The 115,343-nt window shown below is 42.0% G+C and carries 114 protein-coding genes and 5 pseudogenes (1 of these 119 running past the window's edge); 79 read left to right on the top strand and 40 right to left on the bottom strand.

Annotated features, from left to right (window positions below; translation table 11 throughout):
* Window positions 1-126: 126 nt before the first annotated feature.
* From IQ274_RS18035 to IQ274_RS18045, 3 genes and pseudogenes are all read right to left on the bottom strand, one after another.
* Window positions 127-621: pseudogene (locus IQ274_RS18035) on the bottom strand (sigma-70 family RNA polymerase sigma factor); the annotation flags it as partial.
* Window positions 622-879: 258 nt separating this feature from the next.
* Complete coding sequence (locus tag IQ274_RS18040) at window positions 880-2,283, bottom strand: DUF2330 domain-containing protein (protein WP_194143033.1); 1,404 nt, start codon at window positions 2,281-2,283, stop codon at window positions 880-882.
* A 28-nt stretch (window positions 2,284-2,311) separates the two neighbouring features.
* Window positions 2,312-3,154: an RnfABCDGE type electron transport complex subunit D gene (locus IQ274_RS18045; RefSeq protein WP_194143034.1), complete on the bottom strand. Its 843-nt coding sequence runs from the start codon at window positions 3,152-3,154 to the stop codon at window positions 2,312-2,314.
* Window positions 3,155-3,349: 195 nt separating this feature from the next.
* Between IQ274_RS18045 and IQ274_RS18050 the strand changes: the two genes are divergently transcribed.
* On the top strand, window positions 3,350-4,027 hold the full coding sequence (locus tag IQ274_RS18050; RefSeq protein ID WP_194143035.1) for a polysaccharide deacetylase family protein: 678 nt from the start codon (window positions 3,350-3,352) through the stop codon (window positions 4,025-4,027).
* Between the two features lie 113 nt (window positions 4,028-4,140).
* Here IQ274_RS18050 and IQ274_RS18055 read toward each other — a convergent pair whose 3' ends face one another.
* The gene (locus IQ274_RS18055) at window positions 4,141-5,118 is read right to left on the bottom strand and encodes a carbohydrate kinase family protein (RefSeq protein ID WP_163938638.1); all 978 of its coding nucleotides are present in this window, start codon (window positions 5,116-5,118) and stop codon (window positions 4,141-4,143) included.
* A 363-nt stretch (window positions 5,119-5,481) separates the two neighbouring features.
* Between IQ274_RS18055 and IQ274_RS18060 the strand changes: the two genes are divergently transcribed.
* The 5 genes from IQ274_RS18060 (at window position 5,482) to rfbB (ending at window position 9,206) form a co-directional block, all read left to right on the top strand.
* A complete protein-coding gene (locus IQ274_RS18060; protein WP_012410583.1) occupies window positions 5,482-5,745 on the top strand; it encodes a helix-turn-helix domain-containing protein in 264 nt (87 codons plus the stop codon).
* 258 nt (window positions 5,746-6,003) lie between these two features.
* A complete protein-coding gene (locus IQ274_RS18065; protein ID WP_163938634.1) occupies window positions 6,004-6,231 on the top strand; it encodes a hypothetical protein in 228 nt (75 codons plus the stop codon).
* Entirely contained in the window at window positions 6,228-6,929 is a 702-nt protein-coding gene (locus IQ274_RS18070; RefSeq protein ID WP_163938631.1) for a DUF6391 domain-containing protein, read from the top strand. Before IQ274_RS18065 ends, IQ274_RS18070 begins: the two co-directional genes overlap by 4 nt.
* 167 nt (window positions 6,930-7,096) lie before the next feature.
* A complete protein-coding gene (locus IQ274_RS18075; RefSeq protein WP_194143036.1) occupies window positions 7,097-8,092 on the top strand; it encodes a glycosyltransferase in 996 nt (331 codons plus the stop codon).
* 52 nt (window positions 8,093-8,144) lie between these two features.
* Window positions 8,145-9,206 (top strand): dTDP-glucose 4,6-dehydratase, encoded by a 1,062-nt coding sequence (rfbB, locus tag IQ274_RS18080; protein ID WP_163930160.1) that lies wholly within the window; start codon window positions 8,145-8,147, stop codon window positions 9,204-9,206.
* Between the two features lie 49 nt (window positions 9,207-9,255).
* Here the strand turns inward: rfbB and IQ274_RS18085 are convergent, their stop codons facing one another.
* Window positions 9,256-9,576, bottom strand: a complete 321-nt coding sequence (locus IQ274_RS18085) for an addiction module antidote protein (RefSeq protein ID WP_163930163.1) — start codon at window positions 9,574-9,576, stop codon at window positions 9,256-9,258.
* Window positions 9,563-9,907: a type II toxin-antitoxin system RelE/ParE family toxin gene (locus IQ274_RS18090; RefSeq protein ID WP_163930164.1), complete on the bottom strand. Its 345-nt coding sequence runs from the start codon at window positions 9,905-9,907 to the stop codon at window positions 9,563-9,565. Before IQ274_RS18090 ends, IQ274_RS18085 begins: the two co-directional genes overlap by 14 nt.
* 187 nt (window positions 9,908-10,094) lie before the next feature.
* On the opposite strand from IQ274_RS18090, the gene IQ274_RS18095 reads away from it, so the two are divergent.
* On the top strand, window positions 10,095-11,288 hold the full coding sequence (locus tag IQ274_RS18095) for a serine/threonine protein kinase (RefSeq protein WP_194143037.1): 1,194 nt from the start codon (window positions 10,095-10,097) through the stop codon (window positions 11,286-11,288).
* A gap of 135 nt (window positions 11,289-11,423) precedes the next feature.
* Here IQ274_RS18095 and msrA read toward each other — a convergent pair whose 3' ends face one another.
* Window positions 11,424-12,092: a peptide-methionine (S)-S-oxide reductase MsrA gene (gene msrA, locus IQ274_RS18100; RefSeq protein ID WP_163930169.1), complete on the bottom strand. Its 669-nt coding sequence runs from the start codon at window positions 12,090-12,092 to the stop codon at window positions 11,424-11,426.
* Window positions 12,093-12,262: 170 nt separating this feature from the next.
* Here msrA and IQ274_RS18105 point away from each other — a divergent pair.
* Window positions 12,263-12,697 (top strand): annotated as a pseudogene (locus IQ274_RS18105) (YidH family protein); the annotation flags it as partial.
* 108 nt (window positions 12,698-12,805) lie between these two features.
* Here IQ274_RS18105 and IQ274_RS18110 read toward each other — a convergent pair.
* The gene (locus IQ274_RS18110) at window positions 12,806-15,010 is read right to left on the bottom strand and encodes a recombinase family protein (RefSeq protein WP_194143039.1); all 2,205 of its coding nucleotides are present in this window, start codon (window positions 15,008-15,010) and stop codon (window positions 12,806-12,808) included.
* A gap of 87 nt (window positions 15,011-15,097) precedes the next feature.
* On the opposite strand from IQ274_RS18110, the gene IQ274_RS18115 reads away from it, so the two are divergent.
* Window positions 15,098-16,444: a proton extrusion protein PcxA gene (locus IQ274_RS18115; RefSeq protein ID WP_416209841.1), complete on the top strand. Its 1,347-nt coding sequence runs from the start codon at window positions 15,098-15,100 to the stop codon at window positions 16,442-16,444.
* Between the two features lie 118 nt (window positions 16,445-16,562).
* Window positions 16,563-17,855, top strand: a complete 1,293-nt coding sequence (locus IQ274_RS18120) for a murein transglycosylase A (RefSeq protein WP_163930176.1) — start codon at window positions 16,563-16,565, stop codon at window positions 17,853-17,855.
* A gap of 152 nt (window positions 17,856-18,007) precedes the next feature.
* Here IQ274_RS18120 and IQ274_RS18125 read toward each other — a convergent pair whose 3' ends face one another.
* The 3 genes from IQ274_RS18125 to IQ274_RS18135 all read right to left on the bottom strand — a co-directional run bounded on the left by IQ274_RS18125 (window position 18,008) and on the right by IQ274_RS18135 (window position 19,461).
* Window positions 18,008-18,241, bottom strand: a complete 234-nt coding sequence (locus IQ274_RS18125) for a DUF3134 domain-containing protein (RefSeq protein ID WP_114082879.1) — start codon at window positions 18,239-18,241, stop codon at window positions 18,008-18,010.
* 203 nt (window positions 18,242-18,444) lie between these two features.
* The gene (locus IQ274_RS18130; protein WP_163930178.1) at window positions 18,445-18,873 is read right to left on the bottom strand and encodes a hypothetical protein; all 429 of its coding nucleotides are present in this window, start codon (window positions 18,871-18,873) and stop codon (window positions 18,445-18,447) included.
* Window positions 18,874-19,293: 420 nt separating this feature from the next.
* The gene (locus IQ274_RS18135; protein WP_163930180.1) at window positions 19,294-19,461 is read right to left on the bottom strand and encodes a hypothetical protein; all 168 of its coding nucleotides are present in this window, start codon (window positions 19,459-19,461) and stop codon (window positions 19,294-19,296) included.
* 437 nt (window positions 19,462-19,898) lie between these two features.
* On the opposite strand from IQ274_RS18135, the gene IQ274_RS18140 reads away from it, so the two are divergent.
* The 11 genes from IQ274_RS18140 (at window position 19,899) to IQ274_RS18190 (ending at window position 30,803) form a co-directional block, all read left to right on the top strand.
* Complete coding sequence (locus IQ274_RS18140) at window positions 19,899-20,519, top strand: hypothetical protein (protein ID WP_194143041.1); 621 nt, start codon at window positions 19,899-19,901, stop codon at window positions 20,517-20,519.
* A gap of 14 nt (window positions 20,520-20,533) precedes the next feature.
* Entirely contained in the window at window positions 20,534-20,911 is a 378-nt protein-coding gene (locus IQ274_RS18145) for a hypothetical protein (protein WP_114082875.1), read from the top strand.
* Window positions 20,859-23,606, top strand: coding sequence for a hypothetical protein (locus tag IQ274_RS18150; RefSeq protein WP_190936940.1), 2,748 nt, complete (start codon window positions 20,859-20,861; stop codon window positions 23,604-23,606). The genes IQ274_RS18145 and IQ274_RS18150 overlap by 53 nt, the downstream gene beginning before the upstream one ends.
* 210 nt (window positions 23,607-23,816) lie before the next feature.
* Window positions 23,817-24,644: a hypothetical protein gene (locus IQ274_RS18155; protein WP_194143042.1), complete on the top strand. Its 828-nt coding sequence runs from the start codon at window positions 23,817-23,819 to the stop codon at window positions 24,642-24,644.
* A gap of 79 nt (window positions 24,645-24,723) precedes the next feature.
* Window positions 24,724-25,773 (top strand): hypothetical protein, encoded by a 1,050-nt coding sequence (locus tag IQ274_RS18160; RefSeq protein WP_163930188.1) that lies wholly within the window; start codon window positions 24,724-24,726, stop codon window positions 25,771-25,773.
* Between the two features lie 118 nt (window positions 25,774-25,891).
* Entirely contained in the window at window positions 25,892-26,692 is an 801-nt protein-coding gene (locus IQ274_RS18165; protein WP_163930190.1) for a hypothetical protein, read from the top strand.
* Window positions 26,693-26,766: 74 nt separating this feature from the next.
* The gene (locus tag IQ274_RS18170) at window positions 26,767-27,471 is read left to right on the top strand and encodes a hypothetical protein (RefSeq protein WP_163930192.1); all 705 of its coding nucleotides are present in this window, start codon (window positions 26,767-26,769) and stop codon (window positions 27,469-27,471) included.
* Window positions 27,468-29,072 carry a TrbI/VirB10 family protein gene (locus tag IQ274_RS18175; RefSeq protein WP_194143043.1) on the top strand — a complete coding sequence of 535 codons (1,605 nt, stop codon included), beginning with the start codon at window positions 27,468-27,470 and terminating at the stop codon, window positions 29,070-29,072. Before IQ274_RS18170 ends, IQ274_RS18175 begins: the two co-directional genes overlap by 4 nt.
* A 114-nt stretch (window positions 29,073-29,186) precedes the next feature.
* A complete protein-coding gene (locus IQ274_RS18180) occupies window positions 29,187-29,759 on the top strand; it encodes a hypothetical protein (RefSeq protein ID WP_179074140.1) in 573 nt (190 codons plus the stop codon).
* 484 nt (window positions 29,760-30,243) lie between these two features.
* Window positions 30,244-30,483 (top strand): hypothetical protein, encoded by a 240-nt coding sequence (locus IQ274_RS18185; RefSeq protein WP_114082867.1) that lies wholly within the window; start codon window positions 30,244-30,246, stop codon window positions 30,481-30,483.
* 59 nt (window positions 30,484-30,542) lie between these two features.
* Window positions 30,543-30,803, top strand: coding sequence for a hypothetical protein (locus IQ274_RS18190; RefSeq protein WP_163930198.1), 261 nt, complete (start codon window positions 30,543-30,545; stop codon window positions 30,801-30,803).
* A gap of 53 nt (window positions 30,804-30,856) precedes the next feature.
* Here the strand turns inward: IQ274_RS18190 and plsY are convergent, their stop codons facing one another.
* The 4 genes from plsY to IQ274_RS18210 form a co-directional block, all read right to left on the bottom strand.
* Window positions 30,857-31,534 (bottom strand): glycerol-3-phosphate 1-O-acyltransferase PlsY, encoded by a 678-nt coding sequence (plsY, locus tag IQ274_RS18195; RefSeq protein ID WP_194143044.1) that lies wholly within the window; start codon window positions 31,532-31,534, stop codon window positions 30,857-30,859.
* A gap of 183 nt (window positions 31,535-31,717) precedes the next feature.
* Window positions 31,718-32,992, bottom strand: coding sequence for a DUF3086 domain-containing protein (locus IQ274_RS18200; protein WP_194143045.1), 1,275 nt, complete (start codon window positions 32,990-32,992; stop codon window positions 31,718-31,720).
* Between the two features lie 137 nt (window positions 32,993-33,129).
* A complete protein-coding gene (locus tag IQ274_RS18205; protein ID WP_163930204.1) occupies window positions 33,130-33,546 on the bottom strand; it encodes a DUF3119 family protein in 417 nt (138 codons plus the stop codon).
* A gap of 107 nt (window positions 33,547-33,653) precedes the next feature.
* Window positions 33,654-34,451, bottom strand: coding sequence for an MlaE family lipid ABC transporter permease subunit (locus tag IQ274_RS18210; RefSeq protein ID WP_190936931.1), 798 nt, complete (start codon window positions 34,449-34,451; stop codon window positions 33,654-33,656).
* Window positions 34,452-34,861: 410 nt separating this feature from the next.
* On the opposite strand from IQ274_RS18210, the gene IQ274_RS18215 reads away from it, so the two are divergent.
* The 6 genes from IQ274_RS18215 (at window position 34,862) to IQ274_RS18240 (ending at window position 39,218) form a co-directional block, all read left to right on the top strand.
* The gene (locus IQ274_RS18215) at window positions 34,862-35,158 is read left to right on the top strand and encodes a hypothetical protein (RefSeq protein ID WP_114082862.1); all 297 of its coding nucleotides are present in this window, start codon (window positions 34,862-34,864) and stop codon (window positions 35,156-35,158) included.
* A 544-nt stretch (window positions 35,159-35,702) separates the two neighbouring features.
* Window positions 35,703-36,524 carry a signal peptide peptidase SppA gene (gene sppA, locus IQ274_RS18220; RefSeq protein WP_163930209.1) on the top strand — a complete coding sequence of 274 codons (822 nt, stop codon included), beginning with the start codon at window positions 35,703-35,705 and terminating at the stop codon, window positions 36,522-36,524.
* Between the two features lie 102 nt (window positions 36,525-36,626).
* The gene (aroH, locus tag IQ274_RS18225) at window positions 36,627-37,040 is read left to right on the top strand and encodes a chorismate mutase (protein ID WP_163930210.1); all 414 of its coding nucleotides are present in this window, start codon (window positions 36,627-36,629) and stop codon (window positions 37,038-37,040) included.
* Between the two features lie 563 nt (window positions 37,041-37,603).
* A complete protein-coding gene (locus tag IQ274_RS18230) occupies window positions 37,604-38,179 on the top strand; it encodes a Uma2 family endonuclease (protein ID WP_163930212.1) in 576 nt (191 codons plus the stop codon).
* 229 nt (window positions 38,180-38,408) lie between these two features.
* A complete protein-coding gene (locus IQ274_RS18235; protein ID WP_163930214.1) occupies window positions 38,409-38,909 on the top strand; it encodes a DUF6756 family protein in 501 nt (166 codons plus the stop codon).
* Window positions 38,910-39,005: 96 nt separating this feature from the next.
* Window positions 39,006-39,218: a DUF433 domain-containing protein gene (locus IQ274_RS18240; protein ID WP_163930216.1), complete on the top strand. Its 213-nt coding sequence runs from the start codon at window positions 39,006-39,008 to the stop codon at window positions 39,216-39,218.
* On the opposite strand, the gene crtR is transcribed toward IQ274_RS18240, so the two are convergent.
* Window positions 39,193-40,083 carry a beta-carotene hydroxylase gene (gene crtR, locus IQ274_RS18245; protein ID WP_194143083.1) on the bottom strand — a complete coding sequence of 297 codons (891 nt, stop codon included), beginning with the start codon at window positions 40,081-40,083 and terminating at the stop codon, window positions 39,193-39,195. The genes IQ274_RS18240 and crtR overlap by 26 nt on opposite strands.
* A 379-nt stretch (window positions 40,084-40,462) precedes the next feature.
* Here crtR and pyk point away from each other — a divergent pair, with 379 nt between their 5' ends.
* On the top strand, window positions 40,463-42,232 hold the full coding sequence (gene pyk / locus IQ274_RS18250; protein WP_194143046.1) for a pyruvate kinase: 1,770 nt from the start codon (window positions 40,463-40,465) through the stop codon (window positions 42,230-42,232).
* A gap of 128 nt (window positions 42,233-42,360) precedes the next feature.
* Here the strand turns inward: pyk and IQ274_RS18255 are convergent, their stop codons facing one another.
* The gene (locus IQ274_RS18255; RefSeq protein ID WP_194143047.1) at window positions 42,361-44,142 is read right to left on the bottom strand and encodes a M61 family metallopeptidase; all 1,782 of its coding nucleotides are present in this window, start codon (window positions 44,140-44,142) and stop codon (window positions 42,361-42,363) included.
* 649 nt (window positions 44,143-44,791) lie between these two features.
* Between IQ274_RS18255 and IQ274_RS36595 the strand changes: the two genes are divergently transcribed.
* From IQ274_RS36595 to IQ274_RS18270, 4 genes are all read left to right on the top strand, one after another.
* On the top strand, window positions 44,792-44,995 hold the full coding sequence (locus IQ274_RS36595) for a hypothetical protein (protein WP_228058242.1): 204 nt from the start codon (window positions 44,792-44,794) through the stop codon (window positions 44,993-44,995).
* Window positions 44,996-45,009: 14 nt separating this feature from the next.
* Window positions 45,010-45,150 carry a hypothetical protein gene (locus IQ274_RS36600; protein WP_228058243.1) on the top strand — a complete coding sequence of 47 codons (141 nt, stop codon included), beginning with the start codon at window positions 45,010-45,012 and terminating at the stop codon, window positions 45,148-45,150.
* Window positions 45,151-45,569: 419 nt separating this feature from the next.
* Window positions 45,570-45,719 carry a type II toxin-antitoxin system HigB family toxin gene (locus IQ274_RS37745; RefSeq protein WP_322745241.1) on the top strand — a complete coding sequence of 50 codons (150 nt, stop codon included), beginning with the start codon at window positions 45,570-45,572 and terminating at the stop codon, window positions 45,717-45,719.
* Entirely contained in the window at window positions 45,716-46,114 is a 399-nt protein-coding gene (locus IQ274_RS18270) for a helix-turn-helix domain-containing protein (protein ID WP_194143048.1), read from the top strand. The genes IQ274_RS37745 and IQ274_RS18270 overlap by 4 nt, the downstream gene beginning before the upstream one ends.
* A 178-nt stretch (window positions 46,115-46,292) precedes the next feature.
* On the opposite strand, the gene IQ274_RS18275 is transcribed toward IQ274_RS18270, so the two are convergent.
* On the bottom strand, window positions 46,293-47,639 hold the full coding sequence (locus tag IQ274_RS18275) for a serine/threonine protein kinase (protein ID WP_194143049.1): 1,347 nt from the start codon (window positions 47,637-47,639) through the stop codon (window positions 46,293-46,295).
* A gap of 150 nt (window positions 47,640-47,789) precedes the next feature.
* Complete coding sequence (locus tag IQ274_RS18280; protein WP_194143084.1) at window positions 47,790-48,818, bottom strand: serine/threonine protein kinase; 1,029 nt, start codon at window positions 48,816-48,818, stop codon at window positions 47,790-47,792.
* A 169-nt stretch (window positions 48,819-48,987) separates the two neighbouring features.
* Between IQ274_RS18280 and IQ274_RS18285 the strand changes: the two genes are divergently transcribed.
* The 3 genes from IQ274_RS18285 to IQ274_RS18295 all read left to right on the top strand — a co-directional run bounded on the left by IQ274_RS18285 (window position 48,988) and on the right by IQ274_RS18295 (window position 50,446).
* Complete coding sequence (locus IQ274_RS18285) at window positions 48,988-49,242, top strand: FitA-like ribbon-helix-helix domain-containing protein (RefSeq protein ID WP_194143050.1); 255 nt, start codon at window positions 48,988-48,990, stop codon at window positions 49,240-49,242.
* Window positions 49,239-49,658, top strand: a complete 420-nt coding sequence (locus IQ274_RS18290) for a type II toxin-antitoxin system VapC family toxin (RefSeq protein ID WP_194143051.1) — start codon at window positions 49,239-49,241, stop codon at window positions 49,656-49,658. Before IQ274_RS18285 ends, IQ274_RS18290 begins: the two co-directional genes overlap by 4 nt.
* An 86-nt stretch (window positions 49,659-49,744) precedes the next feature.
* Window positions 49,745-50,446 carry a Uma2 family endonuclease gene (locus IQ274_RS18295; RefSeq protein ID WP_194143052.1) on the top strand — a complete coding sequence of 234 codons (702 nt, stop codon included), beginning with the start codon at window positions 49,745-49,747 and terminating at the stop codon, window positions 50,444-50,446.
* On the opposite strand, the gene IQ274_RS18300 is transcribed toward IQ274_RS18295, so the two are convergent.
* The 4 genes from IQ274_RS18300 to IQ274_RS18315 form a co-directional block, all read right to left on the bottom strand.
* Window positions 50,443-51,297, bottom strand: a complete 855-nt coding sequence (locus IQ274_RS18300) for an oxygenase MpaB family protein (RefSeq protein WP_194143053.1) — start codon at window positions 51,295-51,297, stop codon at window positions 50,443-50,445. The two genes, IQ274_RS18295 and IQ274_RS18300, sit on opposite strands and share 4 nt — an antisense overlap.
* A 25-nt stretch (window positions 51,298-51,322) precedes the next feature.
* Window positions 51,323-52,453, bottom strand: a complete 1,131-nt coding sequence (locus IQ274_RS18305; protein WP_194143054.1) for a CO2 hydration protein — start codon at window positions 52,451-52,453, stop codon at window positions 51,323-51,325.
* 161 nt (window positions 52,454-52,614) lie between these two features.
* Window positions 52,615-54,120 carry an NADH-quinone oxidoreductase subunit M gene (locus tag IQ274_RS18310; protein ID WP_194143055.1) on the bottom strand — a complete coding sequence of 502 codons (1,506 nt, stop codon included), beginning with the start codon at window positions 54,118-54,120 and terminating at the stop codon, window positions 52,615-52,617.
* Between the two features lie 88 nt (window positions 54,121-54,208).
* Window positions 54,209-56,065: an NAD(P)H-quinone oxidoreductase subunit F gene (locus IQ274_RS18315; protein WP_163930577.1), complete on the bottom strand. Its 1,857-nt coding sequence runs from the start codon at window positions 56,063-56,065 to the stop codon at window positions 54,209-54,211.
* A gap of 658 nt (window positions 56,066-56,723) precedes the next feature.
* Between IQ274_RS18315 and IQ274_RS18320 the strand changes: the two genes are divergently transcribed.
* From IQ274_RS18320 to IQ274_RS38035, 5 genes and pseudogenes are all read left to right on the top strand, one after another.
* A complete protein-coding gene (locus IQ274_RS18320; RefSeq protein WP_012410633.1) occupies window positions 56,724-57,032 on the top strand; it encodes a carbon dioxide-concentrating mechanism protein CcmK in 309 nt (102 codons plus the stop codon).
* 90 nt (window positions 57,033-57,122) lie between these two features.
* On the top strand, window positions 57,123-57,467 hold the full coding sequence (locus tag IQ274_RS18325; RefSeq protein ID WP_010995041.1) for a carbon dioxide-concentrating mechanism protein CcmK: 345 nt from the start codon (window positions 57,123-57,125) through the stop codon (window positions 57,465-57,467).
* A 6-nt stretch (window positions 57,468-57,473) separates the two neighbouring features.
* Entirely contained in the window at window positions 57,474-57,776 is a 303-nt protein-coding gene (locus IQ274_RS18330; protein WP_012410634.1) for a EutN/CcmL family microcompartment protein, read from the top strand.
* 99 nt (window positions 57,777-57,875) lie between these two features.
* Window positions 57,876-59,540 (top strand): annotated as a pseudogene (locus tag IQ274_RS18335) (ribulose bisphosphate carboxylase small subunit); the annotation flags it as partial.
* Between the two features lie 150 nt (window positions 59,541-59,690).
* Window positions 59,691-59,888: pseudogene (locus IQ274_RS38035) on the top strand (ribulose bisphosphate carboxylase small subunit); the annotation flags it as partial.
* Here IQ274_RS38035 and IQ274_RS18340 read toward each other — a convergent pair.
* Entirely contained in the window at window positions 59,862-60,092 is a 231-nt protein-coding gene (locus IQ274_RS18340) for a hypothetical protein (RefSeq protein WP_194143057.1), read from the bottom strand. The pseudogene IQ274_RS38035 and the gene IQ274_RS18340 overlap by 27 nt on opposite strands.
* Here IQ274_RS18340 and IQ274_RS18345 point away from each other — a divergent pair.
* From IQ274_RS18345 to IQ274_RS36605, 6 genes and pseudogenes are all read left to right on the top strand, one after another.
* Complete coding sequence (locus tag IQ274_RS18345; protein ID WP_163930152.1) at window positions 60,091-60,864, top strand: transferase; 774 nt, start codon at window positions 60,091-60,093, stop codon at window positions 60,862-60,864. The genes IQ274_RS18340 and IQ274_RS18345 overlap by 2 nt on opposite strands.
* A gap of 56 nt (window positions 60,865-60,920) precedes the next feature.
* Window positions 60,921-61,718 (top strand): BMC domain-containing protein, encoded by a 798-nt coding sequence (locus IQ274_RS18350; RefSeq protein ID WP_114082839.1) that lies wholly within the window; start codon window positions 60,921-60,923, stop codon window positions 61,716-61,718.
* A gap of 241 nt (window positions 61,719-61,959) precedes the next feature.
* Window positions 61,960-62,901, top strand: a complete 942-nt coding sequence (locus tag IQ274_RS18355) for a LysR family transcriptional regulator (RefSeq protein ID WP_194143058.1) — start codon at window positions 61,960-61,962, stop codon at window positions 62,899-62,901.
* A 110-nt stretch (window positions 62,902-63,011) separates the two neighbouring features.
* Window positions 63,012-64,643, top strand: coding sequence for a mucoidy inhibitor MuiA family protein (locus tag IQ274_RS18360; protein ID WP_163930145.1), 1,632 nt, complete (start codon window positions 63,012-63,014; stop codon window positions 64,641-64,643).
* Window positions 64,644-64,979: 336 nt separating this feature from the next.
* Window positions 64,980-66,350: an alkaline phosphatase PhoX gene (locus IQ274_RS18365; RefSeq protein ID WP_175586738.1), complete on the top strand. Its 1,371-nt coding sequence runs from the start codon at window positions 64,980-64,982 to the stop codon at window positions 66,348-66,350.
* Window positions 66,351-66,542: 192 nt separating this feature from the next.
* Window positions 66,543-66,683: pseudogene (locus IQ274_RS36605) on the top strand (Uma2 family endonuclease); the annotation flags it as partial.
* Between the two features lie 98 nt (window positions 66,684-66,781).
* Here the strand turns inward: IQ274_RS36605 and IQ274_RS18370 are convergent.
* On the bottom strand, window positions 66,782-66,982 hold the full coding sequence (locus IQ274_RS18370) for a hypothetical protein (RefSeq protein WP_012410641.1): 201 nt from the start codon (window positions 66,980-66,982) through the stop codon (window positions 66,782-66,784).
* Between the two features lie 207 nt (window positions 66,983-67,189).
* Between IQ274_RS18370 and mnmE the strand changes: the two genes are divergently transcribed.
* From mnmE to IQ274_RS18405, 7 genes are all read left to right on the top strand, one after another.
* Window positions 67,190-68,584, top strand: coding sequence for a tRNA uridine-5-carboxymethylaminomethyl(34) synthesis GTPase MnmE (mnmE, locus tag IQ274_RS18375; RefSeq protein ID WP_194143059.1), 1,395 nt, complete (start codon window positions 67,190-67,192; stop codon window positions 68,582-68,584).
* A gap of 108 nt (window positions 68,585-68,692) precedes the next feature.
* Window positions 68,693-69,463 (top strand): SDR family NAD(P)-dependent oxidoreductase, encoded by a 771-nt coding sequence (locus IQ274_RS18380; protein ID WP_194143060.1) that lies wholly within the window; start codon window positions 68,693-68,695, stop codon window positions 69,461-69,463.
* Between the two features lie 50 nt (window positions 69,464-69,513).
* Window positions 69,514-69,843, top strand: coding sequence for a hypothetical protein (locus IQ274_RS18385; RefSeq protein ID WP_163930139.1), 330 nt, complete (start codon window positions 69,514-69,516; stop codon window positions 69,841-69,843).
* A 472-nt stretch (window positions 69,844-70,315) separates the two neighbouring features.
* A complete protein-coding gene (locus tag IQ274_RS18390) occupies window positions 70,316-70,795 on the top strand; it encodes a hypothetical protein (protein ID WP_163930137.1) in 480 nt (159 codons plus the stop codon).
* Window positions 70,796-70,836: 41 nt separating this feature from the next.
* A complete protein-coding gene (locus IQ274_RS18395) occupies window positions 70,837-71,310 on the top strand; it encodes a hypothetical protein (RefSeq protein WP_163930135.1) in 474 nt (157 codons plus the stop codon).
* Between the two features lie 181 nt (window positions 71,311-71,491).
* Window positions 71,492-72,319: a P pilus assembly protein, chaperone PapD gene (locus IQ274_RS18400; RefSeq protein ID WP_194143061.1), complete on the top strand. Its 828-nt coding sequence runs from the start codon at window positions 71,492-71,494 to the stop codon at window positions 72,317-72,319.
* A gap of 204 nt (window positions 72,320-72,523) precedes the next feature.
* On the top strand, window positions 72,524-75,145 hold the full coding sequence (locus IQ274_RS18405) for a carboxypeptidase-like regulatory domain-containing protein (protein WP_194143062.1): 2,622 nt from the start codon (window positions 72,524-72,526) through the stop codon (window positions 75,143-75,145).
* A 171-nt stretch (window positions 75,146-75,316) separates the two neighbouring features.
* Here the strand turns inward: IQ274_RS18405 and IQ274_RS18410 are convergent, their stop codons facing one another.
* Window positions 75,317-76,222: an alpha/beta hydrolase gene (locus tag IQ274_RS18410; protein ID WP_194143063.1), complete on the bottom strand. Its 906-nt coding sequence runs from the start codon at window positions 76,220-76,222 to the stop codon at window positions 75,317-75,319.
* Between the two features lie 333 nt (window positions 76,223-76,555).
* Here IQ274_RS18410 and IQ274_RS18415 point away from each other — a divergent pair, with 333 nt between their 5' ends.
* Window positions 76,556-77,431 (top strand): 1-acyl-sn-glycerol-3-phosphate acyltransferase, encoded by an 876-nt coding sequence (locus tag IQ274_RS18415; protein ID WP_322745242.1) that lies wholly within the window; start codon window positions 76,556-76,558, stop codon window positions 77,429-77,431.
* Window positions 77,432-77,571: 140 nt separating this feature from the next.
* Here the strand turns inward: IQ274_RS18415 and IQ274_RS18420 are convergent, their stop codons facing one another.
* On the bottom strand, window positions 77,572-79,218 hold the full coding sequence (locus IQ274_RS18420; protein ID WP_194143064.1) for a hypothetical protein: 1,647 nt from the start codon (window positions 79,216-79,218) through the stop codon (window positions 77,572-77,574).
* 87 nt (window positions 79,219-79,305) lie between these two features.
* On the opposite strand from IQ274_RS18420, the gene IQ274_RS18425 reads away from it, so the two are divergent.
* Window positions 79,306-82,569 (top strand): alpha-mannosidase, encoded by a 3,264-nt coding sequence (locus IQ274_RS18425; protein WP_194143065.1) that lies wholly within the window; start codon window positions 79,306-79,308, stop codon window positions 82,567-82,569.
* Between the two features lie 83 nt (window positions 82,570-82,652).
* Here the strand turns inward: IQ274_RS18425 and psbN are convergent, their stop codons facing one another.
* Window positions 82,653-82,784: a photosystem II reaction center protein PsbN gene (psbN, locus tag IQ274_RS18430; RefSeq protein WP_012410654.1), complete on the bottom strand. Its 132-nt coding sequence runs from the start codon at window positions 82,782-82,784 to the stop codon at window positions 82,653-82,655.
* Window positions 82,785-82,869: 85 nt separating this feature from the next.
* On the opposite strand from psbN, the gene psbH reads away from it, so the two are divergent.
* The 3 genes from psbH (at window position 82,870) to pth (ending at window position 84,292) form a co-directional block, all read left to right on the top strand.
* Complete coding sequence (psbH, locus tag IQ274_RS18435) at window positions 82,870-83,073, top strand: photosystem II reaction center phosphoprotein PsbH (RefSeq protein WP_094327589.1); 204 nt, start codon at window positions 82,870-82,872, stop codon at window positions 83,071-83,073.
* A 150-nt stretch (window positions 83,074-83,223) separates the two neighbouring features.
* Complete coding sequence (locus IQ274_RS18440) at window positions 83,224-83,499, top strand: TatA/E family twin arginine-targeting protein translocase (RefSeq protein WP_163930123.1); 276 nt, start codon at window positions 83,224-83,226, stop codon at window positions 83,497-83,499.
* A gap of 151 nt (window positions 83,500-83,650) precedes the next feature.
* Window positions 83,651-84,292 (top strand): aminoacyl-tRNA hydrolase, encoded by a 642-nt coding sequence (gene pth, locus IQ274_RS18445; RefSeq protein WP_114082826.1) that lies wholly within the window; start codon window positions 83,651-83,653, stop codon window positions 84,290-84,292.
* 230 nt (window positions 84,293-84,522) lie between these two features.
* On the opposite strand, the gene rpsU is transcribed toward pth, so the two are convergent.
* Window positions 84,523-84,702 carry a 30S ribosomal protein S21 gene (gene rpsU, locus IQ274_RS18450; protein ID WP_012410658.1) on the bottom strand — a complete coding sequence of 60 codons (180 nt, stop codon included), beginning with the start codon at window positions 84,700-84,702 and terminating at the stop codon, window positions 84,523-84,525.
* Window positions 84,703-85,661: 959 nt separating this feature from the next.
* Here rpsU and IQ274_RS18455 point away from each other — a divergent pair.
* Complete coding sequence (locus IQ274_RS18455; protein WP_163930119.1) at window positions 85,662-86,498, top strand: SPFH domain-containing protein; 837 nt, start codon at window positions 85,662-85,664, stop codon at window positions 86,496-86,498.
* A 3-nt stretch (window positions 86,499-86,501) separates the two neighbouring features.
* Here IQ274_RS18455 and folP read toward each other — a convergent pair whose 3' ends face one another.
* Both folP and tpiA read right to left on the bottom strand, forming a co-directional pair.
* On the bottom strand, window positions 86,502-87,362 hold the full coding sequence (gene folP, locus IQ274_RS18460; RefSeq protein ID WP_194143066.1) for a dihydropteroate synthase: 861 nt from the start codon (window positions 87,360-87,362) through the stop codon (window positions 86,502-86,504).
* A gap of 52 nt (window positions 87,363-87,414) precedes the next feature.
* A complete protein-coding gene (gene tpiA / locus IQ274_RS18465) occupies window positions 87,415-88,146 on the bottom strand; it encodes a triose-phosphate isomerase (protein ID WP_163930153.1) in 732 nt (243 codons plus the stop codon).
* Between the two features lie 226 nt (window positions 88,147-88,372).
* On the opposite strand from tpiA, the gene IQ274_RS18470 reads away from it, so the two are divergent.
* The 4 genes from IQ274_RS18470 to IQ274_RS18485 all read left to right on the top strand — a co-directional run bounded on the left by IQ274_RS18470 (window position 88,373) and on the right by IQ274_RS18485 (window position 92,909).
* Complete coding sequence (locus IQ274_RS18470) at window positions 88,373-89,854, top strand: GTP-binding protein (RefSeq protein WP_194143067.1); 1,482 nt, start codon at window positions 88,373-88,375, stop codon at window positions 89,852-89,854.
* 212 nt (window positions 89,855-90,066) lie between these two features.
* Window positions 90,067-90,408 carry a photosystem II reaction center protein Psb28 gene (gene psb28, locus IQ274_RS18475; protein ID WP_114082820.1) on the top strand — a complete coding sequence of 114 codons (342 nt, stop codon included), beginning with the start codon at window positions 90,067-90,069 and terminating at the stop codon, window positions 90,406-90,408.
* A 105-nt stretch (window positions 90,409-90,513) separates the two neighbouring features.
* A complete protein-coding gene (locus IQ274_RS18480) occupies window positions 90,514-91,026 on the top strand; it encodes a MogA/MoaB family molybdenum cofactor biosynthesis protein (RefSeq protein ID WP_194143068.1) in 513 nt (170 codons plus the stop codon).
* A 125-nt stretch (window positions 91,027-91,151) separates the two neighbouring features.
* The gene (locus IQ274_RS18485; RefSeq protein WP_194143069.1) at window positions 91,152-92,909 is read left to right on the top strand and encodes a diguanylate cyclase; all 1,758 of its coding nucleotides are present in this window, start codon (window positions 91,152-91,154) and stop codon (window positions 92,907-92,909) included.
* A 205-nt stretch (window positions 92,910-93,114) separates the two neighbouring features.
* Here the strand turns inward: IQ274_RS18485 and mraY are convergent, their stop codons facing one another.
* Both mraY and IQ274_RS18495 read right to left on the bottom strand, forming a co-directional pair.
* Entirely contained in the window at window positions 93,115-94,206 is a 1,092-nt protein-coding gene (gene mraY / locus IQ274_RS18490; RefSeq protein WP_163930108.1) for a phospho-N-acetylmuramoyl-pentapeptide-transferase, read from the bottom strand.
* Window positions 94,207-94,286: 80 nt separating this feature from the next.
* On the bottom strand, window positions 94,287-94,523 hold the full coding sequence (locus tag IQ274_RS18495) for a DUF3134 domain-containing protein (protein WP_012410288.1): 237 nt from the start codon (window positions 94,521-94,523) through the stop codon (window positions 94,287-94,289).
* 242 nt (window positions 94,524-94,765) lie between these two features.
* Between IQ274_RS18495 and IQ274_RS18500 the strand changes: the two genes are divergently transcribed.
* The 5 genes from IQ274_RS18500 (at window position 94,766) to mdh (ending at window position 98,390) form a co-directional block, all read left to right on the top strand.
* On the top strand, window positions 94,766-95,350 hold the full coding sequence (locus tag IQ274_RS18500; RefSeq protein ID WP_163930107.1) for a PAP/fibrillin family protein: 585 nt from the start codon (window positions 94,766-94,768) through the stop codon (window positions 95,348-95,350).
* A gap of 323 nt (window positions 95,351-95,673) precedes the next feature.
* The gene (locus IQ274_RS18505; protein WP_012410286.1) at window positions 95,674-95,889 is read left to right on the top strand and encodes a photosystem I reaction center subunit IV; all 216 of its coding nucleotides are present in this window, start codon (window positions 95,674-95,676) and stop codon (window positions 95,887-95,889) included.
* A 251-nt stretch (window positions 95,890-96,140) separates the two neighbouring features.
* A complete protein-coding gene (locus IQ274_RS18510) occupies window positions 96,141-97,001 on the top strand; it encodes a DNA-formamidopyrimidine glycosylase (RefSeq protein ID WP_163928555.1) in 861 nt (286 codons plus the stop codon).
* Window positions 97,002-97,102: 101 nt separating this feature from the next.
* Window positions 97,103-97,318: an NAD(P)H-quinone oxidoreductase subunit O gene (locus tag IQ274_RS18515; RefSeq protein WP_114082812.1), complete on the top strand. Its 216-nt coding sequence runs from the start codon at window positions 97,103-97,105 to the stop codon at window positions 97,316-97,318.
* 88 nt (window positions 97,319-97,406) lie between these two features.
* Complete coding sequence (mdh, locus tag IQ274_RS18520) at window positions 97,407-98,390, top strand: malate dehydrogenase (protein WP_163928554.1); 984 nt, start codon at window positions 97,407-97,409, stop codon at window positions 98,388-98,390.
* A 604-nt stretch (window positions 98,391-98,994) separates the two neighbouring features.
* Here the strand turns inward: mdh and IQ274_RS18525 are convergent.
* Together IQ274_RS18525 and IQ274_RS18530 are read right to left on the bottom strand one after the other, a co-directional pair.
* Complete coding sequence (locus IQ274_RS18525; protein ID WP_190933699.1) at window positions 98,995-99,318, bottom strand: translation initiation factor; 324 nt, start codon at window positions 99,316-99,318, stop codon at window positions 98,995-98,997.
* A 93-nt stretch (window positions 99,319-99,411) separates the two neighbouring features.
* Window positions 99,412-99,900 (bottom strand): hypothetical protein, encoded by a 489-nt coding sequence (locus IQ274_RS18530; RefSeq protein WP_194143070.1) that lies wholly within the window; start codon window positions 99,898-99,900, stop codon window positions 99,412-99,414.
* A gap of 339 nt (window positions 99,901-100,239) precedes the next feature.
* Here IQ274_RS18530 and IQ274_RS18535 point away from each other — a divergent pair, with 339 nt between their 5' ends.
* The 4 genes from IQ274_RS18535 (at window position 100,240) to IQ274_RS18550 (ending at window position 105,357) form a co-directional block, all read left to right on the top strand.
* Entirely contained in the window at window positions 100,240-100,917 is a 678-nt protein-coding gene (locus IQ274_RS18535) for a hypothetical protein (RefSeq protein WP_163928551.1), read from the top strand.
* Window positions 100,918-100,955: 38 nt separating this feature from the next.
* Window positions 100,956-102,923 carry a hypothetical protein gene (locus IQ274_RS18540; RefSeq protein WP_163928550.1) on the top strand — a complete coding sequence of 656 codons (1,968 nt, stop codon included), beginning with the start codon at window positions 100,956-100,958 and terminating at the stop codon, window positions 102,921-102,923.
* A gap of 10 nt (window positions 102,924-102,933) precedes the next feature.
* Window positions 102,934-104,328, top strand: coding sequence for a DUF1802 family protein (locus IQ274_RS18545; RefSeq protein ID WP_194143071.1), 1,395 nt, complete (start codon window positions 102,934-102,936; stop codon window positions 104,326-104,328).
* A gap of 366 nt (window positions 104,329-104,694) precedes the next feature.
* Window positions 104,695-105,357, top strand: a complete 663-nt coding sequence (locus IQ274_RS18550; protein ID WP_194143072.1) for a Nif11-like leader peptide family natural product precursor — start codon at window positions 104,695-104,697, stop codon at window positions 105,355-105,357.
* A gap of 390 nt (window positions 105,358-105,747) precedes the next feature.
* On the opposite strand, the gene IQ274_RS18555 is transcribed toward IQ274_RS18550, so the two are convergent.
* The 3 genes from IQ274_RS18555 to IQ274_RS18565 all read right to left on the bottom strand — a co-directional run bounded on the left by IQ274_RS18555 (window position 105,748) and on the right by IQ274_RS18565 (window position 107,964).
* Window positions 105,748-107,334: a glucose-6-phosphate isomerase gene (locus IQ274_RS18555; protein ID WP_163928547.1), complete on the bottom strand. Its 1,587-nt coding sequence runs from the start codon at window positions 107,332-107,334 to the stop codon at window positions 105,748-105,750.
* A gap of 112 nt (window positions 107,335-107,446) precedes the next feature.
* Entirely contained in the window at window positions 107,447-107,704 is a 258-nt protein-coding gene (locus IQ274_RS18560) for a hypothetical protein (protein ID WP_012410276.1), read from the bottom strand.
* Window positions 107,705-107,766: 62 nt separating this feature from the next.
* The gene (locus IQ274_RS18565; protein WP_114082804.1) at window positions 107,767-107,964 is read right to left on the bottom strand and encodes a hypothetical protein; all 198 of its coding nucleotides are present in this window, start codon (window positions 107,962-107,964) and stop codon (window positions 107,767-107,769) included.
* Here IQ274_RS18565 and IQ274_RS18570 point away from each other — a divergent pair.
* From IQ274_RS18570 to IQ274_RS18580, 3 genes are read left to right on the top strand one after another with little or no spacing between them, the layout of a single operon-like run.
* Window positions 107,938-108,294 carry a hypothetical protein gene (locus IQ274_RS18570; RefSeq protein ID WP_194143087.1) on the top strand — a complete coding sequence of 119 codons (357 nt, stop codon included), beginning with the start codon at window positions 107,938-107,940 and terminating at the stop codon, window positions 108,292-108,294. The genes IQ274_RS18565 and IQ274_RS18570 overlap by 27 nt on opposite strands.
* A gap of 1 nt (window position 108,295) precedes the next feature.
* A complete protein-coding gene (locus tag IQ274_RS18575) occupies window positions 108,296-109,429 on the top strand; it encodes a branched-chain amino acid ABC transporter permease (protein ID WP_114082803.1) in 1,134 nt (377 codons plus the stop codon).
* Window positions 109,419-110,201, top strand: coding sequence for an ABC transporter ATP-binding protein (locus IQ274_RS18580; protein ID WP_194143073.1), 783 nt, complete (start codon window positions 109,419-109,421; stop codon window positions 110,199-110,201). The genes IQ274_RS18575 and IQ274_RS18580 overlap by 11 nt, the downstream gene beginning before the upstream one ends.
* Before the next feature lie 213 nt (window positions 110,202-110,414).
* Here IQ274_RS18580 and IQ274_RS18585 read toward each other — a convergent pair whose 3' ends face one another.
* Together IQ274_RS18585 and glpX are read right to left on the bottom strand one after the other, a co-directional pair.
* Window positions 110,415-111,701: a glutamyl-tRNA reductase gene (locus IQ274_RS18585; protein ID WP_194143074.1), complete on the bottom strand. Its 1,287-nt coding sequence runs from the start codon at window positions 111,699-111,701 to the stop codon at window positions 110,415-110,417.
* A gap of 232 nt (window positions 111,702-111,933) precedes the next feature.
* A complete protein-coding gene (gene glpX / locus IQ274_RS18590) occupies window positions 111,934-112,971 on the bottom strand; it encodes a class II fructose-bisphosphatase (RefSeq protein WP_163928543.1) in 1,038 nt (345 codons plus the stop codon).
* A gap of 353 nt (window positions 112,972-113,324) precedes the next feature.
* Between glpX and IQ274_RS18595 the strand changes: the two genes are divergently transcribed.
* From IQ274_RS18595 to IQ274_RS18610, 4 genes are all read left to right on the top strand, one after another.
* A complete protein-coding gene (locus tag IQ274_RS18595; RefSeq protein ID WP_194143075.1) occupies window positions 113,325-113,897 on the top strand; it encodes a DUF981 family protein in 573 nt (190 codons plus the stop codon).
* Window positions 113,898-113,944: 47 nt separating this feature from the next.
* Window positions 113,945-114,259 carry a glutaredoxin 3 gene (grxC, locus tag IQ274_RS18600; RefSeq protein ID WP_114082796.1) on the top strand — a complete coding sequence of 105 codons (315 nt, stop codon included), beginning with the start codon at window positions 113,945-113,947 and terminating at the stop codon, window positions 114,257-114,259.
* Window positions 114,260-114,731: 472 nt separating this feature from the next.
* Window positions 114,732-115,217 carry a tRNA adenosine(34) deaminase TadA gene (gene tadA, locus IQ274_RS18605; protein ID WP_185581306.1) on the top strand — a complete coding sequence of 162 codons (486 nt, stop codon included), beginning with the start codon at window positions 114,732-114,734 and terminating at the stop codon, window positions 115,215-115,217.
* A 113-nt stretch (window positions 115,218-115,330) separates the two neighbouring features.
* Window positions 115,331-115,343 carry the start of a lysophospholipid acyltransferase family protein gene (locus tag IQ274_RS18610; protein ID WP_190933713.1) on the top strand. 746 nt of this gene lie beyond the right edge of the window, so 13 of the gene's 759 nt are visible here — the first part of the coding sequence; its start codon is at window positions 115,331-115,333; its stop codon lies off the right edge, out of view.

Consider the following 115,343-nt stretch of genomic DNA (forward strand, 5'->3'; position numbering starts at 1 on the left):
CTAGCTAATTATAAGTAATCATAATCTATACTATGTCTGCTAGTCAGAAAATTCTGTATTTCTAAGTATTATAAGCTACATTGTGTCTAGCGATTGCTCTTCTCTCAAAAACTTTTTGGTTTACTGATTAACATCTGGTCGTCCTTTAATACAAGTACGGCGCAGTTCTCCTTCAGAATCAGTCTGAGCCCATGTTTCCAAGTCTTCCAAAATGGGAGGTGCCTGGGGGCTAGCGGGGAGATTATCTACAGGATCGATTGTTTCGCTTGTTCCACCTGATGTAGACTGACGAACCCGAAGAGGCACTGTGGTGGCTTGTTCCCGGTTCTGGTTAATGTAAAAGTCTTGTAGTCTACGTTTTAGGTAAGCATTTAGCCAGGTAATGATACTGCCATAGTTGGGGTCATAGATTTGACCAGTCAAACCATCACAAACATTGCGGCAGAAATACAACCAAGTTTGTTGTAGTGCATCTTGATAGTAGGGAGTACCTTCCCTCCAGAGTCTATTTGCTGTCAAGCGAATAATTTGCGTGAGCAGCTTCTGACGCTGAGGACTTCCAAGTGGGTGTCCACAGGCTTCGGTAACTAAGCGGCGTAGCTGTTCATCGAATTGAACCATGACAATCTTGAGGCAGAAAGCAAGAATATCTTAGTATTGCGTATAACAACGCCACAAAAAATTACCTTTCATCAAGATATTGGGTATTGGGTATTGGGTATTGGGCATTGGGAACAGTAAGTTTTAAGGTTCATGCTTTACATTCTGTGTTCAGAGGTCGAAGTTCCCAGTTCAGAGGTTGAAGTTCCTAGTTCAGAGGTCGAAGTAATCATCTTTCCACTGAACTCCCCATTCCCCATTCCCCATTCCCCATTCCCTTCAATATAATCCCAGCCAAGAAAATAAATTTTCCCACCAAGAATATGTCAGATTACCAACACTCAGTTTCATCTTGTTGCGAATGTCTTGAATCTTCCAGTTTGTGAGTTTAGCCAGAGTTTGCGCCTCTTGTTCAAAACGCTTGGGCAAAGACCGCTTATATTCTCTACCCGCCTGACATTTGAGTTCTCCTTGGAACGGATGTTGTAAAACATAACGCCCTTGGAAAAATTCACTGTTAGCAGTTTGTTGGAATATCAAGTCTTCAGGGAATTTGTCGCGGGTGTAGCGGACATGCAACCGGGAGATGAAGACGTTACTGTTTGGAAAGGGACGACGAAAGCGTGGGGATACTGGCACATCACTTGGAGAATTATCATCTAACCAAAATACGCCTGCTTGCTTAAGCTCATCTGGGGTTAGAGGCTCGGCAGAACAAGGATCGCAACTACCCATATTCCAAGCGTATTCTAAAAAACCAACTTTCTTGTTTTCTTTGGTGTAGGCAGTTTGAAACATTGATTTGTAGAAATCACCAAATTCATCTTTGACAAACAAGGGAACGTTTGTGTCGGAGGGGATTTTCACCGTCCGGTAGTTAGTGATTTCTGCCTGTCCTTGGGGCGAAAGAATGTAGACAATCAAATCCTGCTCTGTCGTGGCATTGATCATGCCTAAACGAATTGGCAGCATGAACTTGGGTGACTGGTAGGAAATTTGTAGCGGACGAAGGAACTGGTAGCCAGATTTTTCGAATTTATCTAAGTTGACTTTGGCAACAAAGAATTTCATTGAGGAGCGGATATAGGGTTTTAGTAACTGTTTCGCACCTCTAGGAATTTTGTAGCCACTGCGTTGGAGCCAAGTTTCTAGTCCGCCAGATTCTTTAGCACTAAGAATCACGATGTCGTATTCGCCGACATTGAAACGCGCTTCGACTGTTACACCCAAACTAGCATCGCGCCTTGTTTTCATCGCCTCATTCATCGCTGCTGCTGGCGCTGGTCTTGCATCCATCCAATCGGTATTAGCTATTGGGGCACAAGGATCTGGGTCAAAATATTCTACCAATCGTGGCGCACTAAAAGCATCTAAGCGTTCGATAATCTTGGGTTCCGTAACGCGAACTTGTTCTTTTTGCAGCACCGTTGGCACTGGTACTACCATTGCAAAATCTTTGACTTCGCCTTGAAAATCGTTTGCCATTGTTAGGACGGTGCGTTCACCCTTGGTGTTGGCGAAGCCATCGCCATCCCGCGCTATCACCACCTGAGAAGCTTTGTTATACAGTTTTGTATCAGCTTTAGCTACATAAAATCCACAAAATGCCCAAGCTGCTGGTGCAAAGCAGAAAACAGCTACAATTACCAACAATAATGGCGTTAAGAGTCGAAAAAACTTCATTTTATACCTCTACTTTTTTAGTGCTGAGTTAGGAGTGCTGAGTGAGAAATTCTTCCCCCACTTCCCCTACTCCTGTTCCCTCATCCACCTCTTGCCAAGAAAACCTTGGGGCTAACCACAGAACATCTAACAGGATGGTCAATGGTGCAAGGGCAAACAGCGCCCAGAAAACTGCTGTGGAAATAAAGAAATAATTCCGCAGGATAAAAGTTAATCCGGCGATGCAGATTGCCCAAACTACCCGCCCAATTCGGGAATTGGGGATCGATCGCGGATCTGTAATCATAAATAGGGCAAACAGCAGCAAAGACCCACTCATCAATCGATGCCAGTAAACATCCCAAGTCCAACCCAGCCAGAGATTGCGAATCGCCTCTAGCAAGGCGTAGGAACCTAAAAAAGCTGCTGTGGTGTCCCAGCGACCAACGCGCTGCAAAATCATGCCACCAGTGCCGGCAAATAATAGCCCATACCACCACTCTTCACCCCATTGTCCCGGCGAAACCCAAGCATCGGGGGTCAAAATCAAGGCAGATATGATGCCAAAATTGGTGGGATTAAAGAAATGCTTATCGCCAACTTGGAAGATAAATTTGCTTGCGATCGCAATTGCTGCGGCTATTGCCATTGTCGTCCAGCAATCAGCCCGCAAAAGCAAACTAAGTCCCAGTGAGGTAATTAAAGCACTCCGAAGATTTGCCATTTGTTCTTTGCCAGTAACTAATGACAAGATCCATTGAGTTGCAAGACTGGTGGCGATCGCTACCCCAATTAACTCTGGCCGCAGCGTCCAATCTCTTGTACCGATTCCCAATACTAAGAACAAGCCGAGAAATAGAATTTGATAATCTCGTATATCTTTGAGCAACATTAATCCTTCAATTCCGGGATTACGCGTAGATTTCTCATCAATCTAGACGAGTGCTAGCTCAAATAGTAATGCTGTTACAGATTTTGTTACAAAGACTGATTTACCAGATGTAAATTACCATTTAAGAACTTGTCGCAGACATCGCAGTTTCGCAAGCAATACCTATAAAAAGTTGTCAGCAGCAGATAAACGCAAATGCAGCTAGCTCCTCTGTTCCCGATTTTCTATCGCATTCTCCAACCGAGTTTTCCCAATTGCCTTTGGGGTGGAAATCCTCATACTAAAGCGATCGCACTCACATTTGATGATGGTCCCCATCCGCAATACACACCAGAAGTCTTGGCAGTATTAGATCGTTACAATATTACAGCTAGTTTTTTTTGGTTGGGTGTTTGCGTCAACCGTTCACCAGCGATCGCCAAAGCTGTTAGCGATCGCGGCCACTGGATCGGATTGCATGGCTACGATCATCGTTCTTTTCCTATGCTTTCCCTAAATGAATTGAAGGACAGTTTAGAAAAAACCCAAGTTGCCATCTACAATGCCTGCAATCTACAACCTGAACAAGTGCGGGATGTCCGTCCCCCCAATGGTTTATTTACACCTGCTACTTTAAAATTGTTTTCTCAGTGGAATTACCGCTCAGTTATGTGGAGCGTTGTACCAGAAGATTGGGTACGACCAGGTATCACCACTGTGGTAGAGCGAATTATGCAGCAGGTTAAAAATGGTTCGCTGATTGTCTTGCATGATGGTGCTTGCGGTGGACAAGATGTTGCTGCCACAATCCAAATTCTCATTCCGCAACTGCTACAACAAGGTTATGACTTTGTAACTGTTGATACTCTGTGGCAGCAAGCTAAGACTGACTAAAGTACTAGCTTGTCAAGTTAAATAAAACGTAAAGAAGTTACCTGAATTCATCCATTTTCCAGTTAGGAATATCAGCCTTTGGCGGCTGATATCCCAGTGGCTTATGTTAGTTTTTAGAGTTGATGTGAAGCTAGAAAAGCTTCAACTTCAGCATCTGTTGGTTGGGAAGCGATCGCACCTGGTTTAATGGTAGTCAGTGCCCCAACAGCACTGGCATAAGTGACAATGCGTTTTGCAGTCTCAGCATCCCGCAAGCTGTGGATGCCGTAATGACTCAACTGGTGGATGAATCCTGCGAGAAAGCTATCTCCTGCACCAGTGGTATCAACAACGGGGATAGAAAAGGAAGGTAATTTGCCTTCGTTCTCACCCAGACAGTAGGTGCAACCGTTTTCGCCATCTGTTACTAATACTCCTTCAATTGAAGCCAAGCGGTAAGTAATGGCTCCAGGATCTGCGGTTTCAAATAGCCATTCAGCTTCTTCTTTGGAGAGTTTGAGAAAATCTACTCGCTTAAATAATTCTGGAATTTTTTGATGAGCGATTTTTGGTTCGTCCCAAAATACAGGCCGCCAATTGATATCTAGAACAATCTTCAGATCGTAATGTTCTGCTAACTCTAGAGCGCGGTAAATTGCCTGTTCACTTTCAGGATAGGCTAATTCCAAAGTACCCAAAACCAGAAAATCTGCCTCTTGAAACAGCACATCTGGCAATTGTTTGGCTTGCAGGCGAGTATCGGCAAATTCTGCGGTGTCATACTGACCAAATCCGGCGAAGGTGCGATCGCCAGCCAGATCCCGTGTAACATAAACTTGCCGCGTTGGTGCTGTGGGGTGACGTTGTACCCCCGTCGTATCTACACCTACATCTTGTAATAGCTTGACTAGTGCATTTCCTGGTTCATCTTCACCAACGGCTCCGATAAATCCTGCTGTCGTCCCCAGCTTGACTAAAGCACAGGCTACGTTAGCTGGTGCGCCTCCTGGATAGGGAGTCCAGGATTTAACTTCTTCCAGCTTTAACCCTAATTGATCGGCTAAACAATCAAACAAAATTTCACCGAGGCACAAAACACGGGAATTGCTCATTTCATTTTAGATTTGAGATTTCGATTTTGGATTAAGAATTTACAGTATAAAATCTACAACAATTGTTGCTAATTTGTCGCCAGTTCTTCATAGAATTAAATAGCATTTTTTACTACTCCATAACATCTATATGCTTCTAATTACTACCGAACTTGTCTAAATATTTATACTAAGCCACAGGCGAAAACAAGTGTTGTATAATACTTGTATATTGTCGTAATTTATATTCTTGCCAACTTGAAATCCAAAGAAAATATTGACAATAGTATTACTGCTAATACTTGAAACCCCTACCAACAAAAGAATCTTCTAGAATTAGAAAGAGTGATTAAGTAGATATACCAAAGGAGGATAGAAATAGTCATGGCTGGTGGCAAGTCTGAGACCCCCGTTAGTCTGTCAGACAGAGAACTGCAAATTATCGACCTAGTGGCCGCTGGCTTAACTAACCAAGAGATTGCAGGTAAACTGGAGATTAGCAAGCGTACAGTTGATAACCATATCAGCAATATTCTGACCAAGACCGAGACCGAAAATCGAGTAGCTCTTGTCCGCTGGGCCTTACAGTGGGGCAAAGTCTGCTTAAATGATGTCAATTGCTGTCTTCTCCCTAACCAGATCGAATAAACAATTTACTAGTAGCAACCTAATTGCTATGGTCTGGTAGAATTGCAAGCCAATTTTGAGGTTGACTGATTGTTTCCCTCCCCACGCCTAAGTTTTCAGTGTGAACGCTCTACCAAAAGTTCCGAGTCCTTCACTCAGCCGGAGTTTATGTTAGTGGAGCCAGCTGACCCTCGGACTCGGAAACTAAACCTCATGTATGTTGAAACCTAGTTGAAACCTAGAGTTTTTTAAAAGATATATTTATGTAGGTTGGGTGGAGTGAAACGCAACATTACTACCTTATTTATGTTGGGTTACGCTAAAGCTGCACCCAAGCTACAAAACTATGTCTCTTCTCAATGCCCAATTCCCAATGCCCCATGCCCCATACTTGATACCCAAACTCAACAATTAACCACAAAAATTAGCAACAATTCAGTGGTGCAAGCGTTACATTTGAGAGAAATCTATATTGCTCCATCGGCTTGGAGAGTGGTGTTCCAATGAATACTTCTGCTTCTTTTCAGGGTGGCTCGTCTCCCTTTGATTTTTTTAACTTTGATCTTAGGGTACCTGTATCTGAGAAAGTTCCGAACCCAGAATACCGTCCCTTAGACTTTCCCCAACCCACACAAGATGCTGACCTACTCAGGCAGCTATCATTTATACCAGGGTTGAAAGAAATTTTGATGATCCGGCAGGTTCACGCCTTAGAACACGCTACTGTTTGGGTTCTTAGTGATTCACAAAGTGGCCAACCTGCTAAAGGAAAAGCTACTAACGTTCAACCAGATAACGAACTATTAGGTGGTTTGTCTACTGAGCATGGATTTTACCTTTATGGTGAAGTAAATATTAGTGATTTGCGCCGTGCGGTAGCACTTGCTCGACATCGCCTCACCAATGGAGAATGGGATTTAGCTGTACATCCCCGTTGCGGCACAAATTTATCAGTAGCAATGCTCTTAACAGCTGGACTAGCTGTTGGTGTACATCTATTATTACCATTTCGACCAATCGAGCAACTTATAGGTTTGGGGTTAGCAGCGACGACAGCTGCTGAACTCGCACCTGATTTAGGTTTTATGGCGCAGCGTTACCTAACAACTGCCATTCCTTTTAATCTAGCAATTGAAAATATTACCCGTACACGCGACGTTTGGGGGCGTGAGGCACATTTTGTTAAAGTGGGTTGGCAAGAATGAGAGGGAGCAGGGGAGCAGGGGGAGCAAGGGAGCAGGGGGACAGGGAGGACAAGGGGAGAATTAGTCAAGTTTCTTCCTTGTCTACCCCCTCTTCCTTGTCTACTATATCTCTTCTCAATGCCCCATTCCCAATGCCCAATTCCAATTCCTAATGCCCTAATAAAATTATGAGAAAACTTTACTTTTTACTCCCCGGTACAGATGGCAAATTTGCCTGTGGTGGTCTTTGGGCTGAGTTAAAAGCACTTAATTTGGCTCAGAATTTCTGTAGTGCTGATGTTGTAACTTACCGTCAACGAGAAAAAGATAAGCTTTTTATTGATGATTTACTAAAAGAGAAAAATTTAAGTCATGTAATTTTTGTCATCAGTTGGGGATTTGATATAGCTCAACTCGTGGCTAAACTTAAGCAATACAATGTGGTTTACCATGCACATAGTCCAGGTTATCCATTTAGGCTACCTGCGAGTATTCCGATTGTTACTGTTAGCCGCTATACAATGGGATATTGGGGAGAAAAATCACCTAATTCTCTGATTTATTATTTGCCCAATCAAATTTCTGATGAGTTCCAAAATTTAGGTCTGGAACGGGATATTGATGTTTTAGTCCAGGCTCGAAAATCTTCTGAGTATTTAATTAAAGAATTGATTCCAGCGTTGCAAAAACGTTGTAAAGTATTGGTTGTTGATTCATACATAGAGGATTTACCCGGACTATTTAACCGAGCTAAGGTTTACCTCTATGATTCGGCTGAGTACTGGGCACAACAGGGCGTTAGTGAAGGATTTGGTCTACAACCAATGGAAGCTCTTGCCTGTGGTTGTCAAGTATTTTCTAGTGTTAACGGAGGACTGGCAGATTACTTAGATCCTGGATTTAATTGCTATAAAATTGCTGGATATTCTCAAGAATATGATGTGCAACGTATTCTGAAAGTGATTGATTCTTCAGCAAATTTTAGTTTATCTGAAGATTTTTTGACTGAGCATCGGAATGAAAATATTATTAAGCGTTTCCAAGTTATTCTGGATGAGTTAAATGAGTTTTTTGATCACAAGATCCAACAGCCATCTAATATTAAGAGTTTGACGAAAATACGTATGGCAAAATTGCTCGCTCAGAGGATATATGGGAAGCTGAGGAAGAAATATTTTAAGTAATAGAAACGCACCGCAGAGGCGCACAGATCACAGAGAGAAGAGAGGAAATTGAATGAGTCGGCGGTTATTAGTTACTGGGGGTGCGGGGTTTATTGGGGCGAATTTTGTCCATCACTGGTGTCAGGTTTATCCAGATGACCGGGTGGTGGTGTTGGATGCGCTTACATACGCGGGGAATCGTCTGAATTTGGCGGCGGTTGAGGGAAGAGAGAATTTTCGGTTTGTGCAGGGGGATATTTGCGATCGCACCATCATAGACAACCTATTATCAACCGAAAATATAGATACTCTCGCCCATTTTGCTGCTGAATCTCATGTTGATCGTTCGATTCTTGGGCCGGCAGCTTTTGTGCAAACTAATGTGGTGGGAACTTTCACGCTGCTGGAAGCTTTTCGCCAATATTGGGAGGCTAAAGCACAGCCATCTAATTATCGTTTCCTACACGTTTCGACTGATGAAGTTTACGGTAGTTTGAGCCCAGATGATGCAGCTTTTTCGGAAACGACACCTTACGCTCCTAATAGTCCCTATTCAGCTTCCAAAGCTGGTAGTGATCACTTAGTCAGGGCTTATTATCATACTTATAAACTTCCCACAATTATCACAAATTGCTCTAATAATTACGGGCCTTATCAATTTCCCGAAAAGCTAATTCCCCTGATGTGCATCAACACTTTAATAGGTAAACCATTACCTGTTTATGGCGATGGTAAAAATGTGCGGGATTGGCTTTATGTGGTCGATCATTGTCGTGCTTTGGATGTGGTAATCAATCATGGTCAACCAGGGGAAACCTACAATATTGGTGGCAACAATGAGGTGGAAAATCTCAACCTGGTGCAGCTTTTGTGTGAAATGATGGATGAATTAGCACCTGATTTACCAATACGTCCAGCAAAGGAATTGATTACTTTTGTCAAGGATAGACAGGGACACGACAGGAGATATGCAATTAATGCCAACAAAATTAAAACTCAGCTTGGTTGGACACCTTCTGTAACAATTGCTGAGGGTTTACGTTTAACTGTTGAATGGTATCTCAATCATCGTGATTGGTGGGAACCTCTGCTGTCTGCCGAATATCAAGCTTACTATCGCAAAAATTATTTGTAACCCACATTCTGCACCCAATAGTGCCACCATCGATAATTACTGTTGTGATTCACTCTGCCGATGGAGGCATGATTTTTTGTGGGGTGAGACAATATCCTAGCGCTTTCATAATGGAATTGACGTTTTTAAGGCGCGGGTTGCCATTGCTGGATAAGGCTTTTTGCAATCCTCGACGGGTCATCCCTGTTTGCTCGGCTATCTCGCTAATTCCTTGTACACGGGCAACAACGCGCAAGGATGCTAACAATGCACCGGAATCGTTGTCTTCTGCATATTCCTGAAATATTTCGGTCAAATAATCGTCGATTTCTTCCGGGTGCTTACGGAAGTACTCTTCCTCAAATTCATCAAGTGTTCTAAATTTTCTCACTGTTTAGGTACTCCTTCCAGTAGGCTTTTGCGTCTTCGATGTCCTGATTCTGTGTGCTTTTGTCGCCTCCACACAGTACGACAACGATATTTTCAGCATCTTCACCGAAATAGACGCGATAACCAGAACCAAAGAACATTCGCAACTCGCTTAAACCATCTCCTATTGGCGCAACATCGCCGTAATTGCCTTGTTCAAGGCGGCGTAGGCGTTGCAGTATGCGTCGTTTTCCTTGTTGATCGCGTAAATTATCCATCCACTCTGCAAACGGCTCGTAACCGTCTTGATTGGCATAGATGATAATCTGTTTTGCTTGTGCTTCTTTAGCCACTTTTAATCTCTACTATAAATATTTATAGCATGTGCGAATAATAATTCGCACTAATTTTATAGTGAACCCCAAAATTGGAATTTTCAACTGCTTTATATAAATTATCTGGCTCCCACAATTTCTCTAGATAATGACTATCCTTGAATATAAGGGAATCAGATCGGCGTAAACTGCCAGCAGGTGTAAGATGCTGCAACCAGAACAGATATTACAAGATCGTTATCAAATCCAACACCAACTTGGTAACAATGGAATTCGTCAAACTTGGCTTGCAAAGGATTTACTAGCCTCTGATGGCGAAAATTCGACCGTTGTGGTCAAACTTTTAGCCTTTGGCGGTACTATACAGTGGGATGATTTAAAACTTTTTGAGAGGGAAGCACAAATTCTTAAAACAATAAGTCATCCCCGCATTCCTAGATATATAGATTATTTTTGTATCGACGATCGCACTCTCTGGTTTGGCTTAATACAACAATATATTCCTGGTGAGTCGCTTAAAGAAAAACTTGCTCTTGGCAAAAGGTTTACTGAAAAGCGAGCGAGAAAAATCGCCGGTGAGATTTTAAATATTCTCATGTATCTACATGAGTTAAACCCAGGGGTGTTACATAGAGATATTAAACCGAGTAATTTAATCTGGGGCGAAGATAATCGGATTTATTTAGTTGATTTTGGCGCAGTTCAAGATAAAGCAGCAAGAGAAGGCGTTACTTTCACCGTTGTGGGTACTTATGGTTATGCCCCAATGGAACAATTTGGTGGTCGAGCAGTTCCAGCTTCTGACCTCTATGCACTGGGTGCAACTCTGATTCATTTGCTGACTGGGACTTGCCCCTCTGATTTACCTCAGCAGGATTTGCGACTGCAATTTGCAGACCGAGTTAATCTCAGTCCTAGTTTTGCCAGTTGGCTACAAAAGTTAATAGAACCCGCTCCCGAACAACGATTTACTGATGCTCGCCAAGCGCTGAATGCTCTCAAATCTGGCCTGGCTGTGAAATCTGCAAACAGAAGTCAGCTTTTACCGTTAAGAGAAATAATTAACAATTCTGGATGCGGCATAAGTAATCAAAATGAAACAGTCCCAGAGGAAATTCTCGGTTGGAACTGGGGCGCATTTCTCATGCCTTGGTTGTGGATGTGGCCAAACCAAGTATGGTATGGGCTATTTTGCTTTGTACCACATGGTTGGTGGTTAATGGCGATCGCACTTGGTGCTAAAGGCAATGAATGGGCTTGGAAAAGTAGGCAGTGGCGAAGTATTGAACAATTCAAAGCCCATCAAAGAGGCTGGGCGATCGCTGGTATTCTAATTGGAGCGCCTATTAGTATTATGCTGTGGGTTCGAGCGATCGCTTTGCTAAAAGCTGCATTTTAGTTGGGAATTGGGAATTGAGAATGGGGAATGGGGAATGGGGAATTGGGAAAGAGGGGGCAGAAGTTCTTTAATTTTGAATTTTGAATTTTGAATTTTGAATTGATTTCTCCCCTGCCCTTTTCCCCTTCCTTCTTTCTAACCGCTCACTTGCGATTCAACTACACCCACGGGACAAGAAACATTTGTCCCTCCTAAACCACAATACCCATTAGGATTTTTAGCCAGGTATTGCTGATGATAGGCTTCTGCGTAATAGAATTCCGGTGCATCCAAGATTTCTGTAGTAATCTTGCCATAGCCTGCATCGTTGAGAGCTTGCTGATAAGCTTCCCGTGATGCTTCTGCTAGCTGCTTTTGGCTTTCAGAATAGACATAAATTCCCGAACGGTATTGAGTGCCAGCATCATTACCTTGGCGCATCCCTTGGGTAGGATTGTGGCTTTCCCAAAAGACTTTGAGCAGTTCAGAATAACTAATTACTTTAGGATCAAACACAACCAACACCACTTCATTGTGACCGGTTCGCCCACTACATACTTCTTCATAAGTGGGGTTGGGTGTGAATCCAGCAGCGTAACCCACTGCGGTGGTGTAAACTCCTTTAAGTTGCCAAAATTTGCGTTCTGCACCCCAAAAACAGCCCAAGCCAAAGATTGCCTTCTCTAATCCATCGGGATAAGGAGCTTTTAAAGGATTATTGTTGACATAATGAGCAGCAGGTACTGACATAGACTGCGCCCTTCCTGACAAAGCTTCTTCTGGTGTGGGCATAACTTGCTTTTTGCCAAATCCGAATAGTGCCATTGATTTTGACTCTGATATATATCTTTACCTTATTTACTATTGTAAAGATTCTTGCGATCGCTTGGGGTTTTCTCTTAGCCGTGACTAGCTTGTGTTGAACTTGTGGCGCTAGTTCATGCTATTCATCATTATGAATACTTTTCAAAAGTAAGTAGTCGTCAGAAGTACTCATGGATAAAATACCAAAAATTGATCGTCAAAGGGAGCATCAAGCGAACGAACGCACTTTTCTAGCTTGGCTACGTACTTCTATTTCATTGATTGGTTTTGGTTTTGCTATTGCGCGATTTGGTATATTTCTGCAACAGCTGAATATTGCTATTACTCAACAAGAAACTCGGGTAAATCCATTATCCAACTCGGAAAATTTGGGTGTTGCTTTGGTAGTTTTTGGAATTTTGGCTGTTGCATTAGCCGCATGGCGATACAACCAAGTTTTCTGGCAAATTGAACGAGCAGATTATAAACCAAATAGGATCATCGTTTGGATAATGACTGGAGTAGTAATTGTTTTGGGACTTTTCAGTATTCCTTTGCTCTTAAGGCGTGATAAAGTCCTTCCTCGCTCTCCTTTTCCGACTCAACCACAGTCTCGAAATTTCCAAAGTTCAACCCCAAACTTAAATCTTAAAAAGGGGACAATTACTACTAAATACAAACAGATATATTACAATAATATCCCTGAATTCTTAAAGAAGTCGGTGATCTGAGCCTTACTTGGCAGTAGCCTCAGAAATAACTGTTACACAAGCATTGACTAAGGGTAATAACGGCCCTAGTTGCTCTTGTCCATTTACGGCTAAATCGCTGTGACACAAATAAACTCTCTCGGATACGCGAGATAGTAAATCTGTCAAAATCCTTTGCAGTCGTTCTTCTTCTGCCAATTTCTCATCTTCTGCTGTCCAAGGTTCGCCTAACCTGTCTTGCAAAAAAAACGGCGCACCAAATAACGTCGCTGCGCCACCTTTGGCCCAAAGAGGTGAACCAGCATCTAGCCAAAAATGCCAACGGTGCGATCGCCTGCTAGACCGATATTGAAATATAGTTGCTAAGGTGACGGCCTTTCTCGCTCCACCAATAGGGCGCACAGGGTAAGGGTTGGCGGTGATTGTACCACGTCGCAGTAATTGAATGAATTCAATAATAGTTGTGTGAGGCGTTGTCTCAACTGGGACAATTTGTCGTAACCTGGTGTCAATTTCCCAGTAGTGTTGGGCGGTTTCTAATAATTCCCGCAGTGCTGCTAGTTGTTCGTAGGGGAGATTGCTACCATTCCACAAGAAGCGCTGAATTGCTCTGTCTAAGAGGGAAATGGGACTGGGAATTAACCGCAGCTCTTGTTGCGATCGCTGCTGTTCTAACCACTCCAATATCTCATTATAGGCTGTAGTAGCCGCATAGCCGATTCTATCCCAGCGCTCGAAGGCTGACACTGGTAGTAAGTTGGGGCGATCGGGATGGGGTACAAAGCAGTAATCTGCGAGCAAACCAGCGCGTACCGGATCAATGTGAGTGTTGAGTTGTGAGTGCTGAGTGCTAAGTGAGGAGTGAGGAGTGAGGAGTGAGGAGTTTTCTGGTAGTTGTTGCTTTCTACTCAATACAACTAGCATTTCTGCCACGGCATCCCGATCCACGAGGCGGCCCAAGCCGGGATAAACTAGTGCCAGCATGGTGAGTAAGGCGCGAATGACGGGTGAACTAATTAGGGGACGTTGGTCATTGAGCGATTCTACCTGGATGTTTTGTTTGACAAGGATTTCTACTAGAGTATAACGAGCGATCGCATCTAAACCTGGTGCAATAATCGCTACTTCTTCTGCTTGTACTTGCTGTGATTGGATAGCATCAGCAATTACCTCTGCTGTTTGTCGCAATAGTTGAGCGCGGGAGGTAGTTTGAATAGAATGCACAATCTCAGGTAAACTCACCAACACCATTGGTTCTGTGACTAATTCCACCATCTGTTTAGCTTGCTCTCCCAGAGACTCTGGAGGCGGCTCGCTTAAGATTTCTACCCGACAACGCTTTGCTAACCCTTCTAGATATTTGGGGTCTGCTCCTAATCCCAATCGCACTGCACCGTCGGGATTGTAGCTAAACGCGCCGATCGCGCCTCGATCTAATAGCAATTCAAACAAAAGACGCGCTACGCTAGGATAATCGTCAACATCATCTGCCAATACTGCTTGATAGCGTTTAGTTAGGTGCTGTTGGTAGTTGCGATCGCTTAATAAATATTGACTATAGAGTTCGGTAATAATGCCATAAGTTAGTAACCCCCTCTCTAAACACCAGTTACGCCAATTAATAAGCAAAGATGCCAAAAATTCCGGCTCTAAAGTTGTAGTATTTTCCCCCAGACCCCTTGTCAAAATCTGGGCAATATCTTCGCAATGTACACCACTGTAAGCAGCTAATTGCAATAAGTCTAAAATGCGACGCACCAAGCGCGACTCATTCACTCCCGCAACTCGTAAAATTTCTTCGTCTAATTGGGAACGCCAGAGTTTGGTTGCTAACTCTTGTTCCGTTTCTGGCCGCAACCTTACCGGAAACTGGGCCTTCAGGTTCAACGAGTTAATTAGCAACGGCCAAAATAAAATAACTTCATCCTGGAAAAAGCCTAGCAGTGTCTTGGCACGTACCGGATATTTCCCTAATGTGGATGTAACAATGATATCGCCCAACTCTCGGCGATTATCATCATTGGCAGCTAAGACTAAAACTCCTGGCTCTGTTTGTTTAAGATATAAAAATTCAGGTATACGTTCGCCTTTTTTACGTGCTTGCTTATTAGTATAAAATAATTCGGTATGCTGCTTTTCAGGTTGTACCCAACTACAAAATTGCTCTACCAAGCGAGCCGTCTTCCCAGTGCGACTAGTGCCAACAATCCAAACCGAATGAGAAACCACAAACTTTCTCCTTGTAGATTTGCTAATATACCTCGTGGGTTAACTTAAGGTTAAGAATCACCAAATAATGCTGGATGATTGTTTCCAATGAAAAATTCTGTTTTTAGCCAAAAAATCTATTCTTTTCTACTTGCTGCTTATCGATGGTACTTACAGACTCCTGAACGTTCTTTACATGAAGCTTACGATGCAGCATTAAAGATTAAGGAAATAGAAGATAAGCATTTCAGTGGTAATAAAATAGACATTGGTTCAGCCACGTATAGTAACAGCGTGATGGATTATTTTGAGTCAGACCTCAACAAGCTTTTAAAAATTGCTAAGATGCGGCTGACAGAGTTTAGAGCAAGCCGTTGGTTTCTAAATGAAGAGAATCAAAAAGCTGCTCAGAAAGCAGGTATAGAACATCCCAGTCCTTCTTTGGTTTTAGAAAAGCTAAACTTTATCGATCAAGTTATATCCAAATACACCATAAGTTCCGATCAAATAACTTCTAACGCTTTAGCAGTCAAACCTCCAAATCTACCAATTAACTCTGCCATATCTGATGACAAATTGCTGCTCGTCAATACTCCAACGTTACCACCCAAAATACCAACTCAAGACTCGGAGAAAAAACCAAAACCCAAGGGTAAAGTAGATACAACAGGCGTTCTACCCCGTTCTATTTTAAGTACTATCACTCGTCTGCAAGTTGAATTAGATCCTAATTCTGAAAAAGAAGTAATTCAGAATTTTCGTCAAACTCAAAGAAGAACAATAATATCTATCAGGTTTATTTTACTATTAATTATCATACCACTTTTGACGCATCAGATAGCAAAAGCTTTCGTCGTCGGGCCATCTGTTGAGCATTTTAGAAGTAGCGATCAGATGCAGATATTTATCAACTCAGAAATGGAAGAGGAAGCTCTTGAAAAATTAGAAAGATTTGAAGAAAAACTCAAGTTTGAAAATCTCATTATAAATGCTCCTCCACTTTCGTCTGAACAGATAGAAGCTAAAATGGCAAACAAGGCTGTAGAGCTTGCTGAAGAATTTCGTCAAGAAAGCTCTAATGCGATCAAAAATGTTTTTGCAGATATGTTCTCAGTTGGTGCTTTTATCTGGCTTTTGCTTGTTAGCAAGTCTTCTATTGCTGTAGTCAAAGATTTCTTTGATAATATTGTCTATGGACTTAGTGATAGTGCCAAGGCATTTATCATCATTTTGTTTACTGATATATTTGTAGGTTTCCACTCTCCTCATGGCTGGGAAGTACTTCTAGAAGGTGTATCGCGTCATTGGGGATTACCAGCAAATCGAGATTTTATTTTCTTATTTATTGCTACATTCCCAGTGATTTTAGATACCATTTTCAAATATTGGATATTCCGATATTTGAATCGGATATCGCCTTCGGCAGTTGCGACTTATCGTAATATGAATGAATAAGTTATTGGGAATGGGGCTTTGGGCATGGCACAGAGAATGAATGACTAATGACTCTCGCTTTTCGGTTTAATTTTTGAATTTGAGCAAAGTGGGATAATCTCAAAAATTTTGAATTTTGATGAAAAAGACACTTGCTGAGTTAGGAAAGTTTAGCAAATTTATCGCTATTGGCTTACCTGTGGTTTTGTCGATTTTTCTAGTGCGGATGCAATCTTTGGCGCATCAAGAACTCAGTCCGTCAGAATGTCGGTTGAAAAAGTGGGATATACCAGTTTCCTTGACTGGTGAAAACCAAAATGTACTTCCACAAAAGCAAAAAGCACCATTAATTCAGAGACTACCAATTACTTGTTGTCAAGGTGATACGTCTTGCTTGGATGAACTTCTCTATGGAGAAATACCAGACAAAAAGGCGCTATTAAGTGCGATCGCTCAAAGTCTCCAATACTTGCAAACGGCTAATGCTGCAACTGCTTATCAGAATTACCAGGTAGCTGGAATTACACGCGATCGCGTCTTCAAAAGCTTGAAAAGATTCCGCGAACTCGTCTTGACAACTAATTCTGCAACCGAATTACATCAAGCCATCGAGCGAGAATTTGTTCTTTACCAGTCAGTCGGTAAAGATAATCAAGGTTCCGTTTTATTCACCGCCTATTATGAACCGATTTACGCAGCCAGTCGCGTCCCCACACCAGAATATCGCTATCCTGTTTATCGATTACCTCCTGATTTAAACTCCTGGCCTAAGCCGCATCCGACACGAGAGGAGTTAGAAGGAGCAGATGGTTTACAAGGCGCAAAAGGGAAATTACGAGGATTAGAGTTGTTTTGGTTTCGCGATCGCCTCGAACCATATCTAACTCAAATTCAAGGTTCAGCGAAACTTCAGCTTCCCGATGGGACTCAAACAACAATTGGTTACGCAGGTAATACCGCTTATAATTACAAGAGCATTGGGCGAGAATTAGTTAATGATGGCAAATTACCCCTAGAAGGTGTAACTATGCCAATTATTCTCGACTATTTCCAAAAGCATCCCCAAGAATTAAATATTTATATTCCGCGCGATCGTAGTTTTGTTTTTTTTCAAAAAAATCACGGTGAACCAGCTCAAGGTTCGATCAACGTACCCCTAACAGCAGAGCGTTCCATCGCTACAGATAAATCTCTCATGCCTCCTGGTGCTTTAGCGTTGATTCGCGCTTCTATTCCTTTCGCTAATCCTACCGGAAAACTGGAGGAGCGTATCATTAGCCGCTATGTTCTTGACCAAGATACTGGTGGCGCAATTAAAGGTGCAGGTAGGGTAGATTATTTTTTAGGTACTGGGAAATTAGCAGGCGATCGCGCTGGTGTCACAGTCAGCAATGGACAATTATTTTATCTACTACTCAAATCCAAGAATTAAACCCACTCGCGCTTTCATACTAAGAATCCCGACTTCTCTAAAAAAAAGCCGGGATTCTTAGCCTTTGGGCATTAATGATACGCTTGGTGTAATTACAAATTACGTAGTTTGCTTCTCGTCTTTAGCGAGTATTACGAATTACGAATTACAAATTACGCTTCTATATCCATATCACCATCATCATCGTCATGATCGTAAGGGATATCATCAAGGTCGATCATTTCTGAAATTTCTTCTACTTCATTTAGATACTCAGATTCTTGATGTTCACGCTCAATTAGACGACCAGTTGACTTTAGCCATTCCAAAAGAATAAATTCATTACTTGTACGAATTACAGGCGCTCGTTGGTTACGAGGTTCTTCACGCAAAGGACTGATAGGCATAAAAAAGACTCACTTTGAATTATGGATCGCTGTACAAAAACAGAAAAATTGTACATTTAAGGTTAAAAGGCTCGTTAGGCAAGACTTTTATGAACAAATAAAATATGAACTATTGAGTTTTTTATTCTCTTGTCCGTCTACTTACTTACCATTAAAATGTCTTTGCGTCAGCCTTAATCATAAATCTTAAAGCGGACACAATCTCACAAAGCATTTGGTACCTTGCCGAGAGTTTCATACATATCAGAGGGTAATGCAGACAATCTGTTCGCTACAGCGACTGCATCAGCTAAATTGCTAAATTGACACCGGACAATCTCTTGTCCATTTCCTGAAGGAAATCGCTTTCTAGCTTTGTTAGATACAGCACAAATAATCGCTAAAGCTTTGGCGAACCCATCTTTTGTTAAGATTGTTTCTTGAGCGAACCCTTCAACAGGGATAAGACAAACCTCAAACCGATAGCCAGGTCTGGGAGAAACAGCTATATCGATATAAGGTTTATCTTCTTTTCTGATTCTGCGTAAATATTTGGCTGTGGAATTAGTGTCGTGCAAATCAGTCCCAAGGGCGTAAGTAAAGAAACAATCTTCTGTGAGAGACTCAGGACGGGTAATTATATCCGTTGGCATAAGTTTAAGTACTATCCGTATGTTGTCTGCGTTTGTGACACACTAAACTTGTCCGTTCTTTTTAGCATATTTTTTGAAAGTGAGAGGTATCCGTTTCACGCCAGGTATTGCAATACAGTTCTACTCACTAAAAATTTCAATTTTTGCAATCCTTAAAGACTCTCATCTTTAAAGGATAAATTTGCAATATAAACTGACAAAAAACACCTCCAGAAGCAAAGTTTGTAGAGATTTAGATTCGGAGAGGTGTCTACATAGTCAGTTACATGACCGAAAATATTTCTCAACTATCTTATCATAACATAGTTGACGGTTGAACTTTTTTCAACTATGTCTGACCCATAGATGCAAGGTCAACAACAGCATTAAGTTGTATTCAATTCCGATTTTTAGATAATTAAAGACACAGAGGATGAATAGTTAGTGCGATCGCATCATCTCATCTAAGAATCCGAATAAATTATTTACAGGACTGTCGCTGAACCCATTGGGTGAGTTGGCAATAGCTGAGACAATTAGTGGTATAACATAATCTGCAAAAGTATTCCCATCTTTTACCAGTGGGATACTGTAGCCACTACGTTGCAAACTTACTCAAACTTGTAACAAGTATGTCGTAAATTGTAATATACAAGAAAAAGATAACACCTCACAAAACGGTTACTGGGAGGAATAAAATGTTTTCTATAGAACTTGTAACTACGCGTTCAAGCATTGGCTCGCGTTTCTACTGAATTCCGCAGCTTCTAATTGAGGCAAAAGCACTGAGATAGAAAGAGTTTAGGAGAACGATGGCAGTTATGGTTTAAAGCTTGAAACCTCGTTTCTCAAACCACGCATACTTACCTTATTAAACTAAAATTAATATTTTATTAATTTAAATTAATAATAGTTTGTATATAATGTAAGACTTTACTGCGAACTTCATCATTCCATTACAAATGAATGTTCAATCATGTTAAGTTCTAAGTAAGCGTAAGATTTTAGACAACCAACACTCAAGTACACCATAGGAAAATTAGCAAATGTCTAGACAAAGTTCTCACAAGAGAAACTTTTTCAAAGCTTTAACTGTTAGCGCAGTCAAAGGATCTCATAAGTTAAGACTGGGACTGGAATCCAGCTTGATTATTTTGGTGGAATCTGTTCCTTTTTTGATTGCTTGTGCTGTACTTATAAGCGTTATCAGTCTAAAAAGTCCTATCCTGCTCTTTTGTTTACTCGTTGGTAGTTTAATTGCAGTCATCACCCAGCAAATTGGGCAGCAGGTAAATTTACCAAAGCGATCGCTAATATTATTGCAAATTCTAGCAGCAGCCATCATCCTGAGTTTTTATTGGTTAGATTGTTTTGCAGGCCCCGCACAAGCACAGTTTTTTGGGGAAGCTGAAAAGTTTTTCAAAAAAACCTTAAGTGATGGTTCAACAACCAATAGTGGTGGTAGCAACACAGCTGTAAGTTTGATATTTAATGTGTTGCGGGCGATTTACTTACTATATATTGCCATCTCCCTGGTCGGTGTGATCAACGCAGTGCGTAAAGATGAAGATTGGCAAAGCATTGCCAGAACTCCCCTATTAGTCGTTGTTGCTGTTACTATTGCTGATGTACTCACACGCTTTGTAATTGGCGATAGCAGTAAATAATTCAGATATTTCAAATGTCTCAAGAGCGGGAACAAGAATTTCGTCCAGTTAATCAGGTTCTGGGAAGCCAACCTTCTCTAGGGCCCATCCCTGCCGATCAAATTCTTCCTTGGACGGTGATTGCCTTAGCCTCCTACTTTATTATCAATGGAATTTTTGGGGGTCTTTTCCAAGAAGAGTTTCAAAAATGGTTGTGGACAGTACTAATGACTGGTTGGGGAATAGGAACCTGGTGGATTTTAACTGGTGGTAGGAGTTGGAGTTTTTTAAGTAAATTTATTGGCGTTCCCGCTTGGACAAGAGGCTTTGCTCGTTATCAAAGCTTACTGGAAGTTAACCATGAAGCAAAAAATCGGAAAACAAAGCGTCGGCATAGCCGGAAACGAAAGTAGATTAACACCATTTGAAGATGCCTTACACTTGGCGACAATGCTACGTGTCGCCTTGAATGGACGCGATATTGGCGCGTACCTTTTGACAAAAGGCACTCAAAAAGATCGGTTTTGCTTTGTTTTTGGTTTTGACTGTAAGGGAATTCATACTACTTTAAGACCCGAACAAATCGATACACTTTTTAATAACATTGAAGCTGGATTAAAAGATATCCCTAGCGGTGAAAGAATGACGCTGCATTTGGGATCTTTTAGTTCCGACAAAGAGCGCCAAAAGGAATTAGCATCACTAATCAAAAATGCGCCATCACGAGATATCAAATACTTGTTGATGGCAGAAAGAGCCAGAGTCAAAGAACTGACTGTTTCTGGTGTTAGAAAGCCAAAATTTTTGCGGATTTATGTCACTTACACCATTGAATCTAACTCGCAACATGCAGATGATTGGATAGAGAAGCTTTTAGTCAAAGCTGAATCATGGTGGTTGAAATTCAAAGGTGAACTCTCAGAAGTAGAAAATCAACGCATCGAAACCCTAATCACAAATGCTTACAAGCAGGGTTTTCTGCGTTGGGAACAGATTTTATCTAATCAAATGGGATTGGATATCAAACCTTTGACAGCAGATGAACTCTGGAAAGAGGTCTGGAAAAGGTTTAATGATACAGAGGCAATAGAGATTCCTCAGTTGATGACATTAGATGAACAAGGACTGCATGAGCAAGCTAATTCAGATTTAGCTAGTACTAAATTGCTGATAGACAATATCCACGGCACAACTTTGCTGATGGAGTCTAGCGTACCTTGTGCCGATCGCCGTTGGGTTAATGTTAACAATCGTTATATTGGCGCACTGTCATTTCTCGAAAAACCCGGAGGTTGGCCAAATAAATCTTCCCAACTGCGATATTTATGGGAACTGTTGGCTAGAGAACGAGTAGTAGATACAGAGATTTTTTGTGAGTTGACTGCCGCAAATCCAGCAATGGTAAAAACGACTTTACAACGAGTACTGAAGCAGTCAAACATGACGACAATCATGGCTCAAGAAAAAAGTAAAACCATTGATGTCAACGCTCAATTGAAGCTGAAGAAATCGGTAGCGGCGCAAGAACAATTATTTGAAGGTGCAGTTCCGATTTATACGAGTATCGCTATTTTGGTACATCGTCCAACAGTCGAAAAATTAGATGAGGCAACAAGGTATATTGAAAACTGTTTTCAACGTCCAGCAAGGGTAATTAGGGAAACTGAATATGCTTGGAAAATTTGGCTGCAAACTCTACCAATAGTTTGGGAAGGTTTATTAGCAACACCCTTTAACCGTCGTCAGCTATATTTAACCAGTGAAGTTCCCGGATTAATGCCTTTAGTTTTAACTAAACGGGGTGATAAAGAAGGCTTTGAATTGATTGCCGAAGAAGGCGGAACACCCGTACATTTAGATTTGTTTAATCAACACAAAAATTTAGCTTTGTTTGCGACAACTCGTGCTGGTAAATCGGTATTAGTCTCAGGGATTTTAACTCAAGCTTTGGCGCATGGCATTCCTGTAGTGGCGTTAGATTTCCCTAAACCTGATGGTACATCAACTTTCACAGACTATACAGAGTTTATGGAGGGGAATGGAGCCTATTTTGATATCTCTAAACAATCAAATAACTTATTTGAACAGCCAGATTTGCGATCGCTAGAACCAGAACAACAGCGCGATCGCTTTAACGATTATACCGCCTTCCTAGAATCAGCTTTAATGACAATGGTTTTAGGATCGTCCACTGAAAGTCAAATTTTATCGCAAACAGTGCGATCGCTGCTCAACCTAGCTTTAGAAGCCTTCTTTACAGATGAGGGCATCAAAGAGCGATATCGACAGGCGATGATGGCAGGATTCGGCACTCTGGCTTGGCAGAAAACCCCAACCTTGAAAGATTTTCTTTATTTCTGCTCGCCAGAATACTTGCAGCTAGATTCTTTAAGTGGCAGAGTAGAAGACGCTCTGAGTCAAATTCAACTACGCTTGCGGTTTTGGCTTTCTAGTCGGGTGGGACAAGCTATTTCTGCACCATCTAGCTTTCCTACTGATGCACAACTGTTAGTTTTTGCTCTCAGAAACTTATCAGATAGTGAAGATGCAGCCGTACTATCCTTGAGTGCCTATTCAGCAGCATTACGACGGGCATTAAGTAGTCCAGCTTCTATATTCTTTATTGACGAAGCACCAATTTTATTTGAATTCGAGCAAATCTCTGACTTAGTTGGCAGAATTTGTGCCAACGGTGCTAAAGCCGGTATCAGAGTCATCTTATCAGGACAAGATCCTGATACCATTGCCAAATCTAAAGCTGCATCTAAAATTTTGCAAAACTTGACAACACGATTGATTGGCCGGATTCAACCAGTTGCAGTGGATAGTTTTGCAGATATCTTAAAATATCCCCGCAACATTATTTCTCGTAATGCTTCAGAAAGCTTTTTTCCCCGCAAAGAAGGTGTCTATAGCCAATGGCTATTAGATGATAACGGTATTTATACATTCTGTCGTTATTATCCAGGTTATGAACAATTAGCAGCAGTTGCTAATAACCCCTCTGAACAAACTGCCCGGAGTAAAATTATGCAACTCCACAACAATAAATATGAAGCAATTTCTGCCTTTGCACGTCAGTTAGTGGCTACTTTACGTAGTAGTTAATCGTGGACTTTATCATGGACATCTCGGTCGCCCGTAAGCAAAGGCAGACAAGATATTTACCCCAAATATGTAGTTTCACATTTAACTTAGTTAGGGCGCTCATATTGCCCAACCCACAATAATTTAATTTTGTTTTGCAACTTTCTTTCTTGTAAATTAAATCCTACTTACAGCAAACTTAATTGCATCTACTTTTTGAGGTACAGAAATATGAGAAAAACTACCATTTTTACTTTGACATTGCTATCTTTGGCAATCCTACCAGCAATGGCACAAATTCAGACGGGGGCATTAGGCCAGGTTTGGACTGATTTTCAATCATATTCTACAGATTTGCAAAACTACCTTCAATATAATCTGAGCGACAACTTAAAGCCTGTAGAAGTACAGAGTCAAAATGCTCTGAGTAATGCCAGAGGAGAATTGAATATACCTAACCCTGTTATCGCTGGGCAAAGAGTTCGTGATAATTTGATTCTCTACTCTTATAATTCCGACTCAAGAGCAGGTCGCTTTGAGAATAATTCAGCAGTGCGGGGAAATTTAATTAGTAATGAACTCAATCGGGTAATTACCCGTGGAGTAGCGGTAGGGATTCTTGGCGAAAAGGGACAAATTCGGACAAAATCAAAGTTAGAAAATACAGAGAGAAGTCTGCAAGATATTGCCGGATCAAATGATGCTGATAACCAGATTAATAGCTTTAAGAATAAATTGGAAAGTACTGGTATTGACACGGCTGCTAAACAAGTTATAAGTATTGCCGATAACTTGCTAGGTCAGGGCTTATTAGCATTGTTAACTACCAACCAAGAAACCATTAAAATCCAACAGGAGCAATCGAAAATCGTAGCTGAAACATTTGCTCAAACATTACAAAATAATCAGTCTTTGCAATACTCAAATTTAAACTTAGCAAATATTTCTCAGCAGGCAGAAGAGGCAAATCGCGCTCGGAGAGTAGAAACTTCTACAGAAGCCGCGAGACTTTTGCGGGCGAGTTCTCAACTAGATTTGTTTGGCAGAAAGCTTAAATAATTGAAATTTAAAATTGAGAAATTTCAATTCTTCTGATTCTAGAAAATACCTTTCTTAAAAGACAGTTACTTAACTGAACATGCAACTTGCTATTCAACAAATTTTTGCCCAAGTAGGCATCGATGAGATTCTTGATAATGGTGCCGCAACCTCTCAAAGTATTGCCGAAGGTTGGGATAAGCAATGGCTAGATTTATTACAAAATAACAGCAGTAATAACTTGTATGGAGCGCTGACAAATCTGGGTATTTTTTTTGCGGTAGGAACCCTGTTGTTTTTCATGATACAATTCCTCAAAGACTTATTATCCTATGAATATACCCGTCCCATATCAGCTTTAATTTGGCCTTTTATTGTGGTGATTCTCTTAAGTAATTCAGCCAATGGAAGTATTCTTTCTAATCTGACACTAGGAGTGCGGAATTTTCTAAACACTGTGAATCAGCAAGTCGTGGTATCAGCAGATGCAGACAAAATGTACCAGCAAGCACTGAATATGAGTGTTGCCGAAGAAGTAGCTGGTTCTTTGCTGCGTCCATGTCAATCACTGACTGGCGAACAACAAAGTCAATGCTTTGTCAAAGCTGCCGAAAAAGTTAATATTCTTTGGCAAAAATATAGAGATATATATGGGAATAAAAATTGGATAATTAGACTACAAACGAAGGTAGATAACATTAGATATGGCACTGGCATTGTATCAGAAACCTCATTTAATTCTTTATTAGGTTCTACAGTCCAAACGAGTATCAAAAACTTTTTAGTCTCGTTACAATATGCCTTTCAGAATTTGATAGAAGCTACGATGTTGCTGATAGCAGCATTAGGCCCAATAGCTGTAGGTGGGTCTTTACTACCTGTAGCGGGAAAACCAATTTTCGCATGGCTGACTGGATTTTTATCTATTGGAATTGCCAAGATTTCATTCAATATTATTGCTGTACTGACTGCCGCAGTTATTGTCAATGGGCCAGGTCAAGATGCTAATGTTGATCCAGATTTAATGTGGTTCATTATTTTTCTAGGAATTTTAGCACCACTTTTATCCTTACTTGTAGCTGCGGCTGGCGGTTTTGCAGTTTTCAGTGCTATTAGCAATACGGCTTCTTTAGTGAAGGAGAGGATATAAGCAACTCAAAATTTCTAAAGAAGAATCTATCTAAATATTGGCTTCTTTCCTGACTTGCCGACTATACGCAAATCATCATATATAATGGCTGAAGTTTTTTGCAGGAGGAGATGAATAAATGGTGCGTCTACTAGAAAAAAGACAAAGAACGGGAAGTGTTTTGACCATTTTTGCGATCGCGTCTTTCAGTTTACATGTATTAGTTTTACTTTTATTCATATTTCAAGGGCTAAATATTCGCCAACTCAGTCTGAGAAAACCTCCCAACTTTGTGCAATTAATAGATGGTAAACCAGTACGCAATATTGATGATTTAGCAAGAGAACCAGAAGCAATCCGCCGATTCATCAGCAAAACGATGATATCAATGTTTACCTGGTCGGGAACCTTACCACCACAAAATATCGAAGAAGTTGCAAATCCTAAAGCAGATTTAGGAATTCTAATTAGAACACCCCAAGGTAGTAGCCAAAAAATTAGTACTAGCACTTGGATAGCAAGTTTTGCCTTATCAGAAGACTTTCGCAAAGGTTTCTTAAGCACAGTTGCAGAAATGACCCCGCCAGAAGTTTTCTCGGAAAATCCTAACCAAGTTATGACATCACAATTAATTATTAAGCGAGTGTATCCACCAAAACAAATTGCACCAGGTAAGTGGCGAGTGGGAATGGTAGCCGACTTAATTCAAAAAAATCGAGTTGGTGGTGAAAAAATAGTCACTCCTTTTAACAAAGATTTCCTTGTCCGTGCAGTAGATTATTTTGGTAATCCCCAAGCCGATAATGGCACAGACTTGCAAAAAGCAATTTATAGTGTCCGCACTGATAAACTAGAAATTTATGAAATTCGTAATTTATGTTTGCTAGATGGGTATAACAACCTTAACGAAGATAATTTAAAGCAATGTAGGGCCGGATAAACCTCTGATAGCTTTATCAAATAAGAGATTTTTAATTACCCAACTCATAGTTCAATTTATATAATCAATTATTAATGCAATTACTTAAACCAGAAAATAAGAGAAATAGCCCATTACCACTCTTGGCAGTAGGAACATTTGGTTTACATGTATTAACCTTGCTTTTACTAATATTTCATGGGTCTATGTTACAACAGTTAAGTCGGCAACTTACACCTCAAAGTTTGGTACAACTTGTTGATGGTCGCACTATAACAGTAGACGCTCAACCAAATTTAGAGCGACAGCCAGAGGCTATTCGGCGCTTTGTGGGTGAAACAATGAGCTTAATGCTTAACTGGTCACAACAACAGCCACCTACACAGGTCTGGGAAATTACTTCTCAACTGGTAGCTGATGATTTTAAACAAAAACTTAAGTCAGAAATTACTAATTTAAATCCAGATAGTCAATTTGAAAATGTTAGTAGAGGAACTGAGAATGTATTAGTCATCCAAAAAATTTCTCAACCAATAGAAATCAGTAAGGGAAACTGGAAAGTAGAGATGTTTGCCAATCAATTAATTTTTAGCGGTTATGATAGGTTGGGAAAATCAGTTTCGTTTAATAAACAAATTTTAGTTAGAGCAATAGATGAACCAGCAACTTCACTACCAAATGCGCCACTACCGACGCACTTCGCAGCTTACCGCCTTGGTGAAGCCAGATTAGAAATTTATAATGTCTGTGAAATCCAAGATAAAAATTGTTCTGGAAATCCCAACCAAGCTTTACCATGACTCGATACTCAATTCCTGCCCAAACGCCTCCTCAAAATGGATTTGCTCTAACCACCGACGATCGCCAACAAGAAGTAGAATCTTTTGATTGGGAATCACGGATTTCAAAGTTGGTTGGCTTAGAAGAAGAATCTTTTTCTGGAGATCCTCAAGGATCGGAAGACTCTGCAATGCCGCAAGAGTCTCCTTATCAACCACAAGAAGTTCAGACTAAGCAACCCCTCTCATCTAACCCCTTTGCAAAATTAGGCTTGGTAGGGGCTGCTACTTTAGCGATCGTTTTGGTGGGTGGTGTGTTTTTGTCCCAGTTGATGGGTACCAGCAATCAGAAGCCAAAAAATATTGTTTCCCCACCGGTGCGTGAGCAACCAATTAATGAATCGACCTCTCAACAGCTAGCAGTCGAAGTAGATACTCTGAAAACGAAATTAGCCCTGACTGAACAAGCACAGTTGGTAAGAGCCGCCCAACAACAACTCAGAATTGCCAAATCAACGCCTAAAGTAGCCTTACGAGAACCATCAATTTCTTCTAGAGGTACACAGAAAGTGATCCCAACACCCCCACCAATAGCTTACACACCTCGAACAGTGACAGTTGAGCGCATTGTTAAAGTACCTGCTTCTCAACTGCCATCATCCCAACTACCAGTTGTGAAGCCAAACACTCAACCCGTAGTTAATATCACTCCACCAGCTCCACCAAACCCATTTGATGAGTGGACAAAATTATCAAAGTTAGGTAGCTACGGTCAAGTCAATGCCAACGATCAACCTAATAACACGGTAGCTGCTTCTGAACCTCCAAACAATCCACAGCCGCAGCAACAAACACCAAACCCCAATCCTGAGCAAACTCCACAACAGCAAACTCCTGCTCCTCTAGTCAGTCAAGCGCAACAGCAGGGACAAAAATCTGTAGCAGTAGGAAGTAGTGCTAAAGCTGTGTTGGCGACGGCAATATTTGGGGAAACTACCAAGTCAGGCGGTGGTGGTGGTGATGCAGGTGAACAGAAAAACGTATTTGTGATCCGATTAGAAGAACCACTAAAATCTACCGATGGTGCGATCGCTCTACCTGCAAATACCGAATTCCTAGCTGAAATTAGCTCCCTCTCCGAACAAGGTCTTTTGCAGATGAACGTAGTGAAAGTTGTCTCGCAAAATAATGGCAACCCGATAGAACGAAGCTTACCTAACAATGCAATTATTATTCGCGCTACCCAAGGCAAACCTTTAATTGCAAATAAATTTCCCAGTCAAGGTTCGTCCATAGCATCGATGGATTTAGGACTATTCGTTTTGGGAGGTATTGGGAAAGCAGCAGAGTTAATAAATCGTAGTGATACTGAACTGCAACCACTTACTTCACAAACTACCGTTGACGGCAACACCAGTAGCAGCACAACTCTTACTACTGTCACTAAAAATAGACGCGATATCGCAGCCGGGGTTGTGGAAGGTGGTTTGAACTCTGTAGTCCCCCAAATTGCCCAACGTAATCAACAGGCGATCGCCCAAATGTCCCAGCAAACGAATATTTGGTTTTTGCCAGCCGGTACAAATATTGAAATATACGTTAATCAAGTAACCCAGTTTTAAGAGGTAGGATTGATACCAATTTGAAATTTGCATTGGGTAATGGTAATTAAGTAATTAGTTTTCTTGCCATCTTCCCTATTTTTACCTGTTCTATCAATCTCCTAATTTGCAACCATGAAAAAGAATACTAACTTGTCAGGAAATAGCTCACATAATTCTTATTTCCTACCTCTAGCTTCCTTAATTTTCTCGGTTGCTATGTTATTGTTGGTAGGACGTGCTGGTGCTAATAATGCTGTTCTGCGTTCCATATTTTCCTGTCAAGCGCAGGGTTTAGGTGGACTAATACCTACAATCAAGATTTGGTATCAACAAGGAACAAACTTAAGTTTTATTCCATCTGGAGAAGTAATTAAAAAAGTTTGGTTAAACGATCCATCACAGGTAACTCTAGATTTTGATGGACCTGTATGTATGCAGTTTGGTCAAGAAGCTAATACTAATATAGGAGATTGTAAAAACTCCGCAGCAAATGTAATTCAACTCAGACGAATTAAAAAGCTGAACATTCCTGGACTTCCTCTTACTAAAAACACACTTTTAACAGTTGTTACCGAAGCGCAAGGTAGAAATAAGTTATATACTTTCCGAGTGATATATGGAACAGATAATCCTGAATATCACACTTTAGCAATTTTTTCCGATCCTTCTGGTCAAGAAGGAGCTTGTGCGAAAGTTCCACGATAAACTTCAAAAGTAGCACTCAACAACGACTGAAGTTTAGTTTTGACAAAAAGTGCTGATGCTTACGGATATCTGCATTGTGGCTTTCTTTCTAAAACCATTGCTTTAATGGGCAACTCTAAAAGAAGGAGGCTACAAGGGTTCCATACAATTTAGAACCGCTATACACCACCATTAGGGTAAAGAATCATAAATGAGAAGGGTTGTATTTCAATCAATCGAAAAACGCTATAACTTAACCATATTGGTTTAAGTTAAGTTGGCACAATAAAATCAAACTATGTAAATAAAAATTAACTAGGCTAAAACCCTTATACCTATTGCCTTTTGCCTTTTGCCTTTTGCCTAATCCAAACGACAATTATTTACGCCCAACTTACTTAATCAGGCATTTTAAGCCGACATCTTTATAATTCTTCAGATAAAAATCAAGCACAAATTCAAAATCTGTGTAATTATAAAGAAAAGCTTAAGAGGTTACAGACTCATGGTGACTGCAAAAATGATGCAACAGCTTTGGGCTGTAATCGAGTCCACCCAGGTCAACACCCTGCTCCATTTTGACGATGCTGCTTTAGTACAATTACTCCTCCAGCAGTTAAAAGCAAAGCAGGTTCTTGATGCCCAGGCAGATAGCAGCCTCAATACTTATATAAAATCTAAACTGCCTCTCATTCGTGATACGGCTGAAGGTCGGTTATCCTTCGGGCAAGGCGGCAATCATTAGCGCGAGAAATCGATTGCTTAATGCCAAGCATACGCTCAGAGTTTAAACAGTTGAATATTATGAACCACTGGCTAGTAATCGCCCTCGTAGCTTATCTAATTGGAGCCGCAATTGAAGGGGTGAGTACAGCCAGCCAGCTATCTCGTTCAGTGCCAGAACTAGCTAAAAGTACACAACAAGCTCACCCTTCAGAGTCTGCCACTGAAACCAATTCTACTTGGCGAGTTGTGGCCGCGATCGCTTCAGTAAGTGTCTGTGGAGCTTTTTTCTGGCCTTGCCGCCTCATCCACCGTTTAATGAAAGGGAACGTTAATTCATAAACTTAAGCCTGGCTGAAGCTGGGGACAAAATATATCTATTTGCGGTTGGTAAATTATGTAGTTTGTTCTGGTGTCGCTACATTTTGCCCAATTTTTGGCTCGGTACCAGCAAACAGTCGTTCAATATTAGTGCGATGGCGCAAAATTACATATAATCCACCGGCAATCCCAAACAGAATATAGGGTAACGGTTGATGCAAAATTACCATGAGAATGGAAACAGCGATCGCACCTACAATTGAACTCAAAGAGACAATCCGCGATATCGCCACAACGATGGCAAACACACCGGCTGTTGCTAAACCTACCTGCCAACTCATGGCCAATAAAATCCCCAAGCTGATAGCAACAGATTTACCACCAGTAAAGCCTAAAAAAATCGATTTACTATGTCCCAGAATGGCAGCTAACCCAGCTAAGGTTACTATCCACGGTTGCCATAGTTGTGCATCTATCGTTGGAGGGATAAAATTTTGACTAGAGGCAAACTTGAATAACCAGTAAACTAGAGCGATCGCTAATACTCCCTTTAAGGAATCAAGTACTAAAACGAATGCTCCTGGCCCTTTCCCCAAGGTTCTTAGCACATTAGTTGCGCCTGTGGAACCTGAACCAACTTCCCGAATATCGATACCCTTTAACTGCTTCACAGCAATATACCCAGTGGGAAAGGAACCCAGCAGGTAAGCTATAAGCACTATTACGCCGCACAGACTTAACCAGATAGCCATAATAAAGTTTAAAAATCTAGAGAAATATCTCTTAATACCATTCTTGAAAGAAGATGCACCTATAGGAATTACACAGAACTAGATACTAGAGAGGCAATTCATTAATTGCCCCTACGTAAATAAAGTTCAGTCTCATATAGAATTGGTATGCCCAATGCCCAATGACCAATGACCAATGACTAATTAAAAGTCATCATCATAGTTTCTCACGGTTTTGGGGTCAGGAGCAAAGGCTAACCACAGAGGAAATTGCAGCAGTGACAAACTGATTTGCTCTTCTGAATCGTCAATGATAATTAAGGGCAGTTGATTGGCTTTCGTCAATCGGTCTGCTTTCTGAGCGAGAGCATCAGAAGCCTCAAATAATACTACACCCCGGTCTGGGCCAAAATCTGGGCGACCGATTCCCAGACAGTCTTGTAAGCCGCGCCGCCATTCACCTAATCGCTCTGGTGTATTAGCTAAGACTAAAGTACGAATGCGATCGCCATACAGCTTGTGTAATATCGAAATTGCAGCTGAGGCAATCAGAATATTCTGTAAGCGGCTACCCATTGTCCGCAAACCACCCCGTCCCCCTTGGGTAAAAAACCAATTCGAGACTCGTTCTGCATGGATTGGTTCAAAGGTTCGGCGTAGTTGCCATGCTGGGCCGTAATAATCTGGTTTATTGCGGTATTGGTCAATTAGGCGGCGAATTTGCTTTGTAGTATCTTGAAACTGCTGTTGGGCAAATTGCGGTATTCCAGGTTGGGCCTCAACAGGTTTAGCCTCTTTTACAGCTGGTTTTTCTCGTTCCACCACACTTGGTGTTAGTTGCAACTGCTCGGCAGCAACAGCCAAATCCTGTAAGCTACCCGTGAGATAGTCTTTAAAACCCTGCACCCGAATTGCCAAATCTTGGGATGTACCAGCAAAAGTGGTTCGCATCTCGTTGCGGATACGTTCTTGACGGCGTTCTAGCTGTTCTACAGAAATTTGCAGGGTTTGTTTGCGTTGTTCTAACTGTACCAACGATTCTTGCACAAGTCGTCCCAGTGAGGTTTGAGTTTCACTCACTTGTGCCTGAAGGTTTTTATAAGAAGCTTGCAGCTTAACCATTTTTTCCTTGAGGGCTGCTTCAGCCTTTTGCAACTCTGCTACTCGCTGCTCTGCTTCGGCATATAATGGATGATTTTCTGATTCTATTTCTGACCCCAGTGCGGTGTTTTCCGGTTCCGACTGCGCTACAAACTCGCCATTTGAATTTTCTGTTAGCTCTACTGTAGTATCTACCACTTCTGCATTGGAGATGAGTGGCTCAAAAGTTGCGTAGTTTTCTGATGAGCTAACGCCTCCTGTTTCTCCCACTGACTCAACAGATGGATTGACTGGATGTTCAACTGCATTGTTTTGCTCTTCTTTTTCTGCCAACCGCTCATCAATTGGTTCTGGGGTTTGAGATGCCTCTGGGTTCATAAACAATAGTGTAATTCCTATGACGCGAATAAATAGCTTTCAGAAATATTACAATTAACCTGCCATAAAAGTCCTGAGTCACAAGGGCTGAGTTATGAGTTGAGAGCAAAATGACTCAGCACTCGTGGTACTCAGCACTAAATACGCGGACAACGTTGTTCTAAGCAAGTTCTCAACATGTTGGGGTCAAATAAAATCGGCAAAAAGTGAATACTTTTAATTTCTTTAAAGTAAAACAAAATGGGGACTCCATTCCAGAAGATCCGCCAGTTTTGCCATTCCTGGTAGGGAAAGCGCCGAATCAATTTTTCATTTCTGTAAATATCTAAGTCGGTGACGGTAAATTGCAAACGCAGCGTTAACGCCTGAAACATGAGAAATAAGCCAAACAGTGTGAAAACAGCGCCTATCCACGGTTGTACCAACAGTAGTGGAATAGCGGTAATCACTAACACTATAGGTATATTGTAACTAGGCTTGAGTTCCACAGTTGATGTGGAGTTAGGAGCAAATGAACTGGTCACAATTTTAAATCCTGCTTTATTAGTAAACATATCTCTTATTTTAGGAGTCAGAAGTAGAGACGCGATTAATCGTGTCTCTACAGGAGTGAGGAGTTTTAACTCATCACTCCTAACTCCTAAATACTCACTTCTCACTTTTATAAGCCTTTCAAAAATGCACTGCCAAGCCCTTGAAACATTAACCAAGAAAGAAAGAAGTTGCTAACAAATATAATTAGCAAGGCAGTCACAACAGCAGTTGTGGTTGACTGTCCTACTCCTTTGGCTCCTCCTGTTGTCGTCAATCCCCAACTGCAACCAATTACGGCGATTAAAATCCCAAAGCAACATGCCTTAAGCATGGCGCTAATAATATCCCAGATCCCAAGAAAGTTACGGGCTGAGTCTAGAAATACGGTATCAGAGAGGTTGTAGACATTTGTCGCAATTACGAATCCTCCGAACATCCCTGTTATCAAAGACAGGAGGGTTAAAATTGGTAGCATTAAACAGCAAGCAATAACGCGGGGAATAACCAGATAATCGATTGGATCTGTTTTTAACATCAACATGGCATCGATTTGTTCTGTTACGCGCATGGTACCGATTTCGGCTGCAAAGGCAGAACCGACTCGCCCTGCCAAAACCACTGCTGTTAACACGGGAGAGAGTTCTCGTGTCAACGCTATAGAAAGCACCCCCCCGATAATGTTTCCTGCACCAAAGTTGATAAATTCTCGTGCCACTTGAATGGTAAACACCGCGCCGACGAAAATAGCCGTCAATAGGGCAATAAATAGAGAATCTGGCCCAACTGCTGCCATTTGTTCTAAGGTGTTGCGCCGATGGATTTTGCCCCTCAATAGGTGAACTAGTACTTGCCCACCCAGAAAAATCGCTGCCAGCAATCGCTGACTCCATTCTCCTAAACTGGATTTGGATGTAGTCTGGTTCAATGTTCTGTAGCTAACTCGGTAACTGCCTTAAGAATAGCGGAAGTCGTTGGGATAGGGAATGGGGAATTGGGAATGGTTATTTCTAACTCATTTCCGTTATGCCCCTGACTCCCAAGGGGGCTGAATATTAACTTAGATTAAAAATGCTCTCAGAAAATAAAGCTATTATTAAACGTGCTGCAAACCAATGAATGGATGCTAATCTTGACCACAAGCTTGATTATGCAAGGGTTTGATTGATTTAAATAATTTTGGAAAGCCCCAGCACGTGTTGTAACTGGTAGCCATTTCTTTTAATGAAAACTTAAGATTTTTGACAGATTGTCTGCTTTGGAGCGATCGCACGTATTGTAGAAAATGACAAACCGCTATCTAGCTATTGTCATCTCTACTCACGGAGTTTGTCCTAAATGACTATTTTCATTAACTTTCTCCGCTCCTTAGTACTTACGATCATATTTAGTTTTGTCGCTCCCATCTTCTTCGTTGGCGGTGGACTGCTCCTTTTATCCCTTATCGGTTCCTTTCCGGGTTTACAAGAGTTAACTGAAGCGATCGCCACTGAGATTATACGTTTCCTCGCCACCTTTGGCAGTGGGACTCCCCTGCGTGGATTATTTGTAATTAGCTTGACCTGTAGTTTCGTCGGGTCACTGTTTGATACTTATGTTTACTATCGGTATCAAATTTTACGAATAGACTCCTGAATGATGTGAATAGTCTTCGTCAGGTGTTCATGGGCTGTACAAGAGAGGAAAAATTGAGATTCCCCAAAATGAAAGTACTACTGGTCTTAACCTAAACAGGGATTAGTGTTACTGAATGAAATTTTATTAATTAAATTGAGTACCAAAATTATTAATTAAATACTTATTATTAATTAGTTATTAGTTATTAATTACTGATAAATGTTCCGTATGCCCGACTGTAGTAACCCAATCCGAAAACAGTCAAAAAGCTAGTAAACTAAGGGCTTTGAAACTTTTAATTATGCAAAATAGCTAAAATAGTCTGTGCTAAACCACCACATTGGACGCTAAACTAGAGTTTGGCATTTTGTGTTGGCTGCAATGTTTAAGGAATTTGTTAGCATTCATCGAGAATATCAAATAAAACTCACTGCAAAATATAAAAATTTCCTTAAAATCTTGATAAACATAATGCCTGCTCATGTTTCTTAACAGAGGAAAGAAGGTCGTCTGACCTCTGGGGATCTTATATTGAGTTTATTACGAGGAATGTTTACAGCTCATGGTTTGGCCGTTTAAGCCCAAGTTTAGAAAACAAATTGCGCGGATTGAAATTACTGGTGCGATCGCCGGTGCGACTCGCAAACGCGTCCTAGAAGCACTGAAAACTGTAGAAGAAAAAAAATTTCCGGCATTATTGCTGCGTATTGATAGCCCTGGCGGTACAGTCGGAGATTCTCAAGAAATTTACAGCGCCCTGAAGCGTTTGCGCGAAAAAATTAAAATCGTCGCTAGCTTTGGCAATATTTCGGCTTCTGGAGGTGTCTACATCGGCATGGGAGCAGAACACATCGTATCTAACCCAGGTACAATTACGGGTAGTATTGGTGTGATTTTGCGTGGCAATAACTTGGAACGCTTGCTAGAAAAAATCGGTGTTTCCTTCCAGGTAATTAAGTCTGGCCCTTACAAAGACATTTTGGCTTTTGATCGGCAGCTGACTCAACCAGAAGAAAACATCTTGCAAGAGTTGATTGACACAAGTTATCAGCAGTTTGTCCAAACGGTAGCTGATGGCCGTTCTTTAACAGTAGAAGCTGTAAAAAGTTTCGCCGATGGTCGGATTTTTACTGGACAGCAAGCCCTAGAATTGGGTGTTGTAGACCGCCTGGGTACTGAAGAAGATGCCCGTCGCTGGACAGCAGAATTAGTTGGACTTGATCCGGAAAAAACTCTCTGCTATACCCTAGAAGAACGTAAACCCCTATTGAGTCGACTTCTACCAGGAAGTCGTCAGGTTTCATCAGGAATTCGATCTGGAATTGATTGGCTCGAATTTGAAGTCTCTACTAGTGGTTTACCTCTGTGGTTATATCGACCCTAGCTTGAGTTAGGAGTTAGGAGTGAGAAGTTGAGAGTTTGAACTCCTAACTCCTAACTCCTAACTTCTAACTCCTAACTTTTATCTTTTTAGGAGGATTTTGGCGTGGAGTGGCAAATGCGGGCTATTCGTGGAGCAACAACTGCTTCAGAAAATACTGTTGAGGCAATCCGAGAGGTAGTGACAGAACTACTAGATGAATTGGAAAATCGGAATCAATTTCAGCCGACAGACATGATTAGTGTTACTTTCTCGGTGACACGCGATTTGGATGTGATTTTTCCAGCTGCGATCGCTAGAGCGCGTCCTGGTTGGGATAATGTGGCCATGTTGGATGTGCAGCAAATGCACGTTGAAGGTAGCTTGCAGCGCTGCATTCGGTTCTTAATCCACGCCTATCTGCCAGCCTCCGCCTCGGTTCATCATATTTATTTACGCAACGCCGCCAGCTTGCGTCCCGACTGGAGTTTGCCCCAGCCTTTACAAACATCACAGCCAGCAGTTAAGTCAAAAGTGTAAATTATTTAAATAAAATATATTTAACAAACAGCCTCCCAGTGTCAGCCGTGAGCAAGCGATGTCTACGAGGGGTTACGCCGCTCTCGAATTACCAAAGGAAATGCTGGTGTAGAGGAATAATTCGGTTCGATTAAGGTTTTTTGATGAAAATTATTGATCGCTAAAGACGCGATAAATTGCCGTCTCTACAAAGTACTGATTATTGTAGAGACGGCGATTCATCGCGTCTCTTGCCTTAACCGAACAGTATTCGGTGTGGAGGAATAATTCGGTTCAACAATTAATAATTTGATTGAACAATAACCTCTTCAGACAGAAATCACTCTTTTGATTTTTAGTAAATGCGATCGCATAAAATTGTGCCGCAGTAGAACTTTTGGATTTTTTTGGGGTGGTAGTATGATTAAGTAGCTAACAATAGAATCGTGCCTTGTGGGTGATAAGATTATACAGCTTTTTTATTTGCCTACACGTTGAAACCCTACTACAAGCCAATATGTATGCAATTACTAATGATTTTTTGAGTACTACCTCAAAAAAAACCTTTATTTAAAAGTTGCGCGATGACACAGACAACTACAGAGCGTCTATACTCTTTTGAAGAATATCTCGCTTATAACGATGGTACTGATAGCCGTTATGAACTGGTGGATGGGAAACTAGAACGCATGAATCCACCAACTTTTAGACATTTACTACTTGCTAAATTCCTTGAACAGACATTTGACACAGAAATCAATCGCTTGAGTTTACCTTGGCTATGTTTTAGAGAAGCGGGGGTGAGAACGGGATGGCGAAAGTCAAGATTGCCTGATGTTTATGTTGTAACGGCTGAACAGGTAATGGAATTCCTTGATGAATCTGCTGTTTGTCAGTCTGCGCCGATATTAGTAGTGGAAGTTGTCAGTCCTGATTCAGTAAAACGCGATTATCGGTATAAACGTTCTGAATATGCAGCATTAGAGATTCCTGAATATTGGATTGTAGATCCAATAGAGTCAAAAATTACGATTTTATTGTTGTCAGAAGGATTGTACGAGGAAAAAGAGTTTAGCGGGAGTCAACAAATTGTGTCTGCAATTTTCCCGGAAATTGCGCTTACAGTTGAACAAGTGTTGTCTGCGGGTAATGTTGGTTAGAAAATAGACCATCCTTAATAGTCTAGTACCGCAAGGACGTTCGGCGAAGCTCAGTCGAGCCGCGAAAGTCACGCATTCAAAAGAATTATGGAATAACCTCTTTAGGGATATAACGGGAGTTTAATTACTGCGATCGCTCACATACATCACCAACCAAAATTACTGATTTGGCTTTGTTTGGAGAGCGATCCAATTAATTACTCATTGGTATTAGAGCGATGGAGATTTTATGACTCAACGCTTAGATTTCAGAGTAGATATTGAAGAAGCCATAAAAACGCTAAACCTTTCTTGCAATGATTTCAGGTTAGTTAGCCTTCATGAATACGAACAGATATTGGTGTCAATTCTTGAGCGATTCACAAGCTTGGGTAAAAAAGGACTAAATTATCGCTGGTGGTGGGGTTCATTCAAAGAACCGTCTTGCTCAATTCATCTCGAATATGCACCCGACGTTTTGAAAGAACTTGTACCTCTAGAAGAGACAGTATGGTTTGTGACTGAAGACTGGAAAAGAACTAAACAGCATGGTAATTACTGGCTCTATGAGGGCAAGATTGCGGTAATTGCCGACCTAATAGCAGAAATGTATGGGTTTGAATATTACATAGTCTCGAAAAAGTTTGAGTGGCTACTGGGTGAAGATCGTCACGGGGTATTGATTGGTGTTGGGCAGTCTATGGCTGAAAAGATAGAATACTTAAAATCAAATCGTGAAAACGTCAAATAGGTTCAGCATTTTTAAACAGCCAAGCACTTTTCAAACAACCTCTAAGACAACCAGAGCTAGGATCAGAAGCTAGTCTGTCGAACACATATTAACTATATGACATCTACATCGCGTCTTGTTCATAGCGACCCCGATATATTGGGGGGAACGCCCGTTTTTGTTGGTACTCGTGTGCCGATAAAAACCTTACTCGATTATCTAGAAGCTGGTGACTCACTGGATGAGTTTTTAGATCACTTTCCCAGTGTCAGCCGTGAGCAAGCGAGCGCTTCATACAACAACTTTATTCTTTTTGATGATGAAATCTAATTCCTAGAAAGATGTCGTAAACAAACTCAAAAAAGTCCTTTTTCTGCAACAATCCTGAAGTTTGATAACATCCTTTTTCATCTAAAAGGGGTTTCATCACATAGTATGCAGGTTGATAATTATACCAAGGAATAGAAGGCCACAGATGATGAATCAAGTGGTAATTCTGTCCCATAATTAGGATATTGAGAATCTGGTTAGGGTAGACGCGAGCATTTTTCCAGCGATCGCGCTCCGCAAAAGGACGATGGGGCAAATAGTCAAAAAATAATCCCAGTGCTATCCCCACCACAAAAGCCGGTATAAACCAAAAATTCAGAATGTAACCCAAAAAGTTGTACTGCACTGAGATATAAACAATTACACCGACAATTAAGCGACTGATGAACCATTCTAATAGCTCATATTTCCGCCACAGTCGCCGTTGAAAGAAAAATACCTCGTGGTACAAAAACCGCACTGCAATCAGCCACAGTGGGCCACCTGTAGAGACATAATGATCTGGGTCGTCTTTGGGATGATTGACATGGCCATGATGTTGTAAATGCACCCGCGTAAACACTGGAAAAGCAAAAGCTAGCATCAACGCACTGCCATGTCCTAACATCGCATTTATCACCCGGTTGCGATGGGCAGATTGGTGACAAGCATCGTGAATAACCGTCCCAGCACAATGCAACGCAATAGTGTTAACGCTAAAGCAGAGCCAGTGGGGCCATTCCCAAAGCCAGTAACCAAAGTTAGATAACACCAGCATTGCTACAGCTACCAAAAACAGCAATAGCGTGGGATTAAAATCACCAGGAGGCGCTAAAAATTCCTTTGGCGGGATTGTCAGTGGCTTTCGTGCCTCCGATGCGATCATCTCTAACATTGACTCCTTCTTAATCAAACATTACGAATATACGATAAATATTAGTGAAGAATAAAGTTTTGTAACCTTTTGTATAGCAATATTTATCCACAGCTTTGCATATCAGTAGATGAATAACGCTATGATTCCAGACAAGAACTAATCTTTACTGATAAGTGGGGTATGGCAATTGGCAAAAAGTTGATGGGATAAACTCTTTCGTTGGGAGGATGGATACAAGATTGATGTACTATATCTAGTCTATCCCACAGCCCTCACTCTCCCATAAAACCTCTCTAACTGCTTATATCTATTGATATAGCAGTAACTGAAAAGGAGATGCAACTTAAGTTACGATGACTTCCCAGATAGCTCCCTCACTTCAGCCCCTATGCAATTAAGAGATTCTCTGCGCCGGACAAAAATTGTCGCTACTATTGGCCCCGCCACTAGCAGTCCTGAAATGCTCAAGGCAATTATTGAAGCGGGAGCCACGACGCTACGGCTAAACTTCTCCCACGGAACTCATGCCGACCATCAGCGTAGTATTCGCTTAATTCGGCAAACCGCTTTTGAATTAAATCAGCCAGTGGCCATTCTCCAAGACTTGCAGGGCCCAAAAATTCGCTTGGGGAAGTTTGACAACGGGTCTATAGTTTTGGCAAAAGGCGATCGCTTCACCTTGACAAACCGTCCGGTGGTAGGCACACAGGAAATTAGCTGCGTCACCTACGATTATTTAGCCGAAGAAGTCCCAGTTGGGGCAAAAATCCTCCTCGATGATGGACGAGTAGAAATGCTGGTAGAGGAGATTAACCGAGACAAAGGTGATTTGCATTGTCGCGTCACCGTGCCTGGTAAACTTTCTAACAACAAAGGCGTAAACTTTCCCGGCGTTTACCTGTCAATTAAGGCAATGACCGACAAAGACCGAGAGGATCTGATGTTTGGTCTAGATCAAGGTGTAGATTGGGTGGCACTTTCCTTTGTCCGCAATCCGCAGGACATGATCGAAATTAAAGAACTAATTTCTAGTACAGGCAAGCAAGTGCCGGTGGTTGCCAAAATTGAAAAACATGAAGCTATTGAACAAATGGAGGCAGTTCTGGCTTTGTGTGATGGCGTAATGGTTGCCAGAGGCGACTTAGGCGTAGAATTGCCAGCCGAAGATGTTCCGGTACTCCAAAAGCGGCTAATTGCGACAGCAAATCGCTTAGGGATTCCCATCATCACCGCCACCCAGATGTTAGACAGCATGGTGAGCAATCCCCGTCCCACCCGCGCGGAAGTGTCAGATGTGGCAAACGCGATTTTAGACGGCACAGACGCGGTGATGCTCTCCAATGAAACCGCCGTCGGTAGCTTCCCTGTAGAAGCAGTAGCGACAATGGCGCGGATTGCCGAGCGGATGGAGCAGGAAGAAGCCCAACACTTAAACTTGCGTTCCGTGAGAGATTCCCGGCGCTCCATTCCTAATGCGATTAGTCAAGCTGTAGGTCAAATTGCTGAGCAACTAGGCGCATCAGCAATTATGACCCTAACGCAAACTGGGGCAACTGCTCGCAATGTTTCTAAATTCCGTCCCAATACACCGATTTTGGCTGTTACCCCCCATGTGAATGTAGCGCGGCAGCTACAAATGGTGTGGGGAGTAAAACCGCTATTGGTGCTAGGATTACCTTCCACTGGTCAGACATTTCAAGCTGCGATTAATGTGGCTCAAGAGTTGAAGTTACTGTCGGAGGGAGATTTAGTAGTAATGACTGCTGGCACACTCCAGGGAATTTCCGGCTCCACAGATTTGATTAAGGTTGAGGTGGTGACGGCGGTACTAGGTCAAGGAATTGGATTAGGACAAGGTTTAGTGAGTGGTCGCGCACGGGTTGCTAATACTGGGATGGATGTTAGTAACTTTAATCCTGGAGACATATTAGTTGCACCGCGCACTAGTGCTGATTTTGTTGAGGCTATTCGCAAATCTGCCGGGATTATTACGGAAGAGGAAAGTCTCACAAGTCACGCGGCGGTGATTGGCTTACGTCTCGGTGTGCCAGTGATTGTTGGCGTGAAGCAGGCAACGCAGGTGATTCGAGATGGAGCGATTATAACCCTGGATCTGCAACGGGGTTTGATTTACTCTGGGGCAGTGAGAACGCCTTAGAACTGGGGAATGGGGGAGAGGCAGGGGAGCAGGGGGAAATAACCAATTCCCAATTCCCAATACTTCGGCTTCTCTACGAGACGCTACGCGAACGCTCAATACAAGTTCCCAATCCCCAATTCCCAAAATTAAACAGTTGCGATCGCAACTCCAAGCCATCCAGCAAAGTTTTTCTGCTGTGTTGAGTCAGGATGCTCAACAGGTTTTACCTGATATCGAGTGGGATGTGGTGACGCGAGGGTAATGGAATAAGTACGCAGTTCGTCTTGGTGGAAAACTGTGACTTGGATGGTATCGTTGGGTTGGTAATCTTTCAGGCGATCGCTTAAACTACCCGCCGCTACCTTAATCCCGTCAATTGCTAACAACTCATCACCTGCATCAATTCCCCCTATTTGTGCAGGTGAATCAGTTTCCACAAACTTAATCATCTCCCGCCCATTCTCTGTATTTATTCTCACACCCAGGTAAGGTTCTTCCTGCTGTTCAGCTACCAACTGCAAGCCAAAGGGTTCAAGATACTGATTAAAAGGTAAATCATCAGTACTATCAATGTAGCGTTTAAAGAAATCAGTCAAATCAATTCCAGCGACAGATTCTATAACTTCCTGCAACTGTTCTGGAGTATAGCCAATTTCATCTTTCCCGAATTGCTGCCACATTTTCAGCATTACGTCATCGAGGGAACGCTGATTGTCATGAGTAGAGCGAATCAGTAAATCCAGCAATAACGATACCATTTCTCCCTTTAAATAGTAAGAAATTTGAGAATTACCGCTATTGGCATCGGGGCGATAAAGTTTTATCCAGGCATCAAAACTTGACTCGGAAACGGGTTGTACCTTGCGTCCCGGTGTCGTTTCATATCTGGTAATTTCTTTGCTCAAGTTATTCAAATACGACTTAACATCATAAATTTCTGCCCGCAAAGGAATTAACAAGTCATAGTAACTAGTAGTACCTTCACAAAACCATAATGATGGTGTGTAGTTTTCCTGGTCATAATCAAAAACTTCTAATGCTTTTGGGCGAATTCGTTTAACATTCCACAAGTGAAAAAACTCGTGTGCAACTAATTGCATAAAGCGATCGTACTTTTCCTGAGTGCGAAATCCAAAACGTTGGTAAATTAACGAGCAAGAGTCTTTATGCTCCAAACCGCCAAAAGCTTGGCTAAATAAATGTAGCAGAAACACATATCGTTCATAAGGCAAACCGCCGAACATCTGCGCTTCTACCTGAATAATTTTTTGGATATCAGCAATCAAATGCTGAACTTGGTAATTACCTTTCCCCCAAATTGCCAGTTCATGGGGTTTTCCCAAGACCTCAAATTTATACAATTGATGGCTACCAATCTCAAAAGGAGTATCCACCAAAGTATCAAAATTGCTTGCCCAGAAAGTATTTGTTTCCTCACCTACGGGAGGTAGAGCAGTTGTTACCTGCCATTCTGGGTATGGTGGTACGATGGTAACGCGAATGGGTTGCTTATCCCAGCCTGGTAATCTAAAAAATAGTGCTGCACCATTGAAATAACCGTGGGTAGCATCCAAGTGATTTGTCCGTACCGATAGCTCATTGGCAAAAATGCGGTAACGTACAGTTAATTCTGAAATGCCTGTTTTGTCTACCTGCCAGTGATTTTTGCTGATTTTCTGCCAAGGTAAAGGCTTACCCTCTGCAAAAACCACAAAATCTTGTAAATTCTTGGCATATTCCCGAACTAAGTACGAACCGGGTGTCCATACCGGCAATTTTAAATCGAGAATCGGCGAGGGGTAATCGACAATGCGTAAAGTCACCTCAAACAGATGGGTTTCTGGTTGAGACATTGCTACCAGGTAATGAATCGTCGGGCCAGTTTCCTGGATATATGCGTTGGGACGAGTTGCTGTTGCTTCAGTCATCTTGGTGCTGAGTTAATAATCGATAGGTAATTTCTCTCATGATGACAAATTTGCATGTTAAGTTTCGCTTTTTATTGGCTGCGGTAGTCAAAACCTAGTTTATTTCTCACTTTGCAACCGATCGCCTGCTGCGAAAGCGATCTTTGCAATTTCCAAAATATTTGTATTAATTTTTACACAGTTTAGGTAAGGCTAAGATTCTTTATCAAAGTCAAATTTTTAACGAACCGCAGAGGCGCAGAGGAAGCAGAGAGAAGAGAAGAAATGCTTAACCCAAGCTTATTGGGCAGTCGTTTATTGAATTCAGGCAGTCGTTTATTGAATTCGGGCGATTGTTTATTGGATTCGGGCGGTTGTTTATTGAATTCGGGTGATCGTTTATTGAATTCGGGCGATCGTTTATTGAATTCAGGCGGTTGTTTATTGAATTCGGGCAGTTGTTTATTGAATTCAGGCAGTCGTTTATTGAATTCGGATAATCCTCAATAAATTCACGCAATAAATAAAATGCTTTTTGTGCTAAATATTTTTAATAATACTGAATATTGCGGGTGTTAATCACCTTGGTTTTGTTTATCCTAATGGTGTAAAGACAAGGATATAAGCCAGTTTTTATCCTAGTGCATGATTAACAAAAGGAAAGTTATTTATGTCACGTCCAAAACGTGGGTCTAAAGTACTTGATAGGGCACAGCGTCGGATTGCGGCTTTGAAATCGATTAGTTCCACCTTAGATTTAGGCAATGGAGTCACTATTGACACCTTTGCCGCCGCCATCAAAAAAACACAGGACAAATTGGAAGCTTATAACTCCAGCCTCTCCACGGTGGATCTAACTCAGGGAACCAATTAGCCGAAAAGTCACTGATGGAACTAACAGAACATGCCTTAGTCAGCGTAGCTGCAAGGTATGGCAAGAATAGCGATGAGTACAAAATGGCAGGGGGCGTTCGTCGCAGCGAACGCAAGCGTCCAGTGCGGAAGCCTAAGCAAGAGGTTGTTATTTGATAAAGACAATACATTTGGGTTTTTTGACACTCTCCCGAATTCAAATCGGGAGATTCTTAGTTAGGTGGTGAACGAATAGAAAAAAGATAGCATTTAAATAGCGATCGCTTGAGTTTTAGAGAAATATGGCGTAGACGCATAGCAGGTTGTCGTTAGACATGGCTCGGCATTGAACCGGAAGCTTAGGTATTTGGCTGATTGGTATGAGAAAAACCCCCGTTGATTTAGAGAACTTTATAAAACCCTAAATTTGAGAGAAAATTTAATAATCGTAATTAGAGTAAATTTAAATGCACGTTATTAGTCGCAGAATTCTACGAGAATTTTGTGAAGCACATTCAGATACAAGGGAAGGACTTTATGATTGATATAGGGTAGCAACTAAAGCTGAATGGAAAAATCTGCTTGAAGTTCAGGCTATTTATCCAAAAGCAGAAGCAGTTGGTAACTTCACTGTGTTTAATATTAAAGGAAACAATTACCGTTTGATTGCTGATATTGTTTACGAAACTCAAAGAATCTATATTAAATATGTCCTGACTCACGCTGAATATGATAAGGATAAATGACCCGTACTTTTAATCCAGAATTTTATGGTAAATTGCTAGCCGAGTATCAGCCAAAAATCATTACCACAGATGCAGAAAACGAACAAGCGATCGCACTCGCATTAACCTTAGAACATCGTCCCAATCGTACACCAGAAGAAGAAATGCTGTTGCAACTGTTGGTAACTTTAATTGAGCAGTTTGAAGAAACCCATTACCCAATTCTCCAAGGTACACCCAATTCGATGTTAGTACATCTAATGGACGCACGCGATACTACAACCGAAGCATTAGCTGAGGTAATTGGTTCATTGGAAATTGCCTTGCAAATTGTTAATGGCGATCGCACTATTAGTAAAACTCAAGCAGAAGCTTTGGCAGACTATTTTAATGTAGATATCAGTTTATTTAGCTAGCTTATCTTCCATAACAACACTGTTAAAACCAGCGCTTGGTATTGAGCCGGAAATTTAATATTTTGGTATGAGGTGAAAGGTGCGTAGACGCGCAGCAACTTGTTGTTAGACATCGCTTCTCTACTCGATACAACAACTACAAAATCTTTTGCCAGTTAGCTTCTAGAGCTTGAGTAAGCTATGTACCTGTATTAAAAATCCTATGTCCTAACCATCCCAAACCCAAGCCTAGACTAGAAGTGCTAGCTAAAATTAGAAAAGTATTAACCTTGCTAAAAGATTCTAGTAATTTATCTCCAGCCACGGCCAGAGCCAAAGCCCAAGCCCCAACCACAGTCAAAGACACAGCCCAAGCCCAAGCCCAAGCCCAAGCCCAAGCCACAGTTGAAGACACAGCCACAGTCCAAGCTACAAATCCAGCCCAAGCCACAAGCCCAGCCCAAGCCACAGCCTTAGCCCAAGCCACAGCCCAAGCTTCAGCCACAGCCACAGCCACAGCCCAAATTATGTACGGAGCCTTAAACGCTGCTAACAAATAGCCTGTGAATAGGTAGCTTAACAATACACCAACCAACCAGCCCCAAGGAATAATTCTAGGTGGTTTAGTAGTTGGTTTAACTAGAATTGGCTTTGAAGGTAGCTTGGCTTTGGAAGGAACAACTTCTTTTCTATGAACTGGATCAACAAGTGGTGGAGGCTTTGCTTTTGGTGCTTCTAACATTGCCAACCATGCCTGCATTGACTGAGGGCGGTCTTTTGCCTCCAGCGCCATACCCTTGAGAATTGCTTGATTTAATTGATTGCTGATGCTTGGATTAATTTGTTTAGGTGGAATCAGGAAAGTATTGTCTAGCTTGCGAGCCAGAGAACTTGTAGGGCGTTGACCTGTCACCCCATAATAGAGTGTGGCAACCAGACAGTAAACATCGACCGTTGGATCTCGACTACCTCTGCTCATCTGCTCATAGGGCGCAAATCCCTCATTACCTGCAATACCCTTTGAACTCAAAGTTTTAGGCACGAGTTCTTTAGCAATGCCAAAGTCAATCAGAACTGCTTTGCCATTACTCCGCAACATGATATTTCCGGGATGGGCATCTCTATGTACTAAACCTGCCTGATGCACTACCACTAAAGCTTCTCCAATCTGGCGGATACAGGGTAAAATCTCTGCTTCTGGTAACGCCCCTCTACGTTTTACTGCCTCAAACAAATTTTCTCCCGGTACAAAATCCATCACCAAGCAATGGATAGTACCTTCCTTAAACAAGTCAATCACTCCCACAATATGAGGATGAGGGTCTTCAGATAAACGTGCAAGTATCCGCCCTTCTTGGATAAATCGGTCTATATACTTGTCATATTCTGGGTCATGGCTGAGATATTCATTTGGTGTCTTGATGACTACTGTCTGGTTTAGCTCAATATGCAATGCCTTATAAGTAATCCCAAATCCCCCTTGTCCAAGGACTTTATCAATTACATATTTGCCACCTTGTAATCGTTGTCCATCTGTCCAAGGCATGAAAACCCCTAAATAATTCGTAATTCGTAATTCGTAATTAAAACAGTTTAAAAAAGCTGGATATGGGTGTTTTTTATGACTTAAGTGTGTTTCATAAATAATACAGTTTTGCAGAATTTTGCACAATACACAATGAAAGTTGAACTAAATCTACGGTGTTTTTGTAGATGATGGACTGGGAGACTGTGACGGTTGATTAAATTGATTGACAATAGGAATCCAAGAAGGTATAGCTGCAAGTAAGCTTACAAAAGCAGCGATCGCAGCTATCACCACTCCCCAAATCTGAATTTTTCGCTCCCAATTTGAGTTGGTGTTAGAGGATACAGTTGAAACAGGCTGAGGAGTTTCTCCAGTCAACCCCAAAGAGTCGAGCCATTCTCGCATTGATTGAGGACGCTGCTTAAAATCTAGCTTCATCCCTGTTAAAATTGCGCGGTTGGTGCGATCGCTAATCTGAGGATTATGTTCTTTTGGAGCTACTAAACGAGCGTTATCTACCTTCCGTTTAAACGCATCCACTGGTGTTTTTCCGGTTAGAAGCACATAAAGAGTTGCCGCCAGAGAATAAATATCGCTATATGCCCCTGTTGGTTTAGTATGTTGAGCATAAAGCTCAGGAGGTGTAAATCCTTCAGAAGTTTCCTTGGTTCGATTTGTGGTTAAGATGTGGTCAAAATCCAGAGCTAAACCAAAATCGATTAGCACCGCTTCCGGGTGTCCTTCTCGCACCCGCAAAAAAATGTTTCCTGGATGTACATCTCGATGAATCAATCGATTTTCATGCACAACTATTAAAGCTTCACCAATTTGCTGAATATAACGTAGTGCCTCTTGTTCAGAAAGAACTTGTTGGCGACGATCAGCTAAACTGACTCCATCTACATACTCCATTACCAAACACAAACGGTCTGCTTCTTCAAAGGAGTCTACGACCTCCACAATATACTTATGCTTACACTTCTGAAGCTTTAAAGCCTCCCGCAAAAACATTGTCTTTAGCCGTCCGCGCTCCGGCTGGTTAAGGGAATTTAGTAAATCATCATTTAAAGTTTTAATGACTTGGCGATCGCTATTCCTGTTTCTTACCAAATAAGTAATACCAAACCGTCCCCTTCCCAATTCCTTTTCAATTTTATATTTGCCACCTTGCAACGGATCACCTGCTACCCAAGCCATCTTTGCAACTCCCACAATATTTGTATTAATTTTCACATAAGAAAGCCCGAAGAACTGAAACCTAGCTTTACAGAAACAGCGCTATGTCTCTGAATAAGACTTTTTGCGTCTACACTTGCTAAACTAATTTCAAATCTCGAATAAAAGCAGCGAAAAAAACCATAAAATTATGGCTCAAATCTTAGTTGAAAATTTAGATCCCATTATTCTAGAAAAGCTAGAAACTATTGCTAAACAACACGGTAGGTCTTTGCAAGAAGAACTAAAACAGATCCTACAACAAGCGGCTGAAAAAGCGACACATTACCACACTGGCAGCGACATGGAAAGAACCAGAGAAGCTGTAGCACGCGCTCAAGTTAGATATACAGGAAAAATTTTCAGTGATAGTACTGAACTCATCCGCGAGGACAGAGAGCGGTGAGCCAGTATGTTTTAGATGCTAGCATTGCTATAAAGTGGTTTATCCCTGAAGTCTACTCTGATGCAGCTAGACGTTTAGTAGCAAGTAATCATACTTTCTTAGTTCCAGATTTTTTCTTTCCAGAAGTGGGAAACGTCTTGTGGAAAAGAGTCCGTCGCGGTGAAGACACTGCTGAAAATGCAAGACAAACATTAACAGATTTAAATGCAGTTCCTGTAGAGGTGTATTTATCTCAGCCGTTAATGCCACTTGCTTTAGATATTGCCCTTCAGACAGATCGTGCAGTGTATGACAGTTTATACTTAGCTCTTGCTATTACTCAACAATGCCAGATGGTAACAGCAGACGAAAAATTTTACAATGCACTTAGAAGCAGTACTTACATCAGTCATCTTTTATGGGTGGAGAATATTTAGATAGCCTTGATGTAGCCTACCGCAGGTATCTCCCTCCTTCCACTGCTAAACTAAAAAACAACCTTTACTCCTGCAAAGGTAGTCTTATGACCTCTGCAACCGACCCATCCACCGCTCTCACACCGTTCCCAGACCATACGCAGCTACCAGAGTCTGACGGTACATTCGTAAAAAACTTTCAGGAACATCCCCAAAGCATTCTGCTAACGGACTCTATTAAACCGATATTACAAAAACGTCATCCTGATGGGCAATACTGTATTGGTCAAGATAGCGGTATCTACTGGCGCATCACTGACCCCCCAGAAAAAGGCGCAGAAGCACCAGACTGGTTTTATGTAGGAAATGTACCACCTACTCTGGATGGGCAAACGCGGAGGTCTTATGTATTATGGCGAGAGTTTATTGCCCCATTGATTGCATTAGAATTTGTCTCTGGTGATGGTAGTGAGGAGCGAGATAAAACTCCTTGGAAGGGGAAATTTTGGATTTATGAGCAGGTGATTCGTCCTCCCTTCTACGGCATTTATGAAGTGAATAAAGCCAGCGTAGAAGTTTATGAATTAATTGGGGGACAATATCAGTTATTAACAGCAAATGAACGCGGACATTATCCCATACATCCTTTAGGAGTTGAGTTAGGGATTTGGCAGGGACAATATTATAATATGGAATTACCTTGGTTACGCTGGTGGGATTTGCAAGGTAATTTGCTGTTGACTGGTGAAGAAAGAGCTGAACGCTTGGCTGCTCAATTGCGATCGCTAGGTATCGAACCAGAAGCCTAGATTTTTGGATGAAGTGGCCCCACATTTGCGATTTTATAACCAGTGGGATAGCTGGGAATAGGAGAGTCAATATAAAAATTAGGGTGATTCCGAGGTGGGAATAACCGGATTAATTTAGCTCGGATTTTTAGTAGACTTACCATAGCCGATCGCAGCAATGGCGAAGGATAGGGAAAACCAAAGGCATCGAGCATTGGCTCATCCAGTAAAGCGTAGATACCTGGCTTGATGGCAGAACGCATCCACGAAGGAAACCAACTCAAAAATAAATCGCGTGTAGCTTCCCCAACTTGACGATTTGTATCTGAATAGCGAAAGTTTTGGCGTTCGTAGTCAAGGTTATAGCGCTCCAATTCTTCGTAGGTTTCAGGGATGTTCTGAATCTGCATTTGCTTACCTACTTCTCGCCAGAAGTAAAAAGACGCTAATTTTTCTTGTTCGCACATCAGCCGCCAACCAAACCGCGCATTCCAACGGATAGGCTCGAAAATGAAGGTTGAAAGTACATACAGGAAATCACCGTTGTCAATCTTGAAGCGTCCGTGTAGGGCATTCATGCGTTGCAGGGCTTCTTTGCCGCGATCGCTATCATAGCCCCACTTAATCATCTCTCCAACAATTATTGACGTATCATCGTAGCGTTTTTGCGGACAATGGGTAAATTCTCCTGTCTGATTCAGCAATTTAGAAATACTAGGAACGCAATAAGTTCGCATTAAAGCTACTTCGAGCGATCGCGTCATATCCCAAGGAAACTCATAGCCATTCATCAAGCTATAAATCCGGCAATGATCTTGCACTGGGTCAAGTTGCTGAATTAGGTGAAAATTTTTATAGCGATTGAGAAGCATCTGAAATTTCTCTGTATAAATTCAGTTATTTATTGACATCTAGCAACCGCGAAGTTTCTAAACGACTCATCCACTTCTCTAAATAAACTCGATTACCTTTTTCCTCATTTGGATCTTTAGTGTCCAAAGGATAAGGCATCAGTCCCAAAATCGTTGCTGTTGTCACGCAAAACATCGATTTTTGGAAACTCATACAAATTTGTACCCGCAAATCATCTTCACCCCGAAGACTGCGACGATAAATTTCATGCAAATACTCTGGAAGATAATGACGCATATCTTGCATCAACAAGGTAGGAGGAATACCCGCGCCGCCGATGGGCAAAGGATCGGCGTACAATGCGCCATACTGAAATCGCGTTTGATCTGGGGGAATTTGATAACCTTGGGCGTTGTATGAAACTGTACCGTGGAAAGGAGTTCCCCGGAAGAATACTGCTTCTACATAAGGTATTGCTGTATCTGCTAAGAAAGTCAAACCAACGCTTTTAGGAATGATTTCATAGACTTCACCCCGAATTTTGACGGCGTAGGTAATTGGGTTTGATGCATTTGCCACTAACCCTGCTTTAATATGTTCTACAACTTCGGAAATCGATTTTATTTTGCCTTGGTCGTAGAGGTCTGATAAGCTGAGGAAGATATCAGCCATGACTCGCCAAAATTGACCTAAACCTGTGTAGTAAGCAGAGACACGCAATTGTTCTGTTAAGAAATCTGGAAACAGTTGGTTAATACCCAAAATTAAGGGATTATTTTTAAATTTTCCGGCAATAACGGCTTGCGCTCTTTCTTTAAATTCTGTTGTATCTAAATATGTATCCAGTCCGCCGCCACCATGCCACATCATGGCTTTCATACAATATTCGGCATACTCAAAATTAATTCGATTATGCCACCAGTGGCGGAGTAATTTCTCAACAGAAACCTCTCCATTAAAGTATTTAAAAAATGGGAAAAATATTAAAAACTGATGCTCGGCAATATAGTTAAGATTTTTTGAGTAGGCATCTAAAACCACACCATAGCTTTTAAGAATACCAACTACTTCTAATACATTTTCTGGACTATTGGGGAGTAATGCTTCTCCTTTTTGCAGCCGTTCAATATACTCAGCTAAGGGATTGTGAGCCGCTTTCTTTTTAATAGTTACCATTGCTATCTCTCCAAAAAGTATAGGGACTGGGTACTGGGGATTGGGTACTGGGTATTGGGTATTGGTTACTGGGGATTAGACATTGGGTATTATGTATTCAGAAAAATCTTCCCTAGTCCCTAATTCCTAGTCCCTAGTCCCCAGTCCTCATTCCCTACTCCCTAATCCTTAGCCCCCATTGCTTTCTCCAAGGACACTGCTACTACTACATTTTGGCTATTCACCATTGCTGTAATTGTTGGTTCAGTCCAGCGTGCTAACCAAGCGGGTTGAATGCCGAAAATCACAATCAACACAGCTAAAATTGCAGCTGGGATGCGATCGCTCCAATACACACGTGGTAAGTTAGTAACTTGTGCAGACAAGCGGCCAAAAAAGGCCCGGTCGAGGAGTATTAGAAAGTAAACCGCAGTTAAGCCAGTACCAAGCATTGATAGTAAAGTTTGCACTGGAAAAACTGGGAAACTGCCCCGAAAAATGATGAATTCGGAAATAAACCCTACCATTCCTGGTATCCCAGCACTGGCCATAACTCCCAAAACCATTAGACTACCAATTACAGGCATACCCCGTTCTGGGTTCAGCAATCCTTGAAGAACATCTAAATCTCGGCTGCCGGCTTTTTTATACACAACCCCTACCAGCAAAAACAGCATGGCGGAAATTAAGCCGTGGCTAATCATCTGCATTACAGCACCTAACACGCTTAATGGTGTAGATGCCGCCGTAGCTAACAGCACATAGCCCATGTGTCCAATGGAACTGTATGCTACCATTTTTTTCATATCGGTTTGAGCGATCGCGCAGGATGCACCATACAATACACTTATCACTGCCCAAGTCGCTAACCAAGGAGCCACATAAGCCCAAGCTTCTGGTAACAAGTTCATACCAAACCGCAGTAAGCCGTAAGTTCCCAACTTCAACAACACCCCAGCCAATAGCACGGAAATTGGTGTGGAAGCTTCAACGTGAGCATCTGGCAACCAAGTATGAAAGGGAACTAAGGGAATTTTAATCCCGAAACCGATCAAAATCCCCCCTAGCAGTAAAAGCTGTGTCGCTAAGGGTAAAGTCGTAGGGTTTAATGTTGCTAGTGCAAAGCTAGAGGAACCACTCAGCCAAACCATGCCGAGGAAACTTGCCAAAATCAAGATTCCCGAAACGGCGGTATAAATAAGAAATTTTGTAGCCGCATAACCCCGCTTTTCCCCACCCCAAATAGCTATCAACAGATATAGCGGAATTAATTCTAATTCGTAAAACAGGAAAAATAACAGTAAATCCTGTGCCAGAAATGCTCCAGTCACTCCAGCGCTCAATAATAGGATCAAAGAGTAATAAAATTTCGGGCGCTGTAGAGATTCATCGCTACTGTAGATGGCAATAGAAGTTAACAGTCCATTCAAAACCAGCAGTGGCAAAGATAAACCATCAATTCCGAGGTTATAGTTTAAACCTAAGACATCTATCCAAGGTACAGACTCAGCAAACTGTTGAGTGATTTCCCCCGGATGGAATTGAATTGCTAGTACGATTGTCCACAAGAAAGCGATAATAGCAAAGACCAAAGCCACGCCACGGGCAAATTTACCATTGATACCAGAGGGCGAGAAACCAATTAAAGCTGCACCGATTAACGGCACTAGAATTAAAACACTAAGCATAAGCAGATATGGAATGGGGAATGGGGAATTGGGAATGGGAAAAAACTCTTACCCAATCACAAATGACAAATGACCAATGACAATATCTTTAAAAAGGCAATTTATCTAGTAAACCCGATGACCAGCCGATAAAGAAAACCAGGACGCTGACAACTGCGAGGATGGTCAACATATAGCCCTGAGATTGCCCAGAAATGCTGTACTTTAAAGTTTGTCCGCCAAAAATCGTCGCAAACCCAACTAAGTTTACTAGACCATCGACTAAATAGCGATCGCTCCAAGCAGAAATTCTAGATAGCAGTGCGACTGCACTCACCACCGTTACGCGATAAACTCGGTCAATATAAAAATCATAACCTAATAAGTCTTGCACAAATCTCCACGCCAAGAATCTAGATCGTGACCAAGCTTTGTGCAGATAAACTGTAGAACCGATAACTACTCCCAGCACAGTAGAAGAAAACAACGCTAATGCTACATACCAATTAATACTTTCCCAATCTGGTAGTAAGTACCATTGCTGTAACATCAAAGGTAAAAGCAGAGTCAAGACTGTGAGAGTCACCATCGGGAAGGCCATTTGCCAACCAACTTCTGGCGTGCGTCGGGTCTTTTGTTGCGGTTTTCCCCAGAAGACTAATCTGAATACTCTAGTTAAGTTCAATGCTGTCAAGCCATTGACCAATAATAAAACCCCAATCACCCAAGGGCTAATATTCACGAAACCGTCTGCCCATCCTAGCATTGCCCAGAAGCTTCCCAATGGTAGAAGTGTTACCATCCCCGCCGAACCGACAATAAAGGCGGTGGTGGTGGCTGGCATCCGTGACCAAAGTCCGCCCATTTCTGTTAAGTCTTGGCTTTGGGTAGTTAAGATGACTGAACCGGAACTCATAAATAATAATGCTTTAGCGATCGCATGAGTTAACAGCAACATCAAGGCCACACCCCCTTGCTGCAACCCTACCGCTAAAAACACTAATCCCATGTATGCACTGGTGGAATGAGATAGCGATCGCTTAATGTCAATTTGAGCTATAGATACTAATGTCGCCCCAATTGACGTTACTGTACCCATGATTACCAAAGCATTCAAGGCAACTGGCGACAGTGCTAACAATGGTTGAAATTTATACAGTAAATAAGCGCCACCAGCGACTACCAGCGAGTTTCGCATTACCGAAGCAGGATTGGGCCCTTCCATCGCCTCATCTAACCACAGGTGCAGTGGGAATTGGGCACATTTTCCAGCCGGCCCAGCAATTAACGCCAACCCCAGCAATGTTGATGTGACTGGGCTTAAATTAGCTGTTTGCGCCCATTCATATAAATCCGAAAAGTTCAAACTACCGGACAAGGTGGAAAGTGTCACCACAGCCATCAGCAGCAACAAGTCTCCTACCCGTTTAGTCCAAAACGCATCTCGCGCCGCCGTCACTACTAGCGGTTGAGCATACCAGAATCCCACTAGCAAGTAAGTCGAAAGTGTCAGAACTTCTAAAAGGGCATAGCTGAGAAACAAAGAATCGCTGATTGCTAGACCAGTCAACGCTGCTTCAAAAAATCCTAGCAACGCAAAAAAACGCGCCAGCGACCAGTCCTTTTCCATGTAACCCAGAGCGTAAACTTGTGCCAGTAAGCTTAAACCTGTAATTAAAACTGTTGCCCCAATACTGACTGGTGAGAGTTCCAAGCTAAAAGATAAGTCTAAATCAGCAGCTTTAAACCACGACACCAGTAGATTTTCTGGTTCTCTATCCCAGATATTTTTAAATACAAATAGACTATGGACAAAGGCCACAACAGTTGTCAACAAGTTTATGTATGCCGCAGGTCTTGGCCCTGTTCGCTGAATTATTCCTATTCCCCAGGGCAACGTCAAAATTGCACCTAATAAGCTATATAAAGGCACAAACCAACTTGTTGAAAATAGAAATTGATCCATTTAAATTTACCTTTATGACTCAGCCTTTATTTTAAAAAATCTTTCAAACAATTATTTATTTAAAAAATAAATTTAGTAAAATATCAACATTTTTTTACTATTGTTTAAACTAAACTATCCAAAGTATTTTTACTTTACTTTCCCCTACTAAACTTTGATAAAATATAACTTTACATACGCAAAAGCATTTACTTGCCTTAACCTAACCTCTGTTTTTACATTTGTATTTCTACTTTGAGCAGAGTAATTTATACGATATATTTGAAAAGATTATATACTTTTCACCTAGTCGTTGTACATCCAGCAAAATTCGAGGAAAGATAGATACAGTAAAAGATACAGCCGCCGCTCTTCCCTCACCAGATAGAATTAGTCTTGGTTATGAATGTCGTTTTGTAAATGTGATAAAGAAATTATAAAGCATAAGTGGCTGCTCAAGTAATTCAGTAAACTTTAATTGCTCAAAAGCCTAGATAAATATTTGTTAAGTTTTTTAAAACTTTCTTATCATAAACTATTATAGTAATTTATATTGCCAGGAACGCCAAGCTTTCCTATGCTTAATTTGGAAGTGTTTTCTTAGCTATAAGATCAGGCTCTCCCCGTCAAAAAATTCAAACGACAGTACAGATTGCATTAATTTTGTAGGAGTTCTGCGATGCCAATTGCAGTTGGAATGATTGAAACGAAAGGCTTTCCAGCAGTTGTGGAAGCTGCTGATGCGATGGTGAAAGCCGCCCGTGTCACCTTAGTAGGGTATGAAAAAATTGGTAGCGCTCGCGTCACCGTGATAGTTCGGGGAGATGTATCGGAAGTGCAAGCTTCTGTAGCTGCTGGGGTTGAAGCGGCAAAAAGAGTATTTGGTGGTGAAGTGTTGTCCACTCACATCATTGCTCGTCCTCACGAGAACCTGGAATACGTCTTGCCGATTCGTTACACCGAAGCTGTGGAACAGTTCCGTACCTAAAAGCTGTTTAAACAAAGTAATTAACGCTCTTTGCTTTTTTGAGCATCACTTTTGTCCAAGGCTAAAAACTTTAAATAGGGATTAAAACTAATGTCAATTGCAGTAGGAATGGTTGAAACGCTGGGCTTTCCAGCAGTAGTGGAAGCTGCTGATGCGATGGTGAAAGCTGCTCGTGTGACTCTAGTCGGGTATGAAAAAATCGGCAGTGGTCGAGTTACAGTAATTGTCCGGGGTGACGTTTCGGAAGTGCAAGCTTCCGTAGCCGCAGGTGTTGAATCAGTGAAGCGAGTCAATGGTGGACAAGTGCTGTCTACTCACATCATTGCTCGTCCTCACGAAAACTTGGAATACGTCCTACCAATTCGTTATACAGAAGACGTAGAGCAATTCCGGGAAAATGTGAACGCAATTCGTCCTTTCGGTAGAAGACCGTAATTTTTAATGCAAGTCGCTAAAGTTCGCGGCACAGTAGTTAGCACCCAAAAAGATCCAAGTCTCAGAGGTGTGAAACTACTGTTGTTACAATTTGTAGATGAAGACGGAAACATCCTCCCACAATATGAGGTAGCAGCAGATAGTGTGGGAGCAGGTGTAGATGAGTGGGTACTTGTCAGTCGTGGCAGTGTTGCTCGTCAAGTTATTGGCAACGAACAGCGACCACTAGATGCAGTGGTAGTGGCGATCATAGATACAATTTATGTTGAAGATCGCATGATTTACAGCAAAAAAGATCAATATCGATAGTCATTTAGTCATTGGTCATTGGTCATTGGTCATTAGTGAACAACAAAGGACAAATGACAACGGACAAATGACTTATGACAATATAGGAGGAATCTCGCAATGGCAGTCCGCAGCACGGCAGCACCCCCAACTCCGTGGTCAAGGAATTTAGCTGAACCCAAAATCCATCAAACTGCTTTTGTACATTCATTCTCCAATCTGATTGGGGATGTACGAATAGGTGCAAATGTAATCGTTGCTCCGGGGACTACGATTAGAGCGGATGAAGGCACACCTTTTTATCTTGGTGAAAACACTAATATTCAAGATGGTGTGGTCATTCATGGGTTAGAGCAAGGTCGAGTAATTGGTGATGACCAAGAGAAATACTCGGTATGGGTAGGTAAAAATGCTTGCATTACCCACATGGCTCTAATTCACGGGCCAGCTTATGTAGGCGATAATTCCTTCATTGGCTTTCGCTCTACAGTGTTTAATGCCAGGGTAGGTGCAGGTTGCATCGTGATGATGCACGCTTTGATTCAAGACGTAGAAATTCCCCCAGGTAAATATGTACCTTCGGGAGCGGTAATTACTAGCCAGCAGCAAGCTGACCGCTTGCCAGATGTGCAAGATCAAGATAAGGAATTTGCTCATCATGTGGTTGGGATTAATCAGGCGCTACGAGCTGGTTATCTTTGTGCTGCGGATAGCAAATGTATAGCACCCATTCGGGATGAGAACGCTAAATCTTATACAGGTAATGGTATTACTGTTTTAGAGTTGGAAAGGAGTAGTGAAGTGGCGAGCAATAGCTTGGGTGCAGAAACAATAGAGCAGTTGCGCTATCTATTGGAACAAGGGTATAAAATTGGTACAGAACACGTAGACCAGAGACGGTTCCGCACGGGTTCTTGGACTAGTTGCCAACCAATTGAACCGAGATCCATCGGTGAAGCGATCGCAGCATTAGAAAGCTGTGTAAGTGACCATAGCGGCGAATATGTCCGCCTGTTTGGTATTGACAAAGATAGACGACGTGTGTTAGAAAGCATCATCCAACGCCCGGATGGTGATTTTAAACCAGCTACCAATTTTAAGGCTCCGGCTAGTAGTCATAGCAATGGCAGCTACAGCAGTAATGGTAATGGTAACGGTAACGGCTCTAGCAGTGGCAAAGTCAATGGCGAAACTGTAGAGCAAATCCGCCAACTTTTGGCAGGTGGTTACAAAATTGGCATGGAACACGTAGACGAGCGCCGTTTCCGTACTGGTTCCTGGACTAGCTGCAAGCCAATTGAAGCAACTTCCATAAATCAAGTAATTTCCGGCTTGGAAGAATGTATACAAAGCCATCAAGGCGAGTATGTGCGTTTAATCGGCATTGATACCAAAGCTAAACGGCGGGTATTAGAAACGATTATCCAACGTCCAAATGGTCAAGTAGCCTCCTCTGGTAGTCAGAAATCATCATTTACTAGCAGCAGTGGAGGCTCTGGAAGTGCTACGGCAACAGCTACCAGTAACCGTTTGAGTACTGAAGTAGTAGACCAACTCCGGCAATTATTGGCTGGTGGGTATAAGATTAGCCTTGAACACGTAGACGAACGACGGTTCCGTACAGGTTCCTGGACTAGTACCGGTCAAATTCAAGCCTCCTCAGAAAGAGAAGCGATCGCAGCCGTAGAAGGGCACCTTGGTGAATACCAAGGGAAATATGTGCGCTTAATTGGTATTGACCCCAAAGCCAAGCGTCGGGTATTAGAAACGATTATCCAACGTCCAAATGACCAAGTAGCCTCCTCTGGCAGTCAGAAATCATTTACTAGCAGTGCGCCTTCTGCTACAGCTACAGCAACAGCTACCAGTACCCGCTTGAGTGCTGAAGTTGTAGGCCAACTCCGACAATTATTGGCTGGCGGCTCTAAAATTAGCCTTGAACACGTAGACCAACGGCGGTTCCGTACAGGTTCCTGGACGAGTACCGGTCAGATCCAAGCCTCCTCAGAAAGAGAAGCGATCGCCGCCGTAGAAGCACACCTTGGCGAATACCAAGGTGAATATGTGCGCTTAATTGGTATTGACCCCAAAGCCAAGCGTCGGGTATTAGAAACGATTATCCAAAGACCATAGCAGGTACTGAGGAATGGGGAATAGGGAATGGGAAATAGGGAGTGGGGAATAGGGAATGGGGCATTGGGCATTAATCAATAATTCTGCCTCCCTTGCCTCCCCTGCTCCCCCTGCCTCCTCTGCTCCCCCTGCTCTCCCTCCCCTGCTCCCCCTACCTCCCCTGCTCCTCATCCCCACTCCGGCTTCCGAGGTTAAAATTTTCATGTCTGTGCTGTCACTGCGCCTCAGCAATAATTTTGATTCTTACATTAGTGGTGAGGTGACTATTCATCCAAGCGCAGTACTTGCACCTGGGGTGATCCTTCAAGCGGCTGAAAACAGCAAGATCATCATTGGGCCAGGGGTCTGTATTGGCATGGGAGCCATTCTCCAAGTCCATGAAGGAACCCTAGAGGTAGAAGCGGGGGCAAACCTGGGAGCCGGTTTTTTGATGGTTGGCAAGGGCAAAATTGGAGCAAATGCTTGCATTGGTTCAGCAACAACAGTTTTTAACTATTCAGTTGAACCTGGACAAGTAGTTCCACCTGGATCGATTTTAGGAGACACCAGTCGGCAAATTGCTCAAACAAAGCAGCCGGAACCATCCACGAATAACCCTACGGCTACAAGTGCGCCACCGCAGAAGGAAGAAGAAAATGGCTCAGGAGAAGTTAAGGAAAAGGTAACTTCCTCAACTAACTTCTCAGCTGCGGCTTTTGTGGATTTCAAACAAAATAAGTCGATTTCTTACTTTAAATCTCCCGCCACTCCTGAAAGTCAGCCTTCTACCGTGGAGGAACCAGCCAAGGATGCTGAACCCCCCTTGCAAGAACCCACCCAAGAGCCTACAAAACCTGACTCAGACCCCAATCAGCTAACTACAGAATCCCCTAACGGTTTCGGGACTCAGATTTATGGACAAGGGAGCATAAGCAGACTGTTGACTACATTGTTTCCTCATAGACAATCCTTAAGCAACCCAAACTCTGACGATTAGTCCGAGTAAGTGTTAATTGTAAGTTGTAGGCTTTGTGATTATCTGGGAAAGTTCAAATGGAAACATCTAATCAACGGTCTATGAAAGCCATCGAAGGAACGAGTCATCGAGACACCTTCCAGGATACTGCTTTAGGTTTAGTTTCTACCCGCAGCTTTCCAGCAATAGTTGGGACGGCGGATATGATGCTGAAATCAGCAGGAGTTCACCTAGTTGGGTATGAAAAAATAGGTGGCGGATATTGTACTGCGATCGTCCGGGGTGGAATTGCTGACGTGCGTCTAGCTGTAGAATCTGGTGTGCAAACAGCTGAACAGTTTGGTCAGTTAGTTTCTAGCTTAGTGATTCCTCGGCCTTATCCTAATTTAGATATAGTACTTCCCATCACAACCCGTTTTACTAAATTGATGGAAGAGGGTAATTCTAGCCGTCTGAGTAATCAAGCAATTGGTTTGGTAGAAACGCGAGGATTTCCAGCGATGGTAGGTGCGTGTGATGCCATGCTCAAAGCTGCTGATGTTCATTTAGCAGCCTACGAAAAAATTGGTGGGGGTTTGTGTACAGCCATTATTCGTGGTTCCGTAGCAAATGTGGCGGTAGCAGTGGAAGCGGGAATGTTTGAAGCAGAACGCATTGGAGAATTAAATGCAGTGATGGTAATTCCGCGACCACTAGACGAAATGGAGCAAACTTTACCATTAGCAAGCTGCTGGATAGAAACACAGCAGCCTTTAAACTTGCCAGTAAATATTAAAGAACAAGTTGCCGAAATAGAAGTGCTAAGATTACCAGATTTAACTAAGCTACCTACAAAAATTGCAGAAGTTGTAGAAGAATTATGGAATGATGAATGATGATAGATGAATTTGGGAAAATCATCATTCATCGGGAAGTGGAAGGGATCTTACGCTTTTCTTGTTGTTTTGATAATAACTTCTTCAATCTATAAATAAAATACCTTTATTTTAATAGAGATAATAGAGTTTTATCTATAATAAAACTCGTAAATTTCTATTGGTATTGCTATACCATTTGCAACTGTTCAGTTAATACTAGTTTTATATCGATGAATAACTATATAGAGGAGAACCACCTTTGAAACAAGCGACGCTGCACCAGTTAAAGGTATTCGAGGCTGCGGCACGGCACAGTAGCTTTACGCGGGCTGCTGAGGAATTGTTTCTCACCCAACCTACCGTTTCTATGCAGATTAAGCAACTCACAAAATCGGTAGGGTTGCCATTATTTGAGCAAGTAGGAAAGCGGTTGTATCTCACCGAGGCAGGACGAGAATTATTTGCCACTTGTCGGCAGATTTTTGAAAATATAGCCCAGTATGAAATGAAGGTGGCAGATTTAAAAGGGCTAAAACAGGGCCAATTACGCTTGGCAGTGATTACAACAGCAAAATATTTTATCCCACGTTTGTTAGGGCCGTTTTGCGAACTTTATCCAGGGATTGATATCTCTCTGCAAGTAACCAATCACGAGCAAATTTTGGAACGGATGAGTCAAAATCTGGACGACTTATATATTATGAGTCAAGTTCCAGACAATATGGATGTGACTTGTGAACCATTTTTAGAAAATCCTTTGATAGTATTTGCACCACTTAATCATCCATTATCCAAGGAAAAAAATATTCCGATCCAACGCCTGTCTAACCAACCTTTTATTATGCGAGAACCAGGTTCAGGAACTCGTCGTGCCGTCCAAAGCCTATTTGAAGAACAAGGGGTGACAGTAAAAGTCAAGCTGGAATTGGGAAGTAACGAAGCAATCAAACAAGCGATCGCAGGTGGTTTAGGAATTTCGGTTTTATCTCGTCATACTTTACTATTAGACGCTTCAGATTTTAGCATTTTAGATGTCCAACACTTCCCCATTCAGCGACATTGGTACATGGTTTACCCCGCAGGCAAGCAGCTATCTATCGTCGCTCGTGCCTATTATGACTATCTCCTGGCTGCGGCAAGGAATTTTGTAGATCAAAACACTGAAACCACTTCTAGTACATTTGAACCAACTCACGGGTAATTCATAATTACGAATTACGAATTACGAATTACCCAAAGGGGTTGACTCTTAGACCGGCAACCATTGACAATTAACCAGCAGAATCAATTAAAAATGGGGGAAAACTGGCAATGGTTAACCCGGAAATACCATCTTGGCGCAAAACAGTACAAAGCGAGATTGTAGCTGTTACAGTTTATGCTGACAGAGCATTGGTTACACGGCGGGGTGTAGTTGATTTAACAGGAACTGAACAGGAATTAGTAATTACCTCAGTGCCAGAGACTCTAGAAACTGAGTCTATCAGGGTTAGCGGTACAGGGACAGTGGGAGTGCGTTTGATGGGAGTGAGTAGCGATCGCATTTACACCACTGAACCAGTGGCAGAGCGAGTTGCACATTTAACAAGGCAAATTGAGCAGTTAGAAGCAGAAAAACGCCACCTCCAAGCCCAAGTCGATGCTTTAGTATTACAATCTAGTTTCATCGCCGGGTTACGTGAAAAAACAGAGGAACCTTTTGCCCAAAGTTTGTCTCGGAAAAATCTTAGTCTGAGCGAAACTTTGGATTTTTTGAACTTTCTAGGAAGCCAGTATAGTGAATATGCGATCGCATCTGGAGAATGCAAAACCCAACAGCAGGAATTAGATAAAGAACTGCAAGCACTCCGCGCCTCGTTGCAAAAAATTCAAACACCCCATCCCAAAGAGAGTTTGAGCATAGTTGTAGGAGTTGAAGTCGCAGGTGAAGGCGAATTTGAATTAGAGGTGTCTTACATAGTAAATCGCGCCAGTTGGACTCCGCTTTATGACTTGCGCTTTAACACTACCAGCGATATTGTGCATCTGGGCTACCTTGCAGAAATCACTCAAAGTAGTGGCGAAGATTGGATTGGTGCAAATCTCACCCTTTCTACCGCTAAACCGGGATTAGGTACTCTCCCACCTAAACTTGAACCCTGGTATATTGATGCGCCACGTCCACAAATGTTACGACAACGACGATTTGCTGCTCAACCACCACTGCTGCCTAGCATAGCAGAACCGCCTGCTTCTGCTGCCAGAGCAGATTGGCAAGAAGAAGACCAAGGTGCAGATGATGTTCTTATCCCAGCAGAAACCGTTACAGCAGAAGTATCCAAAGAAGGGAGTGTAGTTACCTTTAAATTGAATGGTGGCGGTAACATTCCCAGTGATGGCGCACCCCATAAAACGACAATTTTTAATGACGATTATCCTTGTAACTTTGATTATGTGGCAATGCCGCGTTTGGTAAGTTTTGCTTATCTGCAAGCAAATGTAAAAAATAATCCCAATGGTGCGACTTTGTTACCAGGAAAAGCGAATATTTTCCGCAACAATGTTTTTATCGGGACAACTCAGTTAGAGAATATTGCACCAGGACAAGAATTCAAACTGAATTTAGGGATGGATGAAGGTTTGAAAATTGAGCGCGATTTAGTTGAACGCCTGGTAGACAAAAGATTGATTAGCAACCAGCGCCGGGTTACTTATAGTTATCGGTTGATAATTACTAACTTACTCGACAAAGAAGTAAATCTGAAAGTAACTGAACAATTGCCAGTTAGCCGCAACGAGCAAATTAAAGTGCGCCTCAGCCGTAGTAACCCACAAATTCAACTAGGTGAAATGGGCATTTTGGAATGGCAGTTAACGCTTCCAGCACAGGAAAAAAGAGATATATATTACCAGTTCAATGTTGAACATCCGCCTGAGTTAATGGTTGTTGGGTTAGATATTTAGAATTCACGTGAACCTTAGACAAACATTAGACAAACATTATAGTAACCTGAGTTCAGGATAATAAATCCTCAAAAGCCTTGCTTCTTCTTATAATTACAGCAAGTTGCAAGTGTAATAATTTGAGTTTGAAAAAGTGAATACGACAAAATACTACATTTCTTTTGCCAAAGGTTTCTTGTAATTAAAGAATTGGAACCTCTGTTTCTATTAATTGCTAGTTTTTAACAGCACAGTTATTTTATGTATAAAAGTTCGTATTAACGTTATCTTAATAATTCCTTAAAGGCAAACTTTTACTATTTATTAGGTTTCTGAAGTTTTGCTGACAGTATACTAATGAAATTATCAAGACGTAACTTCTTTACATTGGCTGGTGCGAGTGCTGTCGGTGTTACAATGCTTTCTCCTCTGGAAGCCTTATATGCAAGACGTGCTAATGGTCAAGTTGCCAACGGCATTGGTTTTGGTCCTCTAGCGCCTAAGCTAGCCGAAAATGCAGATGAACTCCAAGGTGTCATTCTGAGTGGTATTGACTTAGGCAATACTCCCATTTTGCAGCTTCCTCCTGGCTTTAATTACACAGCGATCTCAGTAAGAGGTCAGGCAATGAATGATGGTGGTACTGTGCCTGCGGCTCATGATGGCATGGCTGCATTCCAGGGTCCTAAGAACACTACAATTCTGGTGCGGAATCATGAAATAAGTGCTTTGGGTTCTAACCCAGTTCGTGTACCTACAGCAAAACTATACGATCGCCTGGGTGGTGGCACGACAAACATCTTGGTTGGACCCGACCGCCGGGTAATCAAGCATTTTGCTTCTCTGGGCGGCACAATTCGTAACTGTGCAGGTGGTACAACTCCTTGGGGTACCTGGATTACCTGTGAAGAGGACGTAACGCTTCCTTCATCTGGTGGAGCAACCAAAAGGCATGGCTATAATTTTGAAGTGCCAGCGACAGACGAAATTCAGGTTACTGACCCAGTGCCTCTGGTTGCTATGGGACGTTTTAACCATGAAGCTGTTGCTGTTGATCCGGCAACTGGATGGGTCTATCAAACCGAAGACAGGGGCGATAGCTGTTTCTATAGATTCCGCCCTAACCAGCAAGGTAACTTGCAAAGCGGTGGCGTGCTTGAGGCGCTTGTCATTGTAGGCGCACCTGCGGATACGCGCAAAGACTACCTCCGCTATAAGAATATAGCGTTGTCAACGACCTGGGTTCCGATTAACAACGTTGATCCCAACACCGATAATGGTTCTGCTTCAGTGCGGGGGCAAGCCCAGGCAAGGGGTGCTGCAATCTTTGCGCGGGGTGAAGGTGCTTGGTATAGCAATGGCGCGATCTACTTTACCTGTACCAGTGGTGGTGACGCTGGTTTTGGTCAAGTTTTTGCTTACAATCCCAGCAACGGCACATTGACTTTAGTCGTTGAGTCTCCTGGAGAAAGTGTACTAGACTTCCCTGATAACATTACAGTTGCTCCTTTTGGGGATCTTATTCTTTGTGAAGATGGAGGCGGAGACAGTTATATTGTCGGCGTTAATCAAAGCGGCGAGCTGTATCAGTTTGCAAAAAACAATATCAATGACAGTGAATATGCAGGAGCCTGCTTTTCACCTGATGGCCGCACAATGTTTGTCAATCTCCAATCCCCTGGAATTACCTGTGCGATTTGGGGCCCTTGGAGCAGAAACCGAGCATAAAGTTAATTACATCTAAATGATTTGATCACTTACATGGGTACTCCAGTTAATTCTTGGAGTAGCCCTGTTTTTAGTATTTACTCAAGATATCTTTCGTATACCAGATTACTTGTAGTTTTTTTATGTACAGGGTTTCATTTGTTTGATGGTGAATATTAACCAGTGGAACCCAATCCATAAGGGTGGTTGTGAAGTCAACAGCTAGGTTTATATTTAGGTGCTTATCAAGAAAAGTTATGCTTTTTTACGCCTGAAGGAGAACTAGTTTCAACACTCGAAGAAGTTGCATAACAGGCTGAACAAGAAAAGCAACGCGCTAACCAAGAGAAATAAAGCAGCGATCGCTTGGCAGCAAAACTGCGAGAATTAAATATAGATCCAGATACTATTTAAGCTCCTCGCTGTCTTGCTTGTGCCTGTTGGTGCAAATGCTATGGATCTTCAGGAAAAACCCATTTTGGCGGTTCAGTCATTTTTTTACGCAGGCGTTCTTGTGCCAACTCCAACATTTTGTCTAAGGGAGTCTCTTCAATAAATTTTGCAGCGGCCTCTCTAAACTCGATGTTGGGGCATTTATCCCCTAAAACACATCCGTTAACACAGGCTACAGCACAGTTAATCTTTTGCTCCACAGTAAATTCCTCTCTCTAAAACTTATAAGTTATAAAGTTGTGAGTTCTAATATTCACCCCTAACTCTTTACTATCAGGCATTAACCTCTAGGTAAATTTTACCTTGCCAGTTGCTATCCTATTAGTCTAAACACCTACCATTTAGAAAGTTATCAGTTATGAGTTATGATTTTGACTCCTAATTTCTCACTCTTATGAAGGGCACTCATGTCAGAAGTTTTTGCTACTACTGGAACTATCGCTGCGATCGCAACTGCTGTTGTCCCCCAACAGGGTAGTGTTGGTATTGTGCGGGTGTCAGGTTCTGAAGCAATGGCTCTAGCCCAAACTCTCTTTCATGCACCAGGGCGACAAGTTTGGGAAACTCACCAGATTCTCTACGGTTATATTCGTCATCCCCAAACCCAACAATTGGTAGATGAAGCCCTATTGCTGATTATGAAAGCACCTCGTTCTTACACCCGTGAAGATGTGGTGGAATTCCATTGCCACGGGGGAATAATGGCAGTACAGCAGGTATTACAACTGTGTTTGGAAAACGGTGCAAGACTAGCTCAACCAGGAGAATTTACTCTCCGCGCCTTTTTGAATGGGCGATTGGATTTAACTCAAGCCGAAGGTATTGCTGATTTAGTGGGAGCTAAATCACCTCAAGCTGCCCAAACTGCCTTAGCTGGTTTACAGGGAAAATTAGCTCATCCAATCCGGCAGTTACGCGCTAACTGTCTAGATATTTTGGCAGAAATCGAAGCTCGAATCGATTTTGAGGAAGACTTACCGCCGTTGGATGATAAAGCAATAATATCAGAAATCGAGAAAATTGCCGCCGAAATAACAAGATTATTGGCAACTAAAGACAAAGGTGAGTTGCTACGCACAGGTTTAAAAGTGGCAATTGTTGGGCGGCCAAATGTGGGTAAGTCGAGCTTATTGAACGCTTGGAGCCGGAGCGATCGCGCGATCGTCACAGACTTACCTGGTACAACCCGCGATGTGGTGGAATCCCAGCTAGTTGTCGGGGGAATTCCCGTACAAGTGCTAGATACAGCCGGGATTCGGGAAACAACAGATCAAGTGGAAAAAATTGGCGTAGAGCGATCGCGTCGTGCCGCCAATGCAGCTGATTTAGTCTTGCTTACCATCGATGCTTCAGCAGGTTGGACAGAAGGCGATCAAGAAATTTACGAACAAGTACAACACCGTCCAGTAATTCTAGTCATTAACAAAATCGACTTAGTAGAAGAAAGCGAAAGAAAAACTCTTCAATCTCAAATACCCAATCTAAAATCTAAAATTCTCACAGCAGCAGCCCAAAATCAAGGTATTGATGCTTTAGAAGTAGCAATTTTAGAGCTAGTCAAAGCAGAAAGAGTCCAAGCTGCTGACATGGATTTAGCCATTAATCAAAGGCAAGCAGCAGCTTTAACTCAAGCTAAAATATCTTTGGAACAAGTACAAACAACAATTGTCCAGCAGCTCCCTCTAGATTTTTGGACAATTGACTTACGCGGTGCAATTCAAGCACTGGGAGAGATTACTGGGGAAGAGGTAACAGAATCAGTTTTGGATAGGATTTTTAGCAAGTTTTGCATTGGTAAATAAACCCCAACTATCCTGTTTTTACTAATCTTAGTAGTTTGGGTGAAGCGAATAAAACCCCAATATCTATCCTAATTATTAAGTTTTAATATTATTAAACCATAAAATTTTATGTCTTTAAACGATGAAATCAATTCTGTAAACGCATTGATTGTGGGAGCCAGCCAAGGTATTGGTTTTGGTTTTGTAAAAAGATTGCTACAGGATGAGAAAATAGCTAAAGTTTTTGCAACTTCTCGTCAGCTAGAATTAGCCCCCGATTTAATATCTTTTGCAGATGAACATTCTGAGCGATTAATTTGTTTAGAGATGGATATTACTGACGAGTTACAGATTGTTGAAACTATTCAAAAAATACATACCCAAGTTGACAAACTGCATTTGGTAGTCAACTGTGTAGGACTGTTGCATGAAGATACTTTGCAACCTGAAAAAAGCTTAAGACAGATAAATTCAGAAAACTTGCTGCGCTACTTTCAGATAAATAGTATTGGTGCTGTCTTGCTAGCTAAACATCTATTGCCTCTGTTGCGTCATGGAGAACGCAGTGTGTTTGCTAGTATTTCTGCTAAATTGGGCAGTATTGGTGATAACCAACTCGGTGGATGGTATGGCTATCGCGCTTCTAAAACAGCACTCAATATGTTGATGCGAACTGCGGCAATTGAGTATAAAAGAAGTTGTCCTAAAGCATTAATAGTGACATTACATCCTGGTACAACTGATACACGCCTTTCCCGTCCTTTCCAAGGAAATGTACCTGCGGAAAAATTATTCACAGTGGAACGCACCGTTACCCAATTATTGACTGTCATCGAACAACTTCAAGAAGGCGATAGTGGGCAGTTTTTATCGTGGGATGGAAGCAGATTGCCTTGGTAACTGCGTTACGCTGGTGCTAGTGAAACTCACATTACTTGTAACCAAAGCCTATGAAGTTTTTTGTGCCAGCAGCCAAGGATGATATCAAAGCAGAGCAAGTGTATAGTGCTTTTGCTCGGTCTGTCAAAGCACCAATAACCGAAAAGCGTATTTGGAAGTTACAGTGGCGCGATCGCGAAATTGATATGGAATGCGAGGTAGGTAAACCCTTACCATCCTCTTATCAAACTGGGAAAGAGCTAGTTATGGCAATCTTTGAGTGCGAAAACCTTTATAAAATTTGTACTCTTACCCGTGGAGGAGTAAAGGGAGAACCTATCTTGGTTGGCAAAAACTCTGTATCCTCAGCAACATATTTTTCAGATAATGTACATAACTGACTTTGCATATTACATAGAGCAGAAAGCGTATCAGTATTGGCGTAGTTTTTTAAAAGATATATTTATGTAGGTTGGGTGGAGTGAAACGCAACCCAACATTACCACCAAATTTTATGTTGGGTTACACGATCGCTGCACCCAACCTTGTATCTTAGAAATAGTAGTAAGTGGGCGTAAATAATTGTCGTTGGGATAAGGTAATAGGCAATAGGCAATAGGTATAAGGATTTTAGCTAGTTCATTTTTCTTTACAGTCAAGAGGTTAAAGAGGAATTTCTTAAGCAAAATTTTTATCCACCTTGAAAGTGCTAGTTCTAGATTTTATTAAAATTTTATACAAGTAAGTATCTTAACGCAATTTGAACTCAGTGTTTAAGATACGTATTTATGCTGTCGATATTGTATTTTTTGATAGATATTATGAAAATATGCACTGATACAGGATAAAGCTGAGTCATCAGGTAACTTCTTTATGTTTTACCGTCTAGCGTTAATCTCTAGCCTGGTGCTGGCAAGTGCATTCACTCTAAATCAAGCTGCGATCGCTCAAAGTGCAGATGTTCCTTTCAGTGGAACAGTTCCAGCTGAAGCTACCTTTAATGCTCCTGCGCCTGGCACTGCTGAACCAACTATTTCTAGCAGTTCTGGTGGAATTCCGACAAAGTTTGAATCACAAACTCCTGCGACTATGGGTGTGCAAACTAGCACGCCTGCCACCATCTCTGTTTCACCCCCCAGATTTGTATCTGGCCCTAGTGCCGATCCTTCTGGAACAACGCACATCGGATTTTTAAAATTTGGTTCGACTAACCTTCGCAGTGATGTCGGCGGTGGGAGTGCAACTTTACCAGCAGGTAATACCAATTTAGAGGTGGGTTTGCTCATAGAGCGACCTGTAGCATTTACACCAGGCATTTATACTTACGTTGTTACCTTAACGATCGCACCATAGCTGTTTTCTGCAACCCTTATTTATTTGAGAAGGATTTAAAAATGATTCGTCGTTCTTTATTAACCGTTGCTTTGATAATTGTTGGTTCTGCTGCTCTTGCACCCAAAACAATTGCACAAACGGCTGATGTGCCCTTTACAGTAAATGTCGGTGGTGTCTGCAACTTCGATCAAATTATCCCTGGTAAATTAGGACTCAACCAGCAGACTAACCCAACTTCACTAGCGGGAGGATATCCTGGAGGACAATTTGGTAAGGTTTTTGTTAGCTGTAACCAAGGTGCCAGAGTGAGTATATCTAAGCCACAGCAGACCGGAGGCCCTAGTTTTACACCCATTAACTCTAATGGCTATATCAATTCACCTTTTGGCAGTACTAGTTCTCAGGGTGGTAGTCCTGTGTTGCTGCCCTCTGGTAGCGGTTTGCCTTTGGATATAGACATGATAGTAGATAAGGGCAGTCCCCTTGTTCCTGGAAACTACAGCTATGTAACAACATTGACTATCGTGCCATAGTCTAAAATTTTTCCAGTTTTCCTTCAATTTGGTTGAGAAAAATAGTTATTGAATATCTTGTCGTTAAAGAGTAAATCTTCAAGCGGCAAGATATTTTTCTCATGACCAATAGATAAAATAAATCTCCTTTTGGGAACTATAAATCAGAAATTAACTTTACAATCCTGCCATAGTTATAAATATGCTCAAGAGTAATTGGCGCTCTCTAGCTGCTGTTAGTGCTGGCTTATTCGCCCTAGTTTTGTTTCCTGCTGCTGCTAAAGCACAAATGAGCGTTTCTCCGCTAGTGATTGAAGCCAAAGCGGAACGCGGACAAGCCCAAGGAATGATTACAATTTCCAATACTAGCAAAACCCCTTCTCGCATTCGCATCTATGCTGAACCTTTTACTTATAGCCGCGATACAGGGTTTCAAACCTTATCCTCTAGTCCCAGTGACTTGACGAAATATCTGCAATTCTCACCGCGTGAGTTGACTGTCAAACCAGGAGAAGTTCGCCGGGTACGCCTCATCAGTCGCTTGGCTCCTAATTTACCAGATGGCGAATATCGAGCGGTCGTATTTAATGAAACTCTTACTGAATCGAAAGATGCTGCTGGTAATAATATTACTTTACTAGCACGAATTGGCGTAACATTCTATGTCAGAAAAGGCAATCTTTCTCCCCAACTAGCAATTGATAGTGCCAGTTTTAACCCAGAGCAAAAACAAATTCAACTTTTAGTTCGCAATAGTGGTCAAGCAACTGTTCTCCCCAGTTTAAATTGGACGTTACGCCAAGGGCAAACTGTTGTCAAAACTGGGCAGATAGATACTAATGCTGTAGTGGCAAATAGCGATCGCAATTTTTTATTAAATTACCCCAATAAAGACCAACCAGCCTTGAATCCTGGTCAATATCAGCTAAGTGGTGAGTTATTCTGGGGTGAAGACAATAATAAAAGTAAGTTGCCCTTCAATGTAAATATTACTATTCCTAGACAAACAGCTGCATCACAGAAAAAATAGCTTGTGTAATAATTCGTAATTCTTAATTAAAAAATCAGATTAAAGATGCCAGATTTAATCTGATTTTGGAGAATTGGTATTACTGTAAAATACAGCATTAATATCGATAATTTTATTTGATGCTTGGGAATTATATGTTGGTAGAGATGTTGCAATGTAATGTCTCTATTTCTGTAGGAAATTTTACTGAGAAGTTAAAAATTTGTGCAACTTCGGTTATTAATTAGAGGCAGATGTCTGCTAGCTGCGATCGCTCTTATCTATCAAATTATTATCATCCCAGCTAAGGCAGATACGCCTGCATCAAATCCACAAACACCTACAAGTACCCAATTAGCTAAGGATTCCGAATTTAAAGTTTTTCCCGTAGGATTGAATGTCGGCAACCGCAATGTCAATTCTAGCGTTTTGGTACGTGGTCAAGAAGATGGTTCCCAAGCAATTGATTTTCAAAATTGGCTATTACCCTATGATGCCGTCGTTCAAGGGTTGAAATTAAATGTTACCACTTTACCAGACGGTCAATTAGAAGTGCGATCGCTTAGTGTTGTGACTCGCATCAACCCAACAAAACTTCGCACCGATCCAGAATTAGGATTAGTTTTTACAATTCAAGATTTACATACTTTCTTTGGTATAGGGGCAAAATTTGACATCAATGAATACGCCATTATTTTAGATGTTACAGGCGTAGATAAATCTAGCGGCATAGCAGAAACAGAAACTCCAATTCAACTAGAAGGATTACCACACATTACACCTAAAAAGTTTAGTGTTGCGGCAATTGAACAGAAGGTAAATGCTAGCGGTGGTGCTACAAGATCAACAAGTTATCGAGGTGATTTACTGGCTGTTGGTAGTGCTTTCGGTGGTTCGTGGTTCATCCGCACCGATCAACCAAATTTACAAAATTCACAAACTTGGAATATTGCTGAAGCGCAATTTCTGCGACAAACTAATTCAGCTGATTATTTTGTGGGTTCCCAGCCAACTTTTTGGCAAACTCAAGGAACAGGAGACTATTGGGGTTTTACATCCATTCAACGACAGGGGTTTGTACCACCTCAACCTTTTGGTGGTGGTTCTTCTGATCCTCGCCAACGTTTACAAGCAGATGCTATTGGACGCACAATTGCTGGTAAGGCTGAACCAGGTACATTAGTGCGCTTAGTACAAGGTTTTAGCGATCGCATCATTGCCGAAATTTTAATTGATTCTTCTGGCATTTACCGCTTTGAAAATATTAAAAGTCAAAATCAATTTTTGGCAAATAATTATCGCGTCTTGCTGTATCCCCAAGGGCGACTCACCGCCCAACCAGAAATTCAACAGGCTAATTTTTCTACAGTTCCAGGACAATTACCAGCAGGTGCTTCAGGATTAATCGTTTCTGGCGGGTTGCGACGGGATTCTTTGGGAAATCAAAGTCTGTTGGGCAACTTTTCTGACTTTCGGGGAGGAATTGCTGGACGTTGGGGTTTATCGGAAAATCTGACAGTAGGCTTAGGTGGAGTATATGACGAATCGCCTAAAGCCTTAGCAGAATTATTTTGGCGTGCTAGAAACTTACCTTTGCAGGTAGCAGTTTCAGCACTGACGGGTAATAAGTGGGATGTGAATACAGATATTCGCTACGATCCAGCGTCTAACTTGAGTGCTATATTTACCAGCGATCGCTTATCTAGCCGTTTTAATCTAGATTGGCGAGTTTTGCCTCAATTCACTTTATTCGCCAGTACTGACACGGGTGATGCGACATCTAGCGGAATGCAATTTAACTTGAGTGGCAAAGATGCCTTTACCTTTGCCCGTGTCAGCTTAGATACTAAAAACCGTCTGCGCTGGAATTTGCTGCAACGTCTTGGGAAACTAGAATTAACGCAACGCGGTAACGAAATCAGTACTTTGTCGGAACTGAATTACAACTTATCTAAAAACCGTTTTTCTAGTAGTGGCAACTCACTGCTGTTAAATTATGAAACACAGAATCAAAATCGTAGCGACAGCTTGCTAAGTGTGAGTTGGCGCTATCGTTCACAACAACAGGCGATTGATGGTAGCTATCAGTGGGAAGCACAGTTAGGTTATGGCGTTGGTTCTCAGGGTAATGGAATACTAGCCACATTATCAACAACAGTTTTACCCGGTTTGCTATTACGGGCGCGTTATCAAGGTGTATCGCCGAGTTCTGATGAAGCAACTTTCAGCATAGATTTAGCTTCTAGTCTGAATTTACAAGGGGGTATTAGTCCAGGCGATCGCCGTTCTAATTACTTTCGTACACAAGGCGGAGTGTTGATTAAGCCATTTTTTGACCGGAACAATAATGGTAAACAGGATAGAGGCGAAGAAGTTTATACAGATAATGCTGATTTGTTATTGACTTTGAACAATAAACCCCTTAAGTTATTTTCGCCACAAATTCAGGGCAATCGCACTTTAGTAAGAATGCCTCCTGGTATTTATCGCCTCGACCTCGATCCAGCAGGTTTACCCCCTGATTGGCAGCCTATGGTTGAGTCTGTAGCTGTTGATGTAGTTGCTGGGAGTTACACCCCTGTGATGATTCCGTTAATTCGTTCTTACGCGCGATCGGGGGTAGTCACAAATACTCAAGGTCAAGCGATCGCAGGCGCACGGGTAGAAGCAATACAACCAGATCAAGCAACTCGGCGTTTTTCTGTCACCAACGGGGCTGGAGTCTATTATTTAGAAGGCTTGTCACAGGGTAAATACACTCTGCAAATCAACGGTAAATCTGCTGGTAGCTTGAAATTGGAAGAGTCTTCTGAACCATTCCAAGAGCTTAATTTGCAACAGCCATAAGTCGCTTCGCTCCAATTAAAAATTAAAAATTATTAATTAAAAATAATTAGGGACTGACAAGAAATAAATTATCCATCTTGTGGGGTGGGCATCCTGCCCGCCTTGAATATGGGACGGGTGCGGACAGCCATCCCACAATAAAATTTGGAATGTTTTTTTATTTAGAAGTCCCTATAATTCAGTGCTTCCCCGTCCTAACTGCACCACCTCAGATGATAGGTGTTGCTCCAACCAACTCTCTAAATCTGCCATTACCTCTTGATAATTGAGGTCACGCTGAATTTCGTGATAGGCTTCTGGGTACTCAATTCTCAGCTTATCTGTGCAGTTTACCCGTTGATAAAAGATGTCACTTCCTTCAGGTAAAGCCACTCGGTCTGCGCCACCGTGGAGAATCAATAATGGTAATTGCCAATCAGCTGCGTGAGCATTAATCCAATCAACTGTTGCAAAGAATTCTGTAGCTAGACGGGCAGTACCAAGGGTATGTCGCAGTGTATCTTGAGCGATCGCAGCTAAAACCTGCGGATCTCTTGAACCAGCACTGATGTCAATGCCTGTATTCAGTGTGAAACGCGGCCACACCCGTGAGAGCAGTTTTCCTAAAAGCACCCGAATCGGTGAAATCCCAACTTTCCCCAAGGTTGGCGCGAGAGCGATCGCACCTTGCAAAACTGATGCTTGTTGCGGATAGCGCAGAATATAATCTAAGACAATCACCCCACCTAAGCTATGACCCAAAAGAAAAATTGGGCAGCCAGGATTCTGAGTTTGGATTAACTGTAAAAAGGCTACCAAATCTTCTCGAAACTCACTCCAAGCGTTGATATAGCCTCGCTGACCTGGTGAGCGTCCATGACCACGTAAGTCTAAAGCATAGATGGCGTATTGTTTGGGTATCAAATGCTGAATTACATTACTGTAGCGATCGCTGTGGGCTCCGAGTCCATGCACAATGGCTAATATTGCTCTTACTTTACCCTCTGGATGCCAGCTTTGGTAATAGAGGTCAAGCCCTCCAACACCTTGGAATGTGCCTTCTTTACGAGACGCGATGCGATCGCTATGGTCAATCATCTGGTTAATTTTTTAGGTATTCTCTCAGCAAGTTACTAACATGTCAACACTGATTGTATAAAAATAGCTTCTGGCTATGGGGATAATTACAGCTAATTTATTTAAAATCTTGATAAGAGCATTCCACAATTTCTAACCGTGGGTTGGTTAATAATATAACCTCAAGAATTATGATTTATTTATGAATTCAAGGAGATTTTTATCAAAAATTCTTCTAAGGTATCTGTTCAGGAAGACCAAGCTGATGGGGTAATTTCCGAAGTTCATACCGATTCGAAATCTAGCCATCAGCAGGAAGATAGTAGACAATTAGAAACTTTAACTGCTGCAAGTATAAAGCGGGTAAAAGAGGGTGTATCTGCGGCTGGCGATCGCGCTGTTCGCCAGATTATCGAAAAAACCCTCAATCGCTTGGAAAATGCTAATCAGGGGCATTCAGAACCTAGAGCCAACTCTGGGCTGCGTCGTTTTGTGATGCGATCACTCATCCATTCCTTTTTCAAGGTACGGGTCGAACATCTCGAAAGAATACCTCAGAAACCTGCAATTCTAGCTGTCAACCATCTCCACCATATAGATCCCTTACTCCTGTTAGCCGAACTCCCTACCCAACCCCACTATTACATCCTGGGCGATGCTCGTACTCTTTATAACAAGTGGTGGAAGCGCTTCATCCTCGGTTTTGCAGGGGGTGTGATTCCTTTGGAACGGGTGTGGAAAGAAGAAGTTGCTGTGATGGAAGCGGCTAAAGCAGGAAGGCAAGATTTAGTTGAGCTGGCTACAGCAATTAAACAGACAGTACCGACAGGAGAAGATATACACACACTCCGACAGATAGACCGGATTATCCTGGCAATTTTGAATCGTGGAGATGGGATGATTCTTTTTCCCGAAGGACGACTCGGAACTGCTGAGGGTAAGTTGCATCTCCCTTTAAAACGTGGGACTGTGATTTATGCTTTGCGGGCTGGTGTACCGATTATTCCAGTTGCACTGATTGGGACTCATGACCTGTATTTGGGAAAGGAGTTAACAATTCGGGTCGGTGAACCGTTACACTTTGCCCAAACAACCAGACCAAAGCGCCAGGAAGTAGAAGTAGCTTTGGAGACGTTACAGAATGCGATGCTGGCTATGTTGCCAACTAATTATCAAGAACCAACCGGAACCAAACTGTTACGTTATTTCCTCAATCATATATTGTGGTGATCAGTTTATTGGTCTAAAAAGTTTGTTCTAATTAAGAACTATGTTAACAATACCTTGAGCGTCATTACGAATTACGTTAGCGTAGCGGGGCGTAGCCCATTACGAATTACGAATTACGAATTACGAATTACGAATTAGTCTTATTTTCCCTGCCACATCTGCCGTAATGACTGAAAAATCTTTACAAATTTCTCTTCTAGCCAGAGCATAGCATAATCAACCCATTCCAGAAGTTGCTCTAAGGGATGTTTCTCATAGCCTGTTGAAGTTGCTTTGGTTTCTATCCAGTCCGGCTGTGCCTCAATTTGACTACTTTGATGAAACTGCTGTTGCAAAATTTCCCCTTTCCGAATGTCGCGTTTAGTTAGGGAAGTATGGGCTTGAGTTTGTTTTGCAGAAGAAACTTTTCCAGATATTTTTTGGCTTGAGGCAAGATTACCAGTTGCTTGTTTCCTTTGCACCAAACCAGATCCAATTTTAGGTTGTTTTACAGTTAAATTCTTTTGGGGAAAATGTCCTACTGATAAACTTGCAGCTAGAGCAGGATTTTGAACTTGAGAACCTCTCACTGATTTTTCAGCAACGGTTTCAGTGTCACCAAATAAATCATTCCATGTTAGCCAAGGATCAACATCTAAATCCTGGTTTTCCAATAGAGGGCTTTTAGACAAGGCTTTTCTAAAGCGTGATGAGAATACTTTACCTGGCAATTGCTCATCGCTAGTTGTTGAATCAAGTGTTTTTCTATTACCAACACCAAAAAAGTAATTCAGCGCCGCCTCAATCAAAGCCTGAATATTCAGTGCATGAGTTTCCAAACCATCAGTAGTGGTTGCAATTTCTCCCCTAGCAGCTAATTGCTCTTTGCCATAAAGAAATATGTTTAACTGAGTTTGGGCAACTTGAACAATTTCCTGGCTACGTTCTTGCACAGGTACTAAAGCATTTGACTCCAACTTAGCAACAGCTATATCTAGAAATGCTAGTAATCTTTCAGTATTAAGTAAATCTTTTGATATACCCTCAGCTAAAACTGGAATTTTGGTTGTATTTCCGTCAGTGAGTTTTGCTAATAAACGGTCAATTTGTGGTAATAGCTCCGTTTCTTTTTTGGCTATAATCAACCGCCAAGACTGCCAGTAATTAGCAACTTCGTTAATAATTCGATCTTCTAACTTTGCCTGCTGCTGGGGTGTCAAAATATCTAGAATTTCATTTTCGGTAGTAACAAGTACTAAACTCCGATTCATCAAATTTGTGGCAATTCCCTGCACTGCTGGGAATTGCTGTTTTAGAGCGTTATCTAACTGTAAATTGATAATTTCCGCTTTATTCTCTGTAATACTTGAAGATTCTATATAAATTACGTTATTTGTCGAGTTTTTATCAACAAATTTCAGCCGAAAAATTCCCAATAAAGCCAAGGGATTGAAAGTTTCAGATGTTTTTGTAGGCGTGGAGGCGGCTTCATCTGACAACACGTAATTGACTGCTTCTAGTACTTGTTGAATAGGACTATCAGCATTTGGAATTTCGGACTGGAAATCGGTATCATTTGGTTGTAACTTTAGTCTAGTTTGTGGCTCTTTGGTCTGTAGCGTTTTCCCAGATGATTCAGATGACTGAAACAGTAGATACACTGGGTAAAGTAGTGCCTCCACACCCCACTTAGTGGCAACTTGCAAATGCCGAAAGGTGTGTTCCCACTGTTGTGTCACCCGCCGGGATTGCTGGTGGACAAAGTTAAATAGTCTGCTTTGATAACGACCAGAGGAACCAGAAGACATAGTAGTAATTTTTTAGTTCAAGTCTTGTTAAGTTGTGAGACTCGCGCCAAACAATAAAAACAACCAACACCTCATATTAGCGAATATATGACTCCCACTGTCTCTCAATCTCATACCAAAATCATCTCACAAGCAATTGAGCAACTACGCTCTTTTTGCCAAGTTAATCTTCAGTCTAGCTGGCTATACCAGGAATCTGACCTGATTATTACTGATGTTGTCGCTGCTGATTTGTCTCATTGGCAACCTGTTAAGTTGAATGCTAAAGAACATATCGCTTGGACTGGAGGGAAAAAAGTACTATGGCTAGTCCAAAGGTTGGTAGTGCCCCAAGATTTACAGGGTTATCCTTTAACTGGGTTATCTTTACGGCTAGCGCTGGTTTGGTGGGCGGATTCTGCTGAGATTTATGTGAATGGGGAGTTAGTGCTGGAGGGTGATTTATTTGATTGTTCGCCGAGAGTGCTTCTCAGTCGAGGGGTAACGCCAGGGGAAGAGTTTGTTGTGGCTTTGCGGTTAGTGAGTCCGGGACATTGTGATGGTGCTTTAGTGCGATCGCTCCTAGTTTATGAGTCTACTGTTGATAATAATCCCGATCCGGGTTTTGTGGCTGATGAATTAGCTGTGGTGCAACTTTATTTGGAAAGGTTTGCGCCGGAGAGGTTGGATGTTTTGGTGGAGATGGTGGAGGAGGTTACGAACCGCGTTCGCGCAGCGTCTCGTAGAGAAGGCGCAAAGGACGCGAAGGAAGAGTTAGCAACAGCGTTTTTGTCCCTACGTCAAAACCTAATTCAATCCGATATCTTAGCCCCCCTTTTGAAGGGGGGTTGGGGGGATCAAAAATCTAAAATTTTCTTATTGGGTCATGCTCACTTAGATTTAGCATGGTTATGGCCTGTGAGTGAAACTTGGAATGCGGCGCAAAATACTTTTGAGTCGGTTCTGAAGTTGCAAGCAGATTTCCCTGAGTTAATTTTCTGTCATTCGACTCCCGCACTTTACGCTTGGATTGAGGAACATCGCCCGGATTTGTTTCAGGCGATTCAAGCACAGGTGGCCGCTGGACGTTGGGAAGTTGTCGGCGGGATGTGGGTGGAACCGGAACTCAATCTAATTTCTGGTGAATCAATAGTCCGTCAGCTATTGTATGGTCAACGATACATTCAGGAGAAATTTGGCAAGCTTTCAACTATGGAGTGGGTTCCAGATTCTTTTGGTTTCTGTGCAACTTTACCCCAGTTTTTCGCTAATGCCGGAATTGAGTATTTTGTCACCCAGAAGTTGCGGTGGAATGATACTACTAAATTTGATTATGGGGCTTTTTGGTGGCGATCGCCTGATGGTAGCGAAGTCTTTAGTTTGATGTCTGCACCTATCGGTGAAAACATTGACCCAGTTAAAATGGCATCCTACGCTCTGGAATGGCAATCCCAAACTGGTTTATCAGAATCCCTCTGGCTTCCCGGTGTCGGCGACCACGGCGGCGGCCCCACTCGTGATATGTTAGAAATCGCCCAACGCTGGCAAAAGTCACCTTTCTTTCCAGATATTGAATTCACGACGGCTGAAAAATATTTAAAGCAAATCAGTGAAGGAGGCAGGAGGCAGGAGGCAGGAGATAGTAGTGATGATTCTTCGTCATTTCCTACTTGGAATGACGAACTATACTTAGAATTCCATCGCGGTTGCTACACTACCCACGCAGACCAAAAACGCTGGAATCGTCGTTGTGAAAATTTATTGTATGAAGCTGAACTATTTGCTACCTTAGCAACCATAAGCTGTGGTGCGACATATCCGAAAGCAGAAATTGAAGCAGCTTGGAAGCAGGTTTTATTTCAACAGTTTCACGATATTTTACCTGGTTCTTCAATTACTCAAGTTTACACAGATGCCTTACCCCAGTGGCAGCAAGTGGAACAAGTCGGAACGAAGATATTACAAGACTCACTTTTAGCGATCGCATCTCACATTACCCTATCAGAACCACCAAAACCCAATAGTTTACCTATTTTCGTTTTCAATTCTCTCAATTGGCAGCGTTCTGAGGTAGTCTCTGTAGCCTTACCCACACCACAGGAATGGCAGATTTACGATACTTCAGGAAAGCAGCTTGTCTCCCAATTATCTGAACCATCAACCCTATTATTTCTCGCTACCGAAATTCCACCCGTTGGCTACCGCCTATTTTGGCTTTCCCCCTCATCTCCAACTCTGCGGGAAGCTAAAGCTACATCTCCCTCACTTCTCCCAGACTGGATTTTAGAAAATGAATTCTTGCGAGTTGTTATCGATCCTGATACTGGAGATTTATCAAGTATTTTTGATAAAACTTATCAACGAGAACTTTTGAGTGGTGCGGGAAATCAACTACAAGCTTTTAAAGATAGCGGTCAATATTGGGATGCTTGGAATATAGACCCCAATTATGCCCAACATCCCTTACCCTCAACAAATCTTCAATCTATTCAGTGGCTAGAACAAGGGCCAGTGCAAATTCGTGTGCGCGTGGTGCGTCAATTGGGTGAATCGGAATTTTGCCAAGACTATATTTTGCAAGCTGGTTCACCTTTACTGAAGATAGCTACCACCGTCAATTGGCAAGAAAATCATGTATTGGTGAAAGCTGCTTTTCCTCTGAATATCGAAGCAGACTTTGCTACTTATGAAATTCCCTGTGGCGCGATTCGCAGGACAACTAAACCGCAAACCCCCGCAGAAGAGGCAAAATGGGAAGTCCCCGCTTTGCGTTGGGCGGATTTGACAGGAGAAACACAGAAGGGTATTCACGGAGTTAGTTTGCTAAATGATTGTAAATACGGTTACGACAGCAAACCAAATCAACTCCGCCTAACACTGCTACGTAGCCCTAATTGGCCAGACTCAGAAGCTGATAAAGGTTTTCATGAGTTTACATATACTTTGTATCCTCATGCTGGTAGCTGGGAATCAGCCCATACGGTACGGCGTGGCTATGAATTGAATATACCGTTACAAGTCATATTGAATCCTGCTAATGCAAACGCACCTGAAAATCCTCCCTTTTCTACTGGTAAAGATGGGTTGGGGGTGAGTTTCCTAGATTTATCAGCTGAAAATTTAATCTTGATGGCCTTGAAGCCATCTGAAGATAACCCACAGCAGTTAATTCTGCGATGTTATGAATGTCACGGAGAAACAGCCGAGTTATCTTTGCAAAGTAATTTAGGGTTAAATCTAGGAGATACAGTAGATTTGTTAGAGCGTTCCTCTACTACTAAATTCTCATCTGGGCAACAAATTTTAACAATACAGCCTTGGAAAATCGCCAGTTTCAAGGTAATCCCAGCGATCAATTCCAGGCTGGAGTGAGCCACTATTGCTGTGTCAGTGGGCACTTGTGGTTTTCCACAGACCACCAACCACTGACAAATGACCAATGACAAATGACTCTTTTAATCTTCGTGATCGTCAAACGGATCGTTCAATTCCTTACTAGGAGGGCCAAAAGAGGTATAAATTGAAATTCCGGTGATGGCAACCACCACGGCGGCCATAGAAATGCTAAGAACTATTGCGGGTTCCATAATTGAGGGATAGATGATGAGTGCTATTCTTATAGAATATTACAGAAGATTAAAAAAAGCTTTGGCAAGTAATATTAGGTGAACTATGGCACAAAGGACTAGGTTGGGAGATATCCTGAAACCACTTAACTCTGAGTATGGAAAAGTGGCTCCAGGTTGGGGTACTACCCCTGTGATGGCTGTTTTTATGGCGCTATTTTTTGTGTTTTTGCTGATTATTCTGCAACTTTACAATAGATCACTCTTAGTTCAGGATGTAAATGTCGATTGGCGGAGTTTAGGACGCTAACGGATACACCGCTATCAAGTTTGGATAACAAGTTAAGTTACACCCGGTTCTTCCGGGTTTTTTTGTGAATGGTCAGTGCATACTAACTATTGAGTAGACTACATAATATATGAGTTTCTGTAGTGGTTCTATAGTTGACAGGAGACAAAAATGAATATATTTGGTATCGGTCTGCCGGAAATGGGTGTAATTATGGTAGTGGCGTTGTTAATCTTTGGGCCAAAGAAGCTACCAGAAATTGGTCGGAGTGTAGGTAAAACAATCCGTAGTTTCCAAGAAGCTTCTAAGGAGTTTCAAAGTGAGTTTCAAAAAGAAGCAGAACAGTTAGAAGAAGCTGTCAAGACTACTGCTGAATTGGAACCTAAGCAAATCTACCCTGCTAAATCGGAGCAGGATACTACCGCTAGTTCTTCTCAACCTAGCTAGTAGTTTGTCTAATTAGTTACCAAGGATGAACAAGTTCGTAGTAAGGACTTTAGTCCTGGATTTTAAGCACTGAAGTGCTTACTACAAACCCTCAAAACTAGCTTAGACATTGTACTAGTTGAGTGACGCATATCAATTGACCATAGGCAAAATGACAGAAGCTGTTACGCAACCAGCTTTGGTGATTCCACAACTAATTGTTGGTTTGGGGAATCCAGAAAGCAAGTACGACCAAACACGCCATAATATCGGCTTTGCTGCTGTAGAAGCTCTCTGCCGTTCTTGGCGCATTTCCTTGGCAGAAAACCGCAAGTTTCAAGGTGAGTATGGCGAAGGTATGGCCCCAGGTGGAGGTAAGATTCGCTTGCTAAAGCCGTTAACTTATATGAATCGCTCAGGACAGTCAATTCAAGCGGTGACAAGTTGGTATAAATTACCACCTGAGTCAGTGCTGATAATTTACGACGATATGGATTTGCCTTTGGGAAAAACTCGGCTGCGCTTATCTGGTTCGGCCGGGGGACATAACGGGATGAAAAGTGCGATCGCACATCTGAGTACCCAAAACTTTCCCCGTTTGCGAATCGGTATTGGTAAACCCAAAGGTGCAGCTAATAACGATGATTCTAATACTGTCTCCCATGTGCTGGGACGATTCTCCTCTGCCGAAAATCAGCAGATGTCTCTTGTACTTCAGTTCGTAGTTGAGTGTATTGAACTAAGTCTCAAGCAGGGAGTAGAAAAGGCGATGAATGTTTGTAATAGCCGCACCATTAATAATTCTGAGTCTTAGGGGCCAGGTTGTTTGCTAAAGGCGTTTATTTTGGTTGATGGGCAGCGATTTTAGCTTGCTCTACCAAACCGAAATAAAGCCTTTAACGCGCTCTACACCCTAATTGAAGTGCGGCATAGTTTGCTTAATTTTTGTAAAAATAATGGCGATGTCTAGGAAGGGCTACGCCTAAGCACTATTGCCTGTTTTAGGTCATAACCTCAAGCAACGCCATATTACACCAAATAGGTTTATTTAAAAGTTCTTTTGCGTCTAGCTGCCACTGCCTTACGTTTGCGTTTTTCAATGGGTGTTTCAAAGTGCCGATGATATTTCACATCAGCTAATATCCCAGCTTTGGAAACCTGACGTTTAAACCGACGCAAAGCTGAGTCTATTGCTTCATTCTCTCCAAGAATCACTTGGGTCATTCTTGCTTGTTCCTCATAATCAACATTTTCCATTGTAATAGTAGCCTCAACCTTAGTAAAACCCCCCGTTCTAAAGTCATCATTAAGAGGCTATCCATCCAGTTGACACAGATTATATGTGCCTGTCGAACGTCAAATTGGCACTTAACTAAAAGTTAATTTAAGCGCTCTAATGCACTCTCAGTAATAGTAGAGCAGATAGAGAAATATATAATGTCAAATTTTCCTAACTTTAATATGAACTAGCGACAAGTTAGTTTTGGCTACCATCGCAATCCTAAGTTATTAGTGAGACAAAGTTCCCCAACTTTTTTGATAAGTTGAGGAACTTTGTCTTTCAATTCTCATTAATCAAATAAGATTGCTATCGCAAATATGATAAAATTTGATTATATTTCAAAACTTTAAAAGTTGATTCTGCCCTCATTGAATAATTTATATCCAGTTGCTAATGCGCCGAAAGGAACAAATAGATTCCTTAACACTTCCCGCTCTAAAGAGACGGGGATTCTTGGTTCCCTGACTCGCCGTTAAACAGCAGGTTTGCACTCTGCCCATAATATTTTTAATGTCTGAAGCCAATTTCAATCCGATTTGTAGGATAGTTTTTTAATTACTACTAAATTTTACGTAAAATTGATTAAATTTAAGTGAATATACTGGATGTCAGTCTCGACTGGCTAAAGATGTCAGTACGAGTAATGTTGATTACATGAAGTAGTCCTTGCCAGGGTGCGATCGAGGTGCTTTAATAGCGATGTCTGACGACAAGAAGTAAAGCTTCTACGCATTCCGCAAAATAGTTTTACTTAGAAAATTATGTACAAGACGCGCAGCGACTCGACATCGCTGCTGGTGTTCATAAAATTACAGACTCAAAACATTAAACTCTAAAGATATGACAAGCTAGTAGCATATCTTTGACACTAAATTCTCCCAAAAGCCGAATAGGAGCATACATGGAGCCAATTATTGCTATAGTTTTAGCCCTTATAGGTTATGCATTAGGTTCTGCAAAACTGATTAATCAAGGAAATGAGGCCCTAGTCGAACGTTTGGGGCGGTATCATCGGAAACTTAAACCGGGGCTGAACTTTATTGTTCCCTTGGTAGATCAGATTGTGATGGAAGATACTACACGAGAGCAGTATACAGACATCAAACCTCAGAATGTGATCACCCAAGATAATATTTACGTAGAAGTGGATGCTATTGTATACTGGCGCATTCGAGATATTGAGAGAAGCTTTTACGCGATAGAGGATCTGCAAGGGGCATTAACACAGATAACTACAACTACGCTCCGAGAAATCATTGCCCAAAATACCCTAGAGCAGACCAACGTCTCTAGAGCAGAGATGGACTCAGCTATATTAGATCAGTTGAATAATGTAACGGCAGATTGGGGAGTTGAGATTCTCCGGTTAGATATTCAGAGAATTACCCTACCTGAAAGTGTGCGAAAGTCTAGAGAAGAGGAGCAAGCCGCCGTCATCAAAAAACGGGCGCTAATTACCGAAGCAGAAGGGGAAAAGGAAGCTGCTATTAAGAAAGCAGAAGGAACTATGGCTTCAGTGCAAATCATTTCTCAAGCTCTCCGTTCCAATCCAGATAGTAGAGACATTTTGCGGTATCTCGTGGCTCAAGATTACGTAGATGCTAGCCAAAAACTTGGTGAGAGCAATAACGCCAAAATTGTCTTTGTCGACCCAGCTAACTCAAGTGAAATGTTTCAGGAGTTGATAGCTGAGTCAGTAACACAAGAAGGTAACGGCAAAAAAACCGAAGAACGGTAATACCTAGCAATCATGCTGTATAGGTTGTCTCAATAGGGCATCGGCTACTAGTGAAACATCGTGCATTTCTTGAACATCGTGAACTCGGAGGATATCAGCGCCATTAAAAATAGCAGCACAACAAGCTGCTGCCGTTCCCCAAACTCGTGCTTTGGGATCTGGTTGATTTAAAATGCGACCAATGAAACTTTTACGGGATGCTCCTACCAAGATAGGACAGTTGAGTTTTGTTAGCGATCGCAAGCCGCGAAAAATTTCTAAATTTTGCTCATAGTTCTTAGCAAAACCAATACCAGGATCAATAATAATTTTATCCAGATCGATGCCCGCAGTAGTTGCTGCCTCAATTTGCCGAGCCAAAAAACTAGAAATTTCACCGAGCAAATCTTGATAATCAGTCTGTTGTTGCATCGTCTGTGGTGTCCCACGGATGTGCATTAAAATAATCGGCACACTTAACTCTGCAACTGTCGGTAACATTTCTGAGTCAAAAGTGCCGCCAGAAATATCATTAATAATATCCGCTCCAGCTTGTACAGATGCCTTGGCTACAGCCGCACGGGTTGTATCTACAGAAATCGGGACTGAAATTTCTGGTCTTAGCACCTGTAACACCGATAACACCCGGTCAAGTTCCTCCGCCAGAGTGATTTGCTTTGCCCCTGGCCGAGTTGATTGACCGCCCACATCGATAATGTCAGCACCAGCCGCTACCAGTGCTTGCGCCTGCACTAAAGCCGCAGAGGTTGTGTTAAACTCACCCCCATCACTAAAGCTATCAGGCGTTACATTCAAAATGCCCATCAAATAAGTTCGCTGTCCCCAATCGAAACAGCGTTCTCGAATTATTAAGTTACTTGGCATAAATCTACATTAGGCATTCCCATGCAGAGCATGGGAACGAAAAGAAGGCACATTACACTAAGTGAAAATTCACAATCCGAGCGAAACTCTCAGGTTCTAAACTTGCTCCTCCCACTAAAACGCCATCGATTTCTGGTTGAGCCATGATTTCATCAATATTATTTGGCTTCACTGAGCCACCATATTGAATTGATACATTTGGATTACTCAACTGGCTCCGAATTAAGCCAATTATTCGATTAGCTTCCACTGCTTCACAAGTTTCACCAGTCCCAATTGCCCAAATTGGCTCGTAGGCAATCACCAAATTATTCTGATCGATATCTACCAAACCTTTGTCGAGTTGGAGAGCAATCAGTGCTTCAGTTTCTCCTGCATCTCGTTGTTGTTTAGTTTCACCAACACAGAGAATTGGAGTCAAACCAAACCTTTGAGCAGTTCGGAGGCGCAGATTAACAGTTGCGTCCGTTTCACCAAAGTATTGCCGTCGTTCGCTATGACCGACAATCACAAAGCGTACACCACTTTCTGTCAGCATTGGGCCAGAAATCTCACCTGTATAGGCTCCAAATTCTTCCCAATGGATATTTTGTGCCCCCAGTTGGATGAGGCTACCGTGCAAAGTTTTGGACAAAACACTCAAATTAGTGAACGGAGGGCACAATATAACTTCTCGCCCTTGGGGGGTTTCCTCTAAGTGGGGCAGAAATCCTTGTAAAAACTCCTGGGTTTCTGCCTGGGTTTTGAACATTTTCCAGTTGCCGGCAATAACGATTTTCCGCACAGGTAATTTAGTCAAGATTCTAACGTGCTATTTAGATGCATTTTTCAGTTTATGACTTTTTGTTATCCATTAGTCATTGGTCATTGGTCATTGGTCATTAGTCATTAGTCAAGAGTTATTCTTTTATGCACCACTGCCCCCCTACTCCCCAAACCCTTGTTAAAAATAACTAGGATAAGAGACAGGGGTAATTTAAAAATCCCAAAATTTCAAACCTCATATTGATATGACTTCGACATTACCTGTGCCTGAACCTGATCAAAGCGATTCCGCTAACACTGACGCAAATTCTCTCAGTTGGGAGGAAGAACTGGATAGCGCTATTTTCAGTTTTGAAGACATTCAGACAGAACTGAACTATAAACAAGCACAAACCGCGCTGCGAAACTTAGTAGCCAATCTCGACCTCACCCCCCAAGAAAAAACCGGATTGGAAACGGAAATTGCTGATTTGGAAACTATGCTGGGGAAGTTAGACCGCATGGTGGTGCAGATTGCAGCTTTTGGCATGGTAGGGCGTGGTAAGTCTTCGCTACTCAATTCTTTGGTGGGACAAACAGTATTTGAAACAGGGCCGCTGCATGGTGTCACTCGGACTGCACAAACAGTTAATTGGAGTATTAGTGAAGAAGCGATTGGAGAAACTGAACGGGCTTTACGGGTTACTCTCCCTGGTGTAGGTCAATCTCAGGTGGAATTGATTGATACTCCTGGGTTAGACGAAGTAGATGGTGCAACCCGTGCTGTGTTAGCTGAACAGATTGCCAAACAAGCAGATTTGATTCTGTTTGTAATCTCTGGCGATATGACAAAGCTAGAATACGCTGCCCTTTCTCAGTTGCGGGAAGCAGGTAAACCGATCATTCTGGTGTTTAACAAAGTAGATCAGTATCCAGAAGCAGACCGGATGGCAATTTATCACAAAATCCGCGATGAAAGGGTGCGGGAATTACTCACGCCTTTAGAAATTGTTATGGCTGCGGCATCGCCATTGGTGAAGACGGCGATTCGTCGCCCTGATGGTACTAGGGGCATACAGTTGCGTACAGGGAATGCCCAAGTTGAAGAACTGAAGCTGAAAATCTTGGAGATTCTGCACCGTGAGGGTAAAGCCTTGGTTGCTCTCAATACCATGCTTTATGCCGACGTTGTAAATGAGCAGTTAATCGAGCGAAAACTGATGATTCGGGAACAGAATGCCAATCAGTTGATTTGGAAGGCTGTGATGACTAAAGCATTAGCGATCGCACTTAATCCCGTAACTGTGGTAGATATTCTGAGTAGTGTGGTCATTGATATTGCCCTGATTTTGGGTTTATCTAAGCTTTATGGCTTCTCTATGACTGAATCTGGTGCTGTACAACTGCTACAAAAAATCGCCCTGAGTATGGGCGGAATTGGTGCTAGTGAATTGTTGGCAAACTTGGGTTTGAGTGGATTGAAAACTTTACTTGGTATCTCTGCAACAGCTACAGCAGGTATTGCCCTTGGCCCTTATATATCAGTGGCACTTACGCAAGGGGGAGTAGCTGGTGTTTCTTCTTACGGTATTGGGCAAGTTACCAAAGTTTATTTAGCCAACGGCGCGACTTGGGGGCCTGATGGGCCAAAAGCAGTAATTAATCGGATTCTGGCAAATCTGGATGAAACCTCAATTCTCAACCGGATTAAAGATGAATTACTTCATAAGGTAAAACTCAGAAAGTGATGTATAGATTTATTTCAACTGCTGGTATTTTCCTCAAGCCAAGCGACTAAATCAGACACATTTGAAAATGATGATCCGTGACTTTAATACTAGACAAAGAAGCAATTTAAGTATATACACCAAAAAAGAATAACAGAAGCCTATAGACAGTGGAGTTCTAATTGATGAGAGAATATTAAATTAACCATCACAAAAGTTTAAATTCATTCATCATGGCGAAAATCCAGTTTTCTAAAGGTCTTGACGAAGTAGTAATTCCAGAAGTGCGGCTGACGCGATCGCGCACTGGTGACAGTGGTACAGCCACGTTTATTTTTACGAATCCGAAAATTTTAGATCAAGGTAGCACCGAAGATATTACCGGGATGTACTTGAGTGACGAAGAAGGCGAAATAATTACCCGTGAAGTGAAGGCTAAATTTATCAACGGGAAACCGGAAGCATTAGAAGCACTTTACGTGATGAAATCTGCCCAAGAATGGGAACGCTTTATGCGCTTCATGGAACGGTATGCTGAAGAAAACGATCTTGGACTCAGCAAAGCTGAAAAATAAATAGTGTGTAGGGTGAATGGCGAATGGCTTATGTTATTTTTTCATGTCCAATGCGCCATTCTCCGTGCCCAATTGCCCATTATTAAAAGTTAAAACCCTTAATCCATGACACAACAACCACATCCAGATTCGCTTGGGATTACGGTAACTTGCGCTGTGGTTACTGTCAGCGATACACGCACACCCGAAACAGACAAAAGTGGTCAGCTAATTCAGCATTTACTCTTTGGTGCTAACTATGCTGTTGGAGCCTACACGATTATCAAAGATGAACCAACACAGATTCAAGAGCAGATAGAAAATTTGGGTAAAAGCTCAAATTTGGATGCTGTAATTTTTAATGGTGGCACAGGTATTGCGCCAAGAGATACTACTTATGATGCCATTGAGAAGTTATTGGAGAAAACTTTGCCGGGATTTGGTGAGTTATTCCGTTTTTTAAGTTATCAAGAAATTGGTTCGCGAGCGATCGCTTCTCGCGCTGTTGCTGGTGTGTATCAAGATAAATTAATCTTCTCGCTTCCTGGTTCTAGTAATGCTGTGCGGCTGGCGATGGAAAAACTGATTGTGCCTGAACTCACTCACTTGGTAAGTCAGCTTTGTAAGGGAGTGAAATGAGCAGCCTTTGAGGGAGGTGCCATAAAACTAAGCTATGAGGCACTGAAATCATCCTTTCTATCCTTACATCTTGAGACTACCCAGAATTATAGTGAAACGGATGAAATATTCATATCAAATAAGCAATGCAGTCTATTTACTGGAATTGCATAATTGCTCACAGCATCACTGCATTTTCATACTTTGGCATCCCCGCATTAATAGGGATTTTCTTCGCCAAAACTAAAGCAACTATCCCTTCTAAGTTTTGGCTAGCCTTTTTATTATCAGGTGGATTCGTACTACTTTGCGGATTTCATCACCTTTTGGCGATTTTTGAGAAACATTTGGCAGTGTCGCTGTTGCACTTAGTTGTGCTTGATGTAATGGCGTTTGTTTCTTTGTCTGCCTTACTCTACTTAATGCCAACCGCTTATCAAATTGTAGAGGCGATCGCCAAATATCAAGAAGATACCCGCGAACTTCAACGCAGCCAGCAGATGCAACGGCTATTTCTAGATCAGGGCCCGTTTCTAGCCTATATCAAAGATGAGCAATCTAGAGCGCTTTACTATAACCAGGAGTTACAGTCTAGATTTTCGGTAGATTCACAAGAATGGTTGGGGAAAACGGATAGTGAATTCTTACCAGATCCAGAAGAGGGGCGGCGGGTAATGGAAAACGATCGAGTCGTTTTGAAGACTCTACGCCCCTTAAAGCTAATTGAAGAGGTAAAGGTACCTGGCAAGAATCAGCCATGTTACTGGCTATCGTTTAAGTTTCCGTTTAGCGATGGCGCAACAGGCGATCGCCGCATCGGTGGGATCAGTATCGATATTACAGAATCTATAGAAGCACAGCGATCGCTCACCGATCTAAATCGGCAATTAGAAGAAAAAACACTGAGATTAGAAGCCAAAAAACGGGAAATTATATATCTCTCAGATATGGCAGATATGCTTTATTGCTGCGAGTCTAAAGATGAGATGTATCAAGCAGTCGCTTTAACCTGTTCCAAGCTGTTTCCTGATATGAGTGGTTGTATCTGTATAATTTCTAATTCTAAAAATTATGTTCAGATGACTAGTATTTGGGGAGATGAAAGAATCAGAACCAGTAAAGAAATATTTTCACAATCTGATTGTTGGGCATTACGGAGAGGTAAAGTCAACCTTTTATCTTCTGGTAAATCAGGACTGGTATGCAACCATTTAATCCAGCCTGTTAGCGGTACACATCTGTGTGTTCCATTGTTTGGGCAAGGCGAAGTAGTCGGGATTTTACACATTTATGCCCTTGAAGAAATCAGTCCAGAAGAGCAACAAATTAGTGAGATTATTGCCAGAACTTTAGGCTTTGCACTAAATAATCTATCGATCAAACAACGTCTTACCCATGATAATTTACGGGATGGGATGACCCAACTATTTAATCAAAGCTATATGGAAACTATACTGGAACAAAGGCTAGCGGAGGCTGAAAGGTCGGGACAACCTCTTAGTGTTATTTTTCTAGATATCGATAACTTCAAATCTTATAACTCGCGCTATGGGCATGTGACTGCCAATATTGTTATTCAGGAATTAGCAAAACTGCTATTAAAATCTATTCGCTCTTTTGATATTCCTTGTAGATGGGGTGGTGAAGAATTTGTGATTGTCATGCCTAATATGACGCTGGAAAATCTCAGGAAGCGAGTAGAACAACTAAGGCTAGATGTTGAACAAATGCAATTGAAGGATGGCGATCAGATCCTTCAAGGGATCACCGCCTCTTTTGGAATAGCTGTATCAGAAGCAGGGATTACAGTTAAGGATTTTTTGAATCGGGCAAATCAAGCGATGCTTGAGGCAAAGCGCACAGGGAAGAATCGGGTTATGGAGTATGTAAATAGGTACGATTAAAATAATTCGTAATTCGTAATTCTGTAAGCGGTGGAATATGAGTGGAAAGAAGCTTAGTGCAATTTCGCGTTTCTACGAGGGTTTTAGATAAAGCATTTTCCCGTATAAAAAAACAACTCCCTGAAGATGTGGGAGTTGTTTTTTATCTTTTACTATTTTCTCAAAACATGATTCAGAATGGAGCGATGCCTGCGGCGAGATGCGCCTACGCCAAGCAGATGGCAGCCAAAATAGCCGCGATAACATAAAATACTCCAACCACTTGCAATTCTGACCAGCCAGTGAGTTCTAAATGATGGTGTAAGGGTGCCATTTTAAAGAGGCGCTTGCCTTTGCCATCAGGGCCCTTGGTGGCTTTGTAATAACTTACCTGTGCCATCACCGAGAGAGTTTCTACGAAGAAGATACCACTGAGAATGAACAGTGCTACTAAGGTGTTTGTCAATAGCGCTACAGCAGCTAATGCTCCTCCCAGTGCGAGGGAACCGGTATCTCCCATGAAAACGCGGGCTGGGTTACGATTATGGGCTAAGAAACCTAAGCAACCACCACTTAAAGCCGCACAGAAAACCATTAACCCTGGTGCTGTAGGTGCAATTAAGGCTCCTAATGCCAAAAGTGCGATCGCTACTGTTCCGGCTGCCAAGCCATCAATACCATCTGTTAAATTAGTCGCGTTACTTTCTGCAACTAGCACAAAACCGGCTATTGGCCAAAATAGAAATCCTAATGGTAGTGTGAAGCTGACCCAAGGTAAAGCAATATTTGTAATATTAGAAGGTTGATTAAACATTAGCCAGAGACAAAATACTGCCGCAAAACCAACTTGCAAAGCAAGTTTTGTTCGGGGAGATATACCTTTATTTGATTTCCGGCGCAGAATTTGCCAATCGTCCAGCCAGCCAATCAATCCGTAGCTGGTTGTCAATGCCGAAACTGCAAGGACATCTGTAGCAAAATTGGACAATATGCAGGCAATAATTACACCTACAGGGATAAAGAATATACCTCCCATTGTGGGAGTGCCTGCTTTTTTTAGATGGGCTTGGGGGCCATCTTCGCGGATTATTTGTCCAGTTTTGAGTGCTTGGAGTAAAGGTATTACCCAAAAGCCAACCACACCTGAACCCATAGCACACAACAGCAGTGGCAGGGTTAGCGACATACTTTGCCAGGGTAGCCTGTTGGCCATCGAATCCAAGAAAAATGCTGTTGTACCTAGCCCGACGGCTAATAAAGAGGCTAGTGCAATTCCAGAAATATTTAATCCTTGCTCAGGAGATAATTTAGCGTCCACAGAAGTTTCCCTTCACTCCACACTTATTAAAATTGAATATCAGTAGCTAGGGATACTACCAAGTCCCTAGCCTGAAAAGGCTAATCCTCGGCAATTCCTATATCGTCATCATCATCAAGGTCGTAGCCAATCCCATCTTCTACACCCATTAGGGAGTCTATTTCTTCTTCCCCATCTTGAAAATCCGGGTCGTGAACGTCACGTGTTATGATCCGACCTTTATTTTCCAACCAATCCAACAAAGAGGACTCTGGCTTGAGGGGGATGACATGGGCTCGCTGGTTACGGGGTTCTTCACGTAATGGAGAGTTCAACATATCAAAGAAGACAAGAAAAGGTTTACGTAAGTTGACATTTAGAGTCTATCACTTGACACGGATTTATTTAGTTATCTTTTCAACCCTTTAGTGAATAAATCCGCATTCAGATAGAAATTTTTTATTTAATAGGCATAAGGCTTAAGTCAAGCAATTCTTAGTAAGTTTTATGGCTCTACACATAGGTTATGAATATCTTGTTTATGCTGATGGAAAGTGACTGATTTTAGAGGTGACAGGCGATGATGGGAAAAGCGGCTCTCATGGATGCGATCGCTGGTACAAATCGCGGTCTACTGGCGACTGAAGCACAGAAACAAGCTATCTTAGCAGCGATCGCCAATTTAGAAGACTTTAATCCTACACCCCGCCCGGTGGAAGCTGGTAATTTGCTAGATGGTAATTGGCGATTACTATACACCACTAGCAAGGCTCTTTTAAATTTAGATCGTCTACCTTTTTGTAAACTGGGTCAAATCTATCAGTGTATCCGGGTAGAGACTACCAGTGTTTACAACATAGCTGAGATTTATGGCTTACCTTATTTAGAAGGATTAGTCAGCATTGCTGCTAAATTTGAGCCAGTTTCTGGTCGGCGTGTCCAAGTGAAATTTGAGCGGTCTATTATCGGCTTACAACGTTTAATAGAATACAATTCTCCGGGAACTTTTATCCAACAAATTGAAGAAGGTAGAAAATTTCCGGCGATTGATGTTGCCATAAACAGTGATAAACAGCAAGGCTGGTTAGATATCACTTATATAGATAACGATCTGCGGATTGGCAGAGGCAACGAGGGGAGCGTGTTCATATTGAGTAAAACATAAAGTTTGTACAAAAATACTAATTGCGAATGAAGGTAAGCTATAATGTCAACCTTGTCAAGTAGGGTATGATACCTTTTTAAATTTTAGGTGGGTAGTGGGGTAGGAAGCTGGGGAGCAGGGGGCAGGGGGGAGAATAATAAATTACCTCTTATCCCCTCTGCTCCCTTCTCCCTGCCCCTCTGCCTCTTGTGCCCAATTCCCAATGCCCAATGCCCAATTCAGACAAATAACTTAACAAAGACTCTTGCTGCGACCTTGAGGTTGTAGAGTGAAATCAATTAGCCCTCTAGATTGGCGATTGATAACTAAAAGGGAAAATAATCATGGTTCAACGTGGTTCTAAAGTACGTATTCTCCGCCCTGAATCCTACTGGTTTCAGGATCTAGGAACTGTGGCTTCCATTGACCAAAGCGGCATCAAATACCCTGTAATTGTCCGCTTTGAAAAGGTCAATTACTCTGGTATCAATACCAACAACTTTGCCCAAGATGAATTAGTCGAGGTTGAAGCACCAAAGGCTAAACCAGCTAAAAAATAGCAGCAAAGCTACAAGGGGGTTGTTTGATGCGATGATGAAGGGTAGTCTTAAGTCTGAAGTATGAAATCTGAAAATTTCAGTTCATTCATTCTTCACCCTAGCCTACCCTAATCTATGAGAGCCGCCCTGCGGGTATTCACGGTTTCTTTTGGGTAATAATACGAGCCATCTACGGATGTGTAAGTTAGTATCCCATCTCTTATTTATTTGAACCCCCAAGTACATCAAAATTGTCTGCTTAATCAGCTTAAATGCCTGAACTGCCTGAAGTTGAAACAGTCCGAAAGGGTCTAAATCAATTGACCCTTAAGCAAGAAATTACGGGTGGAGATGTGTTGCTCAATCGCACCATCGCCTACCCGTTTTCTGTTGGTGAGTTTGTTGATGGAATTGAAAAAAATGCGATCGCTACTTGGCATCGTCGCGGTAAATATCTCCTGGCCGAACTCTCTTCCCCTTCTTCAACCAGTTGGCTAGGAGTTCATCTGCGAATGACCGGTCAATTACTATGGCTGCATCGAGATGAACCATTACATAAGCACACGCGGGTTAGATTATTCTTTGGGGATCAGCAGGAATTACGTTTTGTCGATCAGCGCACCTTCGGTAAAATTTGGTGGGTTCCGCCTGGTGTTGCTGTAGAGAGTATTATCACTGGTTTGGCAAAACTGGCAGCAGATCCATTTTCGCCAGAATTCACTGTCGAATATCTAGCAAGCAAACTCAAAAACCGCCGCCGTCCAATTAAAACTGCGCTACTCGATCAGTCTGTGGTGGCGGGATTAGGCAACATTTATGCCGATGAAGCCCTGTTTAAGAGTGGAATTTTACCTGAAACTTTGTGTATAGATTTGCAGCTAAAGCAAATTGAGCTTTTGCGAACAGCCATAATTCAAGTATTAGAAACCAGCATCGAAGCTGGTGGTACGACATTTAGTAATTTCCTAAATGTTAAAGGTACTAACGGCAACTATGGTGGTGTTGCCTGGGTTTATAATCGCGCTGGAGAACCCTGTCGAGTTTGTGATACGCCAATTCAACGGATTAGGCTAGCTGGGCGATCTAGTCATTTTTGTTCCGAATGTCAAACGCCAGGGGGAATTAGGAGTTAGGAGAGACGCGATTAATCGCGTCTTTACAGAAATTGTTACTTCTAATTCGGAAGTCTCCTAAAATGCAGATAAAACAATCTAGAAATTTGAGAGGGGAATTCATGGCGGTTAAAAAGGGAGATATGGTTCGCGCTATCCGCGAGAAACTGGAAAACAGTCTGGAAGCAAAAGCCAGTGATACTCGCTTTCCTTCTTATTTGTTTGAAACCAAGGGTGAAATAGTAGATGTTAAAGGTGATTACGCCCTGATTAAGTTCGGCAAAGTGCCAACGCCAAACGTTTGGTTACGCGTCGATCAACTAGAAGAGTTTAAATAAGCAAAAAGAATTCAGAAGTCAGAATCCAAGAGTCAGGATGAATTCTGACTCTTGAATTCTTGTTGATAAAAATCGCACTTTAATAATTATGTCTTTTTCTCCTAACTCTCCAATTGTGTGTAATTTACCCCGTGTCACCATCGTGGGTGCGGGTAGAGTTGGTAGCACTTTAGCTCAACGCATTGCAGAGAAAAACCTTGCAGATGTAGTTTTATTAGATATTATCGCGGGAATGCCCCAAGGCTTGGCGCTGGATTTGATGGAAGCCAGGGGAATTGAAATACATAATCGCCAGATTATCGGCACAAATAATTATGCTGATACATCTGGTTCTCAAATTGTGGTGATTACCGCAGGACTTCCCCGCAAACCAGGGATGAGTCGGGATGATTTGCTGAAAACTAATGCCAAGATTGTGGTGGAAGCGGCAAAAAATGCGATCGCTCATTCTCCCAATGCTATTTTTATTGTCGTCACCAATCCATTGGATGTGATGACTTATTTAGCTTGGCAAGCTACAGGTTTACCACGCGATCGCATTATGGGTATGGCTGGTGTCTTAGATTCCGCCCGTTTTGAAGCCTTCATTGCCCTAGAATTGGGCGTTTTGCCCGCCGATGTCAAAGCGATGGTATTGGGTAGCCACGGCGATTTAATGGTTCCCCTGTCTCGTTATGCTACCGTCAACGGCATTCCCATCACAGAATTGCTGGATGCAGCCACAATTGAACGCTTGGTAGAAAGAACTCGCAACGGTGGCGCAGAAATTGTGGAATTGATGCAGACGGGTGGTGCTTTTTTTGCTCCGGCATCAGCTACTAGCGTGATGGTAGAATCGATTTTATTAAATCAGTCGCGGTTGTTGCCTGTAGCGGCATATCTGCAAGGTGAATACGGTTTAGAAGATGTTGTGATTGGTGTTCCCTGTCGGTTGGGATGCGGTGGAATTGAGAGTGTATTGGAATTGACACTCAGCGATGAAGAAAGAGAGGGTTTGCATACTTCGGCTCAATCTGTGCGTCAAAATATTGAGCGATCGCAGGAAATTTTAGGTAACAAAAATAATTCCTAATTCAATATGAGTTCGATGGACTATAAAGCAATACGCTTCAGTTAAAGCTAAAACTGTTTGTCAAAGTCAATTTTTTAACGAACCGCCAAGGACGCAAAGAGCGCAAAGAGAAGGAAGAAATGCTTAACTGAACTGTATTGGCCTATAAAGAAACCTCTCCCTGATTTGAGGGACTTCCAGTTAAAAAATATCCTATCCCTACAGGAAGCTCCGCGTTCGCGTAAGCTACGTAGGGGCGTAAGGCCTTCATAGGTGTCAACTTAACGTGAAAGCCGAGTCTGATAAGCATTTCAAAAATTTTCGATGTACCACCTAGATTTTAGATCCCCCCTAACCCCCCTTTTTAAGGGGGGAACTAGAGTTTTTTGCCCCCTTTTTAAGGGGGTTGGGGGATCTAAAACTACGGTAAATTGAGTGTTTGAGCTTAAGTTGACACCAATGAAGGCCTTGCGCCCCTACAAATCTACAAATAATTTAGGGTAATTTATTTTTTGCAATTCCCTTACTACATAAAACAGTCCCTCTCCGAGTCGGAAAGGGACAGACTTGAACTAAAGTTCAAGGCAGGGAGAGGTTTGTCAAACTCACCAGAATATTTGTGCCATTAACGACGGTAATCCTCATCTGCGGGGTCGCCGTAGGGGTCTTCGCTGGCTGGGCGGACATCACCAAACTCCCCTGTGTCTGCGGGGTCGCCATAAGGGTCTTCACTAGCTGGGCGAACGTTGCCGTAAGACGATATATCTGCGGGGTCGCCGTAGGGGTCTTGACTGGCTGGAATAACGTTGCCGTAAGACGCTGGGTCTGCGGGATCGCCGTAGGGGTCTTCGCTAGCTGGACGTACATTGCGATCGCGGAATTCAGCGTCTTGATCGCTGTTCGATCCCAAGAGTAAATCTTTCGCTTTTCGGAAAAATTCATTTACCATAATCTGTCTCCTGATTTAAGTTCGTGTTTCCGACGTGCGCGATGGCGTTATCCTCCGGGAAACCCGCTTTATATTTACACACGCTTCGCTGATCTAGAGTGCTGGTGCTGCGGATGAAGTTATACCAGTTAGATCGCGACCTGTGGCACTCCGGTTATAGCCCTGGAATTCCCGATACTTTTGTGCTTCAGATTCGGGTACTCGGATTCCTTCTGGTGGTGGCGTTACCCAGTGAGCGCGATGTTCAGCATCGCGGTAGTATACGCGCCCGTTCTTGGAAAGATAGTACTTACCTTGCGCTCCTTCTTGGGGAGCATTCTTATGCTGGTTGTACATGTAGTAAAGTGCCGCAGCCCCCGCCAAAAGTGCCACTTTTTGACCCGTACCCAATCCTTTCTTAACTTCGGTTTGGTTTGTGCGATCGCTGACTGTTCTACCAACGGTATCATCAACAGGTGGTGGTACTGAAGCTTTTTGGGAACCGCCTCCGCAGCTACTCAGCAAGGGTACCATTAGCAATGCCGAAAGTAGCACTGCAAATAGACGCGAAACTATTTTACGTTCTTTAAATATTGTGTTCATTGGATTTCTTCATCACCTGTATTTGCTAAAAGCCTTGCTGTTGCAAAAACCAAGTTGGAAATCCTGTTATTTCACCTGGGATTGAAAAAACATATTTCACTTAATTTGTAACTTGCACAGCTACAGCGTTTCACTTTTATGATGATCGGTTTCCTCAAGTCTTCCATCCTGCCTTTGAGAGAAATTGCATTCATCCCAAAGAAATATATTATTGATTTTTAATTAATCTATTGAGCTGAAACGCCGAAATGTTCAGCAATTCCTCGGTTATTTTTTCTGGGTAAATCAATTACAAAGATACAGCTACTATGATGATCTTTGTCAAAAAATAGATTAAATATGACATCAAAAAATACACCCCAAACTAGCACTCGTCTCCTTTTGGCTTTGTGGGATTTGGGAGGAACGCAGCAGGAAGTTAAAAAGGGTCAACTTAGCAAGCGCATTGTATCTAAAAGCCAGAAGGTAGCAGATTATCAGGGTTCATTTGAAGAATTGCAGAATCAGGGTGCGATCGCAATTTCCAAAAAGGGATATTCTCTAACATCCCCCAAGGGGTTAGAGGTATTGAGTGAGGGTTTGAGAAGTGGCGATTTTAAATTTGAAGGGACGATTGTCGGTACTTGGGCGGCAAATGCGTTGTTGCAGTGGATTAGTCAGATTGATGTTGCAGTAGTTAGTGCAGATGTACCAGTTAACGGGAAAGGTGCGTTAGCGAAGCTTTCCGAACGAATCGCATCTTACGACGAGTTTAAATCTGTGGCGTTGGAAGCCTACGACAAGCTGAACTATGAATACAACTTTAATAATCTAGTGCCAATTTATCGCATTAGAAGAGGAATTGGCGATCGCGTTAGTCGTACAGAGTTTAATGATTGGCTGCTGGAAATGCAAGCCAACGACATTTTGCAACTACAAGGCGGAACTGTAGAAGATAATGCAAGCGACAAAATAGAAGATTCTATTACTACAGAACTCAATGGATTACGCTGCTACTCAAAACGTCTGAAACCTTAAACTTTCTTAGACTCTTTACTCATAAACCTCACACTACTATGATTAATAGCACATCTACCATTGACGAACTAATTCAGAAACAAAACCCATTTGCAGGGCATCTTGTTGTTAAACCGCAGCAAATATGGGGAAAAAGTTTTCCTGATGTACCTTCAATTAATGTTCATGCCTCTAATGCAGTATTTGATGCAATTGACAAAATACAAAAAGGGCAGCGTTCAACTGTAGGTATAACTATTGTAGCCGAAAGAGGGCTAGGTAAAAGCCATATTATTAGTCGAATTCGCCATCATTTACAGGCAGAAACTAATAGCTTATTTATTTACATGAGTAAATATGATAACTTAAATCAAATCAAATATGAATTTTTACAAAGCGTTGCCTCTAGCCTCAGAGCATTTGGTAGTCAAAAAGTGATGCAGTGGCAAGAAATTGCGGCTGCTTTAATTAACGAAGCGAAGCAATGGAACTACACACCACAACAGTATATTAGTCAATATCCAACTTGGTTAAATAAACATTCAACGAAGTTAGTTGAACAATTTACAAAACTAGTTCTGTCAATAAAGCCTGAAATTAGCAACCCTTACATAGTTAAAGCAATTTTATGGACGCTTTCTCCAGTCCATATTAACTATGCAAATCGCTGGCTATCTGGTTTAGAAATAACACAAGAAGAAGCTGAAGAAATGGGTTTGCCAAATCTAAACAAAGAAGATAGAGAGACTGAATCATTACGTAATATTCGGCAAATTCTAGATATCACTAGCTATTATAGAATTCCAGTAATTTGCTTTGATGAATTAGATAATGCAGACGTTGCAGAAAATGGCTTGACAACAGCACAAGTTATTGCAAGCTTAGTTAAGGATCTATATAACAATCTCAAAAGAGGTGTTTTTCTGTCGGCTATGTATCCTGAAACTTGGAATGAGCAAATCAGGCTTTTGCCACAAGCTGAGGCAGTCATTGATAGATTAGTAAGTGAAGAAGCTGATAGACAACCAATTGAATTAAAATATCTCAATTCTGATGATATTATTTCTCTTGTTAAAGGATGGCTACAAGATTTTTATCAAGAAAATCAACAAATACCTCCTCATTTTTTATACCCGTTTGATGAAAATAAACTTAGGCAACAAGGCAAAGAAAGACCTACTGTTAGGTCAATTTTAAAATGGTGCGCAGACAATTTTTTACTAATGGAATCTATTGATTGCACAACTGATATAAATCAAGGCTTTAGTGAGAAAAATCAAATAAAAAGCAATATTGACTTTAATGAAAAAGAATCAGTTAATGTCTCTCTTGTTGAAACATATTTCCAGAAAGAATTAGTAGAGGTTAATCAGGTTATTGATGAACTATTAGAGGATGAAGTAGCAATTTCCAACGCCCTTCGACTTTCCATCTATAGCTTAATTGGAGAAACTATAGAAGGAGTAACAATTGAATCACTTGAAGAAGTAGAGCCTACCGCAGTAAATAATGGGTTTATGGATTTCAAAATTATTGGCAAAATGATTGGCAAAAGGAACAAATTAAGGATTGGAGTAGATGTAGTTCAGCAGGATGGTGCAAATGTAGGTGCTGCATTGAAACGACTAATTGACTACGAAACATTTAATTTAACTCGTGGTTGCTTAGTTCGTACAAACGTTATTCGTCAAGCGGCAACAGTTGCCAGAGATCGCTTGCGAATACTATTAGACAAAAGAAAAGGCGGAAAGTGGGTAGCTCTAGAAAGTGAAGATATTCAACCCCTTTTAGCCATTTTATGGGTTTACTGGGGCAGTGAAAATTATGGAATTAAAGAGGAGAAAGAGATTTTAGATTTTCAAGAACAGGTTTTAGATTTTATTAAGCAGCGAAAAATAGCAATGAATAATCCTCTTATTCGAGAAATCATCAGCCCTCCTTCTTATGATAATTGGGTTGATAATGAATTTCCTATTTCAATTCCTAAGCCTATTGCTACTACTGATAACATTGACCTAAATCTGTAGCTAACTAGAAATGAATCAGCAGTTTTCCATTCCAACAGCACTGTGTTTACCCGTCCCTGATATTGAAGCCTTAATACATGGGCGGACAATTGCAGCTCTACCCAAGATGTTTATTCGTCCTGGGCAGAGATTTGCACTTTATCCTGCTGACTCTTCAGGTTCAATAAAAGCTTGGGCTAAATGTGAACTTTGCCAAATTTTAGACGAGACTAAGCCATTAGATATTTTGTCTAAATTAACAATATGGACACCAAAAGTATTAAAGGAGATACTACAAAAACAACAGTATCTTTTCCTGGCTTACTTACGCGTCTATCAGTTACCTCAGTTACAAGAAATATCAGTCAATCCCAACATTCAGGAAAAGCTAGGGAAATTTGTTAGTTTACTTAATTCTCTAACGGTTTCTGAAGCCAACCCAGTAATAAACGATCGCACCTTCGCCCAACGCAAACGCCAATTAGAAAAGCTAGAACCCCCGCTACATCATGAATTGGAAGAATTGCAGAGTGCGATCGCATCCCTAAGCATTAGCCAACCAGCAGCCAAACTATTAGACGACGATATCAAAGTATTTTTAGGTTGGAGTAGTGGCAAACTCATTAAACAACCCAATCCAGATTTAGCTTGGATAAATGATATTGCAAAATTGGGCGATCGCAGTATCGAGTTAGAGGAGAAAAAAAGCAACTATCAAGCTGGTACAGATTTTGAAAATGTAGTGCGTGATAGCTTAGAACTACTGGGATTTACGATTGACTATGCTCACAAAGGCGGTGCGGGTGGTTTAGATTTATTTTGTTCCAAACCATACCCATTATTTGGTGAATGCAAAGCAGGTAGAAAGATTCCCAATGATACCGCAGTGCAACTATTGAATTTGGGAATGCTACGCCGACCAGACCTTTTTAATCAGGCTGCTAAATTAATTATTGGCCCTGGTGAACCAACAACTCAACTACAAGACGCTGCAAAAATACAAGGTATGGCTATCATTAATCCAGAAACGCTTGAGAAGTTAGTTAAATTGCAAAGCAACCATCGCAACTCAGTAGACTTATTTAAGCTAAAAGAATATTTAAAAGCAGGTCAATCTGATGAGGAAGTAGAAAAATACATTGACCAAGTTTATAAAGAGATGAGTCTGCGATCGCAGATAATCACAGCAGTTAAACAACTCTCTGAACAAGACAACGAAACTGCAAAAGCTACACATCCGAGTTTCACCGTTACAGAAATTCGTGTTCATTACAATGCTACTCATAATCCCCGGCTAAATGATGAAGTAGTTCACGATTTACTGATTGAACTTTCCTCACCCTTAACAGGCTATTTAGGGCGAATTAAAGGTAGTGATTGGAATGGCAATCACTTTTACTTCCTCCGTGATTTAGCTATTAACTAAAAACAGCAAAATATATTTCTTTTCTTCTTTCTGCGTCTCTGCGGTTCGTTTCAAAGTAACTGAAGTGCAAGTTGTTTTGCGGTTAATTCATTTATGAATAATTAATACTACCTATTGACTTAACTTTATTTTTATAAATCTCAATAAAGAGCGATCGCACAACCCGCCGCAGATATTGTCATCTTTCTCTCAGTATATTTTATTTATGGTGACAAACTTTACATAAATTTCACACTTAGATACTGTGTAATTTCATTTACATGAGATAACGGATTTAGTACTGTCGAAGAAATACATTATACTTACTACACTGGTGTTCATTAATAACCAACCTGTAGCAAGTTTAAGACTTAGGTGAGATGACCCATGTATTATCAAATTTGGAATTTCTTTCTTAAAGAAGATAAATACATTTATTGGAAAGAACAAATAAAAGTTAACAAAACTTGTAACAAAGTTGTATGGCAAAAGATTATTGATTTTTTGTCTTTAGTAGAGCAAACTTTCCAATTGAAAAGTCAACTAGCAGAAACCGATAGCCTTGAGCCATTTCTTAAGTTAGCAAAAGACAATGGTCATAATTTGACGGCAGAAGAACTTGCGTGGTTTCTAGTTACAAGAAGACAGATTTGGGATCTTTTTGATTTTGCACAAAAAACGCCATCTCTCAAAGAAGAATTGCTCATAGCGAAAAATCCGCAGCAGTTCGTCAACATAGCTGCTGATAATGGCTATTCCTTTTCTGTAGAAGAGTTAGCTTGGCTATTAATTGAAATCAAATCATCGCCAGAAATAGTATCTATCAACAACAGTGTTGGGGAGATTCTCACAGGTTCAAACTACGGCAGAATTGACATAGGGTACTGGATTTGGCTAGCAGAAGACTGGGGAATTGTGCCACCATTCTGTCATCGAGAGAAGCCGGGTAATATATTATTTGGAGATGCCAATAATCCTTTTTTACTCGATCGCTGTTTTCTACCCAAAAGCTATCTTAATCAACGCCTTTTGGTAAGTATTAATTCGTAATGATGTATATAGTAATCCGTGCAGGAGTTACGAACAAAAAGATGCTCGATTTTTATAAAAAGCTGGGCATCTTGAGAGGATGTTTGAAAAGTCTTTTTGTCGGTATCGAAAGTTTTAGATCCCTCTAAATCCCCCTTAAAAAAGGGGACGGGGATATAAAGTGCCTAAAGTCACAATGAAATACTTTTCAAACAACCTCTGAGTCTCTCAACATAGCTGCGTCAAAATTCAAAAATTTAAATTAAACTTATAAAACTTAACTAGGAATTGTAAGTTACAAACTATACAGCAAAGCATCCTAGATAAAACTTTTATCTAGGATGCTTCACAATCAAAAATTGTTGCTGATACAACAATTAGGGACAAAATGTGATATTTAAACTAGAGCTATCAGCTAGCAGAAACGGTTAAACTGCCGGGTTTCTGAAGATCACCTTGCAAAACCACACCTCGCTGATTGGCATGGATATGACGCAAAATCTTGTAAATTGCCTCAACTTGGTCTGATGCGCCAGCTTTCTCGGCGAGTTCGTCAAGAGAAATGGGAGTTTTTTCTTTTTGCAGCACTGCTACCACTCGTGTTTGCAAATCGAGAATGGAGGCAGCAGCTTTTTTGCCAGCTTCTACCCCTGGCTGATGGTAGGCGTTGACGTTAACCAGGCTAGCGTATAAACCAACAGCACGTTCATACAAAGCTATTAATGCCCCTACAGTTCGGGGGTTAACTTGGGGAATGGTAACTGTAATTGAATCGCGGTGATTTTCATAAAGCGCTTGTCGGGTTCCTTGGAGAAAACCAGAAAGATAATCGCCTGATGTAACTCCCGGATCTATTTCAGTGGATGGGCCCTGACGATCTTCCAACACTTCAACGAAGGTAGCAAAGAAATTCGCTACACCCTCACGCAACTGCTGAACGTAAGCGTGTTGATCTGTTGAGCCTTTATTGCCATAAACGGCGATGCCTTGATGGACAACGTTACCGTCTAAGTCCTTTTCTTTGCCCAAAGATTCCATCACCAGCTGTTGCAAATAGCGACTGAATAAAAATAAGCTGTCTTTGTAAGGTAAGACAACCATATCTTTTTCGCCCTTTCCATTGCCAGCAAAGTACCAAGATAAAGCTAGCAAGGCTGCTGGGTTATTTTTCACATCTGGGACGCGGGTAGCGTCATCCATTTCTTTTGCACCATCTAGGATGGCGCGAACATCAATGCCCTGTAATGCGGCTGGTACTAGCCCCACAGCAGACATTTCTGATGTACGTCCTCCTACCCAGTCATACATGGGAAATCTGGCCAACCAACCTTCATCTTTGGCTAGTTTATCGAGGTTGCTGTCAACGCTGGTAATTGCTACCGCATATTGAGCAAATTCCAAATTATGTCCGGCGTAAGCTTTTTTAACCTCAATCATACCGTTGCGGGGTTCCGGTGTTCCCCCAGATTTGGAAATCACCAATACCAAAGTGCTGGCGAGGCTATTTCGGAGATGATTGATGACGCGATCGATACCTGCCGGATCGTTGTTATCGATAAAGTGAAGTTTCAGAGGTGGGAAATCAGGAGCGAGAGCTTCTGCGACGAATTGGGGGCCGAGGGCGGAACCACCAATGCCAATGGAGATAATATCCGTGAAGCGGCTTGCTCTGGGAGGATGAATAGCACCTGTTTGGACTTTTTCCGCAAAAGCTTCGATTTGTTCTAGGGTTTGGACAATTTCTTGTGTAAGTTCTGGAGTTGGCGCTAAATCAGGATTTCGCAGCCAGTAGTGTCCAACCATGCGGTTCTCGTCGGGATTTGCGATCGCACCCTTCTCCAGTTCAGCCATATCCGCAAACGCCTTGTCAAACTTCGGCTGCAACGATTCCACGAAGGCATCATCGAACCGCATTCGACTTATGTCTAAGTACAGTCCCAATCCCTCGTGGAAATATAACCAGTTTTGGTATCGTTGCCAAAGTGCCCTAGCATCCATAGGGAAATCTCAAATAAAGTGTTTTTCAAAAACCAGTTTAGTGTAAGGTTATAGCGATCCCTGCCTAGCCTTATACAGTTTACAGTTTTAAGTGTTCCCTTAACTCTTCACTTTAAACATCTGGCATAGGAATGACACGCAGAAATTTCACAATTTCACCCCTGATTTCTATACCAATCAGGTAATTATCCAGTGTGAAACGGTGAAAAATGCCTTCACCATCAAGCTGTCGTAGTTCTTTTAGATCGCTCAGTTGCCACTTTTGGGCTAACTCAACAAAGACAAAATCATGCACCCGCTCGTAAGCAGCAGGTTCTAAATTTTTCAGGTCTAGCAAAAAAGACCTTGCATAGCGCATTTCTAGACTCACTAGGCTTTACCTTAACCAAAACTTGAGGGGCCACTGGCACAAGAAAAGAAAGCGCTGCTGAATCAGAAAAACATCAACAGTCGTACCGCTTCTTCATGGGTTAAGATATCCCACGGTTGCTGCGCTCGCTTAACTTGTTGTATCGCTTTGAGCATATAAAAGTCATAATATAAACCTTCCAGAACGTTCCAAATGTCTTGCAAATCGTCATCACCTAACTGCTCGATTAAGTGATGCATTCTCAGCCTCAGCAAATTCATAGGCCAATTTTTACCTACAACCCAACACCAACAGTAAATATTATTCCCACAAAATTAGCAAAGGTTAACGGCAATGTAGCACTATGCTCAAGCTACGCTAAAATTTATTCGCCCAGTGAAGAGGCAGGGGGGCAGAGGGGCAGAGGGGCAGGGGAGGCAGGGGAAGCAGGGGGAGACAAAGGGGACAAGGAAAATGAAAATAACAATTCCCAATTCTCAATTCTCAATTCCCAATTCTCAATTCCCAATTCCCAATTCCCAATTCCCAATTCCCAATTCCCAATTCCCAATTCCCAATTCCCAATTCCCAATGCCAAAATAACTATTTAATATGGTTGACTATCTTATTTTCTTAGCAATTTCTACAGCACTTTTTGCTTTATTCGGACTGGGACTCAATTTACAGTGGGGCTTTACAGGGTTAATTAACTTTGGTCATATTGCTTTCATGACCCTTGGAGCGTATACAACGGTATTGTTAAGTTTAAAGGGCGTGCCCCTATTTATATCGGCAGTAGCTGGGGCAATTGTCGCCGCCTTGTTGGGTTTGATAATTGGTTTTGCAACTCTACGCTTACGGGAAGATTATTTAGGAATTGTCACCATTGGTACGGGTGAATTAATTCGTTTGGTGGTAAATAATCAGGATTTACCTGTGGGTGATACCTGGGTTTCTGGGGCGTTTGGTGTGCAAAGTTATTCCATACCCCTATCCACAGAGCCGAATTTGTTTGTCAGATTAGTGATGATTGGGTTGTTAACGCTACTAGCTGCCGTAACTTTTTTTACGTTATGGCAATGGATTCGTACCACCCAAATATCTCGGACTACTGATTTAGGTAAAAGGACAACTAGCAAGCAAGAATTTTTGTCGCGCTTGGTTGTGGGAATTATATTAGCAGTTTTGGCAACAGCAATTTATATTTCTGGGGTAATTGGACTGTATAATTACAACCCAAAAGCGGGTTTGATGCTGGTGTTGCTGTTGGTTTTAGCACTTGTATACTGGCGCTTAGAAATTTTGGTGCGATCGCCTTGGGGTAGAATTCTCAAAGCCATCCGTGAAGATGAAGAAATTCCCAAGGCGCTGGGAAAAAATGTCTTTTGGTATAAATTACAATCTCTCATGTTAGGGGGTGCGATCGCGGGTATCGCTGGTGCTTTCTTCGCTTGGCAACTCAGCGCCATTTACCCTGATAATTTTCAACCACAGATTACCTTTGACACTTGGATTATGGTGATTTTAGGCGGTTCTGGGAATAATGTTGGCACAATCTTAGGTGCGGTAATTTTCTTTGCTTACGATGCGCTAACGCGGGAAGTCTTACCCAGAATTGTCCCCCTTGATGAAGCCCGTTTGGGCGCATTTCGGATTATGGTAATCGGACTAATTTTGATGATACTGATGATTTGGCGACCTCAAGGTATCTTAGGGAAAAAGGAGGAACTTACCCTTGGTAAATAACCAGTCATCGCCACTTCCTCTTTTGGTAGCCACTGGACTTTCTAAAAGCTTTGGTGGTGTCAAAGCAGTTAATGAGGCGAAAATCGAAGTTGCTAAAGGCAGCATTACGGGCTTGATTGGCCCCAATGGTGCTGGTAAAACCACTTTATTTAACTTACTCTCAAACTTCATTCGCCCCGATAAAGGACGAGTAATTTTTGACGGCGAACCCATTCACAATTTGCAACCATATCAAATCGCCCAACAGGGAGTAATCCGCACCTTTCAGGTTGCACGGACTCTCTCGCGGTTGTCGGTGTTAGAAAATATGCTGCTGGCGGCGCAAAAACAAACGGGTGAGAATTTTTGGCAGGTGCAGTTGCAACCGCACGTTGTCGCTAAGGAAGAAAAGCAACTACAAGAGCGAGCAATGTTCTTGTTAGAATCGGTGGGCTTGGCAAAAAAAGCACACGATTATGCTGGTTGCTTGTCTGGTGGACAACGTAAGCTGCTGGAAATGGGACGGGCGTTAATGACTAATCCCAAGTTAATTTTGTTGGATGAACCGGCTGCTGGGGTGAATCCAAAACTGATTGATGATATTTGCGATCGCATTATCACTTGGAATCGCCAAGACGGGATGACCTTTCTGATTATTGAACACAATATGGATGTGATTATGTCCTTGTGCGATCGTGTTTGGGTGCTTGCCGAAGGACAGAATTTAGCTGACGGTACACCCGCAGAAATTCAAAGCAATCCCAAAGTTCTAGAAGCTTATTTGGGAAAATAATTTATCAAATGTTTTGGACAATAAATTCCTCTTTACGGATTTGTTATATGTTCTTTTCGCCTCTGTGGTTAAATAAATTAATTTTTTAAACCGCAGAGGCACAGAGAACGCTGAGAAATAAGAGTTTTAGAGAGTTCTTGCGTAAGTCCTATATCTAATTGAAAAGTTCAAATCCCCAACTTCTCAAAGAACTTGGGGATTTTGTTGTTAAATTTAACTAAACTGCTCCCCTGCATCCAGGTTGAACAGCATTTGCAGGGTTTGCATACAGCGCCGTCTAGCTTCAACATCTTGCTGCGATCGCAACTGTACCATCGGGTCATGTAAAATTTTATTGACAATTCCCCGTGTTAATGCCTCAATCACCTCTTGATGTTTTTCAGCGAATTCCGAACCCAATCTTGATAAAGCTTTTTCTAACTCTTGTTCGCGGATGGTTTCAACTTTATTTCGCAGACAGCTAATAGTGGTAACAGTTTCTAAACTGCGCCACCAAATATCAAAAGCTTCCACTTCTTCCTCTAAAAGTCGCTCGGCTTCCTGTGCAATCTTCCGACGGCTTTCGTAGTTTTGCGCCACTACAGCCTTCAAATCATCCACATTAAAGGCCTGCACATTTTCTAGTTCATTGACATCCGCATGAACATTACGCGGCACAGAAATATCAAATAACATTAGAGAGCGCTGAACTTCTAAAACCATTTCCAATTTGGCACGGTCAAGTATTGGCTCTGTAGCAGAAGTACTTGTAAACACCAAATCACTATCGGCAATTACTGCCATCATTTCCGATAGTGGATGAATATTGATCGGTTGTTGAGGGAACTGCTTTGTTAATTCTAGGGCGCGATCGCGAGAGCGATTTACAATACTAATTTCTACAGCACCTTTAGAAATTAGGTGTTGCACCAGCAGCCGCGACATTTTACCAGCGCCTAAAATTACCACTCGGCAAGCTGCTAAATTTGCCACTTTTATCTGCGCTAACTCTACAGCTGCCGAACTGATAGAGACAGCGCCAGTACCAATACTAGTTTCAGTGCGAACCCGCTTCCCAGCTGTCAGCGCTTGTTTAAATAATCGATTCAAAATGGTTTTTATACCGTTATATTGCTGCCCCAGTTTGTGAGTAGTTTTCACCTGAGCCAGAATTTGACCTTCTCCGAGTACCAGACTATCTAAACCACCTGCTACCCGCATAACATGCATCACTGCATCATCATGTAGCAGCATAAATAGGTGCTGTCGCAGAGAAAGCACGGGTAACTTACTATATTCTGCAAGAAACTGAGTTATCTCTCGGATACCTTGGTCTGCTTCACTGGTAACAATGTAGATTTCCAGGCGATTACAAGTGCTAAGAATTGCAACTTCGTCAATATGGGGATAGCTGGCCAGTTGAGCGATCGCACTTTCAATTTGTGGTTCTGGAATGCTCAGTTTTTCCCGGACTTCTACTGGGGCTGTTTTATGGCTTAACCCCACCACTGCTATATTCATTTGCTAAATTGTAGTTACTAGTTGGTAGTTGGCAATCTGGTATTAAGTAAGAATAGGGAATGGGGAACTTTTGTTTATTGGTTGATAGTTTTCCAACCAACCATTAATCACTAACTACTAACTACTAACTACTGTAAAGGTAAAGCATTTTGGTGATGATTTTTCCGTTTTATAGAAACATTTCTTTCCAAATACTTTAACTCTACTTTTACCATTCCCCATTCCCTAAAAATTAGTTCAATTGGAGAACTTTTGGTTCACCAAACAAGTGAATTGTATCAACAAATCGAGCAGTTTTGGATTGGTTAGAAATTACCAAGCTTTGAGTTCTTGCACCGTCTTTGAAGAAACGTACACCTTGCATGAGATTACCACTGGTAATGCCGCTAGCTGCGAACAGAATAGTTTTACCAGATGCCAGTTCATGAGCATCATAGACCTTATCGGGGTCATTAATATTCATAGACTTTAAGCGCTCGATGTTGGCTTCTCTGCTTTCTCCAATCAGACCTGTTTTGACTACAGCTGGATCGTAGATCAGTTGACCTTGGAAGTGTCCACCCAAAGCACGCATTGCTGCTGCTGAGATTACGCCTTCAGGAGCCGCACCAATACCCATCAGAGCGTGGATATTGGTTCCAGCAAAACCGCAGCTAATCGCTGCACCCACATCACCGTCTGAAATTAGGGCGACTCTCGCTCCAGCCTCACGGATTTCCTTAATTAAATCGTTGTGGCGTTCGCGCTTCATGACTACGATCACAAGTTCTTCAATACTCCGATCTAGACACTCAGAAAGAATCTTGAGGTTTTCTGTTGCTGACTTGTTGATGTCTACCTTGCCCTTAGCTGCGGGGGGTGCTGCTAACTTCTTCATGTAAAAGTCAGGAGCAGCAAATAATCCACCCTTTTCAGAAATTGCCAAGACAGCCATCGAACCAGGTTGTCCATAAGCTACCAAGTTGGTACCTTCACAGGGGTCAACAGCGATATCAATTTCAATTAATTCATCAGGGTTACAGACACTTTCGGCATTTGGTTGGGTACAGATACCAACTTCTTCCCCGATGTATAGCATAGGCGCGTCGTCACGTTCGCCTTCCCCAATCACAATGCGACCGCGCATGTGGATTTTATTCATCCGCTCCCGCATAGCTTCCACAGCTACCTGGTCAGCGATGTTTTTTTCGCCTTTGCCCATCCACTTTGCAGATGCGATCGCGGCTTGCTCTACTACTTCAATAATCTCTAAACCAAGTGTATTTTCCACAGAGTTTGCCCTCTCAGCTGCTTGAATTTGCGTCGTTTTATCTGCCTATTTCAGTTTTCAAGTCTACCAAAGGGCGGATACACGTGGAAGAAAGTTAAGTTTTACTGCTAACTCGTTAGAAAAGTGCCAGTTAAGACATCCTAATTTTTCACTCCTACAACTCCAGTATAAAACCTGTTTAAAAGTTACTAACTTAAGAACTGGTACAAATATTTAGCAGTGTAGATCCATAATGTTGCTTTTATTCAGGTCTATCTTGAGGTATAAAATAACAAAGAAGAAAGCTAGTCGATTCACTAAAAACTGAAAAACGATGCACAGAGTAAATATCTTGTCAAATTAAGAGGTTAATCGTGTTTATCGACTACATCACTCTAATGTTAATCAATATGGTAGCTGGGTTATTTCTACTGGCTGACTACGTATATCGTGGTATAGATAGCTCTAATCAAAGGCAGTGGATTCCCGGTTTCGGGATTACAGGCGCGATCGCACTCACAACTGGTTTACACATGAGTTTCACTTGGCCAGTTATTGGTAGCTTTAATATTGCTTTCGGTGAAACAAGTGTCTTATTTGGAATCTTGTTTGTTGCGGCTGCGGTTTCTCTTGCTCAAGGTTGGGATTTATCGACAATAGCAATTTACGGCTTCTTTGCTGGTCTAGTTGCGATCGTAGTGGGTTTCCGCATCATCAACATGAATTTGACTAAGCAACCGCTTTTATCGGGAATCGGCTTTATTTTAACTGGCTTAGGTGGTATTCTTGCAGCGCCAACCCTCTACTGGAAAACCAATCGAACTTGGCGGCTAATTGGCGTAGCAGTGCTAATAGTAGCCGCTCTAATTTGGGCATTAACTGGATATTTGGCTTACTGGAATCATTTAGAGGGTTTTCAAAAGTGGGTTCCAGCGCCGATGCGGTAAGCAATGATCTAGGCTAGAGACATAGTTAAAATCTTGCTTAAGACAATATGTTGGACTTTCTTAATCCCTTATTAAATCGCCATCCAGAGCGAGTCAAAGCCAACGTCGAGCTTTACACCTGGCAAACTTGCCCTTACTGCATTCGTGCCAAGATACTGCTGTGGTGGAAAGGTGTAAATTTTACTGAATATAAAATCGACGGTGATGAAGCAGCCAGAGCTAAAATGGCAGAACGCGCTAACGGTCGACGTACCGTACCGCAAATTTTTATTAATAACCAGCACATTGGTGGCTGCGATGACCTCTATCAGCTAGACACACAAAGCCAACTCGATCCCCTTTTAGCCCAAGTCGCTATTTAGAAATCAAATTAGTCCTAACCTAGGGCCACACAGCAGCTGTTCATTGGTATTAACTTAAGCCAAAGCGAATGGAATAGAGCCTCCGGCACGCTACGCGAACGCGGCTATACAAACGTACCCATTGGGAATCCACAGGGTAGGGTAGTTTCATACAACCAGAGAAAAACTAAAACCGGGTTTCAAAGCCTCTCTCCGTTTTGGGGAGAGGTTTCGAGAGGGGTAAAAAGCCATGCCACAAAACAAGAAATAAAAACTTATATATTTTTCTTTTTTCGTATGAAACCACCCTGCATTGGCGAATCCACAGGGTAGACCGCCTCCTCGGACTAACGGGAAATTAAGGCTTTTTAACTAACCCACGGAGGTGGGTTTTGTTTGTGTAGACGCGGTTTCTAACCGCCCATTTCTTGTTACATTATCTTGCCAGTCCAAAGGCGAGCATAATTTTAAAATTTTTATATTGATTAAGAATATGCTAACTAAATACACAGAATATCTTATACATCAACAATGGATGAATTGTGCCTTAGAATTAGCAAAAGCAGCAGGTGATGCAGGTGAGGTTCCCGTAGGTGCTGTTATCATTGATTCAACAGGCAAATTGCTGGCACAAGGAGAAAACAGAAAAGAACGCGACAAAGACCCTACCGCCCATGCGGAAATTCTTGCTCTCAAGACAGCTGCAACAACTTTACAGAATTGGCATCTTAATGAATGTACCCTCTACGTAACTCTTGAACCGTGTCCGATGTGTGCAGGTGCTATTTTGCAAGCGCGTGTCGGACAACTTGTATATGGAGTAGACGATACAAAAACTGGCGCAATACGTACAGTTATTAACATACCCGATAGTGCTGCTTCTAATCACCGTCTCCAAGTCATTGGAGGCATTCTAGAGTCAGCTTGTCGTCAACAATTACAGGCTTGGTTTGCTACTAGGCGGCGTAAGGTAAACTAACGGACAGAGGTAAAACTGTCCATCTAGTACGACACAAGTCACGCAAGAGAATCTACGGTGTAACTAATCAGGCTTTTCGTTAAATTTTTACCCGTCAATCAGCTGCATCCGTCATGATGGAATTTT

The sequence above is a fragment of the Nostoc sp. LEGE 12447 genome (assembly GCF_015206985.1).
Classification (GTDB): domain Bacteria; phylum Cyanobacteriota; class Cyanobacteriia; order Cyanobacteriales; family Nostocaceae; genus Nostoc.

Bases quoted from the DNA above. Each gene is read 5' to 3' on its own strand.
- psb28 (WP_114082820.1), top strand. From the start codon at position 90,067: ATGGCGAAAATCCAGTTTTCTAAAGGTCTTGACGAAGTAGTAATTCCA.
- IQ274_RS18440 (WP_163930123.1), top strand. From the start codon at position 83,224: ATGAATATATTTGGTATCGGTCTGCCGGAAATGGGTGTAATTATGGTA.
- IQ274_RS18425 (WP_194143065.1), top strand. From the start codon at position 79,306: ATGACTCCCACTGTCTCTCAATCTCATACCAAAATCATCTCACAAGCA.
- IQ274_RS18350 (WP_114082839.1), top strand. From the start codon at position 60,921: ATGGAAACATCTAATCAACGGTCTATGAAAGCCATCGAAGGAACGAGT.
- IQ274_RS18315 (WP_163930577.1), bottom strand. From the start codon at position 56,065: ATGGATCAATTTCTATTTTCAACAAGTTGGTTTGTGCCTTTATATAGC.
- msrA (WP_163930169.1), bottom strand. From the start codon at position 12,092: ATGGCACTATTCGGATTTGGCAAAAAGCAAGTTATGCCCACACCAGAA.
- IQ274_RS18205 (WP_163930204.1), bottom strand. From the start codon at position 33,546: ATGTTTACTAATAAAGCAGGATTTAAAATTGTGACCAGTTCATTTGCT.
- IQ274_RS18305 (WP_194143054.1), bottom strand. From the start codon at position 52,453: ATGGTAACTATTAAAAAGAAAGCGGCTCACAATCCCTTAGCTGAGTAT.
- IQ274_RS36595 (WP_228058242.1), top strand. From the start codon at position 44,792: ATGTCACGTCCAAAACGTGGGTCTAAAGTACTTGATAGGGCACAGCGT.
- IQ274_RS18470 (WP_194143067.1), top strand. From the start codon at position 88,373: ATGACTTCGACATTACCTGTGCCTGAACCTGATCAAAGCGATTCCGCT.
- IQ274_RS18455 (WP_163930119.1), top strand. From the start codon at position 85,662: ATGGAGCCAATTATTGCTATAGTTTTAGCCCTTATAGGTTATGCATTA.
- IQ274_RS18185 (WP_114082867.1), top strand. From the start codon at position 30,244: ATGGTGACTGCAAAAATGATGCAACAGCTTTGGGCTGTAATCGAGTCC.
- IQ274_RS18045 (WP_194143034.1), bottom strand. From the start codon at position 3,154: ATGTTGCTCAAAGATATACGAGATTATCAAATTCTATTTCTCGGCTTG.
- plsY (WP_194143044.1), bottom strand. From the start codon at position 31,534: ATGGCTATCTGGTTAAGTCTGTGCGGCGTAATAGTGCTTATAGCTTAC.
- IQ274_RS18155 (WP_194143042.1), top strand. From the start codon at position 23,817: ATGAGAAAAACTACCATTTTTACTTTGACATTGCTATCTTTGGCAATC.
- IQ274_RS18585 (WP_194143074.1), bottom strand. From the start codon at position 111,701: ATGAATATAGCAGTGGTGGGGTTAAGCCATAAAACAGCCCCAGTAGAA.
- IQ274_RS18095 (WP_194143037.1), top strand. From the start codon at position 10,095: ATGCTGCAACCAGAACAGATATTACAAGATCGTTATCAAATCCAACAC.
- IQ274_RS18510 (WP_163928555.1), top strand. From the start codon at position 96,141: ATGCCTGAACTGCCTGAAGTTGAAACAGTCCGAAAGGGTCTAAATCAA.
- IQ274_RS18235 (WP_163930214.1), top strand. From the start codon at position 38,409: ATGACTCAACGCTTAGATTTCAGAGTAGATATTGAAGAAGCCATAAAA.
- mdh (WP_163928554.1), top strand. From the start codon at position 97,407: ATGTCTTTTTCTCCTAACTCTCCAATTGTGTGTAATTTACCCCGTGTC.
- pth (WP_114082826.1), top strand. From the start codon at position 83,651: ATGACAGAAGCTGTTACGCAACCAGCTTTGGTGATTCCACAACTAATT.
- IQ274_RS18160 (WP_163930188.1), top strand. From the start codon at position 24,724: ATGCAACTTGCTATTCAACAAATTTTTGCCCAAGTAGGCATCGATGAG.
- IQ274_RS18180 (WP_179074140.1), top strand. From the start codon at position 29,187: ATGAAAAAGAATACTAACTTGTCAGGAAATAGCTCACATAATTCTTAT.
- IQ274_RS18330 (WP_012410634.1), top strand. From the start codon at position 57,474: ATGCAAGTCGCTAAAGTTCGCGGCACAGTAGTTAGCACCCAAAAAGAT.
- IQ274_RS18385 (WP_163930139.1), top strand. From the start codon at position 69,514: ATGAAGTTTTTTGTGCCAGCAGCCAAGGATGATATCAAAGCAGAGCAA.
- IQ274_RS18270 (WP_194143048.1), top strand. From the start codon at position 45,716: ATGACCCGTACTTTTAATCCAGAATTTTATGGTAAATTGCTAGCCGAG.
- IQ274_RS18060 (WP_012410583.1), top strand. From the start codon at position 5,482: ATGGCTGGTGGCAAGTCTGAGACCCCCGTTAGTCTGTCAGACAGAGAA.
- IQ274_RS18200 (WP_194143045.1), bottom strand. From the start codon at position 32,992: ATGAACCCAGAGGCATCTCAAACCCCAGAACCAATTGATGAGCGGTTG.
- IQ274_RS18400 (WP_194143061.1), top strand. From the start codon at position 71,492: ATGCTCAAGAGTAATTGGCGCTCTCTAGCTGCTGTTAGTGCTGGCTTA.
- rpsU (WP_012410658.1), bottom strand. From the start codon at position 84,702: ATGACCCAAGTGATTCTTGGAGAGAATGAAGCAATAGACTCAGCTTTG.
- IQ274_RS18295 (WP_194143052.1), top strand. From the start codon at position 49,745: ATGACCTCTGCAACCGACCCATCCACCGCTCTCACACCGTTCCCAGAC.
- grxC (WP_114082796.1), top strand. From the start codon at position 113,945: ATGTTGGACTTTCTTAATCCCTTATTAAATCGCCATCCAGAGCGAGTC.
- IQ274_RS18310 (WP_194143055.1), bottom strand. From the start codon at position 54,120: ATGCTTAGTGTTTTAATTCTAGTGCCGTTAATCGGTGCAGCTTTAATT.
- IQ274_RS18175 (WP_194143043.1), top strand. From the start codon at position 27,468: ATGACTCGATACTCAATTCCTGCCCAAACGCCTCCTCAAAATGGATTT.
- IQ274_RS18325 (WP_010995041.1), top strand. From the start codon at position 57,123: ATGTCAATTGCAGTAGGAATGGTTGAAACGCTGGGCTTTCCAGCAGTA.
- IQ274_RS18170 (WP_163930192.1), top strand. From the start codon at position 26,767: ATGCAATTACTTAAACCAGAAAATAAGAGAAATAGCCCATTACCACTC.
- IQ274_RS18130 (WP_163930178.1), bottom strand. From the start codon at position 18,873: ATGCCAACGGATATAATTACCCGTCCTGAGTCTCTCACAGAAGATTGT.
- IQ274_RS18535 (WP_163928551.1), top strand. From the start codon at position 100,240: ATGACATCAAAAAATACACCCCAAACTAGCACTCGTCTCCTTTTGGCT.
- rfbB (WP_163930160.1), top strand. From the start codon at position 8,145: ATGAGTCGGCGGTTATTAGTTACTGGGGGTGCGGGGTTTATTGGGGCG.
- IQ274_RS18255 (WP_194143047.1), bottom strand. From the start codon at position 44,142: ATGACTGAAGCAACAGCAACTCGTCCCAACGCATATATCCAGGAAACT.
- IQ274_RS18345 (WP_163930152.1), top strand. From the start codon at position 60,091: ATGTCTGTGCTGTCACTGCGCCTCAGCAATAATTTTGATTCTTACATT.
- psbH (WP_094327589.1), top strand. From the start codon at position 82,870: ATGGCACAAAGGACTAGGTTGGGAGATATCCTGAAACCACTTAACTCT.
- IQ274_RS18395 (WP_163930135.1), top strand. From the start codon at position 70,837: ATGATTCGTCGTTCTTTATTAACCGTTGCTTTGATAATTGTTGGTTCT.
- IQ274_RS18545 (WP_194143071.1), top strand. From the start codon at position 102,934: ATGAATCAGCAGTTTTCCATTCCAACAGCACTGTGTTTACCCGTCCCT.
- IQ274_RS18540 (WP_163928550.1), top strand. From the start codon at position 100,956: ATGATTAATAGCACATCTACCATTGACGAACTAATTCAGAAACAAAAC.
- IQ274_RS18125 (WP_114082879.1), bottom strand. From the start codon at position 18,241: ATGCCTATCAGTCCTTTGCGTGAAGAACCTCGTAACCAACGAGCGCCT.
- IQ274_RS18365 (WP_175586738.1), top strand. From the start codon at position 64,980: ATGAAATTATCAAGACGTAACTTCTTTACATTGGCTGGTGCGAGTGCT.
- sppA (WP_163930209.1), top strand. From the start codon at position 35,703: ATGGTTTGGCCGTTTAAGCCCAAGTTTAGAAAACAAATTGCGCGGATT.
- IQ274_RS18410 (WP_194143063.1), bottom strand. From the start codon at position 76,222: ATGATTGACCATAGCGATCGCATCGCGTCTCGTAAAGAAGGCACATTC.
- IQ274_RS18575 (WP_114082803.1), top strand. From the start codon at position 108,296: ATGGTTGACTATCTTATTTTCTTAGCAATTTCTACAGCACTTTTTGCT.
- tadA (WP_185581306.1), top strand. From the start codon at position 114,732: ATGCTAACTAAATACACAGAATATCTTATACATCAACAATGGATGAAT.
- IQ274_RS18190 (WP_163930198.1), top strand. From the start codon at position 30,543: ATGAACCACTGGCTAGTAATCGCCCTCGTAGCTTATCTAATTGGAGCC.
- IQ274_RS18215 (WP_114082862.1), top strand. From the start codon at position 34,862: ATGACTATTTTCATTAACTTTCTCCGCTCCTTAGTACTTACGATCATA.
- IQ274_RS18340 (WP_194143057.1), bottom strand. From the start codon at position 60,092: ATGAAAATTTTAACCTCGGAAGCCGGAGTGGGGATGAGGAGCAGGGGA.
- IQ274_RS18570 (WP_194143087.1), top strand. From the start codon at position 107,938: ATGCATTCTCAGCCTCAGCAAATTCATAGGCCAATTTTTACCTACAAC.
- IQ274_RS18120 (WP_163930176.1), top strand. From the start codon at position 16,563: ATGAAAAAGACACTTGCTGAGTTAGGAAAGTTTAGCAAATTTATCGCT.
- IQ274_RS18300 (WP_194143053.1), bottom strand. From the start codon at position 51,297: ATGCTTCTCAATCGCTATAAAAATTTTCACCTAATTCAGCAACTTGAC.
- IQ274_RS18140 (WP_194143041.1), top strand. From the start codon at position 19,899: ATGTCTAGACAAAGTTCTCACAAGAGAAACTTTTTCAAAGCTTTAACT.
- mnmE (WP_194143059.1), top strand. From the start codon at position 67,190: ATGTCAGAAGTTTTTGCTACTACTGGAACTATCGCTGCGATCGCAACT.
- IQ274_RS18150 (WP_190936940.1), top strand. From the start codon at position 20,859: ATGAAGCAAAAAATCGGAAAACAAAGCGTCGGCATAGCCGGAAACGAA.
- IQ274_RS18240 (WP_163930216.1), top strand. From the start codon at position 39,006: ATGACATCTACATCGCGTCTTGTTCATAGCGACCCCGATATATTGGGG.
- IQ274_RS18420 (WP_194143064.1), bottom strand. From the start codon at position 79,218: ATGTCTTCTGGTTCCTCTGGTCGTTATCAAAGCAGACTATTTAACTTT.
- psbN (WP_012410654.1), bottom strand. From the start codon at position 82,784: ATGGAACCCGCAATAGTTCTTAGCATTTCTATGGCCGCCGTGGTGGTT.
- IQ274_RS18550 (WP_194143072.1), top strand. From the start codon at position 104,695: ATGTATTATCAAATTTGGAATTTCTTTCTTAAAGAAGATAAATACATT.
- IQ274_RS18515 (WP_114082812.1), top strand. From the start codon at position 97,103: ATGGCGGTTAAAAAGGGAGATATGGTTCGCGCTATCCGCGAGAAACTG.
- IQ274_RS18145 (WP_114082875.1), top strand. From the start codon at position 20,534: ATGTCTCAAGAGCGGGAACAAGAATTTCGTCCAGTTAATCAGGTTCTG.
- IQ274_RS18320 (WP_012410633.1), top strand. From the start codon at position 56,724: ATGCCAATTGCAGTTGGAATGATTGAAACGAAAGGCTTTCCAGCAGTT.
- IQ274_RS18360 (WP_163930145.1), top strand. From the start codon at position 63,012: ATGGTTAACCCGGAAATACCATCTTGGCGCAAAACAGTACAAAGCGAG.
- IQ274_RS18050 (WP_194143035.1), top strand. From the start codon at position 3,350: ATGCAGCTAGCTCCTCTGTTCCCGATTTTCTATCGCATTCTCCAACCG.
- IQ274_RS18165 (WP_163930190.1), top strand. From the start codon at position 25,892: ATGGTGCGTCTACTAGAAAAAAGACAAAGAACGGGAAGTGTTTTGACC.
- IQ274_RS18230 (WP_163930212.1), top strand. From the start codon at position 37,604: ATGACACAGACAACTACAGAGCGTCTATACTCTTTTGAAGAATATCTC.
- IQ274_RS18280 (WP_194143084.1), bottom strand. From the start codon at position 48,818: ATGGCTTGGGTAGCAGGTGATCCGTTGCAAGGTGGCAAATATAAAATT.
- IQ274_RS18480 (WP_194143068.1), top strand. From the start codon at position 90,514: ATGACACAACAACCACATCCAGATTCGCTTGGGATTACGGTAACTTGC.
- IQ274_RS36600 (WP_228058243.1), top strand. From the start codon at position 45,010: ATGGAACTAACAGAACATGCCTTAGTCAGCGTAGCTGCAAGGTATGGC.
- IQ274_RS18555 (WP_163928547.1), bottom strand. From the start codon at position 107,334: ATGGATGCTAGGGCACTTTGGCAACGATACCAAAACTGGTTATATTTC.
- folP (WP_194143066.1), bottom strand. From the start codon at position 87,362: ATGCCAAGTAACTTAATAATTCGAGAACGCTGTTTCGATTGGGGACAG.
- IQ274_RS18275 (WP_194143049.1), bottom strand. From the start codon at position 47,639: ATGCCTTGGACAGATGGACAACGATTACAAGGTGGCAAATATGTAATT.
- IQ274_RS18565 (WP_114082804.1), bottom strand. From the start codon at position 107,964: ATGAATTTGCTGAGGCTGAGAATGCATCACTTAATCGAGCAGTTAGGT.
- IQ274_RS18380 (WP_194143060.1), top strand. From the start codon at position 68,693: ATGTCTTTAAACGATGAAATCAATTCTGTAAACGCATTGATTGTGGGA.
- IQ274_RS18505 (WP_012410286.1), top strand. From the start codon at position 95,674: ATGGTTCAACGTGGTTCTAAAGTACGTATTCTCCGCCCTGAATCCTAC.
- IQ274_RS18055 (WP_163938638.1), bottom strand. From the start codon at position 5,118: ATGAGCAATTCCCGTGTTTTGTGCCTCGGTGAAATTTTGTTTGATTGT.
- IQ274_RS18530 (WP_194143070.1), bottom strand. From the start codon at position 99,900: ATGAACACAATATTTAAAGAACGTAAAATAGTTTCGCGTCTATTTGCA.
- IQ274_RS18390 (WP_163930137.1), top strand. From the start codon at position 70,316: ATGTTTTACCGTCTAGCGTTAATCTCTAGCCTGGTGCTGGCAAGTGCA.
- IQ274_RS18495 (WP_012410288.1), bottom strand. From the start codon at position 94,523: ATGTTGAACTCTCCATTACGTGAAGAACCCCGTAACCAGCGAGCCCAT.
- IQ274_RS18285 (WP_194143050.1), top strand. From the start codon at position 48,988: ATGGCTCAAATCTTAGTTGAAAATTTAGATCCCATTATTCTAGAAAAG.
- IQ274_RS18525 (WP_190933699.1), bottom strand. From the start codon at position 99,318: ATGGTAAATGAATTTTTCCGAAAAGCGAAAGATTTACTCTTGGGATCG.
- IQ274_RS18075 (WP_194143036.1), top strand. From the start codon at position 7,097: ATGAGAAAACTTTACTTTTTACTCCCCGGTACAGATGGCAAATTTGCC.
- IQ274_RS18485 (WP_194143069.1), top strand. From the start codon at position 91,152: ATGCAGTCTATTTACTGGAATTGCATAATTGCTCACAGCATCACTGCA.
- pyk (WP_194143046.1), top strand. From the start codon at position 40,463: ATGCAATTAAGAGATTCTCTGCGCCGGACAAAAATTGTCGCTACTATT.
- IQ274_RS18500 (WP_163930107.1), top strand. From the start codon at position 94,766: ATGATGGGAAAAGCGGCTCTCATGGATGCGATCGCTGGTACAAATCGC.
- IQ274_RS18070 (WP_163938631.1), top strand. From the start codon at position 6,228: ATGAATACTTCTGCTTCTTTTCAGGGTGGCTCGTCTCCCTTTGATTTT.
- IQ274_RS18115 (WP_416209841.1), top strand. From the start codon at position 15,098: ATGAAAAATTCTGTTTTTAGCCAAAAAATCTATTCTTTTCTACTTGCT.
- crtR (WP_194143083.1), bottom strand. From the start codon at position 40,083: ATGATCGCATCGGAGGCACGAAAGCCACTGACAATCCCGCCAAAGGAA.
- IQ274_RS18040 (WP_194143033.1), bottom strand. From the start codon at position 2,283: ATGAAGTTTTTTCGACTCTTAACGCCATTATTGTTGGTAATTGTAGCT.